General features: G+C 65.5%; 95 protein-coding genes and 2 pseudogenes (2 of these 97 cut by a window edge). 38 read left to right on the top strand and 59 right to left on the bottom strand.

What is annotated here, in order from left to right:
• Window positions 1-57, top strand: partial view of a LysR family transcriptional regulator gene (locus tag MRBLST15_RS02845; protein ID WP_099818458.1) — the 3' portion only. The gene continues 846 nt to the left of window position 1, outside the view; 57 of the gene's 903 nt are visible here — the last part of the coding sequence; the start codon falls outside the window, past its left edge; its stop codon occupies window positions 55-57.
• Window positions 58-64: 7 nt separating this feature from the next.
• Here MRBLST15_RS02845 and MRBLST15_RS02840 read toward each other — a convergent pair whose 3' ends face one another.
• The 8 genes and pseudogenes from MRBLST15_RS02840 to MRBLST15_RS02805 all read right to left on the bottom strand — a co-directional run bounded on the left by MRBLST15_RS02840 (window position 65) and on the right by MRBLST15_RS02805 (window position 13,373).
• A complete protein-coding gene (locus MRBLST15_RS02840; protein WP_367785167.1) occupies window positions 65-1,414 on the bottom strand; it encodes a chloride channel protein in 1,350 nt (449 codons plus the stop codon).
• Between the two features lie 179 nt (window positions 1,415-1,593).
• On the bottom strand, window positions 1,594-2,460 hold the full coding sequence (locus MRBLST15_RS02835) for an aldose epimerase (RefSeq protein ID WP_367785165.1): 867 nt from the start codon (window positions 2,458-2,460) through the stop codon (window positions 1,594-1,596).
• Window positions 2,450-3,466: a glycoside hydrolase family 43 protein gene (locus tag MRBLST15_RS02830; RefSeq protein WP_414716128.1), complete on the bottom strand. Its 1,017-nt coding sequence runs from the start codon at window positions 3,464-3,466 to the stop codon at window positions 2,450-2,452. The genes MRBLST15_RS02835 and MRBLST15_RS02830 overlap by 11 nt, the downstream gene beginning before the upstream one ends.
• Window positions 3,443-4,912: pseudogene (locus MRBLST15_RS02825) on the bottom strand (MFS transporter); the annotation flags it as partial. The gene MRBLST15_RS02830 and the pseudogene MRBLST15_RS02825, both read right to left, overlap by 24 nt.
• 10 nt (window positions 4,913-4,922) lie before the next feature.
• Window positions 4,923-7,595, bottom strand: coding sequence for a glycoside hydrolase family 3 protein (locus MRBLST15_RS02820; RefSeq protein WP_367785163.1), 2,673 nt, complete (start codon window positions 7,593-7,595; stop codon window positions 4,923-4,925).
• On the bottom strand, window positions 7,592-9,283 hold the full coding sequence (locus MRBLST15_RS02815) for a glycoside hydrolase family 43 protein (protein WP_367785161.1): 1,692 nt from the start codon (window positions 9,281-9,283) through the stop codon (window positions 7,592-7,594). The genes MRBLST15_RS02820 and MRBLST15_RS02815 overlap by 4 nt, the downstream gene beginning before the upstream one ends.
• Window positions 9,283-11,262 (bottom strand): sialate O-acetylesterase, encoded by a 1,980-nt coding sequence (locus MRBLST15_RS02810; RefSeq protein ID WP_367785159.1) that lies wholly within the window; start codon window positions 11,260-11,262, stop codon window positions 9,283-9,285. Before MRBLST15_RS02810 ends, MRBLST15_RS02815 begins: the two co-directional genes overlap by 1 nt.
• Window positions 11,259-13,373, bottom strand: coding sequence for an alpha-glucuronidase family glycosyl hydrolase (locus tag MRBLST15_RS02805; RefSeq protein ID WP_367785527.1), 2,115 nt, complete (start codon window positions 13,371-13,373; stop codon window positions 11,259-11,261). Before MRBLST15_RS02805 ends, MRBLST15_RS02810 begins: the two co-directional genes overlap by 4 nt.
• Before the next feature lie 111 nt (window positions 13,374-13,484).
• Here MRBLST15_RS02805 and MRBLST15_RS02800 point away from each other — a divergent pair, with 111 nt between their 5' ends.
• Window positions 13,485-14,543, top strand: coding sequence for a LacI family DNA-binding transcriptional regulator (locus MRBLST15_RS02800; protein ID WP_265951399.1), 1,059 nt, complete (start codon window positions 13,485-13,487; stop codon window positions 14,541-14,543).
• 20 nt (window positions 14,544-14,563) lie between these two features.
• Here the strand turns inward: MRBLST15_RS02800 and MRBLST15_RS02795 are convergent, their stop codons facing one another.
• The 8 genes from MRBLST15_RS02795 to MRBLST15_RS02760 form a co-directional block, all read right to left on the bottom strand.
• The gene (locus MRBLST15_RS02795) at window positions 14,564-17,119 is read right to left on the bottom strand and encodes a glycoside hydrolase family 3 N-terminal domain-containing protein (RefSeq protein WP_414716123.1); all 2,556 of its coding nucleotides are present in this window, start codon (window positions 17,117-17,119) and stop codon (window positions 14,564-14,566) included.
• 5 nt (window positions 17,120-17,124) lie between these two features.
• Window positions 17,125-18,534 (bottom strand): sugar porter family MFS transporter, encoded by a 1,410-nt coding sequence (locus MRBLST15_RS02790; RefSeq protein WP_265951397.1) that lies wholly within the window; start codon window positions 18,532-18,534, stop codon window positions 17,125-17,127.
• Between the two features lie 47 nt (window positions 18,535-18,581).
• Window positions 18,582-19,916 carry a xylose isomerase gene (xylA, locus tag MRBLST15_RS02785; RefSeq protein WP_100465409.1) on the bottom strand — a complete coding sequence of 445 codons (1,335 nt, stop codon included), beginning with the start codon at window positions 19,914-19,916 and terminating at the stop codon, window positions 18,582-18,584.
• Between the two features lie 44 nt (window positions 19,917-19,960).
• A complete protein-coding gene (gene xylB / locus MRBLST15_RS02780) occupies window positions 19,961-21,454 on the bottom strand; it encodes a xylulokinase (protein ID WP_367785154.1) in 1,494 nt (497 codons plus the stop codon).
• Window positions 21,455-21,518: 64 nt separating this feature from the next.
• The gene (locus MRBLST15_RS02775) at window positions 21,519-23,063 is read right to left on the bottom strand and encodes a tryptophan halogenase family protein (protein ID WP_367785152.1); all 1,545 of its coding nucleotides are present in this window, start codon (window positions 23,061-23,063) and stop codon (window positions 21,519-21,521) included.
• Window positions 23,063-24,082 carry a cupin-like domain-containing protein gene (locus tag MRBLST15_RS02770; RefSeq protein ID WP_367785150.1) on the bottom strand — a complete coding sequence of 340 codons (1,020 nt, stop codon included), beginning with the start codon at window positions 24,080-24,082 and terminating at the stop codon, window positions 23,063-23,065. Before MRBLST15_RS02770 ends, MRBLST15_RS02775 begins: the two co-directional genes overlap by 1 nt.
• A gap of 3 nt (window positions 24,083-24,085) precedes the next feature.
• Window positions 24,086-24,844, bottom strand: a complete 759-nt coding sequence (locus MRBLST15_RS02765) for a SapC family protein (RefSeq protein ID WP_367785148.1) — start codon at window positions 24,842-24,844, stop codon at window positions 24,086-24,088.
• Window positions 24,845-24,912: 68 nt separating this feature from the next.
• Window positions 24,913-28,044, bottom strand: a complete 3,132-nt coding sequence (locus MRBLST15_RS02760; protein WP_312704117.1) for a TonB-dependent receptor — start codon at window positions 28,042-28,044, stop codon at window positions 24,913-24,915.
• Between the two features lie 408 nt (window positions 28,045-28,452).
• Between MRBLST15_RS02760 and MRBLST15_RS02755 the strand changes: the two genes are divergently transcribed.
• Window positions 28,453-29,490: a LacI family DNA-binding transcriptional regulator gene (locus MRBLST15_RS02755; RefSeq protein ID WP_265951390.1), complete on the top strand. Its 1,038-nt coding sequence runs from the start codon at window positions 28,453-28,455 to the stop codon at window positions 29,488-29,490.
• A 24-nt stretch (window positions 29,491-29,514) separates the two neighbouring features.
• Here MRBLST15_RS02755 and arsN2 read toward each other — a convergent pair whose 3' ends face one another.
• Genes arsN2 through MRBLST15_RS02740 form a run of 3 tightly spaced genes read right to left on the bottom strand, consistent with a single transcriptional unit; the run spans window position 29,515 to window position 31,108 of the window.
• Window positions 29,515-29,988, bottom strand: a complete 474-nt coding sequence (arsN2, locus tag MRBLST15_RS02750) for an arsenic resistance N-acetyltransferase ArsN2 (RefSeq protein WP_367785145.1) — start codon at window positions 29,986-29,988, stop codon at window positions 29,515-29,517.
• 4 nt (window positions 29,989-29,992) lie between these two features.
• Window positions 29,993-30,406 carry a Rap1a/Tai family immunity protein gene (locus MRBLST15_RS02745; RefSeq protein ID WP_367785143.1) on the bottom strand — a complete coding sequence of 138 codons (414 nt, stop codon included), beginning with the start codon at window positions 30,404-30,406 and terminating at the stop codon, window positions 29,993-29,995.
• Between the two features lie 51 nt (window positions 30,407-30,457).
• Complete coding sequence (locus MRBLST15_RS02740) at window positions 30,458-31,108, bottom strand: hypothetical protein (RefSeq protein ID WP_312704113.1); 651 nt, start codon at window positions 31,106-31,108, stop codon at window positions 30,458-30,460.
• Window positions 31,109-31,250: 142 nt separating this feature from the next.
• Between MRBLST15_RS02740 and MRBLST15_RS02735 the strand changes: the two genes are divergently transcribed.
• Window positions 31,251-31,529: a hypothetical protein gene (locus MRBLST15_RS02735; RefSeq protein ID WP_367785141.1), complete on the top strand. Its 279-nt coding sequence runs from the start codon at window positions 31,251-31,253 to the stop codon at window positions 31,527-31,529.
• 78 nt (window positions 31,530-31,607) lie between these two features.
• On the opposite strand, the gene MRBLST15_RS02730 is transcribed toward MRBLST15_RS02735, so the two are convergent.
• Window positions 31,608-31,955 carry an RcnB family protein gene (locus tag MRBLST15_RS02730; RefSeq protein WP_025877128.1) on the bottom strand — a complete coding sequence of 116 codons (348 nt, stop codon included), beginning with the start codon at window positions 31,953-31,955 and terminating at the stop codon, window positions 31,608-31,610.
• Window positions 31,956-32,088: 133 nt separating this feature from the next.
• Window positions 32,089-33,051 carry a GlxA family transcriptional regulator gene (locus MRBLST15_RS02725; protein ID WP_367785138.1) on the bottom strand — a complete coding sequence of 321 codons (963 nt, stop codon included), beginning with the start codon at window positions 33,049-33,051 and terminating at the stop codon, window positions 32,089-32,091.
• Window positions 33,052-33,145: 94 nt separating this feature from the next.
• On the opposite strand from MRBLST15_RS02725, the gene MRBLST15_RS02720 reads away from it, so the two are divergent.
• On the top strand, window positions 33,146-33,601 hold the full coding sequence (locus MRBLST15_RS02720) for a hypothetical protein (RefSeq protein ID WP_265951385.1): 456 nt from the start codon (window positions 33,146-33,148) through the stop codon (window positions 33,599-33,601).
• A 41-nt stretch (window positions 33,602-33,642) separates the two neighbouring features.
• On the opposite strand, the gene MRBLST15_RS02715 is transcribed toward MRBLST15_RS02720, so the two are convergent.
• Window positions 33,643-34,182: an NADPH-dependent FMN reductase gene (locus MRBLST15_RS02715; protein WP_367785136.1), complete on the bottom strand. Its 540-nt coding sequence runs from the start codon at window positions 34,180-34,182 to the stop codon at window positions 33,643-33,645.
• Between the two features lie 123 nt (window positions 34,183-34,305).
• Here MRBLST15_RS02715 and MRBLST15_RS02710 point away from each other — a divergent pair, with 123 nt between their 5' ends.
• The 4 genes from MRBLST15_RS02710 (at window position 34,306) to MRBLST15_RS02695 (ending at window position 38,434) form a co-directional block, all read left to right on the top strand.
• Window positions 34,306-35,001, top strand: coding sequence for a response regulator transcription factor (locus MRBLST15_RS02710; RefSeq protein WP_265951383.1), 696 nt, complete (start codon window positions 34,306-34,308; stop codon window positions 34,999-35,001).
• Between the two features lie 9 nt (window positions 35,002-35,010).
• Window positions 35,011-36,267 (top strand): HAMP domain-containing sensor histidine kinase, encoded by a 1,257-nt coding sequence (locus MRBLST15_RS02705; protein WP_367785133.1) that lies wholly within the window; start codon window positions 35,011-35,013, stop codon window positions 36,265-36,267.
• A 60-nt stretch (window positions 36,268-36,327) separates the two neighbouring features.
• Window positions 36,328-36,720: a diacylglycerol kinase gene (locus tag MRBLST15_RS02700; protein WP_265951381.1), complete on the top strand. Its 393-nt coding sequence runs from the start codon at window positions 36,328-36,330 to the stop codon at window positions 36,718-36,720.
• A 67-nt stretch (window positions 36,721-36,787) separates the two neighbouring features.
• Entirely contained in the window at window positions 36,788-38,434 is a 1,647-nt protein-coding gene (locus MRBLST15_RS02695) for a phosphoethanolamine transferase (protein WP_414716122.1), read from the top strand.
• A 12-nt stretch (window positions 38,435-38,446) separates the two neighbouring features.
• Here MRBLST15_RS02695 and MRBLST15_RS02690 read toward each other — a convergent pair whose 3' ends face one another.
• From MRBLST15_RS02690 to MRBLST15_RS02640, 11 genes are all read right to left on the bottom strand, one after another.
• Window positions 38,447-39,634 carry a serine hydrolase domain-containing protein gene (locus MRBLST15_RS02690; RefSeq protein WP_367785129.1) on the bottom strand — a complete coding sequence of 396 codons (1,188 nt, stop codon included), beginning with the start codon at window positions 39,632-39,634 and terminating at the stop codon, window positions 38,447-38,449.
• 86 nt (window positions 39,635-39,720) lie between these two features.
• Window positions 39,721-40,296: a TetR/AcrR family transcriptional regulator gene (locus MRBLST15_RS02685; RefSeq protein WP_367785127.1), complete on the bottom strand. Its 576-nt coding sequence runs from the start codon at window positions 40,294-40,296 to the stop codon at window positions 39,721-39,723.
• 62 nt (window positions 40,297-40,358) lie between these two features.
• Window positions 40,359-41,636 (bottom strand): beta-ketoacyl-ACP synthase II, encoded by a 1,278-nt coding sequence (gene fabF, locus MRBLST15_RS02680; RefSeq protein WP_367785126.1) that lies wholly within the window; start codon window positions 41,634-41,636, stop codon window positions 40,359-40,361.
• 36 nt (window positions 41,637-41,672) lie between these two features.
• The gene (locus tag MRBLST15_RS02675) at window positions 41,673-44,738 is read right to left on the bottom strand and encodes an efflux RND transporter permease subunit (protein WP_367785124.1); all 3,066 of its coding nucleotides are present in this window, start codon (window positions 44,736-44,738) and stop codon (window positions 41,673-41,675) included.
• Window positions 44,735-45,847 carry an efflux RND transporter periplasmic adaptor subunit gene (locus tag MRBLST15_RS02670; protein WP_367785122.1) on the bottom strand — a complete coding sequence of 371 codons (1,113 nt, stop codon included), beginning with the start codon at window positions 45,845-45,847 and terminating at the stop codon, window positions 44,735-44,737. Before MRBLST15_RS02670 ends, MRBLST15_RS02675 begins: the two co-directional genes overlap by 4 nt.
• Before the next feature lie 65 nt (window positions 45,848-45,912).
• The gene (locus MRBLST15_RS02665; RefSeq protein WP_367785120.1) at window positions 45,913-46,539 is read right to left on the bottom strand and encodes a TetR/AcrR family transcriptional regulator; all 627 of its coding nucleotides are present in this window, start codon (window positions 46,537-46,539) and stop codon (window positions 45,913-45,915) included.
• A 71-nt stretch (window positions 46,540-46,610) separates the two neighbouring features.
• Window positions 46,611-46,988, bottom strand: a complete 378-nt coding sequence (locus MRBLST15_RS02660) for a putative quinol monooxygenase (RefSeq protein WP_205404153.1) — start codon at window positions 46,986-46,988, stop codon at window positions 46,611-46,613.
• Window positions 46,989-47,036: 48 nt separating this feature from the next.
• On the bottom strand, window positions 47,037-47,705 hold the full coding sequence (locus tag MRBLST15_RS02655) for a carboxymuconolactone decarboxylase family protein (protein WP_367785118.1): 669 nt from the start codon (window positions 47,703-47,705) through the stop codon (window positions 47,037-47,039).
• Between the two features lie 37 nt (window positions 47,706-47,742).
• Entirely contained in the window at window positions 47,743-48,123 is a 381-nt protein-coding gene (locus tag MRBLST15_RS02650; protein WP_367785116.1) for a cyclophilin-like fold protein, read from the bottom strand.
• A 104-nt stretch (window positions 48,124-48,227) separates the two neighbouring features.
• Complete coding sequence (locus MRBLST15_RS02645; RefSeq protein WP_367785114.1) at window positions 48,228-49,436, bottom strand: MFS transporter; 1,209 nt, start codon at window positions 49,434-49,436, stop codon at window positions 48,228-48,230.
• Window positions 49,433-50,431: an alpha/beta hydrolase gene (locus MRBLST15_RS02640; protein ID WP_414716121.1), complete on the bottom strand. Its 999-nt coding sequence runs from the start codon at window positions 50,429-50,431 to the stop codon at window positions 49,433-49,435. The genes MRBLST15_RS02645 and MRBLST15_RS02640 overlap by 4 nt, the downstream gene beginning before the upstream one ends.
• Before the next feature lie 169 nt (window positions 50,432-50,600).
• Here MRBLST15_RS02640 and MRBLST15_RS02635 point away from each other — a divergent pair, with 169 nt between their 5' ends.
• Complete coding sequence (locus tag MRBLST15_RS02635; protein ID WP_180167112.1) at window positions 50,601-51,494, top strand: LysR family transcriptional regulator; 894 nt, start codon at window positions 50,601-50,603, stop codon at window positions 51,492-51,494.
• Between the two features lie 90 nt (window positions 51,495-51,584).
• On the opposite strand, the gene MRBLST15_RS02630 is transcribed toward MRBLST15_RS02635, so the two are convergent.
• Entirely contained in the window at window positions 51,585-52,166 is a 582-nt protein-coding gene (locus MRBLST15_RS02630; protein WP_265955489.1) for a TetR/AcrR family transcriptional regulator, read from the bottom strand.
• Between the two features lie 133 nt (window positions 52,167-52,299).
• Between MRBLST15_RS02630 and MRBLST15_RS02625 the strand changes: the two genes are divergently transcribed.
• The 7 genes from MRBLST15_RS02625 to MRBLST15_RS02595 all read left to right on the top strand — a co-directional run bounded on the left by MRBLST15_RS02625 (window position 52,300) and on the right by MRBLST15_RS02595 (window position 59,435).
• Complete coding sequence (locus MRBLST15_RS02625) at window positions 52,300-53,397, top strand: alkene reductase (protein ID WP_265955491.1); 1,098 nt, start codon at window positions 52,300-52,302, stop codon at window positions 53,395-53,397.
• A 61-nt stretch (window positions 53,398-53,458) separates the two neighbouring features.
• Window positions 53,459-54,241, top strand: coding sequence for an SDR family NAD(P)-dependent oxidoreductase (locus MRBLST15_RS02620; protein WP_367785109.1), 783 nt, complete (start codon window positions 53,459-53,461; stop codon window positions 54,239-54,241).
• On the top strand, window positions 54,238-55,239 hold the full coding sequence (locus MRBLST15_RS02615; protein ID WP_367785107.1) for an NADP-dependent oxidoreductase: 1,002 nt from the start codon (window positions 54,238-54,240) through the stop codon (window positions 55,237-55,239). The genes MRBLST15_RS02620 and MRBLST15_RS02615 overlap by 4 nt, the downstream gene beginning before the upstream one ends.
• A gap of 379 nt (window positions 55,240-55,618) precedes the next feature.
• Complete coding sequence (locus MRBLST15_RS02610) at window positions 55,619-57,757, top strand: TonB-dependent siderophore receptor (RefSeq protein WP_312704095.1); 2,139 nt, start codon at window positions 55,619-55,621, stop codon at window positions 57,755-57,757.
• 8 nt (window positions 57,758-57,765) lie between these two features.
• A complete protein-coding gene (locus tag MRBLST15_RS02605) occupies window positions 57,766-58,896 on the top strand; it encodes a PepSY-associated TM helix domain-containing protein (RefSeq protein WP_165377164.1) in 1,131 nt (376 codons plus the stop codon).
• Window positions 58,893-59,018, top strand: coding sequence for a hypothetical protein (locus MRBLST15_RS02600; protein WP_265955311.1), 126 nt, complete (start codon window positions 58,893-58,895; stop codon window positions 59,016-59,018). The genes MRBLST15_RS02605 and MRBLST15_RS02600 overlap by 4 nt, the downstream gene beginning before the upstream one ends.
• 54 nt (window positions 59,019-59,072) lie before the next feature.
• Window positions 59,073-59,435, top strand: a complete 363-nt coding sequence (locus tag MRBLST15_RS02595) for a hypothetical protein (protein ID WP_367785104.1) — start codon at window positions 59,073-59,075, stop codon at window positions 59,433-59,435.
• 5 nt (window positions 59,436-59,440) lie between these two features.
• On the opposite strand, the gene MRBLST15_RS02590 is transcribed toward MRBLST15_RS02595, so the two are convergent.
• Together MRBLST15_RS02590 and MRBLST15_RS02585 are read right to left on the bottom strand one after the other, a co-directional pair.
• Window positions 59,441-60,124 (bottom strand): thermonuclease family protein, encoded by a 684-nt coding sequence (locus MRBLST15_RS02590; protein ID WP_165377166.1) that lies wholly within the window; start codon window positions 60,122-60,124, stop codon window positions 59,441-59,443.
• A 156-nt stretch (window positions 60,125-60,280) separates the two neighbouring features.
• Entirely contained in the window at window positions 60,281-61,525 is a 1,245-nt protein-coding gene (locus MRBLST15_RS02585; RefSeq protein ID WP_367785102.1) for an MFS transporter, read from the bottom strand.
• Between the two features lie 104 nt (window positions 61,526-61,629).
• Here MRBLST15_RS02585 and MRBLST15_RS02580 point away from each other — a divergent pair, with 104 nt between their 5' ends.
• Window positions 61,630-62,595, top strand: coding sequence for an AraC family transcriptional regulator (locus MRBLST15_RS02580; RefSeq protein ID WP_265955302.1), 966 nt, complete (start codon window positions 61,630-61,632; stop codon window positions 62,593-62,595).
• Between the two features lie 15 nt (window positions 62,596-62,610).
• Here the strand turns inward: MRBLST15_RS02580 and MRBLST15_RS02575 are convergent, their stop codons facing one another.
• Complete coding sequence (locus MRBLST15_RS02575; RefSeq protein ID WP_367785099.1) at window positions 62,611-65,262, bottom strand: excinuclease ABC subunit A; 2,652 nt, start codon at window positions 65,260-65,262, stop codon at window positions 62,611-62,613.
• Between the two features lie 200 nt (window positions 65,263-65,462).
• Between MRBLST15_RS02575 and MRBLST15_RS02570 the strand changes: the two genes are divergently transcribed.
• The 3 genes from MRBLST15_RS02570 to MRBLST15_RS02560 all read left to right on the top strand — a co-directional run bounded on the left by MRBLST15_RS02570 (window position 65,463) and on the right by MRBLST15_RS02560 (window position 74,966).
• Window positions 65,463-74,174, top strand: coding sequence for a GH36-type glycosyl hydrolase domain-containing protein (locus MRBLST15_RS02570; RefSeq protein ID WP_367785097.1), 8,712 nt, complete (start codon window positions 65,463-65,465; stop codon window positions 74,172-74,174).
• Complete coding sequence (locus MRBLST15_RS02565; RefSeq protein ID WP_312704091.1) at window positions 74,171-74,431, top strand: hypothetical protein; 261 nt, start codon at window positions 74,171-74,173, stop codon at window positions 74,429-74,431. The genes MRBLST15_RS02570 and MRBLST15_RS02565 overlap by 4 nt, the downstream gene beginning before the upstream one ends.
• Before the next feature lie 211 nt (window positions 74,432-74,642).
• Window positions 74,643-74,966: a hypothetical protein gene (locus tag MRBLST15_RS02560; protein ID WP_367785095.1), complete on the top strand. Its 324-nt coding sequence runs from the start codon at window positions 74,643-74,645 to the stop codon at window positions 74,964-74,966.
• 45 nt (window positions 74,967-75,011) lie between these two features.
• On the opposite strand, the gene MRBLST15_RS02555 is transcribed toward MRBLST15_RS02560, so the two are convergent.
• The 3 genes from MRBLST15_RS02555 to MRBLST15_RS02545 form a co-directional block, all read right to left on the bottom strand.
• The gene (locus tag MRBLST15_RS02555; protein ID WP_312704089.1) at window positions 75,012-75,833 is read right to left on the bottom strand and encodes a S1 family peptidase; all 822 of its coding nucleotides are present in this window, start codon (window positions 75,831-75,833) and stop codon (window positions 75,012-75,014) included.
• 302 nt (window positions 75,834-76,135) lie between these two features.
• Window positions 76,136-76,717 (bottom strand): hypothetical protein, encoded by a 582-nt coding sequence (locus tag MRBLST15_RS02550; protein ID WP_312704088.1) that lies wholly within the window; start codon window positions 76,715-76,717, stop codon window positions 76,136-76,138.
• Window positions 76,718-76,792: 75 nt separating this feature from the next.
• Window positions 76,793-77,923 (bottom strand): serine hydrolase domain-containing protein, encoded by a 1,131-nt coding sequence (locus tag MRBLST15_RS02545; protein ID WP_367785092.1) that lies wholly within the window; start codon window positions 77,921-77,923, stop codon window positions 76,793-76,795.
• A gap of 303 nt (window positions 77,924-78,226) precedes the next feature.
• Between MRBLST15_RS02545 and MRBLST15_RS02540 the strand changes: the two genes are divergently transcribed.
• Window positions 78,227-79,159 (top strand): ABC transporter six-transmembrane domain-containing protein, encoded by a 933-nt coding sequence (locus tag MRBLST15_RS02540; protein WP_367785090.1) that lies wholly within the window; start codon window positions 78,227-78,229, stop codon window positions 79,157-79,159.
• Here MRBLST15_RS02540 and MRBLST15_RS02535 read toward each other — a convergent pair.
• A complete protein-coding gene (locus MRBLST15_RS02535) occupies window positions 79,110-80,057 on the bottom strand; it encodes a methylenetetrahydrofolate reductase (protein ID WP_367785087.1) in 948 nt (315 codons plus the stop codon). The two genes, MRBLST15_RS02540 and MRBLST15_RS02535, sit on opposite strands and share 50 nt — an antisense overlap.
• The gene (locus MRBLST15_RS02530) at window positions 80,057-80,971 is read right to left on the bottom strand and encodes a LysR family transcriptional regulator (protein ID WP_265951820.1); all 915 of its coding nucleotides are present in this window, start codon (window positions 80,969-80,971) and stop codon (window positions 80,057-80,059) included. The genes MRBLST15_RS02535 and MRBLST15_RS02530 overlap by 1 nt, the downstream gene beginning before the upstream one ends.
• Before the next feature lie 174 nt (window positions 80,972-81,145).
• Here MRBLST15_RS02530 and msuE point away from each other — a divergent pair, with 174 nt between their 5' ends.
• From msuE to MRBLST15_RS02515, 3 genes are read left to right on the top strand one after another with little or no spacing between them, the layout of a single operon-like run.
• The gene (gene msuE / locus MRBLST15_RS02525; RefSeq protein WP_265951822.1) at window positions 81,146-81,727 is read left to right on the top strand and encodes an FMN reductase; all 582 of its coding nucleotides are present in this window, start codon (window positions 81,146-81,148) and stop codon (window positions 81,725-81,727) included.
• Window positions 81,728-81,784: 57 nt separating this feature from the next.
• Complete coding sequence (locus MRBLST15_RS02520) at window positions 81,785-82,762, top strand: DUF1852 domain-containing protein (RefSeq protein WP_265951823.1); 978 nt, start codon at window positions 81,785-81,787, stop codon at window positions 82,760-82,762.
• A gap of 40 nt (window positions 82,763-82,802) precedes the next feature.
• Window positions 82,803-83,843, top strand: coding sequence for a methionine synthase (locus MRBLST15_RS02515; RefSeq protein WP_265951824.1), 1,041 nt, complete (start codon window positions 82,803-82,805; stop codon window positions 83,841-83,843).
• A gap of 117 nt (window positions 83,844-83,960) precedes the next feature.
• On the opposite strand, the gene MRBLST15_RS02510 is transcribed toward MRBLST15_RS02515, so the two are convergent.
• On the bottom strand, window positions 83,961-84,965 hold the full coding sequence (locus MRBLST15_RS02510) for an alpha/beta hydrolase family esterase (RefSeq protein ID WP_265951825.1): 1,005 nt from the start codon (window positions 84,963-84,965) through the stop codon (window positions 83,961-83,963).
• Between the two features lie 87 nt (window positions 84,966-85,052).
• Window positions 85,053-86,456: a GntP family permease gene (locus tag MRBLST15_RS02505; RefSeq protein WP_367785084.1), complete on the bottom strand. Its 1,404-nt coding sequence runs from the start codon at window positions 86,454-86,456 to the stop codon at window positions 85,053-85,055.
• A gap of 170 nt (window positions 86,457-86,626) precedes the next feature.
• Here MRBLST15_RS02505 and MRBLST15_RS02500 point away from each other — a divergent pair, with 170 nt between their 5' ends.
• From MRBLST15_RS02500 to MRBLST15_RS02485, 4 genes are read left to right on the top strand one after another with little or no spacing between them, the layout of a single operon-like run.
• Entirely contained in the window at window positions 86,627-88,801 is a 2,175-nt protein-coding gene (locus MRBLST15_RS02500) for a TonB-dependent receptor (protein WP_367785526.1), read from the top strand.
• An 11-nt stretch (window positions 88,802-88,812) separates the two neighbouring features.
• Entirely contained in the window at window positions 88,813-89,691 is an 879-nt protein-coding gene (locus MRBLST15_RS02495; protein WP_367785082.1) for an alpha/beta fold hydrolase, read from the top strand.
• Window positions 89,688-90,173, top strand: a complete 486-nt coding sequence (locus tag MRBLST15_RS02490) for a MaoC family dehydratase (protein ID WP_367785080.1) — start codon at window positions 89,688-89,690, stop codon at window positions 90,171-90,173. Before MRBLST15_RS02495 ends, MRBLST15_RS02490 begins: the two co-directional genes overlap by 4 nt.
• 47 nt (window positions 90,174-90,220) lie before the next feature.
• Window positions 90,221-93,553: a hybrid sensor histidine kinase/response regulator gene (locus MRBLST15_RS02485; RefSeq protein WP_367785078.1), complete on the top strand. Its 3,333-nt coding sequence runs from the start codon at window positions 90,221-90,223 to the stop codon at window positions 93,551-93,553.
• 7 nt (window positions 93,554-93,560) lie between these two features.
• On the opposite strand, the gene MRBLST15_RS02480 is transcribed toward MRBLST15_RS02485, so the two are convergent.
• A complete protein-coding gene (locus MRBLST15_RS02480; RefSeq protein ID WP_265951831.1) occupies window positions 93,561-94,235 on the bottom strand; it encodes a response regulator transcription factor in 675 nt (224 codons plus the stop codon).
• 88 nt (window positions 94,236-94,323) lie between these two features.
• Between MRBLST15_RS02480 and MRBLST15_RS02475 the strand changes: the two genes are divergently transcribed.
• Window positions 94,324-96,177 carry a 3-hydroxybutyrate oligomer hydrolase family protein gene (locus MRBLST15_RS02475; protein WP_367785076.1) on the top strand — a complete coding sequence of 618 codons (1,854 nt, stop codon included), beginning with the start codon at window positions 94,324-94,326 and terminating at the stop codon, window positions 96,175-96,177.
• A 23-nt stretch (window positions 96,178-96,200) separates the two neighbouring features.
• On the top strand, window positions 96,201-97,925 hold the full coding sequence (locus tag MRBLST15_RS02470) for a fatty acid--CoA ligase (protein ID WP_367785074.1): 1,725 nt from the start codon (window positions 96,201-96,203) through the stop codon (window positions 97,923-97,925).
• Window positions 97,926-97,944: 19 nt separating this feature from the next.
• Here MRBLST15_RS02470 and MRBLST15_RS02465 read toward each other — a convergent pair.
• Together MRBLST15_RS02465 and MRBLST15_RS02460 are read right to left on the bottom strand one after the other, a co-directional pair.
• A pseudogene (locus tag MRBLST15_RS02465) lies at window positions 97,945-98,241 on the bottom strand (GFA family protein); the annotation flags it as partial.
• 122 nt (window positions 98,242-98,363) lie between these two features.
• A complete protein-coding gene (locus tag MRBLST15_RS02460) occupies window positions 98,364-99,257 on the bottom strand; it encodes a retropepsin-like aspartic protease (RefSeq protein ID WP_367785072.1) in 894 nt (297 codons plus the stop codon).
• Window positions 99,258-99,689: 432 nt separating this feature from the next.
• Between MRBLST15_RS02460 and MRBLST15_RS02455 the strand changes: the two genes are divergently transcribed.
• Complete coding sequence (locus MRBLST15_RS02455; protein ID WP_367785070.1) at window positions 99,690-100,094, top strand: hypothetical protein; 405 nt, start codon at window positions 99,690-99,692, stop codon at window positions 100,092-100,094.
• Between the two features lie 73 nt (window positions 100,095-100,167).
• Here the strand turns inward: MRBLST15_RS02455 and MRBLST15_RS02450 are convergent, their stop codons facing one another.
• The 5 genes from MRBLST15_RS02450 to MRBLST15_RS02430 all read right to left on the bottom strand — a co-directional run bounded on the left by MRBLST15_RS02450 (window position 100,168) and on the right by MRBLST15_RS02430 (window position 106,748).
• Window positions 100,168-101,742, bottom strand: a complete 1,575-nt coding sequence (locus MRBLST15_RS02450; RefSeq protein WP_367785068.1) for an alpha/beta fold hydrolase — start codon at window positions 101,740-101,742, stop codon at window positions 100,168-100,170.
• Between the two features lie 125 nt (window positions 101,743-101,867).
• Window positions 101,868-103,139 (bottom strand): carbohydrate porin, encoded by a 1,272-nt coding sequence (locus MRBLST15_RS02445; RefSeq protein WP_367785066.1) that lies wholly within the window; start codon window positions 103,137-103,139, stop codon window positions 101,868-101,870.
• The gene (locus MRBLST15_RS02440; protein ID WP_367785064.1) at window positions 103,136-104,533 is read right to left on the bottom strand and encodes a c-type cytochrome; all 1,398 of its coding nucleotides are present in this window, start codon (window positions 104,531-104,533) and stop codon (window positions 103,136-103,138) included. The genes MRBLST15_RS02445 and MRBLST15_RS02440 overlap by 4 nt, the downstream gene beginning before the upstream one ends.
• Window positions 104,530-106,170, bottom strand: coding sequence for a GMC family oxidoreductase (locus MRBLST15_RS02435; RefSeq protein WP_367785062.1), 1,641 nt, complete (start codon window positions 106,168-106,170; stop codon window positions 104,530-104,532). Before MRBLST15_RS02435 ends, MRBLST15_RS02440 begins: the two co-directional genes overlap by 4 nt.
• Before the next feature lie 44 nt (window positions 106,171-106,214).
• Window positions 106,215-106,748, bottom strand: a complete 534-nt coding sequence (locus tag MRBLST15_RS02430; RefSeq protein WP_367785060.1) for a sugar dehydrogenase complex small subunit — start codon at window positions 106,746-106,748, stop codon at window positions 106,215-106,217.
• Between the two features lie 247 nt (window positions 106,749-106,995).
• Between MRBLST15_RS02430 and MRBLST15_RS02425 the strand changes: the two genes are divergently transcribed.
• Entirely contained in the window at window positions 106,996-107,235 is a 240-nt protein-coding gene (locus MRBLST15_RS02425) for a hypothetical protein (RefSeq protein WP_265951848.1), read from the top strand.
• Window positions 107,236-107,287: 52 nt separating this feature from the next.
• Here MRBLST15_RS02425 and MRBLST15_RS02420 read toward each other — a convergent pair whose 3' ends face one another.
• Together MRBLST15_RS02420 and MRBLST15_RS02415 are read right to left on the bottom strand one after the other, a co-directional pair.
• A complete protein-coding gene (locus tag MRBLST15_RS02420; RefSeq protein ID WP_265951849.1) occupies window positions 107,288-107,734 on the bottom strand; it encodes a hypothetical protein in 447 nt (148 codons plus the stop codon).
• Between the two features lie 127 nt (window positions 107,735-107,861).
• Entirely contained in the window at window positions 107,862-108,314 is a 453-nt protein-coding gene (locus MRBLST15_RS02415) for a BLUF domain-containing protein (RefSeq protein ID WP_312704071.1), read from the bottom strand.
• A 174-nt stretch (window positions 108,315-108,488) separates the two neighbouring features.
• Here MRBLST15_RS02415 and MRBLST15_RS02410 point away from each other — a divergent pair, with 174 nt between their 5' ends.
• The 4 genes from MRBLST15_RS02410 (at window position 108,489) to MRBLST15_RS02395 (ending at window position 110,549) form a co-directional block, all read left to right on the top strand.
• Window positions 108,489-108,758, top strand: a complete 270-nt coding sequence (locus MRBLST15_RS02410) for a hypothetical protein (RefSeq protein ID WP_265951852.1) — start codon at window positions 108,489-108,491, stop codon at window positions 108,756-108,758.
• Between the two features lie 148 nt (window positions 108,759-108,906).
• Window positions 108,907-109,404 (top strand): ferritin-like domain-containing protein, encoded by a 498-nt coding sequence (locus tag MRBLST15_RS02405; RefSeq protein ID WP_265951863.1) that lies wholly within the window; start codon window positions 108,907-108,909, stop codon window positions 109,402-109,404.
• Between the two features lie 73 nt (window positions 109,405-109,477).
• Window positions 109,478-109,756, top strand: coding sequence for a hypothetical protein (locus MRBLST15_RS02400; protein WP_265951854.1), 279 nt, complete (start codon window positions 109,478-109,480; stop codon window positions 109,754-109,756).
• A 199-nt stretch (window positions 109,757-109,955) separates the two neighbouring features.
• Window positions 109,956-110,549: a cysteine hydrolase family protein gene (locus MRBLST15_RS02395; RefSeq protein WP_367785056.1), complete on the top strand. Its 594-nt coding sequence runs from the start codon at window positions 109,956-109,958 to the stop codon at window positions 110,547-110,549.
• Here the strand turns inward: MRBLST15_RS02395 and MRBLST15_RS02390 are convergent.
• The 4 genes from MRBLST15_RS02390 to MRBLST15_RS02375 all read right to left on the bottom strand — a co-directional run bounded on the left by MRBLST15_RS02390 (window position 110,519) and on the right by MRBLST15_RS02375 (window position 113,887).
• On the bottom strand, window positions 110,519-111,331 hold the full coding sequence (locus MRBLST15_RS02390) for a DNA-formamidopyrimidine glycosylase family protein (RefSeq protein WP_265951856.1): 813 nt from the start codon (window positions 111,329-111,331) through the stop codon (window positions 110,519-110,521). The two genes, MRBLST15_RS02395 and MRBLST15_RS02390, sit on opposite strands and share 31 nt — an antisense overlap.
• Window positions 111,324-112,088 (bottom strand): DUF72 domain-containing protein, encoded by a 765-nt coding sequence (locus MRBLST15_RS02385; protein WP_367785053.1) that lies wholly within the window; start codon window positions 112,086-112,088, stop codon window positions 111,324-111,326. Before MRBLST15_RS02385 ends, MRBLST15_RS02390 begins: the two co-directional genes overlap by 8 nt.
• 124 nt (window positions 112,089-112,212) lie before the next feature.
• Window positions 112,213-112,560 (bottom strand): hypothetical protein, encoded by a 348-nt coding sequence (locus MRBLST15_RS02380; protein WP_265951859.1) that lies wholly within the window; start codon window positions 112,558-112,560, stop codon window positions 112,213-112,215.
• A 163-nt stretch (window positions 112,561-112,723) separates the two neighbouring features.
• Window positions 112,724-113,887: a zinc-dependent alcohol dehydrogenase gene (locus MRBLST15_RS02375; protein ID WP_367785051.1), complete on the bottom strand. Its 1,164-nt coding sequence runs from the start codon at window positions 113,885-113,887 to the stop codon at window positions 112,724-112,726.
• A 205-nt stretch (window positions 113,888-114,092) separates the two neighbouring features.
• Here MRBLST15_RS02375 and MRBLST15_RS02370 point away from each other — a divergent pair, with 205 nt between their 5' ends.
• Entirely contained in the window at window positions 114,093-114,731 is a 639-nt protein-coding gene (locus tag MRBLST15_RS02370; protein ID WP_367785049.1) for a DUF6766 family protein, read from the top strand.
• 16 nt (window positions 114,732-114,747) lie between these two features.
• On the opposite strand, the gene MRBLST15_RS02365 is transcribed toward MRBLST15_RS02370, so the two are convergent.
• Window positions 114,748-115,343, bottom strand: partial view of a glycosyltransferase gene (locus tag MRBLST15_RS02365; protein WP_367785047.1) — the 3' portion only. The gene runs 100 nt beyond the window's last position; only the last 596 of its 696 coding nucleotides appear in the window; its start codon lies off the right edge, out of view — the gene reads right to left on this strand; the stop codon is at window positions 114,748-114,750.

Below are 115,343 nucleotides of genomic sequence, written 5' to 3'. Positions count from 1 at the left end.
CCCACCGCAGAGCGGTTCCTGCAGATGCTGATGAGCCAGTGGCGCGCGCAGACCTGAGTGCGGCCTAGTCCGCAGGGCGTGTTGCAGCTGTGACTTTCTGGCCGCCATCAAGTGCGCTGCTGGCCAGCAGCTGTTCGGCCAGCCCGCGGTAGATCGGCACCCGGCAGACCATGCCGGACACGCCCCGGGCAATCAGCACGGTGGCCAGGATCGGCAGCAGCAGATCGCCGCTGTCGGTCAGCTCCAGCGAGATCACTGCCGAGGTCAGCGGCGCCTGGGTCACGCCTGTCAGGTAGGCGCACATGCCCAGCAGCACGAACGCCTTCGGGTCCACTGACGGCATCAGTACGGCGAGGTTGTGCCCCAGCCCAGCCCCCACCGCGAGCGCTGGCGAGAACAGCCCGCCGGGGATGCCCGCGACGTAGGACGCCAGATTGGCGAGCAGCTTCATCAGACCGAACTCGTGACCGACGATTGCCTGGCCCTGCACCAGACTGCGCGCCTGCTCATAACCGGTACCAAACGCGCCATTGCCGAACAGCAGCGCAAGCACCACCACGATCAACCCGCAGGCCGCGGCCAGTGCCACCGGATGGTCCCGCTTGAGCCTGCCCAGCCAGCGCGGATGACCGGACATGGTCAGCAGTACGACCCGCGCGAACAGTCCGCCCAGCAGGCCGGCGACCACGCCGCACAGCACAATGGTACCCCACGCCTGGCCCAGGGGCAGCAACGCCGAGACGTGGCCGAAATAGGTGTAGTTGCCCAGCAGGCCGAGGGACACCACGCCGCCCACGATGACGGCCGTGAGCAGGGTGCCCGAGAAGCGGTGCTCGAACCGCCCGCTCAACTCTTCGATGGCGAACACGATGCCCGCCAACGGCGTATTGAAGGCCGCGGCGATGCCGGCCGCGCCACCTGCCAGCAGGAAGTGCGACAGCTCGCGGGGATCCTTGAACCCGAACCAGCGCCCGAACAGGTACATCAGGCTGGCACCGACGTGCACGGTGGGGCCTTCGCGGCCAACCGACGCGCCGCCCAGCAGGGACAGCGAGGTCAGCAGCAGTTTGCCCGCCGAAACCGCAGGCGAGAGGTTGACCTGCCGGAATTCCGGGTCCGGCTGTTCCAGCGATGCGATGACCTGCGGAATGCCGCTGCCCCGGGTGGGCCTGAGCGCACCGGCGGTCAGCCAGGCCAGCAGCGCGAAAATGCCGGGCGTGAGCAGCAACGCCCACCACGGGGAATGGGCAATGACGCGCTGGAAGACATGGAAGGCAGCATCGCTGGCCTTGGCGAACACGATGGCTACCAGTGCCACGGCCACCGCGCCGCTCCACAAGGCCGCGCGCCGGCGCCATCCTTCGGTCAGCACCATCGCTGAAATACGTGCGCGGAGACGTTGAAGATCGAACATCGGGTAATTCTGCGAGCGCGCGTGGCATCAGGGAAGTGGCTAGTGTGGCGGTTGAACCTGCCGCATCCGGTGAAGGGCAGCGCCATCGCTACCTGCTGCCGGAGCCGGAGCCGGAGCCGGTAGCGCCGGTGCAGCCAAGCAGCCGCGGGCAACCCGGAGAACCTGCAGAGGATTGGCAATCAGGTGACAGTGACTCCAGCCGGATCATCACCATTGTCGATTTCCCACCGCAGCTCGAACCTCAGCTCCAGCTGCTGTCCCGGCTGCAGCCGGGTGGGCGCCAGCGTGAAGCCATCGGGTGGGCCGGTCTGCGGCTCCACGCAGGTGGCGTGCGCGGCGCCGTCGTAGACCACCCAGTGATCGGTGTCGGCGTGCAGTCGCAGCCGCTGGCCGGCGGAAACCAGCGTGACCTCGCGATGGTTGATGAAGCAGTCGTCCCAAGGGCCTTGCGCCGGATCCACGCAGGGCAGGACGGCGATGCCCTCTCCGTCGCGGGGGTACATCGCGGCTGGCGCGAACAGCAACCGGTCCGGCTTGCGGAACCACGGGTGCCAGCCGAGCACGGCCGGCATCGGCGTGTCGCCTGCCTGTACGGCCAGGCGCAGTTGCAGGCAGTCGGGCTGCACGTGGATGTGCTGCGATGCCCTGCCCCCGAAGGGCCAATAGTCATCCTCGGGAAGGTCCAACGACAGCGATGCGCCGTCCGATTCAAGGCGGTCGATGCGCCAGGGCCGTGAAAAGCCAACGCCATGGATGGCGTGCATGCCGAAGTTCACCGGCAGCTGATAGCACCTGCCGTCGACGCTGAAGCGTCCCTGGCGGATGCGCCCGGCCCAGGGGACCATTGGGTAGCATCCCCAGCCGATGGCGGCCGCGTCCTGCTGTTCGCCGATCAGCCATTCCACACCGTCGAAACGGATCCGCGCGATGCGACCACCGGCTTCCGGTGCCACTGCCACTTCCAGGCTGCCCGCCCGAAACCAGTGCAGCGGACCGGCAGGCATCGCGGCCTGCGCATCATCCTGCGGAGATGTCTCAGGCGCCATAGGGATCGATGGTCCGGATGCTGCCGTCTGCTTCCATGTGCAGCGGTGTGCACTTGACCGAACGCAGGTGGGTGACCCCGCCGGACAACAGTGCGTCGTGGTAGAACAGGTACCACTGCCCCCGGAACGCACAGATGGAGTGATGGGTGGTCCAGCCCACCACGGGCGTGAGGATCACGCCGCGATAGGTGTACGGCCCGTACGGGCTGTCGCTGGTGGCATAGCACAGCAGATGCGTATCGCCGGTGGAGTACGACAGGTAATACCGGCCCTGGTATCTGTGCAGCCACGGCCCTTCGAAAAATCGACGTGCGTGGTCATCGGCACGCAGCGGCTGTCCGTGCCCGTCCAGGATGACGATTTCGCGCGTGGCTTCGGCCAACCGGGTCATGCTCGCGTCCAGTCGCGCGATACGCGGGCCCAGTGCCGGCGCGTCGCCGGCAGGTTCTTCATGCGCCGGGTCGTAGCGGTTGTCCCGGTACTTCTGCAGCTGGCCACCCCAGATGCCACCGAAACAGAGGTAGTGCGTGCCGTCGTCGTCCTCGAACACGGCCGGGTCGATCGAGTACGCGCCCTCGATGGGCTCGGGCTCGGCGGTGAACGGGCCCTCCGGCCGATCCGCCGCCGCAACGCCGATGCGGAACATGCCGTCGGCATCCTTGGCCGGGAAATACAGGTAGTAGCGGCCATCGCGGCAGGCGGCGTCCGGCGCCCACATCTGCCGGCTGGCCCATGGTACGTCGCGCACATGCAGCGCCACGCCGCAGTCGCTGGCCTCGCTGTCGGGCGTGTCCATCCGCAGCACATGGTAGTCCTGCATGCCGAAGTGCCCGCCCTCATCGTCGAAGGGCGCGCCGCTGTCGATGTCGTGCGACGGATAGATGTACAGCCGCCCCTCGAATACGTGCGCCGAAGGGTCGGCGGTGTAGATGTGCGTTACCAGTGGTTGCGAGATGGCGTGTGCTGCCAGCTCATCCAGACCGCTGCCCTGTCGCCGCGACTGCAGCTCCTGCTCGATGCGGGTTTCCATGCGCTTGTTGATCTCGTAGAGGAAAAGCAGCGCTACTGCAACCAGGAACGGCAGTGAGCAGTACACGCTCACCGTCAGGCGGATGCCGTCCACCACGGCCTGCGGCTGCTGCGGCGCGCCTGCCTGGTAGCCATGGTGGGCGAGGATGCCGGCGACCAGCGCACCACCTATGCTGAGCCCGATTTTCAGGCCACACAGCATTGCCGAGAAGACGATCGCGGTGGCACGGCGGTGGTTCTTCCATTCGGAATAGTCGGCGACGTCGGCGATCATCGCCCACAGCAGCGGGATGGTGATGCCGTAGCAGAACCCGTGCAGCATGAAGGCAGCGAAAGCCACGGCAACCGCCGTGGGCGGAAAGAAATAGAACGCCAGCAGGAACACGGTGGACACCAACAGTGCACCACCAAAGACATCACGCTTGCCGAACCGGTCGGCCAGGCGGCGCGACACGCCGATGCCCAGGATCATGCAGACGATGCCGCAGGCGTTGAACAGGCTGAACGCCGACGTTGCCGGGTCCTTCGGCCAGGCGAACCCGGACAGGCCCATACCGTTGAGCGCCGCGTTGACGGCGGCAATGAAGCGGTTGAACCCGGAGCTGTCGAGAAAACCCGCCAGGGCGGTTTCGCTCATGTAGTACTGGAAGTAGTAGACATAGGTGCCGCCCTTCAGGGACAGGTTGATGAAGACCAGGATGGTGAGGGCCAGCATCACCTGCCATGGTCGGTTGCGCAGCAGGTCGGACAGATCCTGCAGCACGCCGGCGGTCTGTTCCTTCGCCGGCACGATGCGCTCGCGCGTGGTGGCAAAGGTGATCAGGAAGAACACCGTTCCCACTGCCGCGAACACGGTCATGACCCGCTCGAAGCCCAGCACGCGGTCGCCGTCGCCGAGGATCAACACCAGCGGCAACAGCAGCACCTGGATGATGAACTGCGCGACCATCACCGCCACGAAGCGGTAGGCCGACAGGCTGTTGCGCTGGGCCATGCTGCCGGTGAGCACGCCGCTGAGCGCCGAATACGGCAGATTGTTGGCCGCATACACGAGCATCAGCAGGCCGTAGGTGGTCACGGCGTAGATGATCTTGCCGCGCGGCGCCAGGTCGGGGGTGCTGAAGGCAAGCAGCGACAGCGCCCCGAATGGAAGTGCGGTCCACAGGATCCACGGCCGGAACTTGCCCCACCGGCTGGCCGTCCGGTCGGCAGCGATGCCGATCAACGGAGTGAACACGAACGCCCCGAGCACACCGATCACGAAGATGATCGTTGCGGCCGTGGCCGGCGGCAGCCGGAACACATCGGTGTAGAAGAACGCGAGATACGTGATCAGCGTCTGGAAGATCAGGTTCGCCGCGAGGTCGCCCAGGCTGTAGCCGAGCTTCTCCCGGATGGACAGCGTGTGCTCGGTGCTTTCCATGGGGCGTGCATCAGTCACGATTGGCCTCCACGCGGAACCCGCCCTTCGCACGGATGTCGGCGCTGGAGCTTCCCACCCTCACTTCATACGCACCCGCCGGCACCGCATAGCCGCCGCGCGCTTCGTCATACTGGCGCAGGTCCTGCTGTGCCTGCAGATCGAACGCTACGGTGCGCCGCTCGCCGGCGGCCAGGTGGACGCGCTGGAAGCCGCGCAATGTCTGGCGTGCATCGCCGGGGCCCGCCTGCAGCCGTCGTACATACAACTGCACCACTTCGTCGCCGGCACGCTTGCCGGTGTTGGCTATCTCGACCTGCACCTTGAGCTTGCCGTCGTGGGCGATGCGCGGCGAATCAAGCTGCAGCCTGCCGTAGTCGAACCGGGTATAGGACAGCCCGTGGCCGAACGGATACAGCGGGGTGCCGCGGAAGTAGCGGTAGGTGCGGCCTTCCATCGTGTAGTCGTCGAACGCGGGCAATGTGTCATCCGCCCTGTAGAAGGTCACCGGCAGGCGCCCGCCGGGATTGACTTCGCCGAACAGCGCCTGGCCTACGGCGGTGCCGCCGCGCTGCCCGGGATACCAGCTCATCAGGATGGCGGACAGATTCTGCTGCGCCCATTCCACCGCCATCGCCGAGCCACCAGTGAGCACCATCACCACCGGCTTGCCAGTGGCGTGCAGCGCTTCCAGCAGCGTGCGCTGGGGCGCGGGCAGGCGCAGGTCGGTACGGTCCCCGCCGGCGAAGCCCGGGTAGTTGACCTTCATTTCTTCGCCTTCGACATCGCCGGTGAGGCCGCCCACGAACACCACCACGTCGGCGTTGCGCGCGGCCTCCAGCGCCGCTTCGAACGGCGGCTTGGCACCGGGCATGCGCCACCCCAGGCGGACACCAGCGTCGCGCTCGGCGTCGAAGTACTCAAGCCTGAGGTCATAGGCGCGGCCGGCCTGCAGGTCCAGGTCCACGCCATCGCCGCGCAGGCGATCGCTGCTGGCCCAGTGGTCGAGCACCCGCTTGCCGTCCACGTAGAGGCGGAAACCATCGTCGGCGGCCGCCTCGATCCGGTAGCGCCCCGAGACGGGCGGCAGCAGCTGGCCACTCCAGCGGATGCTGAAACCATCGCTGGGGATGCCCTGCCCCGGCGCGGCTTCACCACGGGCCAGCAGGTTGTCGGTGGGAGAGCCCCGGTCCCAGCGGAATCCGATCTGGGCATCGGTGCGCACCAGCGCCGGCGTGCCGGAAAGATCAGCGGTACGGAAGTACTCGCCACGCAGGCCGCGCTCCGGGGAATCGGCCGAGGGTCGCAGGTAGGCCGCTTCGATCAAGGGCGTGGCGCTGGGATCGTCGCGCCCTTCAACCAGGTCCACGCCGCGTGCGTAGCTCACCTCGATGCCCTTGGCGGCATCGCGGATGCCCTGCAGCAGGGTGACCGGCGCGGCTGGGGTGCCGAAGTAGTTGCCCAGCAGTGCCATGGTGTCATCGGCGGTGGGGCCGATCACGGCGATGCGCTTGAGGGTGCGCGACAGCGGCAGCACGCCATCGTTCTTCAGCAATACCAGCGATTCCTGGGCGGCCTTCAGGGCCAGCGCATCATGCGCCGGTGCCTGGTTGACCGACGCGGGAATCCGCGCCCAGCGCACGCGCTCGGGCGGGTCGAACATGCCCAGCCGCATCCGCGCGGCGAACAGGCGGGTCACCGCATCGTCGATCTCCGCCTCGCTGATCAGGCCCTGCCGTACGGCGGCTGGCAGCGTGGCGTATTCCTGGCCGCACTCCAGTTCGGTGCCGTTCCTGACCGCCAACGCGGCAGCAGCCTCGCGGCTGGGAACGATCCGGTGATGCTTCCAGATGTCGACGATGGCCCAGCAGTCGGATACCACGTAGCCCTTGAAGCCCCAATCGCGGCGCAGCACATCGCGCAGAAGGAAGCGGCTGGCGCTGGCGGACTCGCCATACACCCGGTTGTAGGCCCCCATCACCGCGTCCACCTGGCCCTCCTTCACCAGCGCCTCGAACGCCGGCAGGTAGGTGTCATACAGGTCGCGCTTGCTGGGGCGGGCATCGAAGTGGTGGCGATCAGCTTCGGGGCCGCTGTGCACGGCCAGGTGCTTGGCGGTGGCGTCGAGCTTGCGGTACACCGGGTCGTCACCCTGCAGGCCGTGCACGAAGGCCACGCCCATGCGGGCGGTGAGGTACGGGTCCTCGCCGTAGGTTTCCTGGCCGCGGCCCCATCGCGGGTCTCGGAAGATGTTGATGTTCGGCGACCAGTAAGTCAGCCCCTGATAGCGGCCATGCGAGCCTTCGCGGAGGAACTGGTGGTGCTTGGCACGGGCCTCGTCGCTGATGGTGCTGGCAACCTGCCCCATCAGCGGCACATCGAACGTGGCCGCCAGGCCGATGGCCTGCGGAAACACGGTGGCCTGCCCTGCCCGCGCCACGCCATGCAGGCCCTCGTTCCACCAGTCGTAGGCAGGAACGCCCAGGCGCTCGATTGCGGGCGCGGCGTTCTGCATCTGCGCTGCCTTCTCCTCCAGGGTCATCCGTGCGACCAGGGCGGCGGCGCGGGTTTCAACGCTGGCCGAGGTGTCGAGCCAGGGCGCAGGCCCGGTAGCGTGACCGGTCGTTGCCAGCGCGATGGCAGCGCACAGGGCCAGCGTGCGGAAGAAGGGAGTGCGCGTCATCATTTGCTCCTCAGGGCACGCTCGTCGCGCGCGAATGGTCCCAGCAGGGCGCCGACGAAGCCGCCTGCACGATCCGTACTCAATACCGTTCCGTCCACGTCATCGGCCAATGTCTGCCAGCCACCCCCGTCGCCGCTGTCGAAGGCGAACGCGTACCTGCCTTCGTCACCGGCGATGTTCAGGCGCAGCGAACCCGATGCCATCGCCTCACGGGTTGCCAGGGTGCGGGTAGCACCGCTGCCGTCGCGCGCTTCGAGGAAGACCGCCACGCGGTCACCGCCAATGCTGCGGACGCCCAGGAAGTACCAGTGCGTCTCGTTCTGGAAAGCTGCCAGGCCGGCGGCCACGCCTGCTGCCGGGCGGGTCATATCGGTACTGGCCTCGAAGCGCAGGTGCTGCTGGCGTCGGCCGAGGAACGCGGGGTTGCGCAGTGTGTCCAGGTTCTCCGCCAGCGGATGCACGGCCAACGACCCCGGCCGCTCGCGCAGGTCGGCCCACTGCTGCTTGGGGACGCGCACGCGCAGCCAGCCGCTGCCGAGTGTCGGCGCATCGAATTCGTCGCGCTCGGTGAAGTTGCCGGTGGACGGCGCCTGCGACGCCTCGCCCTGCATCCACGAGGGCGCTCTGGCCGCATACGGAATGGCCTGGTTGGCCGGCAGGATCACCGGCCAGCCGTCCTGCCATTGCACCGGCAGCAGATAGGTCTCGCGCCCGGTATTGTAGTGGCGGATGTCGTAGTTGCGACTGGCAAGGAACACCGCCCACCAGGAGCCGTCCGGACCCTCCACCAGATCGGCATGCCCGGCATTGGTGATCGGCAGTGGCCTGCCATCGGGCAGGTCGCGCTGGGTGAGAATCGGATTGCCCGCATACGGCACGTAAGGCCCCCATACCTCGCGGCTGCGCAGCACCACCTGCGAGTGCTGCGGGCCGGTACCGCCTTCCGCGTCGGAGAGGTAGTACCAGCCGTCGCGCCTGTAGAGATGCGGCCCCTCGATCCAGATCGGATTCCTGGCCGGCTCCACCCCGCCGTCGACCAATACCCTGCGCGGCCCAACCGGGGTGAAACGCTTCAGATCGATCTGCTGCATCCAGATGGCTCGGTGGCCCTCGTAGCGTGGCGGGCCGGGCGGTACATCGTTGTTGAGCAGATACACGGTGCCGTCATTGTCGAAGAACAACGACGGATCGATGCCGTCGATGCCGGGCAGCCAGTGCGGATCGGACCAGGGACTGGCGGGATCGCGCGCGGTCGCGATGAAGTTGCCGCCGCTGTCGACGGCCGTGGTGACCACGTAGAACATGCCGTCGTGGTAACTGATGGCCGGTGCGAAGATGCCACGCGACACGCCCAGGCCGTCGAAGTCCAGCTGCGATGGCCGGTCGATCACGTTGCCGATCTGCTTCCAGTGCACCAGGTCCACGCTTTCGAACACCGGGATGCCCGGGAAGTAGGTGAAGCTGGAATTGACCAGATAGAAGCGCCCGTTTGCGGCGACGACGCTGGGGTCGGCATGGAACCCTGCAAGAATGGGGTTGCGATAGTGTCCGGCCGGCAACGGCGCATCGAATGCCGCGTCGCGACCGCGGTACTCGAACCAGTCGAAGTAGACCGGCGGCGCGGGCGCCGCTGCCCACGCCTGCGGCAGGAGTGAAGACAACACGAGCAGTGAGGCCAGCAGCAGGCGCATCAGGGAACCTCCGCAGGAGAAATGGAAAGCTCGAAGGGACCGGCGGGCGCGCCGCTGCTGTCGTGCAGGGTGCACACCGGGCCATCTGCCCAGCAGTAGCGCACGCGGGCGGCGGAACCGGCCTCGGCGCTGCGCAGCACGACGTCGTGACCGTCCAGCACCGCGTCGGCGTAGTGGCAGTGGCGCGCATCGGCGTCGCACAGCTCGAAGCCGATGGGACCGTTCGCGCCGGTCGTGACCAGAGCGCCGGCCACGTCGTCGAACGCGATGCGTACACCGGCCCGCGTGGCCGATGCCTGGCGCGCTATCGGGCCGGACGGCGCTACGCCGCGCTCGCTGTAGACCACATGACGCGCTGCCCGCGCCAGCCGCCGGCCCAGTTCCTGCTTGTTCGGCGGGTGGATGTCGTAGGCATCGCCGATGTCGATGGCCACCGCCAGCCCGGTGCGCGGGTCTTCCACCGCAGCGAGCCGCTGCGCCTCGCGCACCTGCGCCCAGCCACTTTCAACCGGCGCCACGGCTGGCTGGCCATAGCCGGCCAGTTGCACCAGCAGCAGCGGCGTGTGCGCGCCGAACCGTCTCCGCCAGTCGTCACGCAGGCCGCGCAGGCGTGCGAGGTATGCCATTGCGTCGCCGGTATTGGATTCACCCTGGTACCACAGCACGCCGCGCAGGCCATAGGCGCCCAGTGGCGAAATCATGCCGTTGTACAGCGTCGACAGTCCTGTAGCGGCATGCCACGGTGCCAGCGGCGGCGCCTGTACACCGGGCGCCATCCGATACTGCCAGCGCGCATCCAGCGCGATGCGCGTACCGTCATCCAGGCGGATGGCGTGCGCACTTGCGGGCCCTGCAAGCCCACCCTCACCGTAGGTGTCCAGGACATTGATCACCACCGTGCTGGCACCGGCTTTCAGCAACCCGGGCGGCAGCGCATACGTCCGCCGCTCAGCCGCGCCGTACTGGCTGCCCACGGCGACGCCGTTCACCCAGGTCATGTCCGTCTCGTCGACCGGACCCAGCTCAAGCCAAGCGTGCTTGCCGGCCTGCGCGGCCGTCAGGGTCACCTGGGTGCGGTACCAGACCATGCCGTTGTAGCCGGCCAGCGTCGGCACACCCCAGCGCTCCCACGCGCCGAGCGTGGCCGGTGCGCGTTGCCATCCGCTGCTGTCGGTGCCGGGCTGCCAGGGCGTATCGGCGGCGGCACCTTCGCGTGTTGTCCACCAGTGTTGCCAGTGCTGGCCCCAGCGGGTGTTTGCCGCTGCGGGATCGCGGGCAGACAAGGCGAGCACGTCCAGTGCTGGCCCCATGCCGCCCTGCATGCGCAGGGCATCGGTACTGGTCCAGGCCTCGATGCGCGAACCGCCCCACGCCGCCTGGATCAAGCCCATGGGGACATCGACCGTCTTCTGCAGTTCGCGCGCAAAGTAGAAGCACGCAGCGGAAAAGTCGCGCACCGTGTCCGGCGCCGCCGTATGCCATGCCACAGACGCCGGAAAATCACTCTGTGGTGAAACCGCCGCCGCCTTCGGTACGGTGAACAGGCGGATCTTCGGTTGCGTGGCGCTGGCGATCTCGCTGTCTGCGTCCAGCGTGCGCCGCACCGGCAGTTCCATGTTCGACTGCCCGGAACACAACCAGACGTCGCCGATCTGCACGTCGTGCACGATCTGGGTTGCGTCCCCCGCACGCACCGACATTGCATGGGGGCCGCCGGCGGCCATGGACGGCAGCGTTGCCTGCCAGCGGCCGTCGGCCGCCGCGTGGGTGCTGACCGTCCGCCCAGCAACGGTCACCGAAACCGTGGCACCTGGCGCGGCCCGGCCCCATACCGGAACCGGCTGCTCACGCTGCAGCACGGCGTGATCCTGGAACAGCGGATGCAGCAGCGCCATCCCTGGTTCCTGCGCCGCTGCATTCGTGGCACAGCCGCCCATGGCGACCACCAGCATCCAGCCCACCCACGACGTCGGCTTCATCGCCCATCTCCCGGTGCGGACGGAAACTGCAACGCCTGGTACCAGGCCAGCGGATGCGGCGGCGCGGCTTCGCCTGCGGGCAACGGCCTGCCGCTCACCGACTGGAAGTACGCCACGCTGGCATCGCGCCACCACTGCGCTTCGCGCAGCTGGATACGCAGGAAGGCCGCGACCTGCGCATGCCGTTGTGCATCCACCCTGCCCTGCAGCCCTGCCCAGGTGCCCTGCATGCCCTGCACCTGCCGTACCCCCTGCGAGTAGCGGGCGACCAGCTCGTCCCACAGTGTCCGCCCCGAGGCCATGCGGTGGTCCCACGGCACGTGGTGGAACCACAGCAGCAGCGGCGCTGGAACCCGCGCCAGGTCGCCATACTGCTCAGCCACGCCGGGGGAATACTGGGCCACGGCATTGCTGCCGCCTGCGGTGCGGTCGAAGCCGATGCCGCTGTGATCCGCACGGTGGTAGTACACCGACGTCCAGTCCGCACGTGGGCCGCCATCGACCCACGGACCCGGACCATGGTGGTGTCCCCGCGCCATCAGATGGTGCAGGCCCAGCGGGGTCATATAGTTCACCGCGGCCTCGCGCGAGGCCATCATCATGCCGACGATGGGCTGCACCACGCCGGGATCGGCCGAGAAGGTCAGCGCCGCCCAATCTGCCGCGATGTCCCCGGCCGATTGCCGCGGATCCCACGCAAGGCGCCCGAAGGCGTACCAGTTGGCCTGGTCGAAATGCGATCCACTCCAGGTGCGATCGGTGCCGATGTTGGCGACGCCGGCCATGCCGGCCAGGGATTGCGCCACGGTAGAACCTTTGCCGCGTGCGCGGGTGTCGGCCCGCAGCACTTCCTCGTACAGCGGCCCCAGGTAAACCAGGTGCGTCGCGAAGCCCAGGTATTCCTTGGTGATCTGCACTTCCATCATCAGTGGCGTGCGCGGCATGGCCCCGAACAGCGGATGGAACGGCTCACGCGGCTGGAAGTCGATGGGCCCGTTCTTCACCTGCAGGACCACGTTCGGGCGGAAGGCGCCGTCCAGGCCGGCAAATTCGCTGTAGGCCTGCGTGGCCCGGTCGGCGGGAACGTCGTGCGCATAGACGAAGGCGCGCCACATCACCACGCCGCCGTGCGGGGCCAGTGCATCGGCCAGCAGGTTGGCGCCGTCGGCGTGCGAGCGGCCATAGTCCTGCGGGCCGGGCTGCCCTTCCGAATTGGCTTTCACCAGGAAGCCGCCGAAGTCGGGAATGCGTGCGTAGATTTCGGCGGCCTTGTCCCGCCACCAGCGCTGCACGCCCGGGTCGAGCGGATCGGCGGTGTCGAGCCCGCCCAGCTCGATGGGTGCGCTGAAGCGCGCGCTCAGGTAGACGCGTATGCCGTACGGCCGGAACAGATCCGCCAGTGTTGCCGCTTTGTCGAGATACTGCGGCGCAAGACTCTGTGCGTTTGCATTCACGTTGTTGAGCACGGTGCCGTTGATGCCTACGGACGCATTGGCGCGTGCGTAGTCGGTGTAGCGCGGGTCGCGCCATTCCGGCAGCGTCTGCCAGTCCCACAGTGACTGGCCTGCATAGCCGCGCTCCACATACCCGTCGAGGTTGTCCCAATGGTTGAGCACGCGCAGCCGAAGCCGTGGCGATTGACGCACATCGAGGGCATCGATCCTCGCGCCCGTCTGCAGCAGCCGCAGCAGATGGAACACGCCATACAGCACGCCGATATCCCGTGATGCGGCGACCAGCAGCACATCGCGGTCGCCCACCCGTGTGCGCTTGAGCAGGTAGCCCTCCTCGCCCAGTGACTGCAGCTGCGCCCGGAACGGTGCGATCAACGCTGACGACTGCGGAGTACCCAGCACCAGCGCGGGACCGATCGCCGCCGTACCCGGTGCCTGCGGATCGCTGCCGAGCAGTCCGCCGAGTCCACGCTCCAGCTCATCGCGCGCGGCGCGCTGCGTGGCCGTCTGATCAGGGGCCACCACCTGCCCCAGGCGGGTGCGGTAGTGGGCAGCGAGCGTCGGCTCGAGCGGGGCGTAACGCATCCACAGCGCGTAGCCATCCTCTGCGCGTGCGTTGCCCATGCAGGCCAGCAACGCCAGCACGCTGGCGAACATCCAATGACACCGCTCGCCATCGAAACGGAACCGCAGGGTGGCCAGCAAACCTTGTAAGCTCGGCGCGTGCGCTGGATGCAGCAGCGTCACAAAGAAGAACGGGAGCGCGTATTGGACAAGCCGAAGAAATCGGTCCGCCGCAAAACCAGTGGCGTGACGATCGACGAGGTGGCAGCCCTGGCCGGAGTGTCGCCGATGACGGTGTCGCGGGCGATCAACCAGGGCAAGGTGCGCGACGTCACCCGCGAGCGCGTGATGCGCGCAGTGCGTGAACTGGGCTATACGCCCAACCTCGCGGCCAGTTCGTTGGCCGCCGCGCAGCACACGCGTATTGCACTGATCTACACCGACCCCAGCGGTGCCTACCTGCGCGAACTGCTGGTCGGCCTGCTGCGGGTAGCGTCCAACGCTGCCATCCAGCTGGTCATCGACTACTGGGACGAGCCGGGCCCCGCCGCCCAGCGCAAGGCCGCGCGTGCCCTTGCCGGGCGGGTGGACGGCGTCATCCTGCCGCCGCCGCTGTGCGAATCGAAGCCCGTGGTGACCGAGCTGGTCAGGGCCGGTATCCCGGTGGTTGCGATCGCGCCAGGTCACCTTGGCAACGGCGTCTCCTGCGTGCGCATCGACGACTTCCACGCTGGCAGGGAACTGGCCGAACACCTGATCCAGCATGGTCACCGCCGCATCGGCTTCATCTGCGGGCGTACCGATCTCAGCGCGAGCGCGCGGCGCTATGACGGATTTGTCAGCGCGCTGCACGACGCCGGGCTGGAGGTCGACCCCGCCCTGGTCGAACAGGGCGACTACACCTACCGCTCCGGGCTCGCCGCTGCTGAAAAGCTGCTGTGCCAGCCCCGGCCGCCCACTGCGATCTTCGCCAGCAACGACGATATGGGCGCGGCGGCAATCTCCGTTGCCCACCGCCGTGGCCTGGAGGTACCCCGCGATCTGTCGGTGGTGGGCTTCGATGACAGCTCCGCCGCCACCACGGTCTGGCCTGAGCTCACCACCATCCATCAGCCGATCGCCTCGATGGCCGATGCGGCCATCGATATCCTGCTGCGCACCATCCGCCGCCGCACCGACGGCGAGCGGGTGCTGATCGACCACGTGGTGCCGCACCGGCTGGTGGTACGCGACTCGGTCGCACGCCCGCCTGGTTCCCGATAGCGCAGGGCGCGGCGTCACGGTCACTCGCCCGCGCAGCTGATGGTGGTCTCTGCTTCATTCAGAGCGCCCAGTGCGACACGCGACACCGACAGTGTCATCGCCCCCGCCGTTCCGATCGACCACGGGCGATCCAGCTTGCCGACATCCGCACCAGCGGCCACCAGGCACTTCAGCGGCACACCCACGCGCGTCCATTGGCCCACCGGCAGCGTTGCCAGCGTCGGCGTGAGCGCAATGCGGGCCGAGCAGCCAGCGCCGCAACCCACTGCCAACCAGGCCTCGCCGCGGGGTGCAGACTCCACCCGCAGTGTGGTCAGCAGCATCAGGTCGCCGTTGCTTTCGCGCTGCAGGTCCAGCGCTGTGTGCGACTGCAGCGTGGCAACTGCTTCAGCCTTGCCCGACCATGCAAGACGGCGACCGTCCTCCTGCGCCAGATGGTCCACGCCGGTAACCTTGAGCAGATCGCCCTCCAGGGCCTCCGGCACCTTGGTGACCGTGACGCCCTGCCCCGTGCCCTTCTGCAGGCGCAGAGACATGCCTGAACCGGCTTCGCCGCGCGCGAAGAACACGCCGGTGGCGCCTTCGTTGCCAGTCACGCCGGAAACTTCCGGCAGGGCTGCCAGATCGCCGTTGTCGGCGTAGGACAGTCCGAAGCCGAAAGCGAACTGCGGGTCGTAACCCTGCTGCCCCACGTTGTTGGCGTACTGCGTGGCCGCGCGCGGCCAGCTGAAGCTCAACCTGCCTTTGAAATCGTGCTGCACGCTGCCATCAGGCCCGCGCAGCAGCACGTCGGCAACGCCGGCGCCTTCCGAGCCGGGCAGCCACGCTGCCACGAACGCATCCGCGGCGTTGATCTCGCGGTTGACCCACAGCGGGCGTCCGCTCAGGAACACGGCCACCACAGGGATGCCGTCGGCCTTCAGCCGTTTGATCAGGGCAAGATCCGCGTCATCCCCCGGCTTGTACGCCAGTGTCGGCAGATCGCCCTGGAACTCAGCGTAAGGGTTCTCGCCGAATACCACCACGGCCACGTCCGGCTTCGTCACATATTTCCCATCGACGGCAAGCACTGCCTCGCCACCTGCGGCGGACGCCTGTTGGGCGATGCCCTCGTAGATCGTGTCCGCGTTGGGGAAGTCCTTGCGCGTGGTGCCGGTTCCCTGCCAGTTCAACGTCCAGCCACCGGCCTGCTTGCCCACGTCGTTGGCACCATCACCGGCGACCAGGATGCGCTGGCGGGGGGACAACGGCAGTACACCGCCCTGGTTCTTCAGCATTACCAGTGATTCGCGCACCACCTGCCGCGCAAGGGCGCGATGTTCCGGTGCACCGATCAGGGCAAATTGCCCGCCGACCGCGCGCGCGGATGGCTTGCCGGCCTCGAACAGGCCCAGTCGCATCTTCACCCGCAGGATCCGGCGCACGGCTTCATCCAGCCGTTGCTGGCTGATGGTGCCGTTCTTCACTGCAGCCAGCGTGGTTTCGTAGAAGCCTTTCCAGCTGTCCGAGGCCATGGCCATGTCCAGGCCCGCATTGATGGTGGCCGGGCAATCGGTGGTCGTGCATCCCTTGACCTGTCCATGTCCGTTCCAGTCGCCCACCACGAACCCACCGAAGTGCATGCGGCCCTTCAACGCATCGGTCAGGTACTGCCTGTGACCATGCATTTTTTCGCCGTTGACGCTGTTGAAGGACGCCATGACGGTCTGTGCGCCTGCCGCGATCGCCGGTGGATACCCGGCCGCGTGGATGCGCACCAGGTCTGCTTCGCTGATCCGGGTATCACCCTGGTCCTTACCGTCGGTGGTGCCGCCGTCGCCGAGGAAGTGCTTCACCGAAGCGATCACATGACGACCATCGAGGAACGCGGGCGTACCCACTTTGCCCTGCAGGCCTTCGACCATTGCACCGGCATAGCTGGCCACCACCTCGGGCGATTCGGAATAGCCCTCGTAAGTACGCCCCCAGCGGTCGTCCTGCGGTACCGCCACGGTCGGTGCGAATGCCCACTCCATGCCGGTCGCGCGGGTCTCCAGTGCGGTGACTTCGCCGATCCGACGCAGCAGATCCGGGTTGCGGGCCGCGCCCAGGCCGATGTTGTGCGGGAACAGCGTCGCGCCGATGATGTTGCTCTGCCCGTGCACGGCATCAATCCCGAACAGCACCGGAATCGCTTTGCGACCGGCGGTGGTGTCCATCGACGCTGCGTAGAACGCATCGGCCAGCGCCAGCCATTCGGCCGGTGCGGCATCGTAACGGCCACCGGGATCGGAATTGCCGCCGGCCAGGACCGAGCCCAACCGATAGCGGCGCACGTCATCGGGCGTGATGCTGGCGATATCGCCCTGCACCAGCTGGCCGACCTTTTCCTCCACCGTCATGGTGGCCATCAGGTCGGTGATGCGCTTCTCCAGCGCGGGGTCCTCGGCCAACGGCCAGGCGACCTGCGGCCACGGATCCGCCGTCGCGGCCGCAGGTCCGGCAACCTTCTCATCCTTGCCGCAGGCCGTCAGTGCCAGCAGCAGCGTGGTCAGCAGCACGCCAGCATGGGCGCGGCCAACGTGTCGATGGGTCATTGCGTTCATCCTTGCATCTGCTCCAGTTCCTTGCCCTTGGTTTCGTGCACGTACCTGAGCACGAAGAACACCGAAATGACCGCTGCCACCAGGTAGATGCTGTACGTGGCTGCCAGCCCGGCGGCGGCCAGCAGGATGGGGAAGGTCACGGTAACGGCGAAGTTCGCGGTCCACTGCGCCGCACCGGCCACTGCCAGGCCCGAACCGCGGATCTGGTTGGGGAACATTTCGCCCAGCATCACCCACATCACCGGCCCCCACGAGATGTTGAAGAACACGACATAGGCATTGGCCGCCACCAGCGCCAGCGTGCCCATGCCTGCAGGCAGCTGCAGGTGCGTATCGACCAGCGAGCCGCTGGCGAATGCCGCCACCAGCACCGCCAATGACACCGCCATGCCGGCCGAGCCCACCCACAACAACGGCTTGCGCCCGATGCGATCGATCAGCAGCACGGTGACGATGCACGCACCGATGCTGAGCGCACCGGACAGCACGTTGATCAGCAATGCGTCGTTCTCGGAGAAGCCGACGGCCTGCCAGAGCACGGCACCGTAGTAGAAGACCACGTTGATGCCGACCAGCTGCTGGAAGGTGGCCAGGCCGATACCCACCCAGACGATGGAGCGGATCCGGCCGGTGCTCTTGCTGCGCAGGTCAGACAGCCGCGGCCGATGGTGGTCGGTCGACAGCGAAGCGTCGATCTCGGCAAGCTTCGCCTGCGCCTCGGCACCGCCGTACAGCCGCGCAAGCACCTGCAGTGCCTCGTCCTTGCGGCGCTTCACCATCAGGTAGCGCGGGCTTTCCGGAATGGTCAGCAGCAATGCCAGGAACAGCAGCGAAGGCACGGCCTGCATCCAGAACATCCAGCGCCACGCCGCATAGCCGCCCCACAGCGCCTCGGTGGAGGCACCGGCGGTGGCCGCCAGCAGGTAGTTGGACAGGAACGCGACGGTCAGCCCGCTGATGATGGCGATCTGCTGGACCGTGGCGAGGCGGCCACGGTAGCGTGCCGGTGCCACTTCGGCGATGTAGGCCGGCGAGATCACGCTCGCGGCCCCCACCGCGAAGCCCCCCAACACCCGCGCGGCGACGAACATCACCGAGGACGATGCGGCGCCTGCGCCGATCGCCGACAGCAGGAACAGCACCGCCGAGACGATCAGCACATTGCGGCGACCGAGACGGTCGGCCAGGCGGCCGGCACTGAAGGCACCGACGGCACAGCCCAGCAGCATCGAGGCGATCTCGAAGCCCTGCATCCACTCGCCGGACCTGAACGCCTGGTGCAGGCCGTCCTGGGTGCCGTTGATCACGCCGCTGTCGAACCCGAACAGGAATCCGCCAATCGTCGCCACCACGCTGATCAGTACGATCAATCGGGTGTTCTCTCCACCGTTCATTGCCTGCTGCATTGCCCTGCCCCTCCCCGGTTCGGTGTCATCGATGCGAGCCGTCGCGCTCAACGCAGCAGGTACTGGTTGATCAGGTTCTCGTAGCGCTCCTGCTTGCCGCTGATCTGCCGTGGCTCGCCGCCCTTGGCACCCAGCGCAGCCAGCTCTGCGAGGCTGAGCGCGCCGCGCGCGAAGTCATTGCCGGCACCACTGTCGAAGCTGGCGTAACGCTCCTGGCGCCACTGCTCCAGCGGCGAATCGTTCAGCAGTGCATGGGCCACTTCGAGCCCGCGGGCGAAGGCATCCATGCCGCCGACGTGGGCAATGAACAGATCTTCCAGGTCGGTCGATTCACGGCGCACCTTGGCGTCGAAGTTCAAGCCGCCTTCCAGACCGCCCTGGCGCAGTACCACCAGCATCGCGCCCACGGTGTCGTACAGGTCGGTGGGGAACTGGTCGGTATCCCAGCCGTTCTGTGCATTGCCGCGGTTGGCATCGATGCTGCCGAGCAGGCCGTGGTCCGAGGCGACCTGCAGATCGTGCTCGAAGGTGTGGCCGGACAACGTAGCGTGGTTTGCCTCGATGTTGAGCTTGAAATCCTTGTCCAGGCCATGTTCCTTCAGGAACCCCACCACGGTGGCGCTGTCGAAGTCGTACTGGTGCTTCATCGGTTCCATCGGCTTGGGCTCGATCAGGAAGTTGCCCTTCAGGCCGATGCTGCGGCCATGGTCGCGCGCCATGGTCAGGAACCGCGCCAGGTGGTCGACTTCGCGCTTCATCTGGGTATTGGCCAGCGCGGCATAGCCTTCGCGGCCGCCCCAGAACACGTAATGTTCGCCGCCCAGTTCAACGGTGGCCTCCAGCGCCGCCTTCACCTGCACGGCGGCACGCGCCACCACCGCAAAATCCGGGTTGGTGGACGCACCGTTCATGTAGCGCGGGTGCGAGAACAGGTTGGCCGTGCCCCACAGCAGCTTCATGCCGGTGGCATCCTGGCGCGCCTTGGCAAGGCCCACCATGTGCTTCAGGTTCTTTTCGTACTGCGTGACGTCATCGGCGTCCGGCGCCAGGTCGATATCGTGGAAGCACCAGTACGGCACGCCCAGCTTGGTGAAGAACTCGAACGCTGCGTCCACCTTCGCCTCGGCGGTTGCCATCGGCGAGCCTGCCTCCCAAGGGAAGTGGCGCGTACCCGGGCCGAACGGATCATGCCCGGCGTTGCAGAAGGTGTGCCAGTAGCAGACCGCGAAGCGAAGATGCTCCTGCATGGTCTTGCCACCGATGACCTTGTCGGCGTCGTAGACCTTGAAGGCGAGCGGGTTGTCCGAGCCCCGTCCTTCGAAGGGAATGCGGCCGATGCCGGGGAAGTACTCCTTGGCGCCGATGAAGGGTTGCGTGCTCATGGTGCGTCTTCCTGTCGTTGTGCGAGGTGTCGCGGAAAGAGGAATCAGCCGCGATACAGCGGCGTGATGGCGTCGAGATGTCGAAGGAACCGGGCGTAGGCCGTGGCGTAGGCTTCGCTGCGCGAGGGGTCCGGGCGCGCGGACCGCAGCGGGTCGAGCGCAACGTGCCGGTCGGTGATCGCGGCGATCGAGGTGGCGTCACCGCGCGCGTGAGCGACGGCCCACAGCGCCTGCAAGGCCGCACCGAACGCCGCGCCTTCGGGCTGGGTCGGTACGTCCACGGGCAGGCCGAACACATCGGCCACCAGTTGCCGCCACTGTCCGCTGTTGCTGCCGCCGCCGGTCAACACGATGCGGTCGAACTGCATGCCCGCGCAGACGAATGCGTCGTAGCCAAACTTCAGCGCGTAGGTGGCCCCTTCCATGGCCGCGCGGTAGATGTGCGCCGGCGTCATGTTGGTCGTATCCAGGCCCGCCAGCACCCCTCTGCCCTGCGGCAGGTCCGGCGTGCGTTCGCCGTTGAGGAACGGCAGCATCACCAGCCCGTCGGCGCCGGGCGGCGTGGCGTGCAGGTGGCCGTCGCCATCGCGGCTGCTGAAACCGAAGGCATCGGCAACCTGCCCGGTCACCACGGTGCAGTTCATCGTGCAGATCAGTGGCAGCCAGCCGCCGGTCGACGAGCAGAACGCGGCCCACGCGCCGTTGGGATCGACCACGGGGGTGTCCGAGAACGCAAACAGCGTGCCTGACGTGCCCAGGCTCATCGCCAGGCGACCAGGCACGACGCAGCCGGTGCCGATGGCCGCCATCATGTTGTCGCCACCGCCGACGGCCACCTTGACGGTGGGCGGAAGTCCCAATGCCACGGCGGCCTCAGGCGCAATGTCGAACACCTCATCGGGTGCAGCGATGCGCGGCAGGCAGCCGGCAAGATCGCGCTGCGGATCGGTCGCGTGCAGCAGCTCGTCCGACCAGGTGCGGGTGCGCACGTCCAGCCAGCCGGTACCGGACGCGTCGCCGTACTCGCAGAAGCGTTGGCCGGTCAACACGAAATTGAGGTAATCGTGCGGCAACAGGATGGTGGCCAGCCGGGCGTACGCGTCGGGCCGGTGCATCTTCGTCCACGGCAGCTTGGAGGCGGTGTAACCGGCAAGCACCGGGTTGCCGGCCAGTTCGATGGTGCGTGCGGCACCGCCAACCGCGTCCATGATCTGCACGCATTCGGCCGCGGTGCTGGTGTCGCACCACAGCTTCGCCGGTGCCAGGACCTTCCCTGCCGCATCGATCGGTACGAAGCCATGCTGCTGCCCGGAGACCGCAAGCGCGGCAATGCGCGAGCGCAGCGCAGGATCGATTGCGGCAAAGCAGCCCTGCAGCGCGGCGACCCAGTCGTCTGGGCGCTGTTCCCGGCTGCCATCGGCGGCGCTGGCCAGTTCCAGTGGCGCGCTGGCGCTGGCAACGAGGCTGCGCGCATCAGGATCGTAGACGACCACCTTCAGGCTCTGCGTACCGGCGTCGATTCCTGCAACCAATTCCATCTACTGCACCCCGTAATGATGTGAAGGTAGCGCTACCAATTCTGTACAACAGCACACACTGCGGCTACGCCACGGCCCGCCCCGTTTGCCAGGCTTCCGGCGCAGCCTTGCAGTAGCGTTCGATGAAGTCCGCCTGCGAGGGCATCTTCGCCATCGCTTCCTGCACCGGCTGCCGGAGTCGATGCAACAGCGTGCGCAGGTCCGTGTCGCTGATCGCGCGCGCAAGCGGATGCGGCGGTCCTGGCAGGATGCCCTGGCCCATCAGGACGCTGGTCCAGGAGTCGACCCGGAACAGCTCGCCGGGGTCTTGCCAGGCATGGGCACGTTCGCGCCACGCGCGCAGGCGGACCTGCAGTGACTCGGGAAGCGCCATCTCGCGGCACGCCTTCCACATCGGCTCGTCGCGCTGGTTGGCGTGGTAGTGCAGGATGATGAAATCGCGTACATGCTCCATCTCCTGGCGGCTGACGTCGTTGTACAGCGCCACCAGCGAAGGAGTGATGCCCTCGGACGGGAACAGCTGGATCAGGCGCACGACGGCGCTGATGGTCAGGTGGATGCTGGTCGATTCCAGCGGCTCGATGAAGCCACTGGCCAGCCCCAGCGCCACCACGTTGCGGTTCCAGGCCTGCAGCCGGCGCCCGCTGCGGAACGGTACCAGCCAGGGCTCGCGCAGGGGCCGTCCGTCGACATCACGGAGCAGCTTGGCCTGCGCCTCGTCATCGGACATGTGGCGGCTGGAGAACACCAGGCCGCAGCCGACCCGGTGCTGCAATGCGATATGCCAGCGCCATCCGGCCTCGTGCGCGATGGCACGGGTGTAGGGCACCGGCGGCGTAGCCGCGTCGGTCTGCACGGCAACGGCACGATCGCTGGGCAGCCACTCGTTCCAGTCTTCATAGCCGGTATGCAGGGTCTGCTCGGTCAACAGGCCACGGAAGCCGGTGCAGTCGATGAACAGATCGCCTTCGATGACCTGGCCGTCCTCCAGCAGCAGCGATGCAACCGAACCGTCATCGGCATGCTGGCGGACTTCCCGGATCTTGCCTTCCACCCGCCGCAGCCCGTTGGCTTCGGCCTTGCCGCGCAGGAATCGGGCGTAGAGCCCGGCGTCGAAATGGTAAGCGTAGTTGACCTGGGGCTGGGTCTGCAGCGAAAACCGGTCGGCTCGGGAAGCGGCGCTTTCCAGGCAGAAGTCGCCCAGTTCCGAAGGCATGCCGCGCCGCAGGCTGTCCAGCCAGAAATGATGGAACGGCGTGGCCCACGTGCCCTGCCCGATCGTGCCGAAGGGATGGATGAAACGCTCACCCGGGCGACGCCAGTTTTCGAACGAGATCGACAGCTTGAACGTGCCCGCGACCGCACGCATGAACTCCTGCTCATCGATCTGCAGGAAGCGGTGGAACGTGCGGATGGGCGGCACGGTGGATTCGCCCACACCCACGGTACCGATCTGCTCGGACTCTACCAGGGTGATGTCCAGCTGCTGGCGGAACTGGTGCGCCAGCGCGCAGCCGGCCAGCCAGCCGGCAGTGCCGCCACCGGCGATCACCACTCTCCGGATCCGCCCTTGTGTAGTGTGCGCAGCGTTCAATGTGATGCTCCCCATCAGCGGTTGAGTCGACCCAGCAGCTGCGCGCGCATGCGCCGCGCCTGCGTCTCGTCGAACGGTGCCAGCTCCCCCCGGGCGGCTTCGGGCAGGTGTTGCCCTGCCCGCTCGCCGGGACCAAACACGTAGTAATCGAAGATCCTTGCCCAGGCCTGTTTCTCGCGTGCCGGTAGATCACGCATGGCCCACATCGCATGCTGCAGCGCCGGCAAGGGCGAGCCCAGGAAGGCTGGCGCGCTGCGCCACCAGTAATTCACCAGCACGTTGAACGGTTCCAGGCTGCGCACGTGGTGCCACCACAGGCCCGGGATGAAGATGGCATCCCCGGGTTCAAGCGTGGCGGTCTGCGCGCTTGCCATGGCATCACGGAAGCGCGGATGGCGGTCGACGTCCGGGCGTTCGAAGTCCACCGTGCTGACCACCTGTCCTCCCGGGGTCGGCTCCATCGGCCCCGGGTAGAGGTTGCCGATCTGCTCCGGCGGAAACAGGGTGAAGCGGCGCCGGCCCACCGCACAGCACGCCAGGTTGTCGGGGATGTCGTAATGGCAGGAGGCCGTTACCCGGTTGCCGATCCAGATGCTGGCCGAGGCATCGATCCCCTGCCCGGACAGGCCGGCATCATTGTGCTGCGCGAACCCGGGCAGCGCCCGTGCGATCAGCAGCGAAGCGACGTAGTAGGTGGGCGGGTTCGGCGAATCCAGATGATCGCCAATTGCGTCCAGCACCTCCGTCAGCACGCCACGCCGGACCTCGAAGTTCAAGCGAGTGAAGTCGGCGTTGTAGAACGGGCGCCCTTCGATCTCGGGGCCGCCGAAGGAATAGGGAACCGGCACGCCTGCGTCGAAGCCGCGAAGGTAGGCCATCGCCTCCTGCAGGGAACGTGCACCGGCCTGCACCAGCCCCCATCCGTTCGCGATGCCGCGCAGCACCACCGGTTCGCCGGCAGCCACCAGCGACTCCAGCGGCAGCGCCGTGGCATCGAGTCCTTCCAGAGTGCGCATCGGGAGGCCGTCCAGCACCGGTCAGTTCCTTCCTGCCGCAGCAGCGGCATCCTGCGCCCGCAGTCGCCGCTGCTTCTCGGCGATCAGGCGGCGCATGTTGTGCAGTGACGCCAGCATCAGATAGGCGCCTTCCAGACAGCCGGCGCGGTTGAGCGCGGCCAGCGCGGCACCGTCCAGCTGCGCCAGCCGATCACGGTCGATCGCGTGCAGGCCGTTGACACCGACCCGATGCTCCGGGTCGATCCGCACGTCCAGCGTGACCGGTTGGATCAGCCCGTTCGCATCGAGGGCGGCGAACATCTCCGCGGCAAACGCATGGCCATCGTGAATGCCGCGCAGCACGCCGGCGACGTGTTCGAGATAAGGCGAGTTCCCTCCCTGCGGCAGGAACACCGGCTCCCCCTCCATCGCGCTCACGCGCGGATGGTCCAGATCCACATGCAGCACCGCCTCCCGGGTGAGCGCGCCATCAACGTGGTTCTCCTGGAAGCCGATCAGGAATGGCCCCTTGGCCGCCGCACCGGGGAGGTACGCCGCATTCCAGCGGTCGCCCTGCAGGAACAGGTTCTCGTGCTGCTCGAAGCCCAGCAGAGCCACCGACTGCCAGCCACCGGTGTCGGCGTCCCTGCGCAGGAAGATCGGGTACTCCCGCTGCAGTTCTGCAAATTCACTCGGGTACGCTGGCACCATGCCGACCGCATCGCCGAACTCCGGCCCGAAGCCGGTGGCAACGCGAAGATCGCGGTGGGCAACGTTGTTGAGCATTTCGTAACGCGGCATGGACGTGTCCCGTTCGGTCAGATGCCTTCAACCGGTGCAGCTGCCGTGGCAGCTGCACCCCCTACGGTTCAGAACTTGTAGCGCACGCCGAGCATATACCGCGGACTCTGGTCGGCCAGCTTGACGATCATCTGCGAGGTGCGCGAGCGCCAGCGGACATCCTCACCGGTCAGGTTGATCGCCTCCAGGCCGAACGACCAGTGATCATCCAGGGTGTAGTTCACGCTGAGATCCCACTGCTCATACGCCTCCACATAGTACGGATTGCGGCTGGCACCCTGGTTGGCCAGGATCAGGTACTGGTCGCGCCAGTTCCAGGCAAGGCGTACCGACCAGCCGTACTTCTCATACATCAGCACGGCGTTGGCGGTGTCGCTCAGGCCGGTGAGCGAGAACTGGTCGATGCCCGGATCGCCGGCATTGTTGAAGCCCACATCACCATCGACCAGGGTGTAGTTGGCCAGAATGCCAAAGCCGGTATCGCCGAAGAAATACTGTCCACCCAGCTCCCAGCCGTGCAGCTTGGCCTTGTTCTGGTTGATGGGACGATTGACGTTGAACTGGTAGAGCGGATCGGCAGCCGTGCCGTAAAGATCGTACGCTGCCTCGGTGGCCAGCACCTGGGCGTCGGTGCCGTTGTAGGCGGCCAGCCCGGCCGGATTGTTGCGCAGCAGGGCCAGGGCGGTGAACAGCGAGGTGTCATTGGCCGAGCACGCCGCCGCGTTGGCAGCGCCCACCTGGGTGACGCAGGCACCGCTGTTGAGGAATGCCAGGGCCGCCTGCGCGTCCGGGCCGGAGGTAGGATCGCGCAGGCCGTACAGGCTTTCCTGGACAATGGTGTTGCCAACGAAGTTGTCGACCGATTTGTTCCAGTAGGTCAGCGACAGGTAGCTCGCGTCGGCGAAGTACCACTCCAGTGCCAGGTCCAGGTTGTCCGATTCCAACGGTTTCAGCTGCGGGTTCTGTGCAGTGCCGCTGGCCCGCGAGGACGGGTCGATAAGGACCGAGCCGAACGGCTGCTGGGCAGTCGGGCCGGCATACAGGTTGCCGATCGGCGCGCGCGCGATGCTCTTGCCGAACGAGACACGTCCCTTCAGGTCCTCGCGAAGATCGATGCTGAAATCGAGGTTGGGCAGGATGTAGCTGTAGTTGCTCTTTTCGGTGAACGGCTGTTGCTCGTCGGACAACACCACACGGAAGTCGTTGTTGGACTGCCACTCGATCGCTTCCGGGATGGCGATGTTCGAGGTGGAGACAACGTCCGTCGTTTCATAGCGCACACCCAGTCGGGTATTGGTACGCATGCCGCCCAGCTCGCCATCCAGCTCAACCTGGAAGTAGGCCGACTTCGTCTTCTCTTCCACCAGGTTGTCGGCGGCGCGCTTGGGGCTCACGCCGAGGCCCACGCCATACTCGTTTGCCGCCCACTGCGCGAGGCGGCCAGCGTCGCCGCGCCATGCGGTCCAGCTGCTGGCACTGTAATCATCAAACAGACCGACGATGTTGACCGGCTGCATCAGGTCCATCAGCCCGCCGGCCGTGTCGCGGTTGACGTTGGCTACGCCCCAGTCACCCAGTGTCGAATAGGCCTCTTCGGCCTGGATGCGATGGGTGGTGGACTTGCTGCTGTCCACGCCGAACTGGAAGCGACCGCTGTCGAAGATCCACTCGCCATCCACGCGGCCCTGCTTGATCTCGCTGATCTGGGTCTGCGAGTTGACGCGCAGCACCTGGCTGCCGATCTCGCCCGGCACGAAGCCCGGGTTGACCACGCCGTTGGTATTGGCGGCTGCATCGGCGGTGGACGGGAACCAGACCTGGGTGCCGATCGGCAGGCCGTTGTTGAAGTTCAGCTCCTGCACCCATGAGCCGCCGCAATGCGGGCCGGTGGTGCAGTTGTTGGTGCCGGCGATGCTCATGAAGATGGAGCCACCGCCAGTGAGCGGGTCGTTCGGGCGGCTTTCGTTCTTCGAATTGTGCGCATCGAAGGTCAGCTTGAAGCGGTCGGTCACGTTCCATGCCGCATTGAAGCCCAGCGACCCCAGCTTGTACTTCTGCATGCTGCGCTGCTGCTCAAGGCCGAAGTCCTTGGTGCCGGCGATCTCGCGGATGTAGATCGGGGTCGCTACCGCGCCACTGGTGTCGAATTCGACGTCGGTGTAGTTGCTGTTCTGCAGCCACATGCCCTGCTCGCCACGATTCTCGGTGATCTCGTTGGTCGAATAGGTGTAGTCCAGGGTCAGGGTCACCGCATCGGTCGGCGCGAACTGCAGCACCGCCTGGCCGTTGATGCGCTCACGTTCGAACTCGGAGAACGCATAGCGCAGGTCATTGGGCCGGGCGTACAGCGCGCCCACCGCCGGTGCGTTGACTACCCTCGGGTTGCCCGGCATGGTGCCGGTCCACGGCTGCACATTCCAGTAGTTCTCGGTGGCCTGCACCGAGCCGCCCTTGCGCTTCTGGTAGCTGGCGCTCACGCCCACGCCGAAGGTCTTTTCCGGATTGGTGTAGCTGAAGATGCCGGACAGCTCCGGTGTCAGGTCGTCACCGAATGGCTGGCTGCGGTCGGAGACAGCTTTCGCGCCGGCACTGGCGACGATGCCCTCATGGTCGAACGGCCGCGAGGTGAGGATGTTGATGGTGGCACCGATGCCACCGCTGGGGACATTGGCCTGGCTGGTCTTGTAGACCTCGATGCCGTTGATGGCTTCGGCAGCCAACTGGGCGAAGTTGAAGGCGCGGGTACCACCGTCGACACCACCGATGGCGACCTGCCCGGACGCACCGAATGCATCGGCGCCGGGCATCTGGCGCCCATTGAGGGTCACCATGTTGAACTGAGGGCCGAAGCCACGCGCCGTCACCTGTGCACCTTCACCATCACGTCGTTCGATCGAGATGCCGGTGATGCGCTGCAGGGACTCTGCCAGGTTGGTGTCGGGGAACTTGCCGATGTCCTCCGCACTGATCACATCCACCACGCCGGCCGAGTCGCGCTTGATGTCCATGGCCTGGCTGAGGCTGTTGCGGATGCCGGTGACCTGCACGGTATCCAGCTGCTTCGGACTGGGCGGGTTCTGCTGCTGGGCGACAGGCGCGGCGGCTGACGTCTCCTGTGCGAATGCGGGATTGATGACCAGGACCCCACCGACAAAGGTGAACATGGCCCTGGAGGTGAACTTCGCCAGCGTCCGGCTCATCGACGAGCCCTCCGGCCTGGGGTACGACGGAACGAAAAAGCGCTCATGACTCTCCCCTCTGACATACGATCGAATGGATGTACCGCCCCTCCTGGGGGCACGCACGGGCGATGCCCGTCTTCCACACCGAACATCGCAGTGCGCTTTGCACCCACTGCGACTCACACTCGCTTTCAGACCTGCCGGAACAGCCGCGCGGTAAAGGGGGGGGGCATCCACTGGCCTTACACCGGTCCAGTGGTAGCGCTACCATCGCGTCAGGGCGCAGACTACTCACCCGCAATCGCGCTTGTCATCATGCAGCGCAGCAAAGGGAATCGACACTTGAAGAACGGCCACAAAGCGGTCCGCCGGAAAGCGAGCACCATCACCATCGATGACGTCGCTGCGCATGCAGGCGTTTCCGCCATGACGGTGTCGCGCGTCATCAACGGCCATGCCGGGGTACGCGAGGGCAACCGCGAACGCGTCCTGCGCAGCGTGCACGCACTGGACTACCGGCCCAACCTCGCCGCATCCGCACTGGCCGCCGCGCAGCGCACGTGCATCGCCTTGATCTACACCAATCCCAGCTCCAGCTACCTGCGCGAACTGCTGGTCGGCGCACTGCGCGGGTCCACGCGGTCGGCGGCGCAGCTGGTGATCGCTGCATGGGATGAACTGGGCGCCCAGGCACGTCGCGAGGCGGCACGGCAACTGTCCACCACCGTGGCAGGGGTGATTCTTCCGCCGCCCCTGTGTGAGTCAAAGGACATCATCGATGTATTCGTCAATGCCGGCATTCCCGCGGTCTCGATCGCGTCCAGCCGCTTCAGCGACAGGATTTCCTGCGTGCGCATCGACGACCGCCAGGCCAGCCATGACATGGTGGCGCATCTGGTCTCCCGTGGGCATACCCGCATCGGTTATATCAAGGGCGATCCGAACCAGACAGCCAGTGCGCATCGCTGGCAGGGCTACCGGGATGCCCTGGCCGAAGCTGGTATCGTCTACGACGACGCGCTCGTCCAACCGGGCTACTTCACCTACCGGTCTGGACTGGAGGCTGCCGAGCAGCTGCTGACGCTGCAGCCACCACCCAGCGCGATCTTCGCCAGCAACGATGACATGGCATCGGCGGTCGTTTCCGTGGCGCATCGTCGCGGCCTGCAGGTACCGGGCGATCTTTCGGTGGTCGGGTTCGATGACACATCCGCTTCGACGATGGTGTGGCCGGAGCTGACCACGATCCATCAGCCGGTAGCGGAGATGGCCGACAACGCGATGGACATCCTGTTGCGGGCGATCCGTCACTCCGCCTCGCCGGGACGCGCGACGGTCAATCACGTACTCGCCCACCGGTTGATCACGCGCGCTTCGGTATCGACACCGCAGCGGCCCTCTGCACTGCGGGCATCGCCGATTGCAACGCGGCAATCCGCTGACGCCGATGGGCGCGGCGGCTGAAGCACCGCCCCGGGCCCGGTTGCCCTAGAGCCGCCGCATCATCAGCTGGGCTGAGCCTGGGCACAGTCCACTGAACTGCGTCGACGCAGCGATGAATCCAGGCGCTGCGTCGCGTGTGACGCGCTCATAGCCAAGCTGCCCGAAGAACGGCGCTGCTGTGGTCGTGAGAAGGAACACCGTCCTGCCGCCCGCCGCTCTGGCATGCCGCTCCAGTTCCACAACCAGGTGCCGCCCCAGACCCCTGCCCTGCGACATCGGCCGGATCGCCAGCGAGCGCAGGAGCACCACATCCCGGCTCAATTCGTAGCCCACACAGCCGAGCAGCTCTCCGTCCAACGACGCTGCCAGAAGGGTGATTGGCCTGCCTGCACGCAGATCCTCTGTTGGCAGGCCGCTGGCCTCCAGCAGGGCCAGCACATCGGCAGACAACGCTGTCTCCATCACGCGCATGCGGCAGCCCTCTCTTCGTTCCGGCCCGGCGACCTGCAGCGGCAGCAAGCGCTCATCGCGCTCTCTGCGCGGCGTGGGCGCGGTCGCTGCTGGACGCCGCGTGTTGGCAAGGAAGCGCGGTCTGAAGTGCTTCGATGACCAGAGATGCGGCATCCTGCTGCAGTCGTTCGGCAGGCAGCTGCCGGATGTGCGAAGCCACCCGGTCGACCAGTTCATGGGGAAGGATCTGCCCCTGGCCGCACCACTGCCCTCGGCCTGCGTCCGCAACACCCTGGATATAGGCGCTCGCGCGGGCGCTCGACAGGTCCCGGCACTGATCACTGCTGCAGAATCCGCCTTCGCCCTTGCCCTGCAGGAGCCTGGCCAGCTCTGCTCCGCTCACGAACCAGGTGCGCGCAGCCTGTGCCGTCTCGGCCAGCGCGGCCCCCGCCATCAGGCAGAGGCAGAGCACAAGGGCGGCGGGCACGCAGCGCGCTCTCCTGCCGACCGGATCCCTGTGGATGCCCGTGTCTGTCATCTAGTTCTCCTGGGCAGCATGGCCGCGCTCCTGGATACGGTCCAACTGATTGCGTGGAGTGAACTGCGGGTCGTCCGCTCCCTCCAGCATGAGCTCGACCATTGCATCGAAGGTTGCAGCGGTCTCGCCAGACTGCGCAGGCGTCATGAAGCCGGAATCGCCCTTGCCGGCGAGGTGGACCGCAGCAACCGTCTCCCGCTCGCCGTCCTCGGCCCACAGGTAGTCGTGCACCAGTGCCTCGCCGTGCTCGCCAGGCTCAAGGAAATCGGCGGCGCCGCGCGCCATGGCCAGAAACACGACCAGGTCATGGAGGTTCTCGGAATACGTCAGTGACCCTGCAACGAAGTACGCCCCTGCCTGATCGTAGGCCGCAAGCTTGATGTTCTCCGCCTGCGCGGATTGCAGGATGGCGGCCAACGCTGCGCGATTGTCCGCATGCCGGGCCAGCAATGCATTGCAATCGGCGAGGAACTCACCCAGCTCCACATCAGTGGACGCAGCCAGATCGGCGCCGCCGGGCAGGCGCCACCGGCCGGCGATCGATCGCCAGTCCTTCCACCTCGATGCCGCAGGTACCGGCGCGGCCAACCAGCGTGCAAGACGCTCGCGTGGCAGCCTCAGCCTGAGCAGGGCCGAATAGGGTTCGGACATGGCTCGCATCCATTCTCTGATCTTCGACAGCGAGGCTTTTACCAAACAACGTCAGCCAAGCCAACTGCCGCAACCGGGCACGTGCTGTTAACGCTCCCGCATTATGCTGACTGCCTCATTGGATTTCCGCGAGGCGCGCCCCTTGACCAAGCTGCATGCCCTGATGATCGCCAGCTGCCTGTGTGCCTTCAGCCCACTGGCCCTGGCTGAAACCGTAAACCTGACCAACAGCGCCGACGGTGCCAACCGCGAGGCCGGCATTGCCGCGGTCAAGAAGAAGCTGCAGGACGCCTGCACCGATCGCAAAGGTTCTCCCGACGCGGCGTCGTTCGAAGTGGTCTTTGAAAAGACCAGCGACAACCCGAACATACCGAAGCCGTATTACGTGGACGGCAGGATGAAGTGCGGGTTGCCCGGTTGAGCGCGCGATGTCACCGGCGGTCGTGCCTGCAGTACCCCCGCGGCGGCTGAGAGCCGCCCGGGGCCCATGCCGGAATCCCTAGCGACGGAGGGCGTCGATGATCACGCCGGTGGCGATCTCCACCAGCAGGTATTCCGTATCCGACTGCCGCACCCAGCGCTGACCGCGGCCGGGGTCGCGCAGACGGTAATGCGCGTAGTCGTCCACCCAGTAGCGCCGGTCAACCTCGGCCCAAGGCAAGCGGTCACCGCGGCGCCATGCCTTTTTCTGCCAGCCCGGCGGGGGTGCGTCGCGGTTGTGCGGGCCGCCTGCATGGGGCGGCGGTCCGTTGCCCCGTGCATGATGCGGCGGATCGGCCCAGGCAGGCGCAGCAACCAGGGTCACTGCCGCACCCAGGGCAATGCCAAGCAAACGTCCGGTTTTCATGGGGATACTCCCGGTCCAGCCGCGGTATGCGGCGTTGTAGCCCGGAATATAGAGCAGCGCCTGTGAATGAATCCGTGCGCCCGGACCGGACCCGATGGGCGTCCGCAAGCCCGCAGTCAGCAATGCAGCTCCCTCACCCTCGAACCTGGGTAGGATTCAGGCCCAGTCGCCTGCGCAGCAATCGCCTGAGCGTCGCAGAATCGCCCAAGCCCACCTGCGCGGTCACCTCCTCCACCGAAAGCCCGCCGCTTTCCAGCAGCACCCGCGCCCGGTTCAAGCGCACCGACTGGATCAACTGCTGCGGCCCGTAGCCGAGCACCTTGTTCACCTGGCGGTTGAGGGTGCGTGTGGACATGTTGGCCCGCGCGGCAAGCGTGCCCACCGTGACTGTTTCCGGGAGTGTCTCTGCAATGTAGCTGGTCAACAACGCGATCAGGCCATTCTCGGGCGCAATAATCGCCGGCGACATATACAGCGACTGCAGGCGACGCTGCTCGACCAGCAGCGCCTGGCCCAGCATGGCCGTGAGTTGCTCGCCGAAGCGCTGGCGCAGCACGTAAAGCACCAGGTCCATGTGTGCCATCGCGGCGCCGGCAGTGACCAGCGTGCCATCCGCATGCACCATGCGATCGGGCTCGACGCGGGTGGTTGGCGCCACGCGCCGCAGCGCAGAGGCCAACCACCACGTTGTGGTCACGCAGCGTCCCTCCAGCAATCCGGCTGCGTTGAGCAGAAACACGGACGAACAGGAGCCTGCAATCGTGCCGCCCGCTCTGGCATGGCGGCGCAGCGCAGCGAGCAAGGGTGGAATGTCCGGCTGGCGCAGGCGAGCTTCCAGCTGGCTGGCATCGTCGATGTCCAGGCCCGGCAGGATCCAGCATTCATGCGCAGAGGAGCGCGCAGGCAACGTGTCCACCTGCAGGTGCAGGCCGTTGCCAAGCGGAATGCTTCCTGGCGTCACCGCGCGGACCCGCCAACGCGGCGGTGCAACCCCGACCCGGCACGCCAGCTTGGCCGCGGTGGTCAGAAGATCAAGGGTGAGGGTGACGCTGGAGGCAAAGGGGGCCTGTGGCACCACCAGGGTGAAATCATGCATTGGCTGATTCTGCGCGATTATTGGCAAATCGGCCACTTCAGGCCCGCGCCGCAGCACGATTGAATGGGCGCTCCCTCACCCACGAGCGCTATCCATGCCCACCATCCTCATCAAGACACCCGCCGACGCACTGACCGCTCTTCAGCGCCAGCGGATGATCGCTGCGGTGAATACCGCTGCAACGCTATGCAGCGGCCTGGGGCCTGATCCCCGCCAACGCAGCCTGTGCTGGGTGATTGCCGAGGAGGTGCCGGCCGGCTTCTGGCGCTGTGGCGGTAGTGCCGACTTCCTCCACGTCATTCCGTGCCTGGTCCACGTCCTCGCACCCGCCGGCGTACTCGACGAACAGCACCGGTCCCGTTACGCGGCGGTTGTGCACCAGGCCATTCTGGAATCGCTGGCCCTGCCGGATACGCAGCGGCTGGCTGCTTCGATCATGGTGAGCGATGTCACCGATGGCACGTGGGGGCCCAACGGCCAGCTGTGGACACTGCCGCAGTTCGTGGAGGCCGCGGGGTATTCCCATCTGCAAGCGCCGGTGAACCGCTGACGCCGCAAGCCCTTGTCAGCAGACTGCGCCAACGATCATGTTCAATCACCCCATGGTCGCTGGCAGTAGCGGGCAAATTCCTGAAGAAAGGCCTCCGCCGGTCTGCGATTGACCGGCTGCCTTACGGCATCGGCAATGGCATCCGGCTCCATCTTCATGAAGGGGAAGCGCAGGAACAGTTCTTCGTTGAAGCGGGAGCTGATTGTCGACAGCACAAGCCGCAGAGCCGCGAGCATGTCGTCGCCGCGATGGGATGCGTGCACCAGCGCGATGGGCTTTGCAATCACAAGGTCGCCCGATACGAGCCAATCGATGGCGTTCTTCAGGCCGCCCGGAATGCCTCGTGCGTACTCGGGGCTCGAAATCAGAATGCCATCGCAGGCTTCAATGCAGCGCTTGAAGTGCGCAACGCTGTCAGGCAAGGGCAGATCTTCAAGATCGGGAGAGAAAACGGGCAATCCGCCGAGGTTGGCGTAGGTACTCAGTGCAATATCCGGCGGCGCGATTTCTTCCAGCGCCCTCAGCAATGCGGTGTTGGTGGACAGCCGGCGAGCGCTACCGGACAGGGCAAGGATCTTCATCCCGGCACGCTATCACAGGCACCTGCCGCCGTGTCCGGCAATGACCCGCAGCGACCCGTTGCACGTGGCAAACTAGCGGTGGTCGTTCAACGTCCATTGATCATGCACGGATGCGCATAGCCCATGACACGTCTGCTCATCATTGAAGACAACCCCGAGCTGGTTGCAAATCTCTACGCCTTCTTCGAGCCACTGGGCTACGTGCTTGACGATGCGCGGGATGGTGCCACCGGCCTGCGCAGGGCAACGCAGAACCATTACGACGCCATTCTGCTCGACCTGATGCTGCCTCGCCTTGACGGCATGGCGCTGTGCCAGGCGCTACGTCAGGAATTCCAGAACCCGGTGCCGATTCTGATGCTGACCGCCCGTGATCCGGTGGAGGACCGTGTGCAGGGGCTCGCGTTGGGTGCGGATGATTACCTGGTCAAGCCCTTCTCCCTGAAGGAGCTGGACGCACGCATCAAGGCGCTGGTCCGCCGCGCCCAAGGCCGGCAGGTCCAGAGTGTGTTGGACTGGGGCGATCTGCGCGTCGACACCCGCTCGCCGCAGGCGTGGCGCCAGGGCCGCACCCTCAATCTGACCCCGACAACGCACAAGCTGCTGATGTGCCTGGTGCGGGCTGCCCCCGCGGTGGTGCGCAAGCAGGAGATGGAATACCTGATCTGGGGCGACGAGCCGCCGGAGAGCGGTGCATTGCGCACGCACATCCATGAGCTGCGCCTGCAGGTGGACAGGCCGTTCAACCCTGCACTCATTGCCACGGTGCACAGCGTTGGCTGGCGGCTGGACAGGCCCGCACTGGCACCTGCGGAGTAGTCGCTGCCGATGACTACCCGCTCGCTGAAGTCGCTTTATCGAAGCCTGACACTGAGAACGCGCATCACGGTGTCGTTCGTGCTGCTGATGGCTGGCGCCATGGGCTTCATCGTGCTGGTCGAACTGGTGGACTACGACGAGGTAAGGGCCTCCGTCGTTTCGATGACCCAGGACCGCGAGGTCCATCGGCTGCAGGCCGCGCTGGCCAGTGGCGAGCAACCGGAACTGACGAATGGCAGCCAGCTGTATGACGCGCGCTCGGCTCCTCAGGTGCTGCGCAGGTACGCGCCGGGCTACCACGGTGAAGAAGGCCCGAACGAATGGCATCTGCGGGTCTTCGAAAGCAACGGACAGCGCTACTACCTGCTGCAGGATGGCGAGCACTATGCCTACCTGGAGCATCTGATCAACGCCTTTGCGGCGCTGGTCATCCTCACCTGCGTGCTCTGCGCATTCTGGATCGGCCGCCGGACCGCGACCCATGTCATCGCGCCCATCACCCGTCTGGCCGATGCAGTGCAGAAGAAGCACAAGCCCTTCCCCTACCAGGATGCACGCGATGAGATAGGTGTGCTGGCGCGCGCTTTCGCCCAGCACAGCGACGAGCTTGAGCAGTTCCTGCAACGCGAACAGTGCTTTGCGGGTGATGCCAGTCATGAGCTGCGCACGCCCTTGGCGATCATCGGTGGCGCGGCCGAGACACTGGTGCACCAGCTGCCCGCCGACAGTCACCTGGTGGCCAGCGCCGATCGCATCATGCGCACCACCCAGGAAATGCAGCGGCAGTTGACCTGCCTGCTGCTGCTTTCGCGTGACCCCAGGACGGTTCCGCGCAGCGTCGTGCCCGTGCGGGCGCTGATCGAGGAATGCAGGGAGCGATGTGCGCCGTGGCTTTCGGGAAAGCCGGTGCGCTTGGTTCTGGATGCGCCGCAGGGCCAGCAGGTGCTGACCAATGCAGAGCTGGCCCGTAGTGTGATCTGGAATCTGCTGCGCAATGCCTGCCAGTACACGGAAGAAGGCGAAGTGCGGGTCGAGCTGCGGAGTGCCACGCTGCGGATCGCCGACACCGGCCCGGGGCTGCCGCCCAGCATCGACGCGCAGCAGTTCCAGCGTTTCATGCCCAGCACCCGGCAGAGCGGCGAAGGCCTGGGCCTGTCGATCGTGCAGCGCGCTGTCGAGCACATGGGGTGGCAGATGACGGTCGAGACTTCGGCGCAAGGCTGCCGATTCACCCTGCAGATGCTCCCAGCCACGCCCGGCACCTGACAGCTTCCTGACACAGGCCTGCACATCCTTGCCGGATCTCCACGTGAAGGCAGGACCGAAATGCAGCCAGGGCATCGACAAGGCAACGGCAAGTACCCGCACGGAAAGACCGGCCTGCGCCGCGTCTTCCATACCCTGATCCATTCACGCGATGGCTTCCTCGCTACCTTCCGCGGAGAGGCGGCCTTCCGCCAGCTGCTGTTGCTGCATGGCGCGCTTGCGGTCGTCGCCTTCCTGCTGGAGGTCAGCCGAACCGAGCGCGCCGTGATGCTGATGGTCTGCTTCATCAGCCTGATGGTGGAACTGCTGAACTCGGCCATCGAAGCGGTGGTCGACCGCATCTCGCTGGAACATCACCCGCTTTCCAGGAATGCGAAGGACATGGGCAGTGCGGCGCAGACCACGGCGCTGTTGATGGTCGCTACGGTATGGGCCGTGGTTCTGCTGGGCTGAGCACGAGAGCTGACAACTTCCTGATAAACGCATCCAGATACTGCGCGCACTTCTCGTACAACGGATTGTGCACGTGCGTCCATGCTTCAGACTTTCCCCTCATCATCCGATCGTGCTTGTGTGGTGCACCGCGTTGTTCTTCGCCACGCTGGGAAACATCGCCCTCTGGAAAACACTGTGGTCCGTCATGGACATCCATGACCTGCGCAGCACCCTGTTCTTCTTCAGCCTGCCGGTGCTGCTGTTCTGCCTGTTCAATCTGTTGTTCACGCCGATCGGCATCCTTCCCTATGTCCGCAAGCCGGTACTGGCGCTTCTGGTTCTCATCAGTGCCGCGTGCAGCTACTTCATGCTTCATTACGGCGTGCTGATCGACCGCGACATGGTGCAGAACGCGCTGGAGACCAACCAGGCCGAGATGACGTCCTATCTCTCGGTGCCGCTGCTGCTGACAGTGCTGTTGCTGGGCGCCCTGCCCTCGTGCGTGCTGCTGGTCATGCGCAGTGGAAACAGCGGTCGGCCCTTGCGGGCGGCGCTGGTATGGCTCGGAAATGTGCTGGCGACGTTGATGGTGCTGGCGGCGGTGACGTTTGTGTTCTACAAGGAGTACTCGTCGCTGCTGCGCAACAATCGCTACATCCGTGAACAGGTGCTGCCGCTGAATGTGGTCCGCCACACCTATGGTTATCTCAGGAGCAGCTACAGCGCCAAGACGAGGCCATTGCGGGCTGTAGGCGAGGATGCCAAGCGTATCGCCGGAAAAAGGCCGCGCCTGATCGTCGTGGTGGCTGGCGAGACGGCACGAGCACAGAACTTCCAGCTCAACGGCTACCCGCGCCAGACCAACCCGTACCTGTCGCGCAAAGACAACGTCATCAGCTTCCGCGACGTTTCCTCCTGCGGTACCGCAACGGCGGTGTCACTGCCCTGCATGTTCTCGCAGATGACGCGGTCGCAGTACGACGGAGTCGCTGCGGCATCGGAAGAGAACGTGCTCGACATCCTGCAGCGGACCGGTGTCAGCGTGCTTTGGCGCGACAACAACAATGGCGGTTGCAAGGGCGTGTGCGAGCGCGTGCCCACCGATGACATGCCTCCGCTGAAAGTGCCGGGTTTGTGTGTCAACCGGGATGGCACCTGCCATGACGAAATCCTGCTGCACCAGCTGGGCGCGCGCATCGAGGCGATGCCGGGTGATGGGCTGATCGTGCTACATCAGCTGGGCAGCCATGGGCCCACGTACTTTGAACGCTATCCGGCCGATGCCAGGACATTCAGCCCCACCTGCGACAGCAACCAGATCCAGAAATGCAGCAATGAAGCGCTGGTCAACACCTACGACAATACGCTGGTCTATACCGACCGACTGCTGGGCAAGGCCATCGACCTGCTGCAGACCTACGCGGACCAGCGCGATGTAGCCCTGATCTATGTTTCCGACCATGGCGAGTCGCTTGGCGAGCACGGCCTGTATCTGCATGGGACGCCCTACTTCATCGCGCCACGGGAGCAGACCCAGGTGCCGCTGGTGATGTGGTTCTCTCCAGCCTTCGCGACCCAGGCACGACTTGAGGTTGCCTGCCTGCGTCATGCTGCGGGCACCAGATCCTACAGCCACGACAATCTCTTCCACTCCCTGCTGGGGCTGTTCGATATCAGCAGCGGGGTTTACGAGCCGGGCCTGGATGTGTTCGCGGGCTGCCGCCTCCCCTAGCGCCGTCGACTGTCACAGTGTCTCCGCCAAACGCAGTACGTCCATGGGAAACGCGGCGTAATCGTCGAGCGGCGCGCTGTGGCTGTCCCGCCGGTGGATCTGCCTGACCGCGACCACGCCCTTGTCGGGAACAATGACCAGGTGCTGGCCGAGATAGCCGTTGGCTGCGTATGCCGCTACAGCCCCCCGGTCGATGTCGAAGATGTCGCTGAGTCTCAATCCGCGCCCGCTGATTTCGGCAGCGTAGCGCTGTGGCCAGGCAGGTCCCAGGCGTTCGGCCAGGAAGCTGATCAGCGCTGCCTTGCTGTCGAACAGCCGGCCCTCGGTGGCCAGCAGCACCTCCTGCATCCCGGCGTCCACGCTGCGGGCAGCCAGGAAGGCTGCTGCCGCTGATTTCAGCCGGTAGTGCTCCCAAGCGGGGATGCGCCACCACAGCAGACCGACATCGGGGGAGCGTGCGCTCTCGGCGGTCATCAATGCCACCGAGCGCTCGCTCAGCAACCGCTTGCCGTCCGGGGCGACGCCACCGGCCAGCATCAGTCGTCCGATCGCCGCCAGATCAGGGGCTGACAGCGATAGCCCGGCCATGCCCAAGGGCGTGCCGGCCTGATCCTTCATCCATGCATGGCGGGAGATGCCGAGTGGCTTGAACAGCCGCTCGTCCAGGTAGACATCCAGCGGCTTGCCGGCAAGCCGTTCGACGATGCCCGGCAGGAGATTGGTGGCCTTGTTGTTGTAAGCGAACGTGGTGCCTGGATCGGTGGACACCTCGGCCGCCAGCGCCAGCTTCACCAGATCCGGTGCGCCCTCCAGTTCCACACCGGCGTTGGCTACGTTCTGCAGTCCGGAGGTGTGGTCCATCAACATCCTGATCGTGATGTCCCGCTTACTTCCCTGCCGCCATTCCGGGTAAACAGTGCTGACCGGCTCGTCAATGGAGGCGAGCCTGCCGTCATCGAGCAGCAGCCCGATGGCCAGGGCGACGACGGACTTGGTCGCCGACATGAGGTGGATCCGTTCTTCACCGGCGGCGGGTGCGATCTGCAGCAGGACAGCGCCCTCGCGCTCAACGAAGACCGCGTCGGAATGCGCATTGCGGGCATTCTGCTCGATCGCTGCAAGGGCGTCAGGCGTGTTGGCGCCGGCCACCCAGGGGCGCAGCGCGAGGAAGAATATGCAGGCGAACAAACAGGCTCTCATGGCGGGCTCCTCCACTGGACAGACACACGATGACTACATTTGTAGTCATCGTGCAGTGCATGAAGTCATGCGCCGACCGGGTGCCTTCACCCACGCCCGGGCGGCGCATTCCAGGCGTCCGACGGCCTTTGTGCATAGGCGCGCACGAAGAGCGCGACCGTGGCATGGCTTCCGGACATGGGCGTTGCCGCATTTGGCAGGCCATGCTCTGCAAGGATGAGCCTGAGGAACTTCTCGCTGTCACTGGAATGCAGCGACCCTGCGGAGGCCGTCGCCATCGCCTGTTCGGCGAGATCGAAGTACGGCTGGAGCACCGCACGCCAGTGCTCCATGTAGACAGCACGGGCATGATCTGAACGCGAAAGCGCCCTGCAGAAAGCCTGGCATGAAGGGTTTGCCGCCAACCGTCCGATGCCATCGGTGATCCGCATCAGCGCATCGCCAAGATCCAACGTTCCACGCATGTGGAGCCCAGCAACCGGCAAGGATGCAAGATGGCTGTCCATGACCGCCCCGTAGAGCTGCGCCTTGTCACGATAGTGGGCATAGATCGTGACCTTGCTGACGTCGCAGGCCTCAGCGATGCGCTTCATCGTCGCGTTCTCAAACCCCTCTTCCGCAAACACAGTGCCGGCTGCATCCAGTATCCAACGTCGGCTCAACGCCCGTGCTCCTTCCCAGCGCAGGGCGGTTTTGCTTGGGAGGCCGCTGGAGCGAACCACGCTCACATCCGCCTGAACAATGCACTGGCATTCACGCCGCCAAAGCCAAATCCATTGGTCAACGCGAACTCGATCTCCGCCTTCCGCGGCCCGCCGGCGACGATCGAAAGCCCGTCTGCCAACGGATCCGGGCGGCCGAGGTTGAGCGTCGCCGGCGCGACCTGGTCGCGCAAGGCAAGCACCGTAAAGATTGCTTCGATGCCGCCAGCCGCCCCGAGCAGGTGCCCGGTGCTGGACTTGGTGGCAGAGATGAGAAGATCTGGACGGGCGCCGAACAAGGCACGCATGGCCGCGAGCTCTGCCCGGTCCCCCACCTGGGTCGAAGTCGCGTGCGCATTGATGTGGTCGATCTGCTCAGCGGAAATGCCCGCCTGCGCCAGCGCGATCTCCATCGCCCTGCGGGCGCCACTGCCGTCGTCGGGTCCCGCAGTCAAATGGTAGGCATCCGAAGTGGTGCCATAGCCGACCAGCTCGGCCAGCGGGGTGGCACCACGCGAGCGCGCGTGATCCAGCCGCTCGATCACCAGCAGCCCCGCCCCTTCGGACATGACAAAGCCGTCCCGCTGCTCATCAAACGGGCGAGAGGCTGCCTGGGGTGAGCCGTTGAACGACGTACTCAGTGCCTTGGCAGCGGCGAAGCCGCCCAGGCTGACCCGGTGCATCGCCGCCTCCGCGCCACCGCACAACGCGATGTCCGCCTCGCCGGATCGGATGAGACGCGCCGCATCACCAATGGCTTGGACACCCGCCGCGCAGGCCGTGACGGGAGCGCCCTGCGGACCTTTGAACCCGTAACGGATCGATGCCTGCCCAGCCGCCATATTCGCCAGGAAGGTGGGTGCAGTGAAGGGCGACAACCGGCCAGGCCCTCGGCTTTCGGTGGTGTGGACCGCATTGACGATGGATCCAAACCCGCCGATCCCGGTGGCAATCACGGTTGCCGTTCGCAGCCGCCCACGCTCATCGGCTTCCCGCCAACCGGCCTGCTCAAGGGCTTCGTGGGCAGCGACCAGCGCGAACTCAACAAACCGGTCCATCTTCTTGAGGTCTTTCGGCGCGATGATGCCGGTCGAATCGAAACCCGCCTCAGGATCTTGAATGCGATCAGGCACGCGCCCGCCGACTTCGCATCCGGTTCCCGCCGCGAGATCAGGACCAAGCGACCCGATTCCGGAGCGTCCCGCCAGGAGGCGCGACCAGACGGTTTCAACCCCGCAGCCGAGTGGACTCACGACGCCCATTCCGGTCACCACGATGCGATCTTTGTCGGCGATTTTCATAGCTTATCTCTCATATGGAAGAGGTCCGGGCCAACGTCAGGCAACGCGGGCCTTTTCCGCTCGGACCTTGAACCAGATGGCATACATCGCCGGCAGGAACACCAGTGTCATGACGGTGCCTGCGATGGTGCCGCCGATCAGCGTGTAGGCAAGCGTTCCCCAGAACACCGAATGGGTCAGCGGAATGAACGCAAGCACCGCTGCCAGAGAAGTGAGGATCACTGGGCGGGCACGGTGAACTGTCGCCTCGATGATGGCGTGGAAGGTATCCATCCCCGCTTCTTCGTTCTCGTGGATCTGGCCGATGAGGATGAGCGTGTTGCGCATCAGGATGCCCGACAAGGCGATCAATCCAACCAGCGCGTTGATGCCAAACGGCTGCTGGAACAGCAGCAGGGTCGGCACCACGCCGATCAGCCCCAACGGACTGGTCATGAAGACCATGATCATCGCGGAGATGGAACGTACCTGCAGGATGATGATCAGCAGGGTCACCGCCAGCATGATCGGGAACAGCGGCAGCATCGCGCTCATCGCCTTGCCCGATTCCTCGATGGAACCGGCCTGGGTAATCGCGTAGCCCTCGGGCAGCGAGGCAATGAGCGGCGCAAGCTGCTTGCTGATAGCGGTGGATACATCCGGTGGCTGCAGTGCATCGTCAATGTCACCGCGCACGGTGATGGTGGGTACCCGATCGCGGCGGCGCAGCACCGGCTCTTCCATCCGAACCTCGATCGAGCCGATCTGCGACAGCGGCACACGCTGGCCAGCAGCACCGACGAGAGTAAAGTCTGCGATGCGCGCAGGATCCAACCGCGTTTCCCCACCGGATCGAGCGACAACCTCGACGGTGCGGATGCCCTCACGAACGGCAGTGACCGGCACGCCGCTCAGGAAGAACTGCAACTGCTGCGAGACGGACGCCGAGGTCATGCCCATGGCCTGCAAGCGGTCCTGATCGAGCGTGAAATGCAGCGTTGGCGTGCGCACGCCCCAATCGGTGTTGACCGTGCGCATCATCGGGCTGGCGTGCATGGTCTGCTCCACCTTGGCCGCAATGCCACGGACGACATCCGTATCCGGACCGCTGACACGGTAGGCCACCGGATAGGGCGAGTAAGGCCCGAACACCAGCTGCGTCACACGCACACGCGCCTCTGGTGCCAATCCCTCAGCCACCGCCTGGCGCAGCCTTGCTTTCAAGGCATCGCGCTGTTCCTGGCTGTCGGTACGCACCACGATCTTGGCAAACGCCGGATCGGGCAGTTCCGGGGAAATGGCGAGGTAGAACCGGGGCGCACCCTGACCGATGTATGCCGTGACGATCTTCGCTTCTTCCTGCCCAGCGAGCCACTGCTCCACCTTCCTGGTGGCCAGGTTGGTCTGTTCGATGGCCGTGCCGTAGGGCATCTGCACTTCGACCAACACCTCCGGGCGATCGGAAATGGGGAAGAACTGCTTTTTTACCAGCCCCATGCCCACCACAGCAAGCACGAACAGGCCGATCACCGAACCTGCGGCAAGCCACTTGCGCGCGATCACGCGCGCCAGGATCGACCGGAAGCGGTTGTAGCGCGGCGTGTCGTAGAGACTGCTGTGCCCGCCTTCGACGGTCTTGAGTTCAGGGAGGAGCTTCACCCCGAGGTAAGGCGTAAAGAACACCGCGACCACCCACGACACGATCAGCGCAATGCCCACGATCCAGAACATGTTGCTGGTGTATTCGCCCGCAGTGGACCGGGCGAAACCGTTGGGCATGAAGCCCACCGCAGTGACCAGGGTGCCGGCCAGCATGGGCGCTGCCGTATGGCTCCACGCGTAGGCCGATGCCTTGACCCGGCTATAGCCCTCTTCCATCTTCACCACCATCATTTCGATGGCAATGATGGCGTCGTCCACCAGCAGACCGAGCGCAAGAATCAGCGAGCCGAGCGTGATGCGGTCAAAGTTCTTGCCGGTCGCAGCCATCACCATGAACACGGCAGCGAGGGTCAGCGGAACGGCCGCAGCCACCACGACACCCACCCGCCAGCCCATGCTGACAAAGCAGACCAGCATCACCACCAGCAGCGCGGCAAAGAACTTCATCATGAACTCGTCGACCGACGAGCTGATGTTCACGGCCTGATCGGTGACCTTGTCCAGCGCCATCCCGACAGGAAGCCCGTCATTGATCTTCCTGACTTCCGCGTCGAGTGAGGCGCCAAGATCCAGGCCATTCCAGCCGTCGCGCATGACGATACCCAGCAGCATGGCTGGCTCGCCACCGTTGCGGATCATGAAGGTCGACGGGTCCTCATAGCCACGCTTGACGATGGCGATGTCCCGTAATTTGAGGGTCCTGCCCTGTGCAACGATGGGTGTATCGCGGATCTTGTCCAGCTGATCGAGCGCCCCGTCGAGGCGAATGAAGATCTGCGGGCCCTTGGCCTCGACCGATCCTGCCGGCGTCAGGGCGTTCTGCCCGTTCAGCGCCCCGAACACCTCCTGTGGCGTGATGCCGAGATTCGACAGGCGTTCGTGCGACAGCTCCACATAGATGCGCTCGGATTGCTCACCAATGATGTTGACCTTCTTCACGCCAGGTACGTGCAGCAATCGCTGACGCAGCGTCTCGGCATCACGCGCGAGCAGGCGGAACGGTTCACCCTTCGCTTTCAGTGCGAAGAGCGCAAACGTGACATCCGCGTACTCGTCGTTGACCATCGGGCCGATCACGCCCGTGGGCAGATTTGCGGCTTCGTCAGCCATCTTCTTGCGCGCCTGGTAGAACTCCTCCTGCACCTCCGACGGTGGCGTGCCATCCTGCAATGTCAGCGTAGTGAAGGACAGGCCAGGCCGGGTGTAGGTTTCGCTGCGGTCATACCAGCGCAGTTCCTGCAGGCGCTTTTCCAGCTTCTCGGCGACCTGGTCCTGCATTTCTGTTGGCGTAGCGCCAGGCCAGGCCGTCACGATGGTCATGACCTTGACAGTGAACGCAGGGTCCTCAGCGCGGCCGAGCTGGAAGAAGGAAACGATGCCGGCAACAGAGACCAGAAAGATCAGGAAAACCGTGATGGCACGCTCGCGCACCGCAAGTGCCGACAGATTGAACCCACTCACTGGTGGGCTCCGTTTGCAGCGGCGTTCCTGTCGGTCTCAGCGATGCGAACCACCTGCCCTTCGCGGAGTAGATGGGCGCCGAGGGCAGCCACGCGATCCGATGCGTTCAGGGCCCCCTCAACCACTACCCGGTCATCACCCAACTGCTTGACGGCGACCGGCGTCCAATGGGCTTTGAGCGGCTCACCACCGATCACCCAGACGCCGGGACCGGTACCATGATCGAACAGCGCGCCCAACGGCACCTCGACGCCGGCCGACGCACCGGCAGGTGCTGCGCCTGAAAGTTCGACCGCCACCGTGGAACCCAGCGGCAGCGCCGTGCTGCCCTCTTCCAGGGTGTAGCGAGCTTCGAAGGTCCGGGTGGCGGGGTCGGCCGATTCCGAGAGCACGCGCAACCGTGCGGGGATCTTGCCGCTTGCCCCGAACGGGGACGCTGAGCCCACGGAGCCGATCTGGGGTCGCAGCGTCTCGGGCAACTGGACCACTGCCTCCCGACTGCCTGCACGGGCAAGCCGGGCGACGATCTGCCCCGCCGCCACGACCTGACCGGGCTCAGCGGAGATGGTCATGACCACTCCGTCGGCATCGGCGACGAGCGCCGTGTATTGACTGGCATTACGTGCAACCCGGGCTTGCGCGTCGGCCGCCTTGAGCTGTGCCGATGCTGCGTCCGCCGCCGCTTTGATCTGATCGTAGGCCGACCGGGAAACGACGCCCTTGGCTGCCAGATCGCGGTATCGCGCTTCGTCTGCGGTGGCTTGCGCGCTTTGCGCTCGGGCCGCGATGACGGCCTGCAGCTGGGACGCCGCTGCCAGATTCAGGTCGACGGGATCAATCCGATAGAGCACGTCGCCGCGCTTTACCGTCTGCCCCGTCTCAACCAGGCGCTCGGTGACCTTGCCACCCACCCGAAAGGCCAGATCACTCTGTACGCGTGCGGCGACGGTTCCTGTGAACGTGCGCGCGCCTCCCGCCCCCGGTTGCACTTGGGCAATCCGGACGATGGGCGGAGCGGTCCGGGGATCGACGTCATCCGACTTTCCGCAGGCCACAAGGAACAACGGAACAACACAGGAAATGGCTGGGAGTACAAAACGGCGACGCATGCGGCCTTCCGGAGTGGGGTATCCGGAGGGATTCTGTTCCTAGTGACTAATATAGTCAATGGTCACTACGGGCATGGCTCAAGGCTCCGGAGGACCAACTCCTGCAAGGCACTTGGCGCTTCTTTGTGCAAGTGCGCCAGGTGCGGCAGCGTCACCGGATTCAGATAAGGAAGCAGGACCTGGTAGACCGCACGGCTGGTGTCCTCGAGCGGCGTCGTGCTCTCAAATGCCCCAGAAGCGCGTCCATCCTTGATGATGTCTTCAACAAGCTGCCTGATGCGCCTTTCATACGCCTGCGCGGAAGGCCATTGATCCGTCGCGGCCGCAACGGCAATTTCATACAGGCGCCGATCCTGCAGAAACAGGCGAAGACCGGCCTCCACAATGACGGTGAACAACAACCGCAGCCTCTCGGCAGGCGCTTGCACGCCTTGCAGGGCCTGATGAACCTCGCTTTCGATCTGACTGAGGCAATTGGCGCAGATCACCTCGCCAATGGCCTGCTTGGAGGAAAAGAACTTGTAGACGTACGCCTTCGAGAAGCCGATGGCCTTGGCGAGGTCGGACACCGTCGTCTTGTCATAGCCGTAGTGGCTGAAATGCGCGGTGGCAGCCTCGATGATCTGGGTGCGCACGTCGTGCTCGGCGGGGCCGCGTCCGGCGTCGAGAGCTGCGGAGGTCGAAGTTGACATCGTGGAAGCGTAGCGCCGCGCCGTCACGCCGGCAAATGGTGACCGTTTGGGTATCGCCCCCCACCCGGCGATTATTTGATTTTCAGCTCCGGCAGAAGAGGATCAACATCAACCAGTTCCAGTGACTTGACCATGTGCAGCGTGCCGTTTTTGTACTTGAGGAAATGCGAGCTCTTCACATGCTGTTCGTAAGCCTGCCGGCTCGCATAGATTTCAAGGATTGTCAGCCGGGTCGGATCTTCCTTGTCAAAGACCGCATACAACGACAGCACGCCGGGCTCCAGCTCCATTGAAGCGCGAACCTCCTCAGCCAAGGCGTCTCTATAGGCGGGCAGATGGTCTGCATTGACGGTGATCTTCGAGAGCCTTGTCATCTGTGCCTCCTGCGCTCCAACACTGAAGGGTCCTGCCAGCATGCTGATCAACGTTCCGATGATCATCTTTTTCATTCAATCCTCCAATGCGTGCGCCATGCGACGGAATCTCTCGTCTGAACATCATTCGTGCCGAACGTCCAGCTGGCATTGAATACCGACACGAACACGTTCCGCGGCCTTCAGGCCGAAGCGCGCTTCGAGAACAGCAGCCAGCGCGTACAGCTGCTCTGGGCGCAGCCCTATGTTCATGCTGATGCCAATGTGAGACTGCAACTGCGGCTCCACCCCGGACATGGCAGCCAGCATGCTGACCGTGGCCAACTCGCGGATTTGCCAATCAAGGTTGTCGCGCTCGAAGATGTCGCCAAACAGATGCGTACGCAGGTACTCATTTGCCTGGGGTGCGAAATCGAACAAAGGCCCTGAGACCGGGCCGCCAGCCAGCCTGGTCTGATTGGCCGTGCCTGCGGCGAGCAGAGCGTGTCCTTTGGGGATCGGCCTGCCCGGCTCGCGGCCAGCTTCATCCTGGATGCCCCGCTGCCTGCGTGCCTGCGCCACCCTCATCAGTTCGCTCAACGCGTTCAGGCTCCGTGGGAAACCTGCATAAGCATAGACCTGGACGAGGATCTCGCGCACCTCTGCCACGCTCAGCCCCGCGTCCAGACCTTGATTCAACGCCTGATCAAGGGCACTCATGTTACCCGCCGCTGCGCAGGCGCTGATTGGAATGATGGCTTGCTGGTGGGCATCCAGCTCGGTGACAGAGAACCGGCTGTACTTGATGTTCATAGCTGCTCCTTCGTGTGCAGGGAACGTAGCCAGACGTCTACTCGAACTCGATCCGCGCTTCCACCGGTCCCTCCGCGCGAAGCGCCTGTAAGTCCCCCTCGATGCGGCCCAACCGCACCAGACCCTTCGAGTAACCGAACGGTCTGTGGAAAATCGCCAGATTCCCCCACGGCGCGTAGAAGGCGATATCGCCGGCCACTGGCGTGATCCCGTCCGGTTCGCCGGCAATGCTGAGGCGGCGCGGGAGCTGCGCGATCTTCTCCGTAGCAGCATAGTCCTCAAGCTGAAGGGTAATCGGCAACTGGGCGGCGAAGTCGCGTGCGGGAACGCTGTCCTCCAACGTGGCCGACAGCGTCTGGTCGTTGATGATCAGCCGGATCTTCATTGCAGGGACCTTCGGGTTGGGTGCGGTTTTCATGAGCGCAACGGTGTGCTGATTCTGCCCGGCAGAACATGCAGGCACCGCCGCGAATGCAAGGCAAAGCGAAAGCAGCTGCGCAATGATCCACGCCGCGCGTCCCATCAGCCTCGGGCTTCCGCGGCAACCGCCGAGCCGGACGTGGATGCAGCATCGGCGGCCGTGACATGGGCAAGCAAGGCCGCGAGCAACAGCAGGCCTGCGCCGGCCAGGAACGTACTGGCGAAACCAGCGCTGTCCAACAGCAGGCCACCGAGGGTGGAACCCAACGCGATCGAGCACTGCACCACCGCTACCATCAGCCCGCCGCCCGCCTCAGCGTTGCGGGTGAACGTGCGCGCCAGCCAGCTCCACCAGCCCACCGGCGCAGCCGTGGCCAGCAGCCCCCATACCGAAAACAGTGCGGCAGTCGGCCAAAGGTTCGAACCCAGCGGCACCAGCGTTACGGCAATCACCGCCATCAGGATCGGGACAGCCACCAGCGTGCGGTAGAGGCCGCGCCTGATGAATGCCCCGATCGCGAGCGTGCCCACAAAGCCGCTTGCACCCATGGCCAGCAGCACCAGCGGAACCGCGGATTCCCCTGCACCCGTGACCTTCTCCAGGAACGGGCGCACATAGGTGAACACGGCAAACTGCCCCATGAAGAACGCGCCGCACGCCGCCATGCCCAGCATCACCACCCGCCGCCGCAACAGGGCCAGTACCCCGCCGTGGGATGGCCTTCCTTCTGCGGGCATGGAAGGAAGGCACCGCCACTGCCATGCCAGCGCGATGGCTGCCACAGGCAGAAGGCACAGGAACGCGCCGCGCCATCCGATCACGCCGCCAAGGTAACTGCCCAGTGGCGCGGCCACTACCGTCGCCAGCGCGTTACCGCCATTGAAGATCGCCAGTGCTCGCGGCACCTGCGCTGCAGGCACCAGGCGCATGGCCGTGGCCGCAGACAATGACCAGAACCCACCGATCACCACGCCGATCAGCGCCCGGCCCATCATGTACATCGGGTAGCTGGGAGCCATCGCCACCACCACGCCCGACACCGCCATCACCGCGGTGAGCGTCAGCAGCAGCGTCTTCCGGTTGATGCTGCCGGCCAACCGGGAGATCGACAGGCTGGTCAGTACTGCGAAGGCGCCGGAGATGGCAATTCCATACCCGGCCAGCCCTTCGGACACGCCGAGGTCAGCCGCCAAGGGCGTGAGCAGGCTCACCGGCATGAACTCAGAGGCGATCAGTGCGAACACGCACAGCGTCATCGCCAGCACACCTCCCCAGTTGGCCCGTTCGGCCGTCGCGTCGTTACTGCTCATTTCTCAGCCAGGCCTTGCTGGAAGAACGTCGCCAACCTGGCGAAGGGAATCAGGTCGGTGCGGTCATACAGGTCTACGTGGCCGGTATCTTTCACCCAGTAGAGTTCCTTCGGCTGGGCTGCCCTGCGGTACGCATCCTCGCTGAACTCACGGGAATGTGCATGGTCACCCGAGATAAACAACATCGGCCGCGGCGAGATGGTGTCGATATCGTTGAAAGGATAAAAATTGACGAACTTGACCAGGCTGCTGAACAGCGGCTGGGTGGTTCGTTCGGGCTGCTCGCCTGCGGCCGCATAGGCACCGCGCGGCGTACGGTAAAAATCGAAGAACTCACGCTGCACGTCCGGCGTATCGGCGTCCAGCGTGTTCACGGTGCCCGGCACATAGGCGGCCTGCCCACCGTTGAACTCAAACAGGCGCTGCTTCGTCGCCGCTTGGATCATCGCTTTGCGCTGTTGAAGCGACTGCGTGTTGTTCAACCCCTGGCGCACAGCGGCGCCCATGTCATACATGCTGACCGTCGCGATTGCCTTGATGCGTGGATCGATCTTCGCCGCGCTGATCACGAAACTGCCACTGCCGCAGATACCCAAGCCGCCAATTCGTTCCGGGTCCACGAACGACTGCGCGCTCAGGAAGTCCACCGCCGCGCTGATGTCATCCGAATAGATTTCCGGCGACACCAGGTGCCGAGGCGTACCGGCGCTTTCACCCCAGAAGGACAGGTCGATCGCCAGCGTAACGAAGCCCTGCTCAGCCAGCTTCTGCGCGTACAACTGTGAACTCTGCTCCTTCACTGCGCCCATCGGATGACCGACTACCACGGCTGGCGCGCGGGCACCCCGCACCTGGCCCTGAGGCCGGTACAGCGTGCCCACCACCTCCATCTGGTACTGGTTGCGGAAGCTGACGCGATCGCCCTTTACGCTGGCGCTTCTGTAGAAATTGTCGGCGCCGGCGGCTCTTGCGGCGGCCGATGCCTCGGCGGCCACGGCCGACTGCGGAACGAAATGGCTGGCAATCAGTGCCAGCAGCAGCGTGGTGGGTTTCATGTGCGGACGGCCTCAGTGGGAACTCAGGTCGCCACGATAGGCGGCGCCTGCTACCGCGATAAGCCGGCTGAAAGTTGATGCATTACTGAGTTGAGCTCACAATCGACCCATGAGCAGCGTGAAGACCAACGACCTGCAGGCCTTCCTGGTGGTGGCACAGGAGCAGAGCTTCACCAAGGCAGCTGTTCGCCTGGGAGTGACACCCTCGGCGCTCAGCCACTCCATGCGGCTGTTGGAGGAGCGGCTGGGCATCCGGCTGCTGGCCCGGACCACGCGCAACGTCTCCCCGACCGAGGCGGGCGAGCGCCTGATGCGCTCGATCGCACCGCACTTCGAGGCCATTGGCGCCAGTGTGGAGGCACTGGGAGATCTGCGCGATCGCCCGGCCGGAACCCTGCGGATCTCCTGCACGGACGATTCGATGGAGACCATCATCCGCCCTCGCCTTGCCGGATTCCTCGCCGAGTATCCGGACATCACACTGGAGTTCTACGTCGATTACGGCTTCACCAACGTGGTGGAACAGCGCTTCGACGCCGGCATCCGGCTGGGCGAGGCGCTCAGCAAGGACATGATCGCGGTCAGGGTCGGACCGGATTGGCGGCTCGTGGTGGTTGGATCGCCCGACTACTTCCAGAAGCATGCCAAGCCAAGGAAGCCCGCCGATATCACGCAACATCGCTGCGTGCACATCCGGCATCGCCCGAATGGCGCCATCTATGCGTGGGAGTTCGAGGAGAAGGGCAAGGAGTTCACCGTGCGCGGCGACGGACCACTGGTGTTCAACAGCATGATCCACGTGATCAATGCCGCCCTGGACGGCCTGGGCCTGGCGTACGTGCCTGAGCCGATGGTGGCCGATCACATTGCCGAGGGCCGGCTGCTTGCCGTGCTCGACAAATGGTGCGTGCCTTTTCCGGGCTATCACCTGTACTACCCGAACCGCCGGCAGCCCTCGCCGGCATTTTCGGCGCTGGTGGGCTGGCTGAAGCGGGACGCTTAAGGTCCGCGATGGTGCCAGGTCGGACTGAAGCACGGCGGCCTGCATCGCGCGCGCCGGCTGAAGGCCCAGACGCACGCGCGCAGGCGCGACTCAGCGATCGGGCGCATCCGACAGGCGCGCCATGACAGCCGCCCGGCACGCATCCAGGATTTCGTCCGCCAGCGGCGAATCATCAGGACAGGACCTGGACAGCACCACCGCGCCCACGGCCATGGCCATCAGGGCTATCCGGCGCGCACGCGCCTCCGGGCTGGCGTGCTCTCCCGACCGATCATCCTCATCGGCAGGGCGCCCCACCCGGGCTTCAATGCCAGCCGCAAAGGCTGCCTTGACCGTTGCCGGCTGGCGCGCGGCGTCTGCACTCAACGCGGCCATCGTGCAGCCGTGGCCGGGGTCATCCCGATGCTCCCGGGAAAGGTAGTAGCCAAGAAACCCTGCCAGATCCATGCCAGCCGCGGCGTCGGCAGATTGCGCCAGGCCGCAGATGGAGGCTTCGGCCATGAGATCGGTCTTGGAGCCGAAATGCTTGTAGAAGCCACCGTGGGTAAAGCCCGCAGCCGCCATCAAGTCTGCGACACCCACACCGTCGTAGCCACGCTCCCTGAAGAGCGTGGACGCGGTTTCGACAATGTGCGCCCGGTTGGCCTGCGCTTGTGCCTTGGTGACCTTCATGACCCGATGCCCCAGGGGCTGAGCTGCGGAAGGACGCCAGTCTAGCACATATTGATTACGTGCATCATCAAACCATTGACATCATGGATTACGGTCATCATCATTGCGGCAACGACCACCAGCCCCACATCAGATGACGACCACGACACTGTTCCAGCCCTATCCCCTTGGCCCGCTGACGCTGGCCAACCGTATCGTGATGGCACCCCTGACGCGCAACCGCGCCGATGCCGGCCTGGTGCCCAACCGGCTGGCGGCCACCTACTACGCCCAGCGGGCCTCGGCGGGCCTGATCATCACCGAGGCCACCCAGATCTCGGCCCAGGCCCAGGGCTACCAGGACACGCCGGGGCTCTACACGCAGGATCAGATCGACGGCTGGCGCCAGGTCACCGACGCCGTGCACGCACGGGGCGGACACATCTTCGTGCAGCTCTGGCACGTGGGCCGCATCTCGCACGTGGATCTGCAGCCCGGACATGCCGCCCCCGTCTCCGCTTCGGCCATCCGTGCGCAGACCAAGACGTTCGTGCACAACGGCTTTGTTGATGTGTCCGAGCCGCGCGCATTGGAGATCGACGAACTGCCGGCCATCGTCAACGACTTCCGCCAGGCCGCCGCCAATGCCATCGCCGCCGGCTTCGATGGGGTCGAAATCCACGGTGCGAACGGCTACCTGCTGGAACAGTTCATCAAGGACGGCGCCAACCAGCGCACCGATGCGTACGGCGGCTCGGTCGAGAACCGCGCGCGCCTGCTGCTGGACGTCACCGCCGCCGTGGCGCAGGAGATCGGCGCCGATCGCACCGGTGTGCGCATCTCGCCGGTTTCTCCGGCCAACGCGATTTCCACCGTCAGCGACCCGCAGCCGCAGTACGACTACATCGTTGATCAGCTCAGCGCACTGGGCATCGTTTACCTGCACGTGGTGGAAGGTGCTACCGGTGGCCCGCGCGACGTAGCGCCGTTCGACTTTGACAGCCTGCGCCGGCGCTTCACCGGCACCTACCTGGCCAACAATGGCTACGACCTTGAACTGGCCAACACGCAGCTTGCCGCCGGCAAGGCAGACCTCATCGCGTTTGGCCGTGCCTTCATCAGCAATCCCGATCTGGTCGAACGCCTCAAAGCCGGCGCGCCGTTGAACGCACTGAATCCGGCGACGCTGTACGGCGGCGGTGCGGAGGGCTACACCGACTACCCCACCCTGACCGATACGGCGCCGCAGTAACCCGATCGACAGCGCCGCGCTGCACACCCCCGTTCGCCCTCCCAATTCCAAGAGACACACCATGAGCCAGCTTCCCACCGTCCTCATCACCGGCGCCTCCAGCGGCATCGGCACCGTTTATGCCGAACGCTTCGCGCGCCGCGGCCACGACCTGGTGCTGGTTGCGCGCGACAAGACGCGCCTGGAAACACTGGCCGCGCGCCTGCGCCAGGACACCGGGGTCACCGTAGACGTCGTGCCGGCCGACCTCACCCAGCGCAGCGATCTGGCCGCCGTGGAGGCCCGCCTGCGTGACGATGCCCGTATCGGCATCCTGATCAACAACGCAGGCATCGCCCAGTCCGGTGGCTTCACCGTGCAATCGGCCGACAGCATCGATCAACTGGTAACACTGAACACCCTCGCCCTGACGCGCCTGGCCGCTGCCATTGCACCGCGCTTGGCCACCGCCGGCGAAGGCGCGATCGTCAACATCGGCTCGGTAGTCGGCCTGGCACCGGAGCTTGGCATGACCGTCTACGGCGCGACCAAAGCCTTCGTGCTGTTCCTGTCGCAGGGCCTCAGCCTGGAACTGTCGCCCAAGGGTGTCTACGTGCAGGCCGTCCTGCCGGCGGCGACCCGCACCGAGATCTGGGAGCGTGCCGGCATCGACATCAACACGCTGCCCGAAGTGATGGACGTTGGCGAACTGGTCGATGCCGCCCTGGTCGGCTTTGATCGCGGCGAACCGGTGACCATTCCGCCGCTGCATGTGGCCGAACGCTGGGACACGCTGGAGGCATCGCGCCAAGGCCTGCTCTCCGATCTCCGCCAGGCGCAGGCTGCGGAGCGTTACCGCGCATGAAAGCCTTCCTCATCGACCGGTATGGCAAGAAGGAAACGGGGCGCATCGGTGATGTACCAATGCCGCCGCTGCGCGACGGTGATGTGCTCATCCGCGTGCACGCGGCCAGCGTCAACGCGCTGGACACGAAGATCCGGCGTGGCGAGTTCAAGGCGGTCCTGCCGTATCGCCTGCCGCTGATTATGGGCAACGACCTGGCCGGTACGGTGGAGCGTGTGGGCGCGGGCGTTTCCCAGTTCAAACCGGGCGATGAGGTATATGCACGTCCCGACGATGATCGCATCGGCACGTTCGCCGGGTTCATCGCGGTCAACGCGGGCTCTGTGGCGCCAAAGCCCGGCAACCTCAGCATGGTGGAGGCCGCCTCGCTGCCGCTGGTCGCACTGACCGCGTGGCAGACGCTTGTGGAAACCGCACAGCTGAAGCCAGGACAGAAGGTCTTCATCCAGGCCGGCTCGGGCGGCGTCGGTACCGTGGCCATCCAACTGGCCAAGCATCTGGGAGCCTTCGTGGCGACCACGACCAGCACGGGCAACGTCGCGTGGGTGAAGGCGCTGGGCGCGGATGTCGTCATCGATTACAGGCAGCAGGACTTCGCCTCGGAACTCCGCGACTACGATGTGGTGCTCAACAGCCTGGGTAAAGAGGAGCTGGAGCGCTCGCTGCAGATCCTCAAGCCGGGCGGACATCTCATCTCCATCTCCGGGCCACCGACGCCGGCCTTTGCCGCCGCGCGCGGACTCAGCTGGCCGCTCAAGCAGGTCCTGCGCCTGCTCAGCCGTGGCATCCGCAGCAAGGCCAACAGGAAGGGGGTGACGTATTCCTTCCTATTCATGCGGGCCGATGGGGCGCAACTGAGCACCATCGCATCGCTTGTTGAGTCTGGTGCGATCGCACCGGTCATTGATCGGGTGTTCCCGTTCGAGGACACGCAAGGCGCGCTGGCCCATGTGGAGAGCGGGCGGGCGAAGGGCAAAGTGGTGGTGGAGCTGCCGTAGTTGGATTGCCTTCCGCTGCACGTGCCATCCAGCGCGTGGATGCCGATCACGCCACCACTGCCGCTGCGCCGCCGAGCCTGGTGAGCCCTCTCTGTTCAACGAGCTAGTTCATATTTCAGCTTTCTACACACTTGGCAGTGTTTGTGCAATTACCTAGACAGTTTGATTACGAGCACGACGGCGATGAAAGAGCCCATGGGAAGCAGGTAGCTCGCGGCTGATGGAACCCCATTCCTTGGGTAAGGCGGGCTAGATCCCCACACGTTGGCCCGGGGCCAGGTGGGCGGCTGATCCGAGGCAGATCTGAGACCAGCCGGCCAACACCGAACCGCCCTACATGTTAATCTTTCTCATTCGCACCTACCCCTCCCCGCCCCCGATGACCCGCCCGTCGCTTCGCACCTCTGCCCTGGGCTTGTCCCTGACCTTGGCCTGCCTTTCGGCCCGTGCCGCTCCGCCCTCCTCCCCCAATGTGCAGCAGCTTGACGCGGTACAGGTGCTCGGCCGCGCCCAGACCCTCTACCGGGTGGACGACGCCACGGTGGGCACGCGGACGGATACGCAGCTGGCGCTCGTGCCGCAGTCCATCCAGGTGGTGCCGCGTGAGCTGATTGAAGACCAGGCGGCCCGCCAGATCACCGACCTGTATCGCAGCATCAGCGGCATCAGCTTCTTCAGCTATGCCGGCGTCACCCTGCGCGGCTTCCGCCAGGAAAACGTGCTGTATGACGGACTGCGCGGCGACCCCTATGCCGGCTTTTCGGTGCCGCAGCTGTTCAACATCGAGCGCGTGGAAGTCCTGAAGGGACCGGCCGGCGCCCTGTACGGCGGCGGTGATGCCGGGGGCGTCATCAACTACGTGACGCGCAAGCCCAAGGCCACACCCGAGCGCCGCATCGAACTGCAGGCCGGCAACATCGATTTCCGGGCGGCGTCGATCGAGGCCACCGGGCCGCTGAACGCCGCGGGCAGCGTGCGTTACCGCGCCGGGCTGTATGGCGACACCGAACAGGGCGTGCGCTGGAACGCGGACAGCGAAAGCGTGATCGGTGATGCTTCGCTGGCCTTCGACGTGGGCGACACCGGCGAGTTGACCCTGCAGTTCACCGACATCACCCAGAACCTGGGCGGCAACCGCCTGCGTGGCGTGCCGGTGGACGACAACGGCAGCTTTCTCACCGACCGTCGCTGGAACCACAACGAAGCCACCGACTTTCTCGACATGCGCGCCAAGGTTGCCTTGGTGCAGTACCGCTTCTCGCCCAGCACCAACCTGGACGTGGATGTGGGTGCACGCTGGTTCGAGAACAACGAGCATCAGATCTACCACGAGCCGATGGGGCTGATCGACCGCAACCGCGACGGCGTGCCCGAATGGATGACCCGCCAGTTGCGCAACCAGATCCGCGACAACGATGCATTCACGGCCAACGGCAACGCCGTATGGCGTGTCAGCACCGGCAGCATCGAGCACAAGGTGCTGTTCGGCGCCGATGTGTACCAGCAGGATGCCGACTTCACCGCGCAGACGGCCAACAGTGCGGACTTGGCACGGGGTGCCGGCCCGGTGCCGGGCATCGACCTGTTCAACCCGGTGTATGGCGCAAGTTCGTGGCGCGACTACAACCTGGCCGCTCTGCCCTGGCGCAGTACGAGCACGCGCAGCAAGCGCTATGGCAGCTACCTGCAGGACGAACTGACGCTGACCCCGCGCTGGCATGTGCTGGCCGGACTGCGCTGGGACGGGTTCAAGGACGATGACCGCATGGCCGGCACCGCCGTGGATGGCAACGACATCAGCTGGCGGCTGGGCAGCACGTACACCGTGCGGGAAGGCGTCAATGTCTACGCCAACATCGCCAGCGGCTTCATGCCCCAGAGCGCGGCCAACCAGAGCGCCGAGGCGGGCGGCCCGTTCGATGCCGAGCGCAGCAAACAATGGGAAGTCGGGTTGAAATCCCTGCTGGCCGAGCGCGTCACCCTGAACCTGGCCGCGTACCGGATCGACCGCAGCAATATCGTGCAGGCCACCGGCGAGATCGTGGACGGCGTCAACCAGCTGGCCGCCCTGGGCCTGGTGCGCAGTACGGGCATGGAGCTGGATCTGCTGGCCGATGTCACCGACCGCTGGGTACTCAATCTGACCTACGCCTACAACGATGCGCGGGTGAAGGATGCCGGCAGCAACGGCATCACCAATGCCTCCGGCGACCGCTTCGCCAATGCGCCGCAGAACAAGCTCGGCCTGTGGACGCGCTACGACCTGCCGGCGATCAATTCGGCCATCGGCTTCGGCGCCGATTACGTGGATGAGCGCGTCAGCCTGGATGGCCAACGGGTAAAGCCGTACACCGTGTTCGACATGAGCTGGAAGACGCAGTGGCAGCAGTGGCAGTTCCAGGCCAACGTCAAAAACCTGTTCGACAAGGTCTATGCGGCCAGTGGCTTCACCGAGCGCACCGGCCACTTCCCGGGTGAGCCGCGCCGCGTCTACGTGCAAGCGGCGTACGCCTTCTGAGCCTGCCCATGCGCCAGCCTACGCCAGCGCACCCCAACCGCCCTGCGCGCAGCGGGAGTGGGCGCCGGCTGTGGTTCGACCTGCACAGTTGGCTGGGTCTGAAGCTCTGCCTGTTCATGGGCTTCGTCTGCCTTACCGGCACGCTGGCGGTGTTCTCGCAGGAGATCGACTGGCTGCTGCACGCCCCCATGCGCGTGGCCGATGGTGGTGAGCACGCCGGCTGGGGGCCGGTCATCCATGCCGCGCAGGCAGCACATCCGGACTGGGAGCTGGAAGGCATCTCCGCCGGCCACACGCGCCTGTTCGCGGCGCGCGCGCAGATGCGCCTGCCCGATGGCAAACGGCGCTTTGTCTGGATCAACCCCTACACCGCACAGGTGACCGGCGACACGGGCTGGTTCAATACGCAGCGGCTGCTGCGCAACACCCACCGCCACCTGATGCTACCGGTGGCCTGGGGCGTGCCCCTGGTGGCGGCGCTGTCCATCCCGTTGCTGCTGTCGCTGTTGAGCAGCCTGTATATCTACAAGAAGTGGTGGCGCGGTTTCTTCAAACGGCCCGACCCCTCACGACCGCGCCGCCTGTGGGGCGATGTCCATCGCTTGGCCGGGGTGTGGTCACTCTGGTTTTTGCTGCTGATCGGGTTGACCGGGGCCTGGTATCTGATCGAATCGCTCGGCGGCGATGCACCGGCCGCGCCGGCCACGCGACTGGCAAAGGGCGATGACCGCGCTGCCGCCGTCGACCCTGCCGCCGTCGACGCCGCGGTGCAGACCGTCCGCCAGCAATGGCCCCGCCTCGACATCCTCGGCGCCATCCCCGCACGCGATGGCGGCAGCATCCTCTTCCTGGGGGAGGCCGACGCCTGGCTAGTGCGAGAGCGGGCGAACAATATCGCCGTGGACCTGCATACCGGGCACGTAATCGGCATGCACGACGGCCGTGCACTGGGGGTCCATCAGCGCATCGCCGAAATGGCCGACCCCCTGCACTTCGGCAGCTTCGGCGGTTGGCCCATCAGACTGCTCTGGTTGCTGGCCGGCACGCTGTTGACCGGGCTGTGCTTCACCGGCGTGTATCTCTACGGACTTCGCACAGTGGATGCGCTGCGATCAGCAGCCAGAAGGCGGCAGACATGAGTCATGAAAAACTGCCCGGCCCCTGGCGAGTGGCGTGGCACGGCATGGGTCGCTGGCGCTGGCTGTGGCTGGCCCTGCTGCTGGTATGGGCGTCGCTGGTGCCGCTTGAGGCCATGAAGTAGACACGCTCACCTGTCGAACAATGGCATCCTGCATGTTCGTGCGGGAGAGTAACGATGCGGGCGACGGGAAATCTTCTTGCAGCAAGTGCTGTCACGCTGAAGGTTGGCGTGGTGTTCTGGTTACTGGTGGCCTGGCGAACACCAGGCAGCGAGCCTTGGGACGCGCCCGCATTCTGGACCGTCGTCTATCCCATCGCACTGGGCATCGCCGCCATTCTAGGCGCCTGTTTTCCCCGGCGGGCGTGGCTTTGGGCACTGTTGCTCATGGTGCTGCAGGTGCCGGTGGTGGCCGTGGTGTCGGGCTTTGGCCCGTTGTTGCTGGCCGGACTGGTCTATGCACTGGTGCTGGCATTGCCTGCGATGGTTGTCGCGGGAGCGGCGGGCGCGCTGCGTCGCCGCCTGAATGGGAAGGCTTGATAAGCTCAGCGCTTCGCCGGCTGCCACCCTGCTCGTAATGCATCCCCCGGGCTGCAGAACATGCGCTCGCCGCGGCTCAGGTCGATGCTCGTGCGCTCGTAGTCCCGTTGGCCGGGCACGTGGTAGATCTTCTTGCCCTGGCCGGAGATGTTGCCTTTGATGCGGCATCCGCCCGGCGCTGGCTGCGCGGCCACCGGGGCGTGTCGTGCCGCCTGGTCACGCTTGCTGCGACGAAAGTCAGCTGGCATTTGAAACGGCCCTTGCCAGAGGTTCCGTTGGCTCTGGCGCGCGTCGGCTTCGTCTGCGATGAATGCCGTGGCGTACTGGCGGTACGCGACCGCCCAACCGGCGCGCACCATCCACCGGTTGACCGACGCTCCTTGAACAAAGCACTCCGCGACCACCCTGCCGTAGCGGTCCGTGTCCTTGCGTTGGCAACGAACGGTCTGGTCCAGCAGATAGCCGTCCAGCGCGGCCGCGGACCGCCGGCCACAGGGCCAAGCGCGCCCATTGTTGGTGGTGCATTGCTGCGCGCTTTCCGGCGCATCAATGCCCCAGAGGCGGATGCGCTGCTGGGCCACGGTGAGGGTGTCCCCATCGGTGACCGTCGCGCGGCCGATCAGCTCTGCTGCCACACCCGGAACCGAAGCAGAAACCAAAAGCAAAACCACCAGACCTTTCAACACCATCAACAACGACGTCCTCTCTGCGCATGCTCGGGAGCGGGCGCCAGTTCACAACATGGTCGATCACTTTAGCGGAAGTCGAAAAAAGACGCCGACCACATCGAGAGTCCCTCCAAGGCGTGCTTGGCGATCACCCGGCCACTCAAGGGCGGCGGCGGGCTAAATATGAAACGCCGGGCCTGCCGACGCCATCGCCGCGCTCACCCTGACACGGAACGCAATGAGCACGCTGGCGAGGAGCATCACCGTCGCAGCGACAGTGAGGACTGCAGCGATGCCTCCCAGCCCAAACACCAGACCACCCAAGGCGGCCCCAGCCGCGATGGAGGACTGCACAGCAGCAACCACCATTCCGCCCGCACTCTCGGCCTGATCTGGCACCGCACGCGCAACCCAGCTCGACCAGGCAACGGGCACGCCACCGAAGGCCAGGCCCCATAGCGCGACCAGGAACGACAGCCCGCCCACGCCCACCGGCAACAGGAGCATGCCGAGCGCGGCTACGCCCACCAAGGCTGGCATGATCACCAACGTGACTTTCAAGCTGCGCTCCATGAGCCAGCCGGCCAGTAGTGTTCCGACAAAGTTCGCCACGCCGAACCCGAGCAGAATCAGCGCCAGGCCATCCGCGCTCATCTGCCCCAAGCTCTCCAACGTAGGACGTATGTAGGTAAAGAGCGCGTACTGGCCGGTGTGCGCCAGAACGCAGCCCAGCATGCCGACCGCAACGCCTGGCCGGCGCAGGAGCCCCACCACCGACTCCGGAACTGCTGCCTTGCGCGGGGCCATTCGGGGCAGCGTGAACCACTGGAACGCAAGCGTGAGTCCACCTACCGCGGTCGCGGCCCAGAAGGCGCTGCGCCAGCCCAGCAGCCCACCGAGGTAGCTGCCCAAAGGCACCGACACCACCGTGCCAACCGCAATGCCGCTGAAGATGATGGAGAGCGCGCGAGGCACGCGTTGTGGCGGCACCAACCGCATGGCCACCGCCGCTGCCATGCTCCAGAAACCGCCCAGGGCGATGCCCAGAAGGACGCGCATCACCAGCAGGACGCCCATGCTGGATGACAATGCCACCAGAGCGTTGGAGAGGATCATCAGAGCCGTGAAACCCAGCAGCACCAGGCGCCTGTCGATCGAACGGGTGAGCCGAGGCACCAGCAGGCCAGCGAACAGGGCCACTACCGCGGTGACCGTCACTGCTTGACCCGCCAGCGCCTCCGACACCCCCAGGTCCGCCGCCATTGGCGTCAACAGGCTGGCAGGCAGATATTCGGCCGTGAGCAGCCCGAAGACACCCATGGCCAGCGAAAACACGGCCACCCATGCCGATGACGACGGCTCCCTGCTATCCCGGGTCACAGAATCAGGCGCGACCGCGGTATCCACTACGTTATTGCTCATCAAAGATCCCAATGCATTCGTGCAGCCGAGAGTCTAGGGAGGCATGGCAGGATGATCTATGATTGTCCGGCCTGTATTTTTGATCGAAACCCCGAACTGTCTCCATGAGACACGCCCCACACCTGCCCTCCGACCTGATCAGCGAGCTGCTGACCGGCATGCGGCTGCATGGCGTTCAATACCGACGCATTCAGACCGGGCCGACCTTTGGGCTTGGATTTCCCCCGAAGCCAGGCCACGCCTACTTCCATTACCTGGCAGTGGGCACGGCGACTCTTCGTGGCGAGGACGGCAGCCAACACCTGCTCTCCGCCGGGGATGTCGTGCTTCTTCCCCGCGGAGAAGGACACGCGTTGCTGTCGGGCGAGAACCATCCCGTCCAGTGCCTGGAAACGATAGATGCAGCCCCGCTAGGTGACACGGTGAGCGGGATAGACACGTGCCCGAGCACCCATGCCGTGCCAAGCGCCGTGCTTTTCCACGGATGCATGGTGTTCGATCTGGGTGGCATGCAAGGGTTGAGCAAGGTGATGCCGGCGGTGATGTTGGCCGATGGCAACGGTACCCAGTTTCCCGGACTGTTGCCGATGGTCGACGCGATGAAGCGCGAGGTGTGCTCCGGACGTATCGGATTTGCCGGCATACTCGCGCGGCTGTCGGATGCAGTTGCCGCGATGATCGTCCGTGATTGGGTCGAGCGCGGTTGCGACGGCGCATCGGGCCTGGTCATGGCCATGCGCGACCCTCGTCTATCGCTGTCGCTGCTTGCCCTGCACAAAGACCCTGGGCGTGACTGGACCGTCGAAGCGCTGGCTGCAGAATCCAACATCTCGCGTTCTGTCTTTGCAGACCGGTTCCAGACCGTTATCGGAACCGCGCCCCTGCGCTACGTGACCGAGCTGCGAATGCAATTGGCGAGTCAATGGCTGACCCACCAAAGCCTCTCCATCGAGGTCGTGGCAGAGCGTCTTGGCTACGCGTCGCAGGCAGCGTTCAGTCGCGCCTACAAGCGCGTGATGGGCCACTCTCCTGGGGCGACTCGGCGCGGGCGCTCCTTGATCTCACCATAGTCCACTCCCAGCCACTCATCCGCCCTGCCCCAGCTCCCGCGCAAGGAAAGGCGCCGTCCTGCTGCCTTTGGCGCGGGCCACCTGATGCGGCGTTCCCTTGACCACAATGGTGCCACCCGCAGCGCCGGCGCCCGGTCCGAGGTCGATCACCCAGTCCGCCTGCGCGACGGCCCGCATGTCGTGCTCGATCATCACCACCGTATTTCCCGCTTCAACCAGCCGCTGCAGCTGGACCAGCAGCCTGTCGACGTCCGACGCATGCAGGCCGGTGGTGGGCTCGTCCAGCACATAAAGCGTGCGCCCACGCTGGCTGCGCTGCAGCTCGGTCGCCAGCTTGATGCGTTGTGCTTCACCACCTGACAGTTCCGTGGCCGGCTGGCCCAGTCGCAGGTACCCCAGTCCGATGTCCTGCAGCAACTGCAGCGGGCGGGCAATGGCATCCTCCTCGATGAAGAACGCATGCGCCTGTTCAACCGTCATCTGCAGGACCTCGGCGATGTTGCGGCCGTTCCACAACACCTTCAACGTGGCCTCGTTGTAGCGGGCGCCGTGGCAGGTGGGGCAAGGCGCATAGACGCTGGGCATGAACAGCAGCTCGACGCTGACGAAGCCCTCGCCTTCGCAGGTTTCGCATCGGCCCTTGGCCACGTTGAACGAGAAGCGGCCCGCATCGAAGCGACGGCGGCGCGCATCGGGTGTCGCCGCGTACAGCTTGCGCACGTGGTCGAACAGCCCGGTATAGGTAGCCAGGTTGGATCGTGGCGTGCGGCCGATCGGCTTCTGGTCCACCTGCACGACCCGCTGGATGGCGTCCACATCACCTGCAAGCTGACCTCGCGTCGTCTCGATCACGGTCGGCCCTTCCGTAGGCGTGCCCTCCGCCCCATCGTCTGCGGGCTCATGCCCCAGGTGCAGCAGCATCAGCTCAGGCAGTGCCTGTGCCATGAGGCTGGACTTGCCGGAGCCCGAAATGCCGGTCACTGCGGTCAGCAGCCCCAGCGGCACCTGCGCATCCACACCCTGCAGGTTGTGGCGGTGGATGCCCTTCAGCTCCAGCCAACTGTTGGCGCTGCGCTGCCGGCTGGCGGCCGCCGGCACCTGGTCGAACAGGTACCGGGCCGTGCGTGAATCCTGCACGTGCCGCAGGCCTTCGGGCTCGCCGCTGTAGAGCACGCGCCCGCCATGCTCGCCCGCCTCAGGGCCGACATCCACCAGCCACTGCGCGCGGCGCATCAGCTCCAGATCATGTTCGACAACGAACACCGAGTTTCCGCCGTCGCGCAGCCGGTCCAGCGCGTCGTACAGCGCCTTGCTGTCGGCGGGATGCAGGCCGGCCGAGGGCTCGTCGAGCACGTACAGCACACCAAACAGCAACGAGCTGAGCTGGGTGGCCAGTCGCAGGCGCTGCAGTTCGCCGGCCGACAGTGTTGGCGTGGCGCGATCCAGCGAGAGGTAACCCAGGCCCAGGCCTCGCAGCTGGTGTACACGCGCCATGACACCGCCTGCAAGCCGCTGTGCAGCCAGACGTTTCTCCTCCGACAGGGCAGAGGTCAGCCGTACGTCGGGGGCCGAAGCATGGACAGGACGACCGCTCGCTGCCCGCGTGGTGCGGTCGCGGCGGGTGGCGCTTCTGCTGGTGCGTTCACCCCGGCTGTGTGCGCTGAAATCGCCCTGCGCGATGGGCTCCAGCAGGTCCGCCAGTTGATCCAGCGGAAGGCGCATGAATTCGCCGATGTCCACGCCTGCGAAGGTGACCGAGAGCGCCTCCGGCTTCAGGCGCTTTCCGTGACAGGTCGGGCACAGCTTGCCTTCCATGTAGCGGGAAACCCGCTTGCGCATCAGCGCGCTCTGGGTATTGGCAAACGTGTGCAGCACGTAGCGACGGGCGCCGGTATACGTGCCCATATAGCTGGGCTCCAGCTTGCGCTTGAGCGCGGCACGGGTTTCGGCCGGCGTGAAGCCGGCATAGACCGGTACGGTCGGCGTCTCCTCGGTGAACAGGATCCACTCCCGGTCCTTCTTCGGTAGCTTCTTCCACGGTATGTCGATGTCGTAGCCGAGCGTGACCAGGATGTCGCGCAGATTCTGGCCATGCCATGCCGGCGGCCAGGACGCGATGGCGCGTTCGCGGATGCTCAGCGACGGATCCGGAACCATCAACGCTTCGGTCACTTCGTAGACATGCCCAAGGCCGTGGCAGGTGCTGCAGGCGCCCTGTGGCGTATTGGGCGAAAAATCCTCGGCGTACAGCATGGGCTGATTGGCCGGGTATGCGCCTGCACGCGAGTACATCATGCGCACCAGGCTGGACAGCGTGGTGACGCTGCCCACCGATGAACGCGCATTGCTGGCGCCGCGCTGCTGCTGCAGGGCGACCGCCGGCGGCAGACCGTCGATGGCATCCACATCGGGCACGCCCGCCTGGTCGATCAGGCGCCGTGCATACGGCGCAACGGACTCGAAGTAGCGCCGCTGCGCCTCGGCGAAGACGGTACCGAAGGCCAACGATGACTTGCCGGAGCCCGATACTCCAGAGAACACCACCAGTGCATTGCGCGGAATGGAGACATCGACATTCCTGAGGTTGTGCTCGCGCGCGCCGCGCACCTCGACGCAGCCGCTGGCGGCGGCAGCACATGACGATTCGCCAAAGGGGGTGTTGGACATCTTCGCGATCCTGCAGGCAGTAAGCGGCACGCAGCAGAGCGTGCCCGGTGACGCATTCTCGCTGCTGCGGGGTGAATGGAGCGAGGGAGTTCCGCCCCGGGGGCTCGACGCCGCCATCAAGGACCGGAAACCCGGCCTTCACAGCTACCACGGCACCTGCAATGCAACCATGCAGGACGCACCCTCCCCCTTGGTAGCCCATGCCCCACCTTCGTCGTCTATTTGGCCGCTGGCTGCGCCTGCGTCGTCGCGTGCGTTGGCGCTGGCGTGAACACCAGGCCTCGGTCCCCGCCATCGAGGCCACCGAGGGCCCACTGCGTGCCGCGCTGTACAGCGTTGAACAGATGGAGGTGTACGGCCGCGCGCTAGCGCGCCAGCACCGCGTGCGGATGCGCCCCGGCCCGGAGCGCCTGCTCGAACGCCTGCAGGCCAACGAGCGGGTGCTGGAAGACGCCAATTCGCTGCTCAGCAGTGTGGTGCGCGAACAGCGGCCAGTAACCCCGGCAGGGGAATGGCTGCTCGACAACTACTACCTGGTTGAGGAACAGATCCAGACCGCGCGACGCCACCTGCCGCGCGGCTACAGCCGGCAGCTGCCGTCGCTTGTCTCGGGCGCCTCGGCCGGGTTGCCGCGGGTGTATGAGCTGTCGATGCAGGCCATCGCGCACGGTGACGGCCGCATTGACGCGGACACGCTGGGCCGGTTCATCGCTTCGTACCAGTCGCTCGCTCCGCTGAGCCTGGGCGAGCTGTGGGCGGTTCCCATCATGCTGCGCCTGGCGCTGCTGGAGAACCTGCGGCGCATGGCGGCGCGGGTGATGCGCGATGGAACCGACCGTCGCCTCGCTTCGCAATGGGCGGACAGCCTCAATCAAGCCGCTTCCGAGACCCCGACCGATGTGGTCCTGGTGGTCGCGGACATGGCACGGTCCGCGCCGCCGTTGACCGGCGCGTTCATCGCCGAGCTGACGCGCTCGCTGCATGGGCGCGGCGGTGCCTGGGCCATGCCCGTCGCGTGGCTGGAACAGTGGGCGGCAGCGGCCGGGCAGCGCGTCGACGAGCTGGTCGCCGCCGAGGGGCAGCAGCAGGCGGCCGACCAGGTCTCGATCGGCAACAGCATCGGCAGCCTGCGCTTTCTCTCCACCATGGATTGGCGCACCTTTGTCGAAGAGATGAGTGTGGTGGAGCAGCGGCTGCGCGAAGACCCGATGGCCGTCTATGCGCAGATGGATTTTGCCACCCGCGACGCCTACCGCCATGTGGTGGAGAAGATCGCCCGCGGCAGCCGCATGGCAGAGGAGCGCGTTGCCACCATCGCGCTGGACCTGGCACGGACGGCGACACCGCCGGATGGGCCGCGTGCGCACGTGGGCTACTGGCTGGTTGGCGAGGGCCTGGACGCCACCGTGGAAGCGGTGGCCGAGGCAGCACCGCGCCACCGCAAGGCACGGCGACTGGCGCATCGCGTACCGCTTGCGCTGTACCTGCTGCCGATCGCCCTGCTGGCGGTGCTGGCCACCGCGGGCCTGCTGGCAACCGGCAGTGGTTCGGTACCGCTCTGGCTGGCCGCGCTGCTCGCACTGCTGGTGTTCAGTGAGCTGGGCATCGTGCTGGTGAACTGGACCGCGACGGTGCTGGTCGCCCCCAGGCCGCTGCCCAAGCTGGATTTCAGCGAGGGCATCCCTGCCGCCTGCGCCACCGTGGTCGCGGTCCCCTCCATGCTGTCCAGCATCGACGGTATCGATGTGCTGGTCGAAGCGCTGGAAGTCCGCTTCCTGGCCAATCGTGATCCTCAGCTGCGCTTCGTGCTGCTGACGGACTTTCTCGACGCGGCGGAGGCCACGGCGGCGACGGACGACACCCTGCTTGCGCACGCCACGGCACGGATCGAGGAATTGAACAGGCGCTACGCGCCCGAGCGCGGCGATCGTTTCTACCTGCTGCACCGCCCCAGGCAATGGAACCCGGGTGAAGGCGTGTGGATGGGACACGAGCGCAAGCGCGGCAAGCTGGCGGCACTCAATGCCCTGCTCCGTCTGGGCGATGCGGCCGCGTTCATGCGCATCGTCGGTGACGCGGCTGCGCTGATCGGCGTCCGCTACGTCATCACGCTGGATTCGGATACACAACTTCCGCGCGACGCGGCACGCGCGTTCGTCGCCACCCTGGCGCACCCGCTCAACCGCCCGCGCTTCGATCCGACGCTGCAACGCGTGGTGGAGGGTTACGGCATCCTGCAGCCCAGCGTCGGCACCAGCCTGGGCCGGCGCCGTACCTCGCGGTTTGCCCGGATGTTCGGCAGCGAGCCCGGCATCGATCCGTATACGCGCATGGTCTCGGACGTCTACCAGGACCTGTTCGACGAAGGCTCGTTCGTGGGCAAGGGCATCTATGAAGTCGAGGCCTTCGAGCATGCACTCGAGGGTCGCCTGCCCGAGAACCGCATCCTCAGCCACGATCTGCTGGAAGGCTGCTATGCACGCGCAGGCCTGGTCAGCGATGTGCGCCTGTACGAGGACTATCCCGAGCGCTACGCCGCTGACGCCAAACGCCGTGCACGCTGGATCCGCGGTGACTGGCAGCTGTTGCCGTGGTTGATGCCGTGGACGCCGCGCCCGGGCCCGGGATGGGAACGCAACCGGCTGAGTCTGCTGTCACGCGGCAAGTTGCTGGACAACCTGCGCCGCAGCCTGGTGCCGATCGCTGCGCTGGCCTTGCTGGTGGTGGGCTGGTTGTATGCCGCAAACCCTGTTGCATGGACCGCGTGGGTGCTGGCGCTGTGGTTCGCACCGCCGCTGATAGGCATGCTGCGCGATGCCCTGAGCGTTCCGGACGACACGCCGCTGGAAGCGCATTACATCAAGGTCGGGCGCGGTACGCTGCAATCGTTGCTGCGCGCGTCCACCCAGGTCGCATGCCTGCCCTTCGAGGCATTGCTGGCGAGCGACGCAGTGCTGCGCACGCTCTGGCGCATGGCCGTCACGCGCCGCCACCTGCTGCAGTGGAACCCTTCAAGCGAAGTCGAGCGCCGTCTCGGCAGCGACCGCGGCGCGGAATGGCGGGTGATGGCGCCGGCCTCACTGCTGGCGATCGCTTTGGTGGTTGTGGTGGCCAGCCTGCGTCCGCAGGCGTTGCCGTTCGCCCTGCCCTTGCTGTTGGCCTGGGTCTTTGCCCCCGCGTTGATGGCGTGGCTGGGCCGGCCGCCGACCGCGAGCGTGGCGGAGCTTTCCGTAACGCAGCGGGCGTTCCTGGGCCGGCTGGCGCGGCGCACCTGGTCCTTCTTCCAGGCCTGGGTGCGCGAGCAGGACCATTGGTTGCCACCGGACAACATCCAGGAGCATCCGTCGCTGGTGGTGGCACGCCGCACCTCGCCAACCAACATCGGCCTGTCTCTGCTGGCCAATCTGTCGGCATGGGATTTCGGCTATCTGCAGCTGGGCGCGGTCGCTGAACGTACGGCCCTCACCTTCGACACGCTGGACCAGCTGCCGCGCCATCGCGGTCACTTCCTGAACTGGTACGACACCGAAACCCTGGCGCCGCTGCCGCCGCGCTACGTTTCCACCGTGGACAGCGGCAATCTTGCCGGGCATCTGCTGACGCTGCGCCAGGGCCTGCTCGCGCTGGTGGATGCGCCGGTGCTGGCGCCGCACACCTTCGATGGCCTGGCCGATACGCTCGGCGTGCTGGAAGAGGAACGGCAGCGGCATCGCCGCGACGATGCAGCGCTGGTCGAGGCGCTCAACAACCTGCGCCAGTGTCTGGCCTCAACGCGTGTCGACCGCCCTGTCGGAACGGCGGAGATTCTCGCCCGCCTGCAGGAACTGGTCGGCCTGGCCGACGTCGTGCTGGCGCAGTGGCCCGCGCCGCCATCGCCCGAGGAAGGTGAGCTGCACTGGCCGACCCTGTTCGCCGCCGAATGCCATGCCGCCCACGCGTCGCTTGCCAGTCTCCCTGCCGATGCCAATGCGGACGACGAAGCACCGGTGCCCAGCCTGCGCCAGTTGGCCGCGCTGCCCGGCACCATCGGTGTGGATGCCCGTGCGCGCATCCAGCAGTTGCAGGCCCTGGCGCACCGCGCCGGGCAGTTCTCGCTGATGGAATACGGGTTCCTGTTCTACCGCACCCGCAACCTGCTCTCGATCGGCTACAACGTCGACGACCATCGCCTCGACAACAGCTTCTACGATCTGCTGGCCTCCGAAGCACGGCTGTGCGCCTTCGTCGCCATCGCCCAGGGCCAGCTGGCGCAGGAGAGCTGGTTCGCGCTCGGCCGGATGCTCACCGAGGTCAACGGCACGCCGACGCTGCTGTCATGGAGTGGCTCGATGTTCGAGTACCTCATGCCGCAGCTGGTGATGCCCAGCTACCCGGACACGCTGCTGGACCAGACCACACGGCATGCGGTCGAGGCGCAGATCGTCTACGGGCGGACCCTCAACCTGCCGTGGGGGGTGTCAGAGTCCGGCTACAACGCCGTCGATGCCCGCCTGAACTACCAGTACCGGGCATTCGGCGTGCCGGGGTTGGGGCTGAAGCGCGGCCTGGGCCAGGATCGGGTCATCGCGCCCTATGCCAGCATGATGGCGCTGATGGTGGCGCCGGAAGCGGCCTGCCAGAACCTGCAGGTGCTGGAGGGATTGGGGTTTGCCGGGCGCTTTGGCATGTACGAGGCGATCGACTACACCCCTGCCCGGCTACCGCCGGGGCAGGATCACGTGCTGTTGCGTTCGTTCATGGCCCACCACCAGGGCATGGGCCTGCTGTCGCTGGATTACCTGTTGCGCGACCAGCCGATGCAGCGCCGCTTCCTTGCCGATGTCGAGTTCCAGGCCACCTTGCTGTTGCTGCAGGAACGCATCCCGCGCATCGGCGTCTTCCACCCGCATGAGGTGGAAGCGCTGGGCGAGCACTCGGCTACGGCCGAGGACGAGACGGCGCTGCGCGTACTGCGGGACCCGGGCGGCCCGCGCCCGGAAGTGCAGCTGCTCTCCAACGGACGCTACCACGGCATGCTGACCCATGCCGGCGGCGGCTACAGCCGCCACGGCGACCTGTCGCTCACCCGCTGGCGCGAGGACGGCACCACCGATGCCTGGGGGTCGTTCTGCTATCTGCGCGATGTGGACAGCGGCGAGTTCTGGTCTGCCGCGTATCAGCCCACCTGCGTAGCGGTGGACAATTACGAAGCGATCTTCTCTGATGCCAAGGCGGAGTTCCGTGGTACGCGCCGCGGGTGCGAGAGCCATCTGCAGGTGGCGATCTCCGCCGAGGACGACATCGAGCTCAGGCGCCTGCGCCTGACCAACCGCAGCCGTCGCCCGCGTACGGTGGAGATCACCACCTATGCCGAAGTGGTGCTGGCACCCGCCGCGGCCGACGATGCGCATCCGGCCTTCAGCAATCTCTTCGTGCAGAGCGAGATCCTCGCTGCCAAGCAGGCCGTGCTGTGCACGCGCCGGCCCCGTTCGCACGACGAAGTGCCACCGTGGATGTTCCATCTGGTTGCGGTGCATGACGCGGAGGTGGTGTCGATCTCCTACGAAACCGATCGTGCGCGCTTCCTCGGCCGTGGCAACACGCCGCGGACGCCACAGGCATTGACCGCCGATACCGATCTTTCCGGCACCGACGGTTCGGTGCTCGACCCGATCGTGGCGATCCGTGTTCATGTGGTGCTTGAGCCCGAGCAGACCGTACAGCTGGACATGGTGTATGGCGTCGGCACCGACCGCCCTGGTTGCGAGATGCTGGTAGACAAATACCGTGACCGCCGCCTGGCCGACCGCGTCTTCGACCTGGCGTGGACGCACAGCCAGGTGGTGCGCCGGCAGATCAACGCCAGCCAGGCCGAGGCGGCGCTGTACGAGCGCTTGGCTGCCCATGTGCTGTATGCCGGTTCTCTGCTGCGTGCGGGTGCCGGTGTCCTCCTGCAGAACCAGCGCGGACAATCCGGGCTGTGGAGCCATGCCATCTCCGGCGACCTGCCCATCGTGCTGCTCAAGGTCACCGATGCGGACAACGTGGAACTGGTCAGGCAACTCGTGCAGGCGCACGCCTATTGGCGCCAGAAGGGACTCAACACTGACCTGGTGATCTGGAACGACAGCAAGGCCGGCTATCGGCAGGAACTGCAGGACCAGATTCTGGGAATGGTGGCCGCCAGTTCGGAGACGGGCCTGCTTGATCGCCCTGGCGGCATTTTCGTGCGGCCCGTGCAGAACATGACCCACGAGGATCGCGTCCTGTTGCAGGCGGTAGCACGGGCGGTGATCAGCGACGAGGACGGAACCCTCGCCGCACAGGTCGGCCGCCAACCGCTGCCTCCGCGACGGATCCCGCCCCTGGTGCCGCAGGCAGTGCAGCAGGAACTGGCACTGTCGCCGGAGGCGACGCCGGGGCTGCCTATCGTCGCCGACGCGGGCCCCGACGCCGGCTTGCCCCCGGGCGCCGGGCACGACGAGGAGATGGATGACCCGTGGCCGTTCCTTCCCTACCGCGGCGCCGGCCAGTTCGACAACGGCACCGGCTGTTTCAGTGAGGACGGCCGCGAGTATGTCGTGGTGGTGCGCGAAGACGCGCCGACGCCGGCGCCATGGGCCAACGTGATCGCGAACGCCCGCCTGGGCACGGTCGTCAGCGAAAGTGCGCCGGGCTACACGTGGTTCGAGAATGCGCACGAGTTCCGCTTGACGCCCTGGCTCAATGACCCGGTCTCGGACACGGGCGGCGAGGCGTTCTACCTGCGCGACGAGGACACCGGTCGTGTCTGGTCGCCGATGCCGCTGCCGCGCAGGGGCACCGGGGCCTACCGTACGCGCCATGGATTCGGCTACACGGTGTACGAGCATGTCGAGGACGGCATCGCCAGTGAGCTGTGGGTCTTCGTCGACGTCGCCGCGCCGCTGAAGTTCTCGGTCCTGCGCCTGCACAACCTGTCGGGCAGGACGCGGCGGCTGTCGGCCATCGGCTACGTCGAGTGGGTGATGGGTGACCTGCGCGCGAAGTCGCGCATGCACGTGGTCACCGAGCGCGACCCACAGACCGGCGCGCTGTTGGCGCGCAATACCTACAGCACCGACTTCGGCGGCCGGATGGCTTTCTTCGACACCGATGCCGACGGCTGCGGCTGGACCTGTGATCGCCTGGAGTTCATCGGCCGCAACGGCAGCCTGCAGGCACCGGCGGCGCTGCGGCGCGAACGGCTGGATGGACGGATGGGCGCGGGCCTGGATCCCTGTGCGGCGATCCAGGTGCCCTTGGAGCTGGCGCCGGGCGACCGTAGTGAAACCACGTTCCGCCTCGGCGCGGGGCGCGACCGCGAGGAAACGCTGGCACTGGCACGAAGCCGCCAGGGCGCCCAGGAGGCCATCGACGCGCTTGACGCGGTGCGCATCCATTGGCGCAATGTGCTGGCCACGGTGCAGGTGCGTACGCCGGACCCGGCGTTGGACGCACTGGCCAATGGCTGGCTGGTCTACCAGACCCTGGGCTGCCGCTACCTGGCGCGCAGTGGCTACTATCAGTCAGGCGGAGCGTTCGGCTTCCGCGACCAGCTGCAGGACGCGCTCGCTCTCGTGCACGCTCGCCCGGAGCTGACCCGCGAACACCTGCTGCTGTGCGCTGCACACCAGTTCACCGACGGCGATGTGATGCACTGGTGGCACCCGCCGCAGGGTCGCGGGGTGCGCACGCGCTGCTCCGACGACTATCTGTGGCTGCCCCATGGCGCCTGCCGTTACCTGGAGGTCACCGGCGATGCCAGCGTGCTGGACGAGACGGTCGGCTTCATCGAGGGGCGCGCGGTGACCGCGGAGGAGGAAGGGTACTACGACACGCCTACCCCCTCGACGCAGCGCGACACCCTGTATGCGCATTGCGTCCTCGCGCTGGAGCGCGGTTGCCGGCTGCTCGGCGAGCGCGGCCTGCCGTTGATGGGCAGTGGTGATTGGAACGATGGCATGAACCGCGTCGGCGACCAGCAGCGCGGTGAAAGTGTCTGGCTCGGCTTCTTCCTGCATGACACGCTGCACCGCTTCATCAGGGTGGCCAACGCGCGTGGCGATGCCTCCCGTGTGCAGTGGTGCCAACAGCAGGCCGAAAACCTGCGCCAGAATCTGGAACAGCACGCTTGGGATGGGGAATGGTATCGCCGCGCCTGGTTCGACAACGGCACCCCGTTGGGCTCGTCACAGAACCAGGAATGTCGCATCGATTCGATCTCCCAGAGCTGGTCGGTGCTGTCAGGCGTTGCCGCGCCTGAGCGTGCCACGCAGGCGCTGGATTCGCTGTACACGCATCTGGTGCGAAAGGATGCCCAGCTGATCCAGCTGCTCGATCCGCCGTTCGACCAGACCACGGAGGACCCCGGCTACATTCGTGGCTACGTACCGGGCGTGCGCGAGAATGGCGGCCAGTACACCCACGCGGCGGTGTGGGCGGCGATGGCATTCGCACAGCAGGGAGACGCGGTGCGTGCCTGGGAGCTGGCCGGCATGATCAATCCGCTCAATCACGCGCTGGACCCGGAAGCGGTGCAGACCTACCGCGTCGAACCGTATGTGTTGGCAGCGGATGTATACGCCGTGTCTCCGCACGTCGGCCGCGGCGGCTGGACGTGGTACACCGGCTCGGCCGGCTGGATGTATCGCCTGCTGGTGGAATCCCTGCTCGGCATACGTCGGGAAGGTGATCGTCTGTCGCTTGCGCCTTGCCTGCCCGATCACTGGCCATCATTCGAACTGAGCTACCGCTTCGGTCGCAGCTTCTACGAGTTCGTGGTGACCCGCACTGCGCAGGACCAGCCAACGTTGCATGTGGATGGCATGCTGCAGCCGGACCTTACCGTCCTGCTTCGGGATGACGGGCATCACTACCGTGTTGCACTTGATCTGGGTGCGCCTCCGGGATGAACGTCCGCCCCGAAATACAGGTGCAGCTTGATGCGCTGGCCGAGATGCTGGTGCACTGGTTGGCGCAGGTGCGGCATCCGGCGCAGTTCTGGCCGCAGTTTGAAACGCTGGCTGCAGAAATTCTGGACCAATGTGAGCACGCGGAAAGGGGCCACGCACACGCGTGCATCCAGGCCATGCTGAAGCGCCACGCGCTCGAGCTGCCGCGCTGGCACGAACGTGACGACAGCGTGCCATCGCGTAAGCCAGAGGAGTGAAGGTTGGTGCCATCGTCACGCTGCCGGGCTCAACCGACCAGGCATATGCATGCTCGTCTCCGCGCGCCTGTTGCTTGCCATAGCGGCGTCCCAGCTGCCGCTCTCCATGGCAATCGCGGCATCGCCCCCGCGGCCTGCTTCCACCGCCCCAGCAAGCAGCTGCGAAGGCGATGCATCCCGCTGCCCCGCGTGGATGCCGTCGCAAGCCGAGATGCGCAACACCATCGCCGACCATTTCTGCGAGCTGGCAGACCAGGGGCGCATCCAGCCTCGGGTAAAGCAGCTGGTCCGTGCCGAATCCTCGCCACTGAACTGTGGCGCGCTGGGGGAGGAGCCCGGTTCGAACTTTGTCTGCGGCGGTGAGATGCGCTTCATCGGCAAGGGCGGCGAAATCGACACCATTACCTTCAGCCCTGCTCTCCGCTACGAGGAAGATGGGCGCATCGCGTTCTACGTCGGCGATGACGAGGAGGGTGAACAGGTCTGGCGGGTTCCCGCCCCGCAGTCCACCTCGACAACATGCGCGATGCGCTGAGCGTCCCACCGCGACTACCCGCCAAAGATCGAGGCGAACGGAGGATCAGCGTGACGCATCATCGCTGGTGCGCATTACGCTCTCTATCCAGTCGATGTAACGCGATACACGTACGTTGTAGACAACCTGGCCATAGAAGCCCGCTTCAAGCGCGTGCTCGGGAACGGCAGTGATCCAGGAACCGAGGCCCACCAGTTGCAAGATTCCGTGATTATTGATGATCAGTGGGCCGCCGCTGTCGCCGTTACCCAGCACGCCTTCAAGCGGCAGGCCATGCGGAGGAGCATCGAAACGGTACCAGAGATACCGATCATTACCGCCAGTAATGGCGTTGTACGCACGCCGCAGCGTCGTGCGATGCGGCCCGCCCGGCACCAGCCCAACGGCGCCATTGCCGGTGGCGCCCTTCCCAATCAGCGCTGCGATCTGTGTGACCTCAGCGGTGCCTCGATAGAGCGGCACGGGCTGTACATCATTCACGGGCGCGCCAAGCCTGATCAGCGCGATGTCATCCGTTTCGGCCAGGAACGCGTGGATCCTGGCGGGATTTCCCGTTGCCAGCGCCTCCTTACCCAAGGCCTCAGGCATGCTCCTGTAGCCGGGATGCAGGTACACGCGCTCGACGCCGTACGCGCTCCCATTGATGGTGACCAATGCACCCATCCCCTCCATCGGCGCGGCATGCGCTGCGGTCACCACCCAGCGTGGATCGATGAGCACGCCATGACCCTCGCCGGGCATGTCCGCCAGTGCCGGAAACGCGGATCCTTCGATCTGATACCTGGCATCGTCAACATCATCACGGATGACGACCGCCCCGGCGGCGAGCGGGAGTGCGGCAAACAGCAGAAAGAGCCAGCGGTTCATCGTTCATCCTTGTGGTCATCTGCGCAAGCCTAGCCGAACGCATCAACACTGGCGATGGATGTGCGACCAGACCCGGCGGGGACTGATGAAAGGATGGAAACGACGACTGAAGCCCAGAAGCGCTTGAACGCCACGCCCGCGTCTTGTTGAACCCTTGGGGCAGACAGGGTGAAAAAGGTCTGAGAATGGCTCCCCGATGAGCGCACCAGACACCGGCTCGCGCGCACTCTGACATGTCGCTGCGCGTGGATCTGCACTGCCCTTCGCCGGTTACCTGATCGGCTCCGATAGGACTCCGGACTTCACCGTGTGAAGTACAGGCAACCGGCTACGGTGATCGGCGTCGGATCGGCATCGATCCGCTGGGCCACCAGTGCCATCACGTCGATGCCATCGCCCTGGGTTTCCGGTGCCGATTGCACCACCCGCATTCCTGCGGGCGCGCCATGTGACCCTGCTGCGTCCAGGGACAGGGTCTTGCTGAGGTCCGCAATAATGGCTCCATCGAAGACAGCCACCACGGAACTCCGCGACAGTATCAACCGTGTGGATGGATGACCGAAGACAAGAACCGGTGCTGGAAGCTGCATCTCCGCGACAACACCGGGCATGTCACCCAGTGCGTTGCTGTATTCCCCACCTTTGCCGGGGATTGGTTGCCAGCCAGCCGATGACCTTCCGCTGGTTGCGATGCCACCCACCTGATTGGCCAAGGTCCGGAATGCGGTGCGATCGGCCTTGCACGACACAAGCGCCAATGCTCGATCGATGTCTTCCTGTTTGGGAGCGGTCTTGCGGATCGATTCTGCTGCTGGCGCGGTGGACGCCATGGCAAGTCCCAGGCCTGCGAGCAACAGAACCTTGTTCAACGTACGGGTGATCAACGCGAAATGCTCCTGCCTGGGCATGTGTAAAGATCGTTCGGCAGTACACCGGACAGACGGAAAGCACCGCCGCTATCAGTAAGCTTCAGCACCCGCGGCAGCCTCCCGCTCAGCAATCTTCCCGACCAGCGTATCGATCGCCGTCTCCATGGCGCGTGCCGTCTGGTCGCCGCTCTGGTTGGTGATGACGAAGATGCCAAGATCATACTTGGGCACGATGTAGATGTAGCACTGCGAACGTGGTACGCCACCATGATGGGCATAGTAGACGCCCTTCAGGCGATCGCCGGCGACAATGTTCCAGAAGTAGCCGATGCTGAACTCGGAATCGAATTTGACCAAGGGGCGATGCGATTCCTTTACTACCGGCCCGTTCGCCAGCTGGAATCTGAGGTACTTCACCATCTCCGGGACAGTCGCCTTTACGTTCCCGGAAGCGCCCCACGGCAACTGCGGCATTGGCGTGGTCGGTAACGGGTTGTCGCTGTGATAGCCGACTGCAAGCCGCGGCGCTTCGGCCTCGCCCAGCTGGATCCTGACGCTGGTCATTGCCGCGGAATCGCCGAGGAATCGTTGCAACAGTGACTCGTAGTCACTGTTGTAGACGGTTTCCAGGATATGCGCCGTCAGCTCCGTCCCGGCACTGGAGTACGCGTAATCCTTGCCGGGCGCCCGGCCGATCTGGACGGTGTGCAGGTCCTTGAAGAAGTCAGCCTTGCCGTAGTGCGCGTAGATGGCGTTGAGTTCGCTGGGCGTACGATGATCGGTGAAGTCTGCCAGCACCGTGTTCGCGCGTTCCGGCAACATGTTCGGCAGGCCGCTGGTGTGCGACAGCAGGTGGCGGATGCGGATGAGCTCGCCCTTGTACTGCAGGTTCGGGTAGTCCCCCTGCAGGTACTGTCGAACATCGTCGTCCAGACTCACCTTGTGTTCCAGCACAGCACTGGCCATCAGGGTGCCGGCCAGGGTCTTGCTCAACGAACCGATCTCGTAGAGCGTCGCATCGGTTGGCGGGCCTGGCGTCCCGGTTTGCATGTCGCCGCGATGACGGATGAATTCCTCCCCCCGGTACACCACGCCTATCGAGGCCGAATGAAGCAAGGGCTGCTGGATCAGCGACGCGGCAATGTCGTCGATCTCCGCACCCAGATCCTTCGTTGCGACCTTCTCGCTGGCGCAGCCTGTGGCCAACAGCACAGCGGACACTACCAGGCTGCTGAACCATCGCCTGTCTCGAACGGTCATCGAAGTCGCTTTCATGCGTATGCGCTTGAAGGGAGGCGGAAAAGGGTTCCCAAGATAGCCGATGGACGGCGCCCGATGGATACCGGCCCCTGTTCGAGATCAAAATCCACTGGCCGGTTTGCTCTGGCAGCTGAACGCTGCCGGCATCTCCACGCGATCTCCATCGTTCCTCCATGCCCCCTCCAAAGGGCTGCAGATACTGGCAACCACCAGGGAGATGCCAGGCATCCGCCCCTGCCCTGCCCCCGATCCACCCAGGTTCCCATGAAACACCCGCACGATCCGGCCACCGCAGCCAGCAGCATCGGCCAACAGAATGCAGCCGCTACATTGAAGGTCATCCTGCGCACCTACCCCTGGCAGCTCACCGGCACCTTCTCGCTGGTGGCGCTGGAGAACGCGCTGCTGCTGGCCTATCCGCTGTTCGCCGGCTTCGCGGTGGACGCAATCATCCGCGGCAACGTCGGCCATGCCATTTCCTACGCCGGCGTGGTGCTGCTGTTCTGGCTGGTGGGCGCGGCCCGGCGTGCGGTGGATACGCGCACGTTCACCCGCATCTATGCCGATCTGGCGGTGAACGTGGTCCAGGCGCAGCGACGGCTGGGCCAGGCCACCTCCACGTCGGCGGCGCGGGTGGTGCTGGCCCGCGAGTTCGTAGACTTCTTCGAGAAGCACGTGCCGATCATCGCCACGGCGCTGGTTTCCATGTTCGGTGCGGCGGCAATGCTGCTGGCAATCGAACCCCTGGTTGGCGCGGCGAGCCTCATTGCCCTGCTCGGAGCGCTGCTGTTGCTGCCGTCGTTCGCGCGACGCAACGAACAGCTGCATGGCCGTTTGAACAACCGGTTGGAGCATGAAATCCGGCTGGTGGACCGGGTCAGCCCGTCGGTGCTGCGCCGCCACTACACCACGCTGTCACGGTTGCGCATCCTGCTGTCCGATCGCGAGGCTGGCGCCTTCGTGGTGGTGGGCGTTGCGGCGGCGGTGCTGTTTGCCTTGACCATCGGCCGCCTCGCCACCGCCGATGGCGTCACCCCGGGCCACGTCTATGCGGTGATGACCTACCTCTGGACCTTTGTCGGCAGCCTGGACGATGCACCGTCGATGGTCGACCAGCTGGCCCGGCTGAAGGACATCGGCCGCAGGGTCAGCCCTGGGATGGAGGATGTGGAGGGCGACGCCCGTCCTGGGTCATGAGCTCACCCGCACGCATCCGGTAGTGCTCCACCCATTCCATGGACTGTGCGATACCCCCGAAGGGAAACAGGTGCGGGCTGACCTGGCCATGGGCTTCGGTCAACCCATCCACCAGGCGATCCACGAACACATCCGGCCCGGCCGTTCCCAGCAGGCGTCCGATCGAGATGCCGTAGCGGGACAGCATCGAGGTGCTTGCAGCCACGCCGCACATCGCCGCATAGCGCGCAAGTCGCGCGATGCTGGCAGGACCGGGCACGCCGACCAGCACCGGAGGGGTGATGCCGCGGCCGCGGAGTTCATTCAACCAGGTCAGCACGCTATCGGCATCGAATGCGAACTGAGTGATGATCAGCGGCTTCATGCTCCGCGCTTCAATAAGCTGGCACTTGCGTTCCAGCACGCGCCAGCGATCGGCGCTGGTCATCACCGGATGACCTTGCGGATGCCCGCCCACAGCGACAACCTTGATGCCGGCGCGGTCGAGCACACCGCTCTCGATGATCGACGCACTGTCGGCAAACGGCCCGGCAGGGGTGGAAAGATCACCCGCGATCAACAGACAGCGCTCGACACCGGCGTCGATGACGGCACGGTCGATGAAGTGCTCAAGCGCCGCGCGCGAGACGATGCGGCGTGCCGAAAGGTGTGGCATCGGCTCGAAACCCAGTTCGCGCACCGCGCGTACTGCGGCCAGTCGGGCAGTGTCGTCCTCGCTGGGCAGGTAGGGAATGGAGATCGTCGTCCCCGGTGCGATGCGGGCCGCCTCTGCGCGCAGGGCAGGCATGGCCTTGGCGCTGACTTCCAGGGAGGCGGCGCCGATGAAGGCCTGCGCCCGCTGCGCGCGGTCAGCAGGCCCGTTCGAAGGCTGCCCCAAACGGCCGATGCCACCTGACATCAGCCGGCTCCGCGCAGGTTGCCGGCGCTGGTGGAGCTGTGCCGTGCCAGCTCGACAAACGCCTGCAGGTAATCGATGCCGGTATCCGCCTCGCGCGCACCTAGATAGATCTGCTTGGGAATGCCTTTGGCGCCCAGCCGTACCGGCACCACGTCCATGCGGGCGGCGTACTCCTCCACCAGCCAGCGCGGCATGGCCGCCACGCCACGGCCACTGGCCACCATCTGCATCATGATGTCGGTGGTTTCGATGGTCTTGTGGCGCCTGGGCGTGATCCCGGCCGGCAGCAGGAACTGGTTGTAGATGTCCAGCCGCTCGAACGGCACCGGGTAGCTGATCAGCACTTCCTGGCTGAGCTGACGCGGCTTTACGTAGCCCACCTTGGCCAGCGCGTGGCCCTTGGCCACCACCAGCACCTGCTCGTAGTCGAACACGGGGACGAACTTCAGGCCGGGCTTCAGCAGCGGGTCGGGCGTGACCAGCAGGTCGATCTCGTAGCCGAACAGCGCGCCGATACCACCGAACTGGAACTTCTGTTTGACGTCCACATCGACGTCTGGCCAGCTGGCCAGATAGGGCGAGACGATCTTCAGCAGCCACTGATAGCAGGGATGACATTCCATGCCGATGCGCAACGCGCCGCGCTCGCCCTGTGCGAACTGGCCCAGCCGCTCCTCGGCCAGGTCCAGCTGCGGCAGCACCCGGTTGGCGACCGCAAGCAGGTATTGCCCGGCCTGGGTCAGCCGCAGGCTGCGGCCTTCGCGCAGCCAGACATCGGTGCCGAGCTGCAGCTCCAGCTTCTTCATGCTGTGGCTCAGGGCAGACTGGGTCAGGTTGAGCACGCCTGCGGCAGCGGTCAGCGAGCCTTGCTGTTCGACCTGCTGCACGATGCTGAGATGGATACGCTCCAGCATGACGATGAATCTCACTCATGGATTGGTGAAGTAATACCATTTTACGTCATGGGAGGGGCTGGCTAGCATCGGCTCATGCCTTCGGGTGCCTGCCAGCCCGGTCACCTTGCCGGCCTGCAGGACTGCGCCCCAACAGAACCTCCGAAGGCGCCCCTCCCCTGCTGAAGCGAAGAGATGACCCGCCCCCTCCGTATCGTCGCCGTTTCCGGCGGGCTGCAGCGCCCTTCAAGGGCCGCGACCCTGGCCGAGCACCTGCTGGACCTTATTGGCGAAGGCGTACCCTGCAATCAGCACCTGATTGAACTGGGCGAGCTGGCGCCGCAGTTGGCCGGCGCGCTCTGGCGCTCGGAGTTGCCCGAGACCGTGGAGCGGCAGTTGGCCGCTGTCGAGCAGGCCGATGTGCTGGTGGTGGCCACGCCGGTTTACCGCGGTTCGTACACCGGTCTGTTCAAGCACTTCTTCGATTTCATCCACCAGGACGCGCTGGTCGATACCCCGATCCTGCTGGCCGCCACCGGCGGCAGCGAGCGCCACGCGCTGGTGATCGACCACCAGCTGCGACCGCTCTTCAGCTTCTTCCAGGCCCGCACGCTGCCCTTGGGCGTCTATGCGACCGATCGTGATTTCGCCGAAGGCCGCGTACACGACGAAGCGCTGATCCAGCGGGCGCGCCTGGCGGTGCAGCGGGCGATGCCGCTGCTGGCCCTCTCCCATCGTGCAGCACCTGTTCCCCTTGTGGCCGCTGCCGCTCTCTGAACGCCGAATGCCATCGACCTGCACTCGGATGTCACCCTGCAAACCGGAACGCCGCCCATGACCACCAACACCTTCACCTTCAGCATCACCCGTATTCCTTTCAACGAGGACTACCAGCCCGCTGACGGCACGCGCATCACCACCAACTTCGCCAACCTGGCCCGCGGCGCATCCCGCCAGGAGAACCTGCGCAACACGCTCGGCATGATCAACAACCGCTGCAACGACCTGGCGCACTGGGACAACCCCAACGCCGATCGCTACGTGGTGGAGCTGGACATCATCTCGGTGGAGATGCACATCGATGGCAGCGATGGCAGCGATCCGTTCCCGCTGATCGAAGTGCTGCGCCCCACCCTGGTGGATACGCACACCGGCGCGCGCACCGAAGGCATTGTCGGCAACAACTTCTCGTCGTATGTGCGTGACTACGATTTCAGCGTGGTACTGCCCGCCAGCAACGAGGGCAAGGACAGCTTCTCCATTCCCGAAGACTTTGGCGATCTGCACGGCAAGCTGTTCAAGCACTTCCTGCAGTCCGACGCCTACCGCGCGCAGTTCAGCAAGGCACCGGTGATCTGCATCAGCGTGTCCAGCAGCAAGACCTACCACCGCACGGAAAACCACCACCCCATCCTGGGCGTGGAATACCGCCAGGACGAGTTCTCCCCTACCGACCAGTACTTCGACAAGATGGGCCTGCGGGTGCGTTATTTCATGCCCCCAGGCAGCGTCGCGCCGCTGGCGTTCTACTTCCAGGGCGACCTGCTGGGCGACTACTCGAACCTGGAACTGATCGGCACCATCAGCACGATGGAAGCGTTCCAGAAGATCTACCGCCCGGAGATCTACAACGCCAATTCCGTGGCCGGCAAGGTCTACCAGCCCAGCCTGAAGCACCAGGACTATTCGTCCACCCGCATCGTCTACGACCGCGAGGAGCGCAGCCAGCTGGCCGTCAAGCAGGGCAAGTTCACCGAAGAACATTTCATCAAGCCATACCGCGCCGTGCTTGAGCAGTGGGCCGCCCGCTGATCCATCGATTTTCCATTTCGCCCCCAGGACACAAGACGCAATGTCGACGAAGAATCTGCTCCCCACCTCCACCGCAGGCAGCCTGCCCAAGCCCTCCTGGCTGGCCGAGCCGGAAAAGCTCTGGTCGCCCTGGAAGCTGCAGGATGACGGCCTGATTGAAGGCAAGCAGGATGCCCTGCGCCTGTCCCTGCAGGAACAGCAGCACGCCGGCATCGACATCGTCAGTGACGGCGAACAGACGCGGCAGCACTTCGTCACCACCTTCATCGAACACCTCAATGGCGTCGATTTCCAGAAGCGCGAAACCGTCCGCATCCGCAACCGCTACGACGCCAGCGTACCGACCGTGGTTGGTGCAGTCAGCCGCCCCAAGCCAGTGTTCGTCGAGGATGCGAAGTTCCTGCGCAGGCAGACCACGCAGCCGATCAAATGGGCGCTGCCGGGTCCGATGACCATGATCGACACTTTGTATGACGCGCACTACAGGAGCCGCGAGAAACTGGCATGGGAGTTTGCGAAGATCCTCAATGAGGAAGCCAAGGAGCTGGAGGCGGCTGGCGTGGACATCATCCAGTTCGATGAGCCGGCATTCAACGTGTTCTTCGACGAAGTGAACGACTGGGGCGTAGCCGCGCTGGAGCGCGCGGTCGAAGGGCTCAAGTGCGAAACGGCCGTGCATATCTGCTATGGCTATGGCATCAAGGCCAACACCGACTGGAAGCAGACGCTGGGTTCGGAATGGCGCCAGTATGAAGAATCGTTCCCGAAGCTGCAGACTTCCAGCATCGACATCATCTCGCTGGAGTGCCACAACTCGCACGTGCCGATTGACCTGATCGAACTGGTGCGCGGCAAGAAGGTGATGGTCGGTGCCATCGACGTGGCCTCCAGCACGGTGGAGACACCGGAAGAAGTGGCCAACACCCTGCGCAAGGCGCTGCAGTTCGTGGATGCCGACAAGCTCTACCCCAGCACCAACTGCGGCATGGCGCCGCTGGCGCGTGAGGTGGCGCGAGGCAAGCTGCGCGCGCTCAGCGCAGGCGCACAGATCATCCGCGAGGAGCTCCTGGCCCAAGGCTGAGCGGGCCGGGGCATCCTGTCGAACACGCTCCGCTCCGCGAAATAGAGGCGGCGCGCCAGCGCGGGAGCCCTCCACTCCCGCACTGGCGCCGCCTCCCCTACCCTTGCGCCCCGATACTCAGCGCTGCTGATCCTTCAGGAACAGCCACGTGATCAGCGTGGCATCCGGCCCCTTGGGATCGGTGAACGGCAACCCGGACTGGCTGCCGCTCCAGGCATGCCCCATGCCCTGTACCACGTAATGCTGGACCAGCGTCCTGCCGCCGTAGGTGTAGCTATCGACCGTATAGGCGCGCCCACCCGGCACCTGGCCATGGAAGGTGTTAGTCGGCACATACTTCACCGAGTCGTTGTCCAGGCCATCGTCGGCCAGGTCATTGGTCTGCAGGAACTGGCGCACGGCCTGCTGTCCGTTCACCGGGTTCACCGTAGCGTCGGCGGTGCCGTGGAATACCAGCACCGGGATCGGTCGCGGTGACGGCGAACCCGAGCACTGCCAGGCCAGCCGCCCGTTGCTGTCCGGTGAGTAGACACTGCCGGCCAACAGCGCGTAGGCGCTGCCGGAGATCGTGGTCGCGCCCTTGTACATGCCCCCGGAGTGGATAGCGCCCGCAGCGAACACGTCCGAATAGCAGGCCAGCATGATGGAGGTCATCGCCCCGCCGGCGGAAATACCGGTGACGTACACGCGATGCGGATCGATGCTGTAGCCCGCCTTCACCTTGTCCACGATGCCGGCCAGTATCGAGGCCTCGCCACTGTCGCGCGCCTGGTTGATCGGCAGCTGCCAGTTCCAGCAGCGTGCCGGATTGGAGGTTACGTTCTGCCGCGGGTAGACCACGATGAAGCCTTCGGTATCGGCCACCTCGTTGAAGCCGGAGGCCTCACCCATCAGGTTCGGCCCGGTCACGCAGCCGTGCAGCACCAGCAACAGGGGCAGCGGCTGCGTTTGGTCGTAGCCGGCCGGCACCCACACCTGGTACTCGCGGGCACCGAACAGATTGCCGTACAGGCCAACATCCCAATGCCCGGGTGGGTCTGCCGCAGATGCGGTACCCGTCGTGGCCAGCCAGGTGCATAGCAGCAGCATCAACGCCTTTATTGAATCGATTCCAGATTTCATGACCAGATCCTCATGCGTGAGTCGTGGATGAAGTGGTACCGGAAATCCTCGTGGACCGACCTTCCAGAGGGTGCTGCGACGCCGCTGTCAAACCCAGCCGGTGGCGTAGTAGATGCCGATCACCACGAACACCGCGAGGGTCTTGATGATGGTTACTGCGAAAATGTCCTTGTAGGCCTGGCGATGGGTCAGCCCGGTCACCATCAGCAGGGTGATGACAGCGCCGTTGTGCGGCAGGCTGTCCATGCCGCCGGATGCCATCGATGCAACACGATGCAGCACCTCCATCGGGATGCCGGCGGCCTGTGCATTGGCAATGAAGGTCTCCGACATTGCCGCCAGGGCGATGCTCATGCCGCCCGATGCAGAGCCGGTGACGCCGGCCAGACCGGTGACGGTGACCGCTTCGTGCAGCAGTGGATCCTTGATGGAGCCCAGTGCATTGGCCACCACCATGAAACCTGGCAGGGCGGCGATGACCGCGCCGAAGCCATATTCCGAAGCGGTGTTCATGGCGGCCAGCACTGCACCACCGATCGCCGCCTTGGTGCCCTCGGCAAACCGGGTGACCACCGGACGCCAGGCCAGCGCCAGCACCGACAGGATGCCCACCAGCAGCGCACCCAGCACGGCCCATATCGCGGTGTTCTTCGCCACGTCCTGTACCACCGGTGCGGCGCTGCCCATGATCGACGGAATGAAGCTGTGTTGGCTGCCATACCAGTGCGGGATGCCCAGGGTGAACAGCTTGTTGGAGACGAACACCAGCACCAGCGGCAGCACGGCAATGCCCGCATGTGCCAGATGAGTGCCGGCGAATGGTGTGGGTTCGTTAACCAGGATGGCCGGATCGCCGTAGCCCTCGCCATTGCGGACCGCAACGCGACGGCGCCACCCGAGGTAGGCCATGCCAACCGCCAGCACGAAGATGCCGCCAAGCGTGCCCAGCACGGGTGCCGCCCAGGTATCGGTGCCGAAGAACGTGGTTGGAATGATGTTCTGGATCTGCGGCGTCCCCGGCAGCGCGTCCATGGTGAAGCTGAAACCGCCCACCGCCAGCGTGGCCGGAATCAAGCGCTTGGGGATGTTGCTCTGGCGAAACATTTCCGCCGCGAACGGGTAGACCGCAAACACCACCACGAACAATGACACGCCGCCATAGGTCAGCAGGCCCGACACCAGCACGATGGACAGCATCGCCCGCTGCGCGCCGAACAGCCGGATCGCCGCGCCCACGATGGAGCGGGAGAAACCGGACAGTTCGATCAGCTTGCCAAACACCGCGCCCAGCAGGAATACCGGGAAATAGAGCTTGAGGAAGCCGACCATCTTGTCCATGAACAAGCCGGTGAACATCGGCGCCACCAGCGAAGGATCGGTCAGCAGTACGGCGCCGAGGGCGGCGATGGGCGCGAACAGGATCACGCTGTAACCGCGGTAGGCCACCAGGATCAGGAAGGCCAGCGCCGCAAGTACGATCAGTAACGACATACGGCGCTTCCAGGTGGGGACGCGCCCAGTATCCGGATCTGGCGACCGCTGCCGACTGGACCTAGGTCCACTCGCCGGTGTGCCACGGCGCCGCTAGCCTAGGCAGCATGGGTGGCAATGGGCCATCTGCCTTGGGGGAGGACCGAATGAAACGGAATTGCTTGAGCCTGATGATCGGCATGCTGTTGGCCACCGGGCCGGTTCTGGCGCAGGACGCGCCGCAGGGCACGCTGGCGGCGGGCAGGACCGCTTCGGCGACCAATCTGGACAGCATCACGGTGACTGCACGCAAGCGCGAGGAAACCCTGCAGGAGGTGCCGGTTGCCGTTACTGCCTTTACCTCCGAAGCCCTGGACAAGATGAACGTCCAGGACATCAGCGACCTGGATGGACAGGTGCCCAACCTGACCATCTACGCGGCGCGCGGGGCCAGCAGCACGGTCACGGCCTACATCCGCGGCGTCGGCCAGTCCGATCCGACCTGGGGCGCTGACCCGGGCGTAGGCATCTACCTGGATGACGTCTACATCGCGCGCCCGCAGGGTGCATTGCTGGACGTGTTCGACGTCTCGCGCATCGAGGTGCTGCGCGGCCCGCAGGGCACGCTGTATGGCAAGAACACCATCGGCGGTGCGATCAAGTACATCTCGCGCGGCCTGCCCACCCAGACCGAAGGCTTCGCCCAGATCACCGTGGGCAACTACAGCCAGCTGGACGCAAAGGCGGCCATCGGCGGCCCGATCGGTGGCGCCGACAGTGGCCTGCGCGCACGCGTGGCGGTAGCCAGCATGAATCGTGACGGCTTCGGTGAGAACACGTTCACCAACCAGCCGGTGAGTGACAAGCAGATCAATGCGGCACGCTTCAACCTGGGTGCGTATGCGGGTGATGATTTCGACGTGCAGTTCGCTCTGGACTGGATCGATGACCAGTCCGGCATGCGCGGTTCGAAGATGCTGGCGCCCAACCCGTTCGTGCGCGCCTACCCGCCGATGGATGACCGCTATGACATCCGCTCGGGCATGCGCAACCTCAACAGCGTGGAGACCAAGGGTGCCTCGGCCACGGTGAACTGGCGCCCCAGCGAGGACGTTGCGCTGAAGTACGTGGTGGCCAAGCGCGAATCGGACAGCGATGCGAACATCGACTTCGACAGCACGCCGGTCAAGCTGGCCGATGTGGGCGGCACCTACCACGACGACCAGGTCAGCAACGAGGTGCAGCTGAACTACGATGCCGGCGGACGCGTGCGCGGCGTGGTCGGCCTGTACCAGTTCAGTGGAGAAGCCGGCGGCCAGATCCGCAACAACTTCTTCAACCTGCAGTTCGGCGATACCCGTGGCAAGGTACTGACCGACAGCATCGCGCTGTATGCCGACTGGACCTTCGACCTGACCAGCAAGCTGAAGCTGGACGTCGGCGCCCGTTACACCGACGAGGACAAGCGCGCGATCGTGCTCAACCGCTTCTACTCGGATGCGACGTTCACGCGCCCGATCGCCATCGCTGCCGATTTCGACAAGAAGACCAACTTCAAGAACGTCTCGCCCAAGGTGTCGCTGGATTACCAGATTACCCCCGACATCATGGTCTACGGCCTGGCCACGCGTGGCTTCAAGTCCGGCGGCTACAACATCCGCGCCAATGCCGTGGCGGTGCCGCGCTCGGCCGAACCGTTCGATGACGAGACCGTGGACAGCTTCGAGATCGGCAGCAAGATGGCCTTCCTCGACCAGCGCCTGTTCCTGAACCTGTCGGCGTTCCACAACAAGTACAAGGACATCCAGCTGTCGGTGTTCACCGGCATCGATACCAATGGCGACGGTGTCGATGATTCCTTCTTCGGTGACTTCACCAATGCCGGCGCCGGCACCATCAACGGCCTGGAAATCGAGTACCAGTATCTGCCCAGCCAGCATTGGCTGATCTCCGGCAACCTGGCCTGGCTGGATGCCAAGTATGACGAGTACATGGACCGCGGCGTCAACGTGGCCAAGCAGATGAAGTTCACCAACGCACCGGACTTCTCGGGCGCGTTGAACGTGGAGTACCGCACCGACCTGGCCAATGGCAGCAACCTGTCCGCTCGGGTGAGCTACAGCTACCAGAGCGAAGTGTGGCCAACCACCGACCTGAGCCCGGTGATCCGCCAGGATGGCTACGGGCTGGTCAACGCCGGCGTGATCTGGAAGCTCGACGACGCCTGGACGTTCTCGCTGCAGGGCACCAACCTGGCCGACAAGGAATACCGCACCACCGGTTACAACATTCCGGCGGTGGGCACGCTGATTGGCTTCTATGGGCCGCCGCGCCAATATAGCCTCAGCGTCCGTTACGATTTCTAGGAAGCGTCTGCATGACACCGTCTTACGATGATCTGTACTGGAAAAGTGACGATGGCCTGCGCCTGCATGCGCGCGATCATGCACCGGGCGCGGGACCACCGCCCCGTGGCACGGTGGTCTGCATCCCGGGCTTGACCCGCAACGGCGCCGACTTCGATGCCCTTGCGCAGTCCCTGATCGCCGTCGGCTGGCGGGTGATCGCGGTCGACCTGCGCGGGCGTGCGGGTTCGGAACGTGCGCCGGACCCGTCCAGCTACAACCCGCGCGCCTATGCCGATGACATGGTGGCGCTGCTGCGGTCACAGAACATCGACAAGGCGGTGTTCGTCGGCACGTCGCTGGGGGTGCTGGTGACCATCACCCTGGCCTCGCGTGCCCCCGGGCTGATCGCCGCGGCGGTGCTGAACGATGCCGGCCCCAAGGTGCCGCGCGAAGCCTTGGCGCGGATCGGCAAGTACGCCGGCAAGCCGGTGCCACCGATGGACCTGGCAGACGCTACGACCTACGTGGAATCCATCGGCAAGGCCGCGTTCCCGTGCTTCACGACGGACGATTGGAGGGCAATGGCCGTGCGCACCTTCCGCCAGCGCAGCGATGGCCTGATGGTGCTGGACTACGACCCGGCGGTGATCCGCACCACACGGCCGTGGCTGCTGTGGCTGCTGCGACCGGTGCTGTGGCGTGCGGTGCGTGGCCTGACGTCGCGGGTGCCTGTGCTGGTGGTGCGCGGGGCGTTGTCGGACATCCTGCCTGCCGATGTCGCACGGCAGATGGCAGCCACATCGCCCAACGCCCGCCTCGTTGAAGTACCGGAGGTAGGCCATGCGCCGATGCTGTCCGAGCCCGAGGCACGCGATGCGATTCTGGCATTGCTGGAGCGTGTGCGATGAGTTCCAGCGTTTCGACGGATGAGCTGCCTGGCGCCCTGCAGGCGCTGCGGCACTGGGCAGCAAGCGAACGGCTGAGCGGCAGCACGCGCATCACGCAATCGCGCATCGATGCCTTTGCCGACGCCACTGGCGACCACAACTGGATCCACACCGACCCGGCCCGCGCGCAGACCGGCCTACCGGATGGGCAGACCATCGCGCATGGTTTCCTTCTGCTCTCGCTCACCGTCGAAGACGACGTGGCGGCCCTGGCCGGCTTTCCCGGCATCGGCCACGTACTCAACTACGGTTTGAACAAGGTCCGCTTCCTGGCGCCGGTGCCCAGCGGTTCCGAGGTGCGGGTGCGCTCGCAGCTGCTGTCACTGGAGGCACGTAGGCCCGGGCAGTGGCTGCTGACCCAGCAGAAGACGGTGGAAGTGATCCCGGCCGGCGAGGTCGCCGTGGTCGCCGAACAGCTGTCGCTGCTCGTGCTCGCCGACTAGCGCTGGGCCGGCTGCCCGCCGGCCACGGTTCTCTCTACACTGGAGCGATGTTGACGCCCTCCATCGTCCTGTTCGCCTGCATCGCGTGGACCGTACTGCTGTTCGGCGTCGCCCTGTGGGGGGAGCGCCAAGGGCATCGGCTGTCGAAGGTCTGGCCGGCCATCTACGCGCTGTCGCTGGGCGTGCACTGCACGGCGTGGACCTATTACGGGGCCGCCTCGCAGGGCGTGCAGTGGGGCTTTCCGATCCCGCCCACACTGGTCGGCATGGCCCTCATTTTTGCCTTCGGCCTGCCGTTCCTGGTGCGCCTGGGGCGACTGGCCAAGCAGCACAACAGTGCCACCATCGCCGACCTGGTGGTGGCGCGCCTGCGTGCCGATCAAGGGCTGGGCATCACCATTACCCTGGTCGCGCTGTTCGGCATCATTCCCTACATCGCGCTGCAGTTGAAAGCGGTCAGCCAGGGGCTGGCCGCACTGCTCGGTGATCAGTTCGCGCCGGTGGGCTGGCAACTGGACATGTCGTTCTGGTTCGCACTGACGATGGCGGCGTTCACCACGTTGTTCGGTGCACGCAAGGCGTCAGCCACTGAACACAATCGCGGCATCGTGGTCGCGCTGGGCCTGGAGTCGCTGTTGAAGCTGACGGCACTGCTGGCCATCGGTCTGTATGCAGCTCTCTCGGTGCACAAGGCAGGCACGCCGCTGCTGGAGAAGATGGCGCACCTGCCGCCGCCGGCAGTGGTGCCGGACTACCTGACCATGGTGGCGCTCGGCGCGATGGCTGCATTCACCCTGCCCCACCAGTTCCACGTGGGCGTGGTCGAACTGCGGCAGTCGTCGGACCTGAAGACGGCACGCTGGCTGTTCCCGGTGTACCTGCTGTTGATCGGCCTGCCGTCGGTGCCGATGGCGTTGGCCGGTGCCGCACAGTTGCCGTCTTCGGTGTCGCCCGACCTGTATGTACTGGCGCTGCCGCAGGAGCGCGGCCACCATGTTCTGGCACTGCTGGCTTACCTGGGCAGCCTGAGCGCGGCCACCGGCATGATGATCCTGTCCGGGCTGACCCTGTCGATCATGCTCGGCAACCACGGCGTGGGTTCACGGCTGCTGAGCGGCGTCAACGGCTTCAACAGCGGCGCCGATCTGCGACCGCGGGTGCTGGCCTTCCGTCGCGCCGGCATCCTCGCCGTGTTCCTGATGTCGTGGCTGTACAGCCGCGCGATGAGCGGCACCGAGGCGCTCAGCGATTTCGGCCTGATGTCGTTCACCGCGCTCTCGCAGCTGGCACCGGCCGTGCTGCTGGCGGTGTACCGGCCGCGCACGCCCTCCCCGGCCATCATCGCCGGCATCGTGCTGGGTTCACTGGTCTGGCTGTGGCTGGTACTGCTGCCGATGGTGATCCCCGCCCCGCCGCCGTCGGCCAGCCCCGACGGGCTGTACTGGCTGGCGATGTTCTCGCTGCGCATGCAGCCGGGCCATATCGCCATCAGCATGGGGGCGAGCCTGGCGGTCAACCTTGCGACCGTTGTGCTGGTGTCGCGTGCGGTGCGTCCCTCGATGCCACGGCAGCGCGACGCGGTCGCCGCCGCGTCGCTGCGCAAGACCGCCGGTCGCTTCCTCGGCCAGGAACGGGCGCGGCAACTGATGGACGGACACGCCGGGGAGATGCTGGATGACGAGCGGGTCACCGCCATCGAGCGCGAGCTGACCGCCGTGGTCGGTGCGGGCATGGCACGCCTGCTGGTGGAGGCCGCCCGCGATGGTGGCGCTGCACCGCTGGACGCCGTTACCCGCGCGGTCGGCGAAGCTACCCAGGTGCTGCGCTTCAACCAGCGCCTGCTGGAAGCCGCCTTGGAAAACATGAGCCAGGGCATCAGCGTGGTCGATGCACAGTTGCAGCTGGTGGCCTGGAACAGCCGTTATGCCGCGCTGTTCAAGTTCCCGCCGGAACTGCTGCAGGTGGGACAGCCGGTGTCGAACCTGACGGCGTGGGCGTTGGGGCAGCTGAAGATCGGTGACAGCCCCGGCGATTCGCGCGACAAGGCGTTGCAGCGGCGGGTGGTACACATGCGGCGCGGCACTCCGCATCTGTCGGAGCGGATCTTCCCGGACAACACCATCGTTGAAATCCGCGGAAACCCGATGCCCGGTGGCGGCTACGTGGCCACCTTCACCGATGTCACCGCTTTCCGTCGGGCAGAGGATGCGCTCAAGCGCAGCAACGAAACCCTCGAGCTGCGCGTGCAGGACCGCACCGCCCGGCTGGAGCAGGCCGTGCACGAAGCCGAGCGGGCCAACGTGGCCAAGACACGCTTCCTCACCGCCGTCGGCCACGACCTGATCCAGCCCCTGCATGCGGCACAGCTGCTGACCGATGCCATGTCGCAGCACATCGAATCGGAGTTCCTGGACAGCTTCCTGCGCCAGATCCGTGGCGCGCTGGACTCCACCGACGATCTGCTGTCGGGTCTGCTTGATATTTCACGACTGGAAGCCGGCGGACTGGTCGCCGATCCCCGCCCGTTCGCGCTGTCGACCGTGCTGGATCCACTTGCGCAGGAGTTTGCCGTGCTGGCGGCGGCGCGTGGCCTGCAGTTCCGCCATGTACGGACCCGCGTGTGGGTGCACAGCGACCCGTTGCTGCTGCGCCGGGTGCTGCAGAACTTCCTGGCCAATGCCATCCGCTACACCCGCCGTGGCGGCGTGCTGCTGGGCGTACGCCGGCATGGACAGACCCTGTCGATCGGCGTGCATGACAGCGGCCCGGGCATCGCCCCGGAGCAACAAGCGGTGGTGTTCGAGGAATTCCATCGTGGCGACCGCAGCAACGGCCAGGGCCTCGGTCTGGGGCTGACCATCGCGAGCCGCATCGCCGACCTGCTGCATGCACCGCTGCAACTGCACAGCGCGCTCGGACGCGGCTCGACCTTCTCCATCACCGTGGCGCGGGCAGTGCCGCCTGCGGCCCCGCGCACTGAACACGCCGCTGGCAACAGCAGCATCAAGGGCATCCGCGTGCTGGTGGTCGATAACGATCCGCAGGCCCTGGAGGCAATGCGACAGATGCTGCTTTCCTGGGGCTGCGATGTCATCGCGGCGCGCGATGTCAATGCGCTGGGTGCTTCAGCACAGGAGGCGGCACTGTGGTTGTTCGACTACCACCTTGATGATGGCGATACCGGTGTCGCGCTGTGGAAGCGCCTTGTCGCCGTTCACGGGACGCGGCCGACGGTGATTCTCAGCGCCGACACCGGCAGCGAAACCCGCGAGGCGGTGCGCAGCGTGGGCCTGTCGCTGCTCAACAAACCGTTCAAACCGCTGGCACTGCGCTGGGCGATCAACCATCTGCTGGCAACGGCCGCTACGGCAACTCCCTGACCAAGGGTCAACTGCCCTGCGTCTCTTCGATCTGCCGCGATGGATCGCTCAGCCCCATCTCGTGCAGCACACGGATGGCCTGCGCACGATTACGCACCCCCAGCCGGCCCATGATGCGGGTCATGTGCGCCTTGACCGTGCGCAGCTGCACGCCCAGCCGGTCGGCTATCTGCTTGTTGAGCAGCCCTTCGGCCACCAGGCTCAGCACCTTGTACTGATGCGCGGACAGGCTGGACAAGCGCGCTGCAAGATCGGCGTCCTTGTTGAAGGGCGCCACCCGTGCCACCGGCTCGCGCAGCAGCGCCGGAATCCAGCGTTCACCTTCCAGCACGGTCTGCAGCGCGGACTGCAGGTCGGTCAGCCCTGAGCTCTTGGGCAGATAGCCGGCTGCGCCCAGATCGATGGCGCGACGGATCACGTGCGGCTCTTCATTGGCCGAAACGATGATGATCGCCAGCCCCGGTTGAAGCGCACGTATGGTCGCCAGACCGGCAAGACCATGGTTGCCTGGCATGTGCAGATCCAGCAGCATCAGGTCGATCTGCTGGCTCTCGATCGCTTCCAGCACGCTGTGCAGCGAATCGGCCTCGCTGATCTGCAGGTCGGCCACCGCCTCCTCGGCCGCACGATGCAGCGCCGCGCGGAACAAGGGGTGGTCGTCGGCGATGAGCAGGGTCGGCATGTCCAGCGGAGGTTAGCAAATCGCCTGCGGTTGGGCACGGGTACCAAGGTACGCTGGCGTGCGCCGCCCGGATCGTTAGGGTGGAGCAATGAACAACCACCGCCCCGTTACGCTGCTGTGCGCCACGCTGCCACTGCTTGTGGGCAGCATCGCCAGCGCCCATGCCGCCCCGCCCCGCGCCACCGCTGCTGTTCCGGTGTTCGAGCAGTGGCGGGAAACCCTGCATCGCGGCAACGATGAACTGCTGACCGCGGGCCTGGGCATCGACGCCCTGCGCTCGGCCACCGCACCCGCCTTCAGCAACCCGGCCCGGCCCACGGCCGAGGAAGCCCGACGCCGCGCGATCTGGAGCAGTTGGCGTGGTATTGCCGACCTGACTCCCGGCGGTGGTTTCGGAGATGTCTACGGCAACCTGCAGGCGGCACCCGGTCGCGAGTTCTCGGCCTACGCGCGCATTCCTGGCGCGCGCCAGCCCCATCGCGTGCTGGTGCAGGTGCCCGACAACTTCGACGCCACGCGACGCTGCCTGGTCGTCGCTGCGTCGTCCGGCTCGCGTGGCATCCATGGCGCGATTGCGGTGGCCGGCAGCTGGGGCCTGGCCCACGGCTGCGCCGTTGCCTATACCGACAAGGGCGCAGGCAGCGACTACTACGACCTGGACGCCAGGGCCGGCTTCAAGGCAGGCGGCACGTCCGCCAACCAAGGCGCGTTGGCCTTTGATCCTGCGGGTGCGGCAGCCACGCATGGAATCGCCTTCAAACATGCTCATTCGGGTGACAACCCGGAAGCAGACTGGGGCCGACATCTGCTGCAGGCGTTGCAGTTCGGCCTGCAGGTACTGGACCGCGCCTACCCCGAATCGGCCCCGTTCACGCCGGCCAACACACGCACGCTGGGCGTGGGTGTATCCAATGGCGGTGGCGCCGTGCTGCGTGCAGCGGAGATCGAAGGCGACTGGTTCGATGCGCTGGTGGCTGGCGAACCCAATGTCTCGGTGGCAGGCACACCGCCGCTGTACGACTTTGTCACCCAGGCCGCGTTGCTGATGCCCTGTGCTGTGCTGGCAGAGAACGATCTGCCGCAGCCGCCGATGCGGGCGCAGGCCGTGCCGGTGTGGACCCAGCGATGTGCCACGCTGACATCCGCCGGCTTGGTGCAAGGTGATGACACGACGGCACAGGCACGGTCGGCACGGCAGCAGCTGCTCGACGCTGGCTTGAGCGCCGATGCACTTCGTGCTGGCGCGTTCTCGACCGGGTTCGATCTGTGGCGCGCCATCGCGGTCACCTATTCGTCAGCCTATGGACGCTACGGCGCCGGCGAACATCCCTGCGCGTACAGCTTCTCCGCCGCTGGGGCGGATGGCAGGCCCGGCGCGGCCACCGCCGAGTCCCGGGCAACCTGGTGGAGTGAGGGCAGCGGCATTCCGCCGGGCAACGGCGTGGTGCTGGTGGATGGCAATGCAGCCGGGGCGGCAGACAATCCGCTGCGTGGCCTGAACTGCCTGCGTGCACTCGGCAATGGCGATAGCACCGATGCCCGGCGGGTACGCGCCGGCATCGCCGCGGCCACCGCCAAGGCGCCGCGTCGCGGTCTGCCGATCGTGGTGATCCATGGCATCGACGATGGGCTGGTGCCGATCAGCATGACCAGCGATCGCTACGTACCACTTGCACGCAAGGCGGGGGCGTCGATCGCCTATTGGCGGGTGAACCACGCACAGCACTTCGACTCGCTGCTGGCCTTCCCGGATTACCGCAAGCGCTACGTACCGCTGCTGCCCTACATGTTCGCGGCGCTGGACCAGGTGTGGGGTCACCTTGAGGATCCAACGCATGCGCTGCCGACGGATGCGCTCATCCAGCCGACCCCGCGCGCGGAAACGCCCTTGCTGCGCGAGCAGCTCTCCATTCCCGCGGCCCAGGCCATCCCAAGCCGCTGACGCGCCGCCACAGGAAACCCCACATGTCATTCGCCACCGCCACAGACGCGCCCGCCGCCGAGGCTCATGCCTTTCCCCTGCTGATCAAGCAGTTGCTGCTGACGCCCCTGGCCGTGCGTCCACAGCAGGAAATCGTCTACGGCGACAAGGTCCGCTTCGACTACCGCACCCTGCAGGCGCGTATCGGCCAGCTGGCCGGCCTGCTGACCTCGCTGGGGGTCAAGCGCGGCGATACCGTGGCAGTGATGGACTGGGACAGCAATCGCTACCTGGAGAGTTACTTCGCCGTGCCGATGATCGGAGCGGTGCTGATGACGGTGAACATCCGTCTGGCGCCCGAGCAGATTGCCTATACGCTCAATCACAGCGGTGCGCGGGTGATCCTGGCCAACCGCGAGTTCCTGCCGGTGCTGGAAAGCATCGACGAGCAGCTCCCGGATGTGCGCACACGCGTCCTGCTCGACGATGAGGATGGCCCGCTGCCAGCCGGTTTCGTGACCGAGTATGAAGCCGGGTTGCGCGAGGCCACGCCCACCATCAGCTTCCCGGACTTCGACGAGAACACCCGCGCCACGACGTTCTACACCACCGGCACCACGGGCCTGCCCAAAGGGGTGTATTTCAGCCATCGGCAACTGGTGCTGCACTCGCTTGCGGCGATGGCCGCACTCGGCAGCGCGTCCAGCCAGGGGCGGCTGCACCGCGACGATGTCTACATGCCGATCACCCCGATGTTCCATGTCCACGCCTGGGGCATGCCGTACGTGGCCACGCTGCTGGGCATCAAGCAGGTCTACCCCGGACGCTATCTGCCGGGCAAGCTGCTGGCGTTGATCGCGCGCGAGAAGGTGACGTTCTCGCACTGTGTGCCGACCATCCTGCATATGCTGCTGGGCCATGCCACTGCGGCCGATACCGATCTGCGCGGCTGGAAGGTGATCATCGGCGGTGCGGCGCTGCCGCGGGCACTGGCGCAGCAGGCACTGGCCCGTGGCATCGATATCTTCGGCGGCTACGGCATGTCCGAGACCTGCCCCCTGCTCACCGTCGCGCAGATCGATGCCCACGCCCTGGACGACCCGGATGAGGAACTGTCACTGCGTACGAAGGCCGGCATCCCGGTGCCATTGGTGGATCTGCGCATCGTGGACGAAGACATGAACGACGTTGCCCACGATGGCGTCGCTACCGGTGAGGTGGTGGTACGCACGCCCTGGCTCACCCAGGGTTATCTGCACAACCCGGACGCTTCAACGGCGTTGTGGGCGGGCGGTTACCTGCATACCGGGGACATCGGCAACATCGATGGCGGCGGCTACCTGCGCGTGGCCGACCGCATCAAGGATGTGATCAAGACCGGCGGCGAGTGGATCTCCTCGCTGGCCCTGGAAGACATCATCGCCCTCCATCCGGCGGTCAACGAGGTCGCCGTGATCGGCATCAGCGATACAAAATGGGGCGAGCGGCCGCTGCCGTTGGTGGTCCGGCAGGACGGCAGCGATGTGACCGAGGCTGAGATCATCGAACTGGTCGCCGCACGCAGCCGCTCAGGCGATATCTCCCGCTACGCGATCCCCGACCGCGTCAGCTTCGTTGATTCGCTGGAACGCACCAGCGTGGGCAAGATCAACAAGAAAAAGCTGCGTGGGCTGCATGATCCAGAGGCAGTTGCTGATGACCCGGGCTCACATGAAGCGGACCGTCCCAGCCATCGAGGTACTTCGGCAGCGCATCTGCAACGTCGATGACGCGCTCCCGATAGAACAGGTGCATCGTCGGCGAAAACGCTGCATCCAGCACGCCATCGGTAGCTCGGGCAACCATCGCGTTGGGAACCACGCGCATGCCCAGGCGGTTGGTGCCAAACAACACCTCGCCGCAGTTCAGGCAGAAGGTCTTGGAAAGCTGCTTGGACGGGTGCTGGAACCGCACATTCTTGGCCCGTGAAACGGTCACCGATTCGGCCGCCCATGCGGTGGCCGAGAGCATCGCAACGCCGTAGAACTCCCTGCAGGTTGCGCAGTGGCAGTTCGCCTGCGCAGCGGGAGTGCCGTGCAGTTCCATGGTATTTGCGCCGCACAGGCAGGTGATACGAATGGCCATGGACGTCTCATGAAGGGAATGGCTGACGATGAGTGTGCTGTCACCGCTCGCCGTTCACAAGAGGCGATGGAAGGCTGAAGCCTCTACTTCCTGCCCGGCTCCACGCCAACGTACTGGTTCCGTCGCAGATAGACCTCACCCGTCTTCATGTCCAGCAGCATGTTGAACTGCCGAAGAATACCCGCGCCGATCGTACCGTCGGCGGTGGAGGCGTCATCGTCGATTGGGAAGGACGCAGCGGGGTTACCGATGACCAACCCCAGGATGCTCGCCGATGGCACGCGCACATCCACTGCACGAATGACATTGCCCGCGCTACCCGTGGATCGGGAGGTCCCCACCTTCTGGGTGAATACCTCCATCAGCCCGTGGCGCGAGCTGTAGGCATAGCTGAGATCGATGCTGCCGTTGCTTCCCGTGTCCAGTGCCAGCCAGGGCTTGACGACGGCGTCACCGTTGCCGAGCGTGACTTCGATTGCGGGCGTGTTGTCGATCCAGCGGACGTTGGCGCGGGTATAGCCGGTTACATCCGGCAGGCTATGATGGACGAGCAGCTGCTGCCGGTCGTAATCGATTTCGACCGCCTTCCCTTCAAAGAACTTCCATCCTAGAACCGCATCAAAGGGACGGTTCCTGTAGTCGACCACTACCGCGCCCATGCGCGTATGCAGTCCGCCGATCTCCACGTCGTTGCGCGTGCTGTAGTCCATCGTGGTGACGCCGTCTGAACCTGTGTTCTCAGTGCGATCATCGATGACCACCGATGCCTTCGGCACGATGCTACGCGATATGGCCAATCCGTCCGCGCCAGTGTCCACCAGGAATCGCAGAGGTTCGGACCTGTTGACGCTGCCGCGGACGTAGATCCGGTGGTCCTTGTCCTGCTCGAACGGGATAATCACAGGCGTGGCATTGGCGTTGGAACTAGCGCCTGAAGTGATGGCGGCAGCCAGCAGAAAATGCAGGATTCCAGGCACGAGCGACTTCCCTTTCGTGGGCGATGGTGGCGTGGCACCTGATAGATGCCACCAATGCGGAAAGGGTTTAAATCGATGCCGCTGCTGCGGGTGATGCTGACCGACGGGGCGTCACTGCGGTGGCGCTGACGGAGCGGGTGCATCGCGCTTTTCTGGCGGCGGCATATCGGCCGTCGCATACTCGCGCGCCTTTACGCGAAACGGCGCAATGCAACCCGCCAGACTGATGCAGATGGAGAGGGAAAGTGCGATCAAAGCCAGTGTTTTCATCGAGCTGCCAGGTTGCGAGGGTTTTCTTGGAGCGCCATGGTCAGGTGCTCGTGGCTACAAGTCCATAGCCATCTGCCGCTGTCGGCATACTGCCCCGTGATAGGCTGGCCCAGCAGAGGCTGCGCACGATCTCCCAGCCGCGCTCCCTTCCGGGCTAATTTCATGAAAATCCCGCAAGCACCTGCTGCCCGGTCGAATCTCAACATGGACGGCGCCGCGACGGACCTGTTCGTCGCCCTGCGTGATCTATTGCTTCCCTACAAGACCGATCTTCTCGTCGTGCATGACGAGGACGATCACTTCTACGCCAATTGCAGGAACGTAGACGCCAAGGGCAAGGCTCAGTTCTTCAGCGCGGTGAAAGTATCGGGTCGCAGGCATTCATTCCATTTCATGCCCATCTACACCTTCCCCGAGCTGTTGGCCGGCATCAGCCCAGCCCTGAAGAAGTATATGCAAGGGAAGTCCTGCTTCAACTTCGATGCCGGGGATCCGGCGTTGCTGCACGAACTGCAGATGCTGATCGAACAGGGTGTCTCCCGCTACCGGGTGGCCGGCAAGCTGTGAGCACGCCACACGGCATCTGCCGCCGATGTACCCCTGGAGTGGCCGCGCCCGCAACGGCGGGCGCGGCATGGCTTCAATGCAATGGCACCTTCAGCACCGATGGCGCGGACGCGGGCGAACTGAAGGTCACCGCCCCGCCCAGCTGACTGATGCCTGCGTAACGCAGGTCCACCGTATCGACCACCAGCGTCAGGCGACTGCCGGCGGGAATGTTCCAGCTGCTCGCTTCCAACCGAAGATCGAGGGTGGTCGCCTGGCCCGGCGCAACGCCGCGCAGGGTGTACGGCTTGTGGCTGATCAGCTGGCCATTGCCCAGTACATCTTCCGCATACAGATAGGCATACAGCGTGGTGTTGGCACGGCTGGGGGTGACGGTCACCCGCACTTCCGGCGCGCCGTCCAGGCGGCGTGCGTTCCAGTAGATCGGCCCCTGCCATACACCGGCGGCGTTGCGCCCGACGAAAGGCACGTACGCACCCGGCGGAAGGTTGATCATCTGCAGCGAGCCGGACACCATCGCCACGCCGGAATTGGCGGCGGTCGCCAGGCCACTGCCGATGCGGTAGTTCCAGCCATTGCTGCGCCCATTTTCAACCAGGCCCCCGGTGGGCAGAAGCAGGCCACCGGGTGCGGTCAACGCGTAGCTGACTGCACCGCTGTTGGTGGCCTGCCAGTTCGGGTAGCTGCTCCAGCTTCCCTTCTGTGACTTCAGCTGCACCGCCGGCTCGCGGTCGATGCCGTTGGTCACGCCCTTGAGGTAATGATCGAACCAGTCGCCCACCGAGTCATAGACCTCGTTGGGAATGCCCAGTGCGCCCAAGGCCTCGTTGAGGGCGTGGTCGCCATGGCGCAGCTGCAGCTGCTTGGGGCCTTTCAGCTGGTTGAAGAAGTCCACCAGCTGACCCGGCGGAAACAGGCTGTCGTTGAAGGCGTTGGCCAGGAATACGGCCGGCTGGTTGGCGTTGATCTCGTTGATGCTGGCAGCGGGGCTGCGGATCGCGGCCACCGGCAACAGGGATTCCACGGCGCCCTGATAATTGCCGACCACGACGTTGCGATTGATCGTGGCCAGCTCGGACCCGGGGCGGCCGGTGACCAGGCCGGCGGCCACCAGCAGTGCGATCCCCTGTGCGCTGGGGGTGTCATTGGAGTACAGCGACGCCTGCAGGTCGGCCCATCCGCTGAGGGCGGCCACTGCCTTGATGCGGGGATCGCGTGCCGCCGCCAGCAGGCTGGTGCCGGCGCCGTAGGAGATGCCCGAGACGCCGATCCGTGCCGGGTCGGCCTGGGTGTTGTCCAGCGCCCAGTCGATCAATGCGCTGACATCCTCGACCGTGGCCGGCCCGGCGATGTCGATGGCGCCGCCGGACTCCCAGAAGCCGCGCGAGCTGTAGCTGATGACCACGTAGCCGCGTTTGGCCAGCGACTGTGCGACCCCTACGTACTCTACGCTGGGAACGGCCCAGCTGCTGGGCATCACCAGCAGCGGGTACTTGCCGCTACCCGCGTCCTGGGGCTCGATGACAAAGACCCCGAGGGGTGTTCCGTCCCAGCTGGGAACGGTGCGGTGGGTGGTCTTGACCGTGGCGGCCCAGGCGGTGGGCGCCAGTCCGGTCAGCAGGATCAACAGCAGCAATACCTTGCGCATCGTCGTCTGTCCCCGTTGTTGGTGGTGCAACGGGCTGGACCGTACCAGTGCGAATGGTGGCTGACACCTTGCGCCGCAACATGGGGCGGCGGCCCTGCCACCCCACGTCGCGGGCCTGAATGCGCCTACAGCGTCGCCTGCGCCTGCAGGGTGAACACCCAGCTGTCGGGTCGGCTGGCATAGGCGCCGGGCCGTGCCACGTACTGTACCGCCGGCCGCAGCACCAGCCACGGGGTGACCTGCACACCGTAGTTCAGCTCGACGAACTGCTCGTTGCTCTGCACATCCTTTCCGGTCAACTGTTGATGGCGAGCGAGCCGATCGGAGATGTCCAGCCGGTTCCAGGCCAGGCTGAGCACATCATCCTCGCGCGACGCGATCACGCCGCGCCAGCTCACGCCCGCTTCCCACGAGTAGCGCATCAGCCCTGTCTTTGCATCGGCACGGGTAGCCACGCCGAACACCGAGATGCCGCGCACCGTATCGCCTTCGGGCTTCCACACCCGCTGCGCGGCCTGCACGTACGAACCGCTGCGATGCGAGGCGCGAGGTGCGGCCGGATTACCAATGTCATCGGCGTTGGAGGTGTCAAGGTAGTAGCCGACCTTGTAGGTGCCGCCATAGTCCACGCCGGACTTGCCATGGCTGTAGCCCACTTCCACGGGCAGGAACAGACCGGTCTTTCCCCTCGTCGAAACACGGAAGCCACTGTTGGCCTGCTTGCGCGTCGGGTTGACGTCGTAGATGCCGGTCTGCGCGTACCAGCCGGAAGGATCGTTCCACTTCACCCGCAGGCCCCATTGGCCTGTCGGATTGTCCAGCCAGCCAGAACTGTAGATCGGGCCCAGCGGATGCCCGCACTGGCCGTTGTTGTTGAAGTTGCAGGTGTAAGGCAAGCCACCAAAGTCGTTGCCCATCGAGTAGAAGCCACCCTTCAGGCTCAGCCGCTTGTCCAGCAGCAGCCGCTCATAGGAGAGCTCGTTGAAGCGCAGGTTCTGGCCCTGGCCATAGAAGGCCTGGTTCTGGATATAGGAACCGGTGGACCGCTCGTTGATGGCGTTGCCGAAGCGATCGGAGAACACCACGCGCAGCGTGCCGTCGAAGCCGAATGCCTTGCCGGTGTCGATCGTCGCGCCCAGGTCGATGTGCTCGGCGGTGGACCAGCCACTGCCCTTGTATCCATCGCTGTTGACGCCGCTGCCGATCACGATGCGTGCGCTGGGGGTTACGCCGTGGTCCTGCAACCAGAGGCGAGCTGCCCAGTCCGCGCTCAGCGGCGTCTGTACGATGCTGTCGACCGGTTTGGGTTTGCCGGCGGCGCTCGATTCCGCGGCGGAGACCGTCCCGTTGGCCGCGAGCAGGAGCAGCCCGATGCCGTTCAAGGAGAGCAGCTTCATGCTGCAGCCCTCCTGTTCCTGCGCTTCTTCCAGGCGCGCCGCACCAGCAGCACGCCGCCCACCAGCGCCAGTACGGCAAGGATGAGCATCGGCAGCCACAAGCGGGCGATCTTCGCCAGCAGTGGCTTCTCGCCGCCGGCGCGGGTCAGTGCCACCTGTGCCTCGGTGACCTGGTCGCCCGGCCCGAACTGCGTGCGCACGTAGGTCGCCACCGCTGCGATATCGGCGTCACTCAGGTCCTGTACGAACGAACCCTTCGAGAAGTGCGGCATCAGTGCGTGTTCGCCCTGCACGTCGCGGTCAACGCCGCCGATGATGGTGGCGATCAGGTTCTGCGGGCGGGTCATGCCCACGGTGGTGTTATGCACCAGGGAAGGGTAATAGCCGTCCCGGCTGCCTTCGCCTCGTGATCCATGGCAGCTTGCGCACAGGCCCGAATACAGCACTCCGCCCGATGCCAATGCGGCACCCGTACCGCGTACCGGCTGCTCACCCGGCGTGGTGGCGGCGTCGCCCCAGGCGAAGGCGGCGCGCGTGGCCTCAGGTTCGGCCACGGCCGGCACGGTGCGCAGGTAGGCGACGATGGCGGCGATGTCCTCGTCCTGCAGCTTGGACAGGCTGTTGCTCACCGCTTTGGCCATGCCGCCACCGGCCTGCGCCTTGCCGGCAACGCGGCCGGTCTTCAGGTACTGCGCCAGCTCGGCGTCGCTCCAACCGCCGATACCGCTGACGGGATGGGATGTGATGTTGGGTGCATACCAGTCACCCAGCGAGCCGCCTGCAAAGGCCTTGCCGCCCACTTCCTGCATCATCAGACCACGCGGACTGTGGCAGCTGGAGCAGTGCGCCAGCCCCTCCACCAGATAGGCGCCGCGATTCCATTGCGCACTCTTGCCCGCATCGGGCTTGAACGTTTCCTTGTCCAGGAACAGCAGGTTCCACACCGCCATGGACTGGCGGATGCTGAAGGGGAACGGCAGCTCGGTGGCGTGTGCTTCCTCGTCGACCGGCGCCACCTCCTTCATGAAGTAGGTATACAGCGCGTGGATGTCCTCGTCGGTCAGCTTGGCATACGAGGTATAGGGCATCGCCGGATACAGATGGGCGCCATCCTTGCGTACGCCTTCGCGCACTGCTTTGGCGAAATCATCTTCGCTGTAGAGGCCGATGCCATGGCTCTTGGAGGGGGTGATGTTGCTGGCCCAGATCTCACCCAGCGGGGACGCAATCGCGTAACCGCCGGCATAAGGCTTTCCCTGCTTGGGGCTGGTGTGGCATGCCACGCAGTCCGCGGCGACAGACAGGTAGCGCCCGCGTTCGGCAACCTCGTCCGCGCGCGCGGAGTGACTGGCTGCAGCCAGCATCATCAGCAGAACCGAGCAGAAGGTCTTCATGCCGCACGCTCGATGGCGTCTGCCGCCCGCAACGCCAGCGCGGCCATGGTCAGGGTGCTGTTGACCACGCTGGCCGACACCATCGGGCCGCCGCCTGGCAGCCACAGGTTCGGATGATCGTGCGCGCGGCAATCGCCATCGACCACCGAATCGCGCGGGTCCGCGCCCATGATGGTCGAGCCCATGATGTGGTTGTTGGCGTTGAGCGCCGTGGTGATGACGAATTCCTCGGCGTTGAACAGCGAGCCGATGTGACGCAACTGTTTGCAGGACTCGTCATAGCCCTTGCGGGCATAGTCGCCCAGCGAGTAGTGGATATCCGGGCACGCCAGGCCATGGCCATCGACCCGCGTCTTCGACAGCGTCAGCCGATTGCTCGGGTCCGGCAAGGGCTCCAGGCTGATCGAAAGATCCACGCCGAAGACCGCACGGCGACGGATTTCCGCATCCAGCGCGTCGCCAACCAGGCCCTTCTTCAGCGCCTGGTCGGTGGCGATCGCCACCCGGCTGATGTTGTTGAGGATGATCTTGGTGGCCGAGTACTGCGAACGGAAGGCGCCGTCGCGCGGACCAACCATGCAGCTGGACTGCGCCGGTCCCCGGCCCAGCCAGATCGGGCGATCGGCGATGAACGAGCAGTGGAAACCGGAATGGTCGAGCATGTTGCGCCCGACCTGGTCGGAACTGTTGGCGATACCGTTCGGATTCTGCTCGTTGGCGGCAAGCAGCAGCAGGCGCGGCGTCTCCAGTGCGTTGCAGGCGATCACGAAACTGCGGCCGGTGGCCTTGTGGCTGACCTTGTTGTTGTCATACCAGTGGATGGCCGTGACCCGGTTCTGCGCGTCGGTGTCGATCCTGTAGGCCACTGCTTCGGCCAGCACCTGCGCACCTAGTTTCTCGGCCGCTTCGATGGTATGGATGCCGTTGTACATCGCGCCGATCGGGCAAATCGGCTGGCAGTTGTTGTTGCCGCAGCAGGCCGGCCGATCATTCCACGGCGTGACCATGCGACCCTGCGGAATGGGCACCAGGTTGTAGCCGTGCGGATTGACCACCTCGGCGAACACCTTGTCGCCGTTGCCCCAAGGGATCATGTCGGCAAGGTAGGGCCTGGACCGTTCGGAGGGGCTCTGCTTGCCCGGGTCGTTCGGCCCGGACACACCCATCGCCTCTTCCGCGCGGCAGTAATAAGGCTCGATGTCGTCGTAGCTGATCGGCCAGTCGCGCCCTACCCCATAGGTGGACTGCATCTTGAAATCCACCGGCAGATGGCGCCAACAGGAGGCGGCCCAGTGCCAGGTGGTGCCACCCACGGCCTTGATGAAGCCCTGGTGGAAGCTGCTGGCATCGGGGCCGGTCAAACCCACGTAGTCGTTGGCCGGGAAATACAGCGGCGCGGTGGCCAGCGGCGACTGCGGATACGGCCCCTGGAAGTCGCTGCCGATGCGTCGCTCGAAGCTGACGTTGCGCCAGTTTTCGACGACGTCGGAGCGATGCAGGCGCGGGCCCGCTTCGAGGACCAGAACCGATTTTCCGGCACGAACCAACTGATGGGCGATCAATGCGCCGACGACGCCCGAGCCGACGATCACAACATCGGCATCGGCGTCGCCATCACGGAAAACCGGAGCTTTCATGAGGGGAATCCAGATCAATTACGGGGGAGAGATGGAAGCGCGGCTCAGCCGCGCGTGCGTAGCGCCGCCGGCGGTTCAGCCGTCCACCATGCCGGACCGCCTTGTGCGTAGGTCGGCGGGAACAGGCCGTCGTCCACGGGGCGCTGCATCAGCGCGTCGCGATAGGAAACGGTGATGGCCTGCGGGCCCTTGCCGACGCTGCCGGTGTACCAGGCGGTGATGATGGCCAGCGCTGCTGGCCGTGCATCGCCCGCCGCCGCCAGCAGCGCTTCAGGGCCTTGTACCTGTTGTGCCTTCGCCGCGAGTGTCGGGAACTGGGCGTGCATGTCGGGATGCAGCTTGGCGAATGCGGCTTCGATGCGCCCGGCGGTTGCCGGATCAAGATCGGACTTGCCCGTCAGTGCCTGCGAGAGCTGCAGAAAGCGCCCGTCCGCCTGCTTCGCAGGGGCGGCACTGGCAGCGGGCGCTGGTGCCTTGCCACTGCAGGCAGCCAGCAGCGAAGCCGAGCCGACCGCCAGCAGGAAGGTTCTGCGCGTCAGGCCTTGCCCACTCCCTTCCAATCCCTCGGGAACACTCATGATGTGGACTCCTGATGCGTCACGTCTTCGGCTGCCCCTGACCGCGACGCGGGGGGCACCTACGCGGGCAACTTTAACGCACCTGAACGTCTTCGCGGAGTGAGCAGGAAGAGCCACACAGCGGCCAACGACCCTTCTTGCCGGCACCAGCAGAGGCAGATTTCAGCCGGTGCGCCGCCGCCCCCGTCACATCCGCACAACGCCGTCAACGCTAGAAACAAGGGGTTTCCTACTCTGGAGAGTGGCCATGCGGGTACTGCTGCTGTGTGCCGTGGCGACGATGGCATTGTCGGCCTGCAACCAACGCGAACCGACCGATAAGGCACAACATGCCGACGCGGTTCGGCAAAACCCGCCAGCGGCCAGCGCGCCGACGCGCAACGTGCCCGGCGGCGGCAGCGGCACCGCCGCTTCCGAAGACCAGACCTCGGGGCCAGAGCCCGTACGCGGGAACGAAGCCGCGCCGCCGTCACCAGCCAAGCGCTAGGCGCGGCCAGCCGCGGAGCCCCCGCTCCGGGGCGCCCGCGGAACAAGCGAATCTACTGGGCCCTTTCAAGCACGATGCGGACGAACGGTATCCAGTCATCGCCGACCCGATGCTCCCATTCGCCGGTCAGCAGCTGCCGGTCGCTACTGAACGTGCCGGCGAACCGCTGGGACTGGCCCTGGATGGTGTACCTGCCGCCATCAAGTCGTGAAGTGAAATCGCTGGTGCCACCATCAGCATCGTAGCTGCGACTGAAGAAACCATCGGCTACTACATCAACGCCGATGATCTCCGTGGAGCGCACACGCTGACCGTCCATCATCGCGTCGACCTCATGCACCAGGAAGTGACCATTGGGCATCCATGTGTAGATATCCGATGCAAACGACACCCCGCCCGTGCTGCCGTCAGGTTTCAGCGCGATGAGGGTCGTCTTCCATGCTCCGGCAAGAACGTCCAGCCGGCGGTGGTGTCCGCTGTGGAAGGTTGCTTGTGTCACGGCAACTCCGTACTGGGTGAGGTCGAGAGACCGATGCTCCGCGCAGCCATGGTCTTCCCTGCCCCGAGCGTTCCGGCAAAGATGAGAATGTGACCAGCGCAGTGGCTGCTATTGGGCGGAAATGTAATCACAACGCTGCGGCATGGGGTTGAACCAGGGCGCTCAGCAACTCCATGCCGGTGGCACTGGTGGACGCACCGCCGCCCTCGCGCTGGGCGAAACCGGTCCAGTCCGCACTGGCCACCCGCCTCAACTCTGTCGGTTCTACCGGCAGCCAACGCATGGGCCAGAAAGGCAGGCGTCTCTGCCCCACCCTGCCCCGCTGCAGTTCGATCAGGCCACTGTGGCTGCTGGCACCCAGTACCCGGGAATATGCCACCTGCAGGCCATCGTCCGGGCCTTCCATGTATTGCAGAAAGCGCCCGCCATCGAACAGCAGGACGCCGGTGACGCCGGCATCACGGTTGAAACGTGCTGCGTCATCCACGATTTCGCACAGCCTGCCCCCGGTCTGGCCGAGCCGGCTGGCGGCAATATCCACAGCGGCCTCGCTGGTATACACAACGGCTCTGATGGGCACGTTCGACCTCCCCACAGTGGGCTCTCGACCGTACCAGAAGGTCGGTTGAGGCAGCTCAGAGGCTCAGCGTGAAACAAAACAATTCAGTGAAATGTGAAAATGAACCCGAACAGGATTCACGCCATGCACTGCTGCCCCATGGCATGAAAAAGGTCTGCCCCCGAGATCGACTTCATGCCTGACACCGGACTCTTCTACATCTTTTCAGTGGACTATGCGACCGATGCGCGAGGCTGCATCGATCAGGTCACCTCTCTCGCCTTCCGCTGCAACCAGTGCCGCCACGTGTCCCGCGCCGACGCGGAACTGAAGCGGATGACGGGGGGCACGCTGCTGACCTGCGGAAAATGCGGGGCGCACCAGGCCGTCAGCAATGCGCGCCTGGTGGATGGCGAACATCTGGCGGCAACCGGCCAATCTGCCGCAGCGGCCGACCAACGCTGAGCTCAGTTCCGATGCGCGCCCAGTGCACGGCGTGAGGGAGATGCATGCATCTGCGCACTCGATGCGCATCCGCCGTTCACTGCATCTACCCCGCGCCCCAACACCGGCCGGGATAGCCTCGTCGCTCCTGACCCCGCTGGAGCGCACCATGGCTATCAAGACCGCTGAAGACCTTTTCATCCACGAACTGTCCGACATCTACAGTGCCGAGAAGCAGCTGACCAAGGCCCTGCCGCGCCTCGCCCGGGCCTCAGAGAACCCCGCACTTGCCGCCGCGTTCGAGACCCACCTGGAAGAGACCCAGGGCCAGATCGAGCGCATCGACCAGGTGGTGGAAGTGCTTGGCATCCGCTTGAAGCGGATCAAGTGCGCGGCGATGGAAGGGCTGGTGGAAGAAGGCAAGGAAGTCATCGAGAGCATTGACAAGGGACCGGTGCGTGATGCCGCCCTGATTGGGGGCGCGCAGAAGGTCGAGCATTACGAAATCGCTTCCTACGGCACCATCGCCGCGCTGGCCAAGCAGCTCGGATACAAGGAGGCTTTGCCGCTGCTGCTGGAAACGCTGGAAGAAGAAAAGGCCACGGACGAGAAGCTGACCCTGCTGGCCAAGAGCGGCGGCAACGCCAAGGCCGCCCAGGCCGCATGATCGCAGGTGCACCGCAGATCAGCCTGCGCGTCGCTCCCCAAGGGGGCAGCGCGCTCCTGCACGAAGATGACGCATGAATCCTGATCTAATTGGATGGGCCGCCACAGCCGTACTGATGGCCACGCTGGTCCGGCAGATGGTCAAGCAATGGCACTCGCCTCACCCGGACACCGTCTCGAAGTGGCTTTTCATCGGGCAGATGACCGCGTCTACGCTGTTCACGATCTACAGCGCGCTGCTGGGCGCCACCGTGTTCGTGGTCACCAACCTGCTGGTGCTGGCAACCGCGCTGATCGGACAGGTACTGGCGTGGCGCCGCAGCCGTGCAACGGCTTCGAGCTCATCCGGATGAAGCACGCCGCCTTGATTGTTGACGTCGCCTCTACGCTGGCTTGATGCGGGTGCTCACGCGTTGACGTTTACCGTTGTCGTGCCCCCGCACGACGCGGCCCAATGAATCAGGAAATGTCATGTGTCAGGCGGCGCCGGCGCGCTGATCCGTGCTGCCGGAAACGGACAGGCAGTGGCGGCCTGACACCTCGGAGCCCGTCATGGAACAGCCCACCGCTCTGCTCATCATCGATCTTTTCAGCCTGTTCGACTTTCCGCAGGGGCGGCAACTGGCTCCGTACGCGGTACACGCAGCACAGCGCACCGCCCGCCTGCGTTCTGCATTCGACACGCAGCGGTGGCCGGTGATCTACGCCAATGACAACTTCGGCAACTGGCAGCGCGACTTCCCGCAGCTGGTCGAGGCCTGCCGGCAGAAGGGCGGAGCCCCGGCGCAGATCGTCGAGTACCTTGCCCCCAGCGAGGAACACTACTTCATCCTCAAGCCGAAGCATTCCGCCTTCCTCGCCACGCCGCTGGCGGTGCTTCTGGCCAAGCTCGGCGCCAGGCGGTTGGTGTTGGCCGGCATGGCACTGGACTCGTGCGTGCTGGCCACTGCCATCGATGCCAACTCGCGCGAGTACGCGACGGTGGTCGCACGGGAAGCGGTCGCCGCCCTGCCCGACCGCCGCCGTCCCGCCCTGCAGACCCTTCAGCGATCGGGCGCCGTCGAAATACTCAGCAACCGCCAGATCATCGCGTCGCTGTCATCCAAGCGCTCACATCAACGCACGGGCCTGGTACCACCGCGCTGAACCGAGCCTCTCGCGAGGGAGCGCTTCTTCGCCGCTGGCCGCGGCGTCCGAGCGCGATAATCGACCTGGCATACCGGACAGTAGAAGGTGCGCCGATGGGTGGTCCCCATATAGACCTTGCTGACCGGACCACCACAACGGGGACATGTCCGCCGGGTGTGCACCTGCCAGTGCTTTTTCAGCTCGAACCCGCGCTTCCATTGCAGGAAGTCGAAACTGTATTCGCGGGCCTGCCTGACCAGTTCGGCAAGCTTGCGCGGCGGAACATCGCCTACATGGTTGGCCGGATGGACCCGGATGCGGAACAGCACCTCGTTCTTGATGATGTTGCCCACACCGGAGAACAGTGTCTGGTCCAGCAGGGCATCGCAGACCAGGACATCGGGCATCGACTTCAGGCGACGACGGGCAAGCCGGGGGTCCCACAGGTCGCTCATCACGTCGGCACGCCAGTCGTAGACCTCGTCCAACGGCTGATCGATCAGCTTCACCGAGCAGGTGTAGAAGTTCAGCTCGCCGTTGTCAAAGCGCAGCGATACCCGCGCTGGCGTCTCCTTGCGCTCGTCGATGCGCCAGCTGCCGAACATCATCAGGTGGATGCGCAGAGTGACGTGGCTGAACTCCAGCAGGAAATGCTTGCCCCAGCTGCGCACGGCCCGCACCCGGCGTCCCTGCAGGCAAGCCAGGTCGAGCGTGCTGTTGCCACTGACGCTGCGAACGGTCTTTCCCTTGAACCTGGCGGCGGCCTCGCGCAGCAGCACGATGGAAGGACCTTCAGGCATTGGCGTGCTCCAGCATCGACTGCAGTTGCAGTGCATTGGGCACGGCGTGGCCGTGCGCCGTGTTGTCAAGGATGATCCACGCCTCCCCCGCCTGGGCGGCCTGTAGTGCGGCGGCCGCCAGACTGGAAAGTTCCGGTTGCTGGTAGGCGCTGTAGTACATGCGCGGCTGCCCGTGCCACCGCCAATAGCTCCAGTGCCTGGCTCCGCCCGGCTGATCAGCCCCTGCAACCGGGGCGGGATCGGCCGCCACCCGAGCAATGCCGTGGTCATCCAGCAGCGCGTCGGCCTTGTCGTCGAACCAGCTCGGGTGGCGTGGTTCGCAGGCGACCTGCACGGCGCTGCGACGGCGCAGCGCCCGGAAGAAGGCCGAGGCCGTGCGGCCATCGTAGGCCAGGCTTGGCGGCAGCTGCAGCAACAGGGCGCCCAGCCGATCCCCCAGATGTGCCACCGCGTGCAGGAACGTGTCGAGCAACGGCGCAGCACCGCGCAGGCGCGCGTCATGGGAAATGGCCTGGGGCATCTTCACCGAGAAACGGAAACCGTGCGGCACGCTGGCCGCCCAGCGCGCATACGTGGCGGGCTGATGTGGCCTGTAGAACGACGAATTGATCTCCACGATCGGAAAGCGCGATGCATAGCGCTGCAGCGCGCTGTCTCCCGCAGCGAATGCGTGGGCGGTGTCTGTGGGCAGCGACCAGCCTGCGCAACCGACGGCAACCGGGTGGCCCGGTCGCGGTTTACGGAGTTCACGTGCCATGGCGCTACGGTGGCGACAGGCCCGTAGCAACATGGTGAACACGCGTTGGCAGCGGCGTGAAGCCCACGCTGCCAGGCGTGGCGGGCCTACTGCTGGCAGGTTGCCGTGGATCGCCCATCGCTGCTCAGAGGCTGGCGTTGACCATGGCGCCTGCCGGTTGCTGTGGCACCGGCATGGAATGCCCGTTGCGCGGTGCAACGCGTTCGTGGGTGGCGGCCAGTACCTGGTTCACCCGATGGAGCGTGCCACGGCCACCTGGCTCGATACCGATGATGTAGACGAAGCGGCCGTCACAGCGCGACTGCGCCGATTCAAGCCCCTCCGTTTCAGCAATCACGCGCTTCAGTGCCTTCTCCCAGGCCCTGCCGGGGGGCGATGCCAGCTCCACCACCACCGCGGTTTCCCCGCAGTCCAGCGGCATCACCTCCACGCGCAGAATGCGCGGCGCCCTGGTGGTCTCGGTGCTACCCATTTCCAGTCCTCCTCGGCCAATGACGGCGGAAGTATCCACGTCCGGCGCCAAGGCGCCGTCAAGAATGGATGGCCGTTGCGTGCAGGCACAGCGGGAGCTCTGACGGCACGCCGTCCGGGCCGGCGCGGCGCCCTCGCGGCAGGCGCCAAACACGCCGCCACCATCATGGTGTCAGCACGATCTTCCTGCATTCGTCATCCTTCGCATCGAACATCGCATAGCCTTGTGCCGCGTCCGCCAAGCGCATCCGGTGGGAGATGATGTTGCCCGGGTCCAGCCTGCCCTCGACGATCGCGGTCAGCAGCTCCGGCATCAGGCCTTGGACGTGGGTCTGGCCCATCTTGAAGGTCAGGCCCTTGTCGAAGGCATCACCGAGCAGGAATCCGTGGATGAAACCCGCATAGACGCCGGGAATGCTGACCACTCCACCACGGCGGGCGGCGGCGATGCACTGACGGATCGCGACCCCGCTGCTGCCTTCCAGTTTGACAGCGGTCAGCGCGCTTTCCAGTGCACTGCCCTCCGCTTCAAAGCCGACCGCCTCGATGCAGGCGTCCACGCCGCGACCGCTGGTCTGACCGACGATGTAGTCGGCCGGATCATCCACCTTGCTGAAATCAATCGGCGTCACGGCGTAGGTGCGCTGGGCGAATTCCAGGCGATAGGCAAGATGATCGACCATGAAGATCGTCTGGGCGCCCAGCAGGCGGCAGCACGCCGCGCTCATCAGGCCTACCGGGCCTGCGCCGAAGATCGCGACGGTCGAGCCAGGCTTCACCCCGGCATTGAGTGCCGCCTGGTAGCCCGTCGGCAGGATGTCGGACAGGAACAGCACCTGCTCGTCGGCGACGCCGTCGGGGATGCGCAACGGGCCGACGTTGGCTTTGGGCACCCGCACGAACTCGGCCTGGCCACCGGCCACACCGCCGTACAGGTGGCTGTATCCGAACAGCGCTGCCGGCGGCAGCATGCCCTTGGCGTTCATTGCCGCGCCCTTTCCCGGGTTGGTGGTCTCGCAGGCTGCGTACTCCGCCAGGCGGCAGTGGAAGCAGTCGCCACAGGCGATCACGAACGGAATGACCACCCTGTCGCCGGGGCGAACCTGGGTGACACCCGCGCCCACCTCTTCCACCACGCCCATGAACTCATGGCCGAGCACGTCTCCGCTGTGGAGGTCAGGGATCTTGCCTCGGTACAGATGCAGATCCGATCCACAGATGGCCGTGGCGGTCACCCGCAGAATGAGGTCGTCGTCGGCGGCGAGCACGGGGTCGGGAACGGTTTCCACGCGTACGTCCTTGCGGCCGTGATAGGTCAGTGCCTGCATCATCTGTCTCCTGCCGTTGCGGAGCGTCCAGAGTCACACGCGTCGCGCCCGCGGGCGGTGACTGTCCGGTGTGCGTCCCGTCCATATCAACGCAACGCCACGTCAAGCACCGGGCTCCTCACATCCATCAGGCAGATCGTTCACGGTCGTTTCGACGTCTTGCGCGCAGGCTCTGCCGCGGCATGTAGGCAAGCGGAGCAAGAGCATGTGGAAACGCAATGGTCTATCACTGGTGTTGCTGGCGCTCATGCTGCTGTTCCTGGGGGGACAGGTGGCCGCGGGACTGCAGGTCCACAACGAGGAACTGCTGCAGCATGGCAGGACGCCGCTGGATCTGTGGCAGTACCTGCGCAGCGGTCACTTCATGAGCGCCACGTTCGAGAACTGGGAAAGCGAATTCCTGCAGATGGGCATGTACGTGCTGTTGACCGTCTCCCTGCGTCAACGGGGCTCTGCCGAGTCGCGCCCGATCGACCCGGCACAGGAACAGGAGCGCGTGGAAGACGGCCCTACGCCCTGGCCGGTGCGACGTGGCGGAGTGTGGAAGGCGGTGTACGGCCACTCGCTGGCCATCGCGTTCGGGCTGATGTTCCTGCTCAGCCTCATCCTGCACGCCATCGGCAGCTGGCGCTCGCAATGCGTTGAGCAGCAATTGCAGGGTCTGCCGGCACCGGGCTTCCTTGAGCATGTGTTGGGCAGCACGTTCTGGTTCGAGTCGATGCAGAACTGGCAGAGTGAATTCCTGGCCGTACTGTCACTGGTGGTACTGACCATCTTCCTGCGGCAGAAAGACTCGCCGCAGTCCAAACCGGTGCAGGCCCCGCATTCGCAGACCGGCGACTGAGCCGGCCAGGCACCGATCAGCCGGTGCCAGTCAACTGACAGACGACAGGGGCGCCCTGCTGTTCCAGCGTCAGCCCGGCAAGATAGTCGGCGAAACCGCCGCGGGCCCGTCCAAGCAGGCGGGCGCTGGTGGTCACGACCGGGGCCCCGGCCCAGCGCACGCTGGCTCCCGCCGCCGCCAGCCGATGTACCAGGTCCACGTCTTCGCCACAACCCAGCGCGGCGAAACCGCCGACAGCACGGTAAGCCTGCGCCGAGACACCCAGGTTGGCGCCGTGCACCCGCCCATGGCCATCGCCCCAGCGCTCGCTGCGCCGGAACAGCCTGCGCAGATGCCGGCTGCGGCGGCCGCTGGCGGCCACGTCCACCACGCCACAGAACGCATCGCTGCGGCCATCCAGCTGCGCGGCTAGCCACTGCGGCGGCACGGTGCCGTCGGCGTCGGTGCTCGCCAGCCACCGCGCCCCCTGCTGCAGCAGCCGTGCAGCTGCAGCAGCGCGGGCAGCGCCGACACAACGCGCCTGCAGGTCGATGGTTTCCACCTGCAGCTCCCTGCAGATGACCGCCGTCGAATCACTGCAGGCATCCAGTGCCACTACGATGCGCACCTCGC

Source organism: Stenotrophomonas sp. LST15-1-1.1, from assembly GCF_040815575.1.
Lineage (GTDB): Bacteria > Pseudomonadota > Gammaproteobacteria > Xanthomonadales > Xanthomonadaceae > Stenotrophomonas > Stenotrophomonas lactitubi_B.
Note: the sequence above shows the minus strand (reverse complement) of the source record. Positions and strands in the feature narration are given on the sequence as shown.

Excerpts from the sequence above, each read along its gene's own strand:
- MRBLST15_RS02840 (WP_367785167.1), bottom strand. The coding sequence starts at position 1,414 with ATGTTCGATCTTCAACGTCTCCGCGCACGTATTTCAGCGATGGTGCTG.
- MRBLST15_RS02835 (WP_367785165.1), bottom strand. The coding sequence starts at position 2,460 with ATGGCGCCTGAGACATCTCCGCAGGATGATGCGCAGGCCGCGATGCCT.
- MRBLST15_RS02820 (WP_367785163.1), bottom strand. The coding sequence starts at position 7,595 with ATGATGACGCGCACTCCCTTCTTCCGCACGCTGGCCCTGTGCGCTGCC.
- MRBLST15_RS02815 (WP_367785161.1), bottom strand. The coding sequence starts at position 9,283 with ATGCGCCTGCTGCTGGCCTCACTGCTCGTGTTGTCTTCACTCCTGCCG.
- MRBLST15_RS02810 (WP_367785159.1), bottom strand. The coding sequence starts at position 11,262 with ATGAAGCCGACGTCGTGGGTGGGCTGGATGCTGGTGGTCGCCATGGGC.
- MRBLST15_RS02805 (WP_367785527.1), bottom strand. The coding sequence starts at position 13,373 with ATGTTCGCCAGCGTGCTGGCGTTGCTGGCCTGCATGGGCAACGCACGC.
- MRBLST15_RS02795 (WP_414716123.1), bottom strand. The coding sequence starts at position 17,119 with ATGACCCATCGACACGTTGGCCGCGCCCATGCTGGCGTGCTGCTGACC.
- MRBLST15_RS02790 (WP_265951397.1), bottom strand. The coding sequence starts at position 18,534 with ATGCAGCAGGCAATGAACGGTGGAGAGAACACCCGATTGATCGTACTG.
- xylA (WP_100465409.1), bottom strand. The coding sequence starts at position 19,916 with ATGAGCACGCAACCCTTCATCGGCGCCAAGGAGTACTTCCCCGGCATC.
- xylB (WP_367785154.1), bottom strand. The coding sequence starts at position 21,454 with ATGGAATTGGTTGCAGGAATCGACGCCGGTACGCAGAGCCTGAAGGTG.
- MRBLST15_RS02775 (WP_367785152.1), bottom strand. The coding sequence starts at position 23,063 with ATGGGGAGCATCACATTGAACGCTGCGCACACTACACAAGGGCGGATC.
- MRBLST15_RS02765 (WP_367785148.1), bottom strand. The coding sequence starts at position 24,844 with ATGCCGCGTTACGAAATGCTCAACAACGTTGCCCACCGCGATCTTCGC.
- MRBLST15_RS02760 (WP_312704117.1), bottom strand. The coding sequence starts at position 28,044 with ATGAGCCGGACGCTGGCGAAGTTCACCTCCAGGGCCATGTTCACCTTT.
- MRBLST15_RS02755 (WP_265951390.1), top strand. The coding sequence starts at position 28,453 with ATGACGGTGTCGCGCGTCATCAACGGCCATGCCGGGGTACGCGAGGGC.
- MRBLST15_RS02740 (WP_312704113.1), bottom strand. The coding sequence starts at position 31,108 with ATGTCCGAACCCTATTCGGCCCTGCTCAGGCTGAGGCTGCCACGCGAG.
- MRBLST15_RS02730 (WP_025877128.1), bottom strand. The coding sequence starts at position 31,955 with ATGAAAACCGGACGTTTGCTTGGCATTGCCCTGGGTGCGGCAGTGACC.
- MRBLST15_RS02725 (WP_367785138.1), bottom strand. The coding sequence starts at position 33,051 with ATGCATGATTTCACCCTGGTGGTGCCACAGGCCCCCTTTGCCTCCAGC.
- MRBLST15_RS02720 (WP_265951385.1), top strand. The coding sequence starts at position 33,146 with ATGCCCACCATCCTCATCAAGACACCCGCCGACGCACTGACCGCTCTT.
- MRBLST15_RS02715 (WP_367785136.1), bottom strand. The coding sequence starts at position 34,182 with ATGAAGATCCTTGCCCTGTCCGGTAGCGCTCGCCGGCTGTCCACCAAC.
- MRBLST15_RS02710 (WP_265951383.1), top strand. The coding sequence starts at position 34,306 with ATGACACGTCTGCTCATCATTGAAGACAACCCCGAGCTGGTTGCAAAT.
- MRBLST15_RS02705 (WP_367785133.1), top strand. The coding sequence starts at position 35,011 with ATGACTACCCGCTCGCTGAAGTCGCTTTATCGAAGCCTGACACTGAGA.
- MRBLST15_RS02700 (WP_265951381.1), top strand. The coding sequence starts at position 36,328 with ATGCAGCCAGGGCATCGACAAGGCAACGGCAAGTACCCGCACGGAAAG.
- MRBLST15_RS02690 (WP_367785129.1), bottom strand. The coding sequence starts at position 39,634 with ATGAGAGCCTGTTTGTTCGCCTGCATATTCTTCCTCGCGCTGCGCCCC.
- fabF (WP_367785126.1), bottom strand. The coding sequence starts at position 41,636 with ATGAAAATCGCCGACAAAGATCGCATCGTGGTGACCGGAATGGGCGTC.
- MRBLST15_RS02670 (WP_367785122.1), bottom strand. The coding sequence starts at position 45,847 with ATGCGTCGCCGTTTTGTACTCCCAGCCATTTCCTGTGTTGTTCCGTTG.
- MRBLST15_RS02665 (WP_367785120.1), bottom strand. The coding sequence starts at position 46,539 with ATGTCAACTTCGACCTCCGCAGCTCTCGACGCCGGACGCGGCCCCGCC.
- MRBLST15_RS02660 (WP_205404153.1), bottom strand. The coding sequence starts at position 46,988 with ATGAAAAAGATGATCATCGGAACGTTGATCAGCATGCTGGCAGGACCC.
- MRBLST15_RS02655 (WP_367785118.1), bottom strand. The coding sequence starts at position 47,705 with ATGAACATCAAGTACAGCCGGTTCTCTGTCACCGAGCTGGATGCCCAC.
- MRBLST15_RS02650 (WP_367785116.1), bottom strand. The coding sequence starts at position 48,123 with ATGAAAACCGCACCCAACCCGAAGGTCCCTGCAATGAAGATCCGGCTG.
- MRBLST15_RS02645 (WP_367785114.1), bottom strand. The coding sequence starts at position 49,436 with ATGAGCAGTAACGACGCGACGGCCGAACGGGCCAACTGGGGAGGTGTG.
- MRBLST15_RS02635 (WP_180167112.1), top strand. The coding sequence starts at position 50,601 with ATGAGCAGCGTGAAGACCAACGACCTGCAGGCCTTCCTGGTGGTGGCA.
- MRBLST15_RS02630 (WP_265955489.1), bottom strand. The coding sequence starts at position 52,166 with ATGAAGGTCACCAAGGCACAAGCGCAGGCCAACCGGGCGCACATTGTC.
- MRBLST15_RS02625 (WP_265955491.1), top strand. The coding sequence starts at position 52,300 with ATGACGACCACGACACTGTTCCAGCCCTATCCCCTTGGCCCGCTGACG.
- MRBLST15_RS02620 (WP_367785109.1), top strand. The coding sequence starts at position 53,459 with ATGAGCCAGCTTCCCACCGTCCTCATCACCGGCGCCTCCAGCGGCATC.
- MRBLST15_RS02615 (WP_367785107.1), top strand. The coding sequence starts at position 54,238 with ATGAAAGCCTTCCTCATCGACCGGTATGGCAAGAAGGAAACGGGGCGC.
- MRBLST15_RS02610 (WP_312704095.1), top strand. The coding sequence starts at position 55,619 with ATGACCCGCCCGTCGCTTCGCACCTCTGCCCTGGGCTTGTCCCTGACC.
- MRBLST15_RS02605 (WP_165377164.1), top strand. The coding sequence starts at position 57,766 with ATGCGCCAGCCTACGCCAGCGCACCCCAACCGCCCTGCGCGCAGCGGG.
- MRBLST15_RS02600 (WP_265955311.1), top strand. The coding sequence starts at position 58,893 with ATGAGTCATGAAAAACTGCCCGGCCCCTGGCGAGTGGCGTGGCACGGC.
- MRBLST15_RS02595 (WP_367785104.1), top strand. The coding sequence starts at position 59,073 with ATGCGGGCGACGGGAAATCTTCTTGCAGCAAGTGCTGTCACGCTGAAG.
- MRBLST15_RS02590 (WP_165377166.1), bottom strand. The coding sequence starts at position 60,124 with ATGGTGTTGAAAGGTCTGGTGGTTTTGCTTTTGGTTTCTGCTTCGGTT.
- MRBLST15_RS02585 (WP_367785102.1), bottom strand. The coding sequence starts at position 61,525 with ATGAGCAATAACGTAGTGGATACCGCGGTCGCGCCTGATTCTGTGACC.
- MRBLST15_RS02580 (WP_265955302.1), top strand. The coding sequence starts at position 61,630 with ATGAGACACGCCCCACACCTGCCCTCCGACCTGATCAGCGAGCTGCTG.
- MRBLST15_RS02575 (WP_367785099.1), bottom strand. The coding sequence starts at position 65,262 with ATGTCCAACACCCCCTTTGGCGAATCGTCATGTGCTGCCGCCGCCAGC.
- MRBLST15_RS02570 (WP_367785097.1), top strand. The coding sequence starts at position 65,463 with ATGCCCCACCTTCGTCGTCTATTTGGCCGCTGGCTGCGCCTGCGTCGT.
- MRBLST15_RS02565 (WP_312704091.1), top strand. The coding sequence starts at position 74,171 with ATGAACGTCCGCCCCGAAATACAGGTGCAGCTTGATGCGCTGGCCGAG.
- MRBLST15_RS02560 (WP_367785095.1), top strand. The coding sequence starts at position 74,643 with ATGCGCAACACCATCGCCGACCATTTCTGCGAGCTGGCAGACCAGGGG.
- MRBLST15_RS02555 (WP_312704089.1), bottom strand. The coding sequence starts at position 75,833 with ATGAACCGCTGGCTCTTTCTGCTGTTTGCCGCACTCCCGCTCGCCGCC.
- MRBLST15_RS02540 (WP_367785090.1), top strand. The coding sequence starts at position 78,227 with ATGAAACACCCGCACGATCCGGCCACCGCAGCCAGCAGCATCGGCCAA.
- MRBLST15_RS02535 (WP_367785087.1), bottom strand. The coding sequence starts at position 80,057 with ATGTCAGGTGGCATCGGCCGTTTGGGGCAGCCTTCGAACGGGCCTGCT.
- MRBLST15_RS02530 (WP_265951820.1), bottom strand. The coding sequence starts at position 80,971 with ATGCTGGAGCGTATCCATCTCAGCATCGTGCAGCAGGTCGAACAGCAA.
- msuE (WP_265951822.1), top strand. The coding sequence starts at position 81,146 with ATGACCCGCCCCCTCCGTATCGTCGCCGTTTCCGGCGGGCTGCAGCGC.
- MRBLST15_RS02520 (WP_265951823.1), top strand. The coding sequence starts at position 81,785 with ATGACCACCAACACCTTCACCTTCAGCATCACCCGTATTCCTTTCAAC.
- MRBLST15_RS02515 (WP_265951824.1), top strand. The coding sequence starts at position 82,803 with ATGTCGACGAAGAATCTGCTCCCCACCTCCACCGCAGGCAGCCTGCCC.
- MRBLST15_RS02510 (WP_265951825.1), bottom strand. The coding sequence starts at position 84,965 with ATGAAATCTGGAATCGATTCAATAAAGGCGTTGATGCTGCTGCTATGC.
- MRBLST15_RS02505 (WP_367785084.1), bottom strand. The coding sequence starts at position 86,456 with ATGTCGTTACTGATCGTACTTGCGGCGCTGGCCTTCCTGATCCTGGTG.
- MRBLST15_RS02500 (WP_367785526.1), top strand. The coding sequence starts at position 86,627 with ATGATCGGCATGCTGTTGGCCACCGGGCCGGTTCTGGCGCAGGACGCG.
- MRBLST15_RS02495 (WP_367785082.1), top strand. The coding sequence starts at position 88,813 with ATGACACCGTCTTACGATGATCTGTACTGGAAAAGTGACGATGGCCTG.
- MRBLST15_RS02490 (WP_367785080.1), top strand. The coding sequence starts at position 89,688 with ATGAGTTCCAGCGTTTCGACGGATGAGCTGCCTGGCGCCCTGCAGGCG.
- MRBLST15_RS02485 (WP_367785078.1), top strand. The coding sequence starts at position 90,221 with ATGTTGACGCCCTCCATCGTCCTGTTCGCCTGCATCGCGTGGACCGTA.
- MRBLST15_RS02480 (WP_265951831.1), bottom strand. The coding sequence starts at position 94,235 with ATGCCGACCCTGCTCATCGCCGACGACCACCCCTTGTTCCGCGCGGCG.
- MRBLST15_RS02475 (WP_367785076.1), top strand. The coding sequence starts at position 94,324 with ATGAACAACCACCGCCCCGTTACGCTGCTGTGCGCCACGCTGCCACTG.
- MRBLST15_RS02470 (WP_367785074.1), top strand. The coding sequence starts at position 96,201 with ATGTCATTCGCCACCGCCACAGACGCGCCCGCCGCCGAGGCTCATGCC.
- MRBLST15_RS02455 (WP_367785070.1), top strand. The coding sequence starts at position 99,690 with ATGAAAATCCCGCAAGCACCTGCTGCCCGGTCGAATCTCAACATGGAC.
- MRBLST15_RS02450 (WP_367785068.1), bottom strand. The coding sequence starts at position 101,742 with ATGCGCAAGGTATTGCTGCTGTTGATCCTGCTGACCGGACTGGCGCCC.
- MRBLST15_RS02445 (WP_367785066.1), bottom strand. The coding sequence starts at position 103,139 with ATGAAGCTGCTCTCCTTGAACGGCATCGGGCTGCTCCTGCTCGCGGCC.
- MRBLST15_RS02440 (WP_367785064.1), bottom strand. The coding sequence starts at position 104,533 with ATGAAGACCTTCTGCTCGGTTCTGCTGATGATGCTGGCTGCAGCCAGT.
- MRBLST15_RS02435 (WP_367785062.1), bottom strand. The coding sequence starts at position 106,170 with ATGAAAGCTCCGGTTTTCCGTGATGGCGACGCCGATGCCGATGTTGTG.
- MRBLST15_RS02430 (WP_367785060.1), bottom strand. The coding sequence starts at position 106,748 with ATGAGTGTTCCCGAGGGATTGGAAGGGAGTGGGCAAGGCCTGACGCGC.
- MRBLST15_RS02425 (WP_265951848.1), top strand. The coding sequence starts at position 106,996 with ATGCGGGTACTGCTGCTGTGTGCCGTGGCGACGATGGCATTGTCGGCC.
- MRBLST15_RS02410 (WP_265951852.1), top strand. The coding sequence starts at position 108,489 with ATGCCTGACACCGGACTCTTCTACATCTTTTCAGTGGACTATGCGACC.
- MRBLST15_RS02405 (WP_265951863.1), top strand. The coding sequence starts at position 108,907 with ATGGCTATCAAGACCGCTGAAGACCTTTTCATCCACGAACTGTCCGAC.
- MRBLST15_RS02400 (WP_265951854.1), top strand. The coding sequence starts at position 109,478 with ATGAATCCTGATCTAATTGGATGGGCCGCCACAGCCGTACTGATGGCC.
- MRBLST15_RS02395 (WP_367785056.1), top strand. The coding sequence starts at position 109,956 with ATGGAACAGCCCACCGCTCTGCTCATCATCGATCTTTTCAGCCTGTTC.
- MRBLST15_RS02390 (WP_265951856.1), bottom strand. The coding sequence starts at position 111,331 with ATGCCTGAAGGTCCTTCCATCGTGCTGCTGCGCGAGGCCGCCGCCAGG.
- MRBLST15_RS02385 (WP_367785053.1), bottom strand. The coding sequence starts at position 112,088 with ATGGCACGTGAACTCCGTAAACCGCGACCGGGCCACCCGGTTGCCGTC.
- MRBLST15_RS02380 (WP_265951859.1), bottom strand. The coding sequence starts at position 112,560 with ATGGGTAGCACCGAGACCACCAGGGCGCCGCGCATTCTGCGCGTGGAG.
- MRBLST15_RS02375 (WP_367785051.1), bottom strand. The coding sequence starts at position 113,887 with ATGCAGGCACTGACCTATCACGGCCGCAAGGACGTACGCGTGGAAACC.
- MRBLST15_RS02370 (WP_367785049.1), top strand. The coding sequence starts at position 114,093 with ATGTGGAAACGCAATGGTCTATCACTGGTGTTGCTGGCGCTCATGCTG.